The 115,343-nt window shown below is 41.0% G+C and carries 97 protein-coding genes and 3 pseudogenes (2 of these 100 cut by a window edge); 31 read left to right on the top strand and 69 right to left on the bottom strand.

Annotated elements, in window-relative coordinates:
* From MKY87_RS02275 to MKY87_RS02240, 8 genes are all read left to right on the top strand, one after another.
* On the top strand, positions 1-1,180 hold the end of the coding sequence (locus MKY87_RS02275) for a DUF5682 family protein (protein WP_340962739.1). The gene continues 1,289 nt to the left of window position 1, outside the view; only the last 1,180 of its 2,469 coding nucleotides appear in the window; its start codon lies beyond the left edge, outside the window; it ends in the stop codon at positions 1,178-1,180.
* On the top strand, positions 1,165-2,388 hold the full coding sequence (locus MKY87_RS02270; RefSeq protein ID WP_340962738.1) for a VWA domain-containing protein: 1,224 nt from the start codon (positions 1,165-1,167) through the stop codon (positions 2,386-2,388). Before MKY87_RS02275 ends, MKY87_RS02270 begins: the two co-directional genes overlap by 16 nt.
* A gap of 19 nt (positions 2,389-2,407) precedes the next feature.
* Positions 2,408-5,965, top strand: coding sequence for a DUF4132 domain-containing protein (locus MKY87_RS02265; protein ID WP_340962737.1), 3,558 nt, complete (start codon positions 2,408-2,410; stop codon positions 5,963-5,965).
* Between the two features lie 4 nt (positions 5,966-5,969).
* Positions 5,970-7,802, top strand: coding sequence for a hypothetical protein (locus MKY87_RS02260; protein ID WP_340962736.1), 1,833 nt, complete (start codon positions 5,970-5,972; stop codon positions 7,800-7,802).
* A 7-nt stretch (positions 7,803-7,809) separates the two neighbouring features.
* Positions 7,810-8,067, top strand: coding sequence for a hypothetical protein (locus MKY87_RS02255; RefSeq protein WP_249912562.1), 258 nt, complete (start codon positions 7,810-7,812; stop codon positions 8,065-8,067).
* 194 nt (positions 8,068-8,261) lie between these two features.
* The gene (locus tag MKY87_RS02250; RefSeq protein ID WP_133385086.1) at positions 8,262-8,834 is read left to right on the top strand and encodes a sigma-70 family RNA polymerase sigma factor; all 573 of its coding nucleotides are present in this window, start codon (positions 8,262-8,264) and stop codon (positions 8,832-8,834) included.
* A 13-nt stretch (positions 8,835-8,847) separates the two neighbouring features.
* A complete protein-coding gene (locus MKY87_RS02245) occupies positions 8,848-10,254 on the top strand; it encodes a DUF4179 domain-containing protein (protein WP_133385085.1) in 1,407 nt (468 codons plus the stop codon).
* A 172-nt stretch (positions 10,255-10,426) separates the two neighbouring features.
* Entirely contained in the window at positions 10,427-12,934 is a 2,508-nt protein-coding gene (locus tag MKY87_RS02240; protein ID WP_133385084.1) for a WG repeat-containing protein, read from the top strand.
* A 154-nt stretch (positions 12,935-13,088) separates the two neighbouring features.
* On the opposite strand, the gene MKY87_RS02235 is transcribed toward MKY87_RS02240, so the two are convergent.
* Together MKY87_RS02235 and MKY87_RS02230 are read right to left on the bottom strand one after the other, a co-directional pair.
* Positions 13,089-13,562, bottom strand: coding sequence for a YbaK/EbsC family protein (locus tag MKY87_RS02235; protein ID WP_076317716.1), 474 nt, complete (start codon positions 13,560-13,562; stop codon positions 13,089-13,091).
* Positions 13,563-13,616: 54 nt separating this feature from the next.
* Positions 13,617-14,174, bottom strand: a complete 558-nt coding sequence (locus MKY87_RS02230) for a helix-turn-helix domain-containing protein (RefSeq protein ID WP_036673696.1) — start codon at positions 14,172-14,174, stop codon at positions 13,617-13,619.
* A 430-nt stretch (positions 14,175-14,604) separates the two neighbouring features.
* On the opposite strand from MKY87_RS02230, the gene MKY87_RS02225 reads away from it, so the two are divergent.
* The 5 genes from MKY87_RS02225 (at position 14,605) to MKY87_RS02205 (ending at position 20,511) form a co-directional block, all read left to right on the top strand.
* Positions 14,605-16,404, top strand: a complete 1,800-nt coding sequence (locus MKY87_RS02225; RefSeq protein WP_340962733.1) for an ABC transporter ATP-binding protein — start codon at positions 14,605-14,607, stop codon at positions 16,402-16,404.
* Entirely contained in the window at positions 16,401-18,149 is a 1,749-nt protein-coding gene (locus tag MKY87_RS02220; RefSeq protein ID WP_340962731.1) for an ABC transporter ATP-binding protein, read from the top strand. Before MKY87_RS02225 ends, MKY87_RS02220 begins: the two co-directional genes overlap by 4 nt.
* A gap of 84 nt (positions 18,150-18,233) precedes the next feature.
* Positions 18,234-19,196, top strand: coding sequence for an ABC transporter substrate-binding protein (locus MKY87_RS02215; RefSeq protein WP_340962729.1), 963 nt, complete (start codon positions 18,234-18,236; stop codon positions 19,194-19,196).
* A gap of 393 nt (positions 19,197-19,589) precedes the next feature.
* Positions 19,590-19,799: a hypothetical protein gene (locus tag MKY87_RS02210; protein ID WP_340962728.1), complete on the top strand. Its 210-nt coding sequence runs from the start codon at positions 19,590-19,592 to the stop codon at positions 19,797-19,799.
* A gap of 313 nt (positions 19,800-20,112) precedes the next feature.
* Positions 20,113-20,511 (top strand): RDD family protein, encoded by a 399-nt coding sequence (locus MKY87_RS02205; protein ID WP_445669407.1) that lies wholly within the window; start codon positions 20,113-20,115, stop codon positions 20,509-20,511.
* Positions 20,512-20,774: 263 nt separating this feature from the next.
* On the opposite strand, the gene MKY87_RS02200 is transcribed toward MKY87_RS02205, so the two are convergent.
* From MKY87_RS02200 to MKY87_RS02185, 4 genes are read right to left on the bottom strand one after another with little or no spacing between them, the layout of a single operon-like run.
* Positions 20,775-22,259 carry a hypothetical protein gene (locus MKY87_RS02200; RefSeq protein ID WP_340962727.1) on the bottom strand — a complete coding sequence of 495 codons (1,485 nt, stop codon included), beginning with the start codon at positions 22,257-22,259 and terminating at the stop codon, positions 20,775-20,777.
* Complete coding sequence (locus tag MKY87_RS02195) at positions 22,256-23,242, bottom strand: ATP-binding protein (protein WP_340962725.1); 987 nt, start codon at positions 23,240-23,242, stop codon at positions 22,256-22,258. The genes MKY87_RS02200 and MKY87_RS02195 overlap by 4 nt, the downstream gene beginning before the upstream one ends.
* Positions 23,243-23,262: 20 nt before the next feature.
* Positions 23,263-25,236 (bottom strand): hypothetical protein, encoded by a 1,974-nt coding sequence (locus tag MKY87_RS02190; protein ID WP_340962723.1) that lies wholly within the window; start codon positions 25,234-25,236, stop codon positions 23,263-23,265.
* Positions 25,229-25,906, bottom strand: coding sequence for a Tn7 transposase TnsA N-terminal domain-containing protein (locus MKY87_RS02185; RefSeq protein ID WP_340962722.1), 678 nt, complete (start codon positions 25,904-25,906; stop codon positions 25,229-25,231). Before MKY87_RS02185 ends, MKY87_RS02190 begins: the two co-directional genes overlap by 8 nt.
* Positions 25,907-26,037: 131 nt before the next feature.
* On the opposite strand from MKY87_RS02185, the gene MKY87_RS02180 reads away from it, so the two are divergent.
* Positions 26,038-26,280, top strand: coding sequence for a helix-turn-helix transcriptional regulator (locus MKY87_RS02180; RefSeq protein WP_184185466.1), 243 nt, complete (start codon positions 26,038-26,040; stop codon positions 26,278-26,280).
* Between the two features lie 356 nt (positions 26,281-26,636).
* Here MKY87_RS02180 and MKY87_RS02175 read toward each other — a convergent pair whose 3' ends face one another.
* Positions 26,637-26,816, bottom strand: a complete 180-nt coding sequence (locus MKY87_RS02175; RefSeq protein ID WP_340962721.1) for a hypothetical protein — start codon at positions 26,814-26,816, stop codon at positions 26,637-26,639.
* Between the two features lie 129 nt (positions 26,817-26,945).
* Here MKY87_RS02175 and MKY87_RS02170 point away from each other — a divergent pair, with 129 nt between their 5' ends.
* Entirely contained in the window at positions 26,946-27,287 is a 342-nt protein-coding gene (locus MKY87_RS02170; protein WP_340962720.1) for a helix-turn-helix domain-containing protein, read from the top strand.
* Positions 27,288-27,334: 47 nt separating this feature from the next.
* Here MKY87_RS02170 and MKY87_RS02165 read toward each other — a convergent pair whose 3' ends face one another.
* On the bottom strand, positions 27,335-28,174 hold the full coding sequence (locus MKY87_RS02165; protein WP_340962719.1) for a hypothetical protein: 840 nt from the start codon (positions 28,172-28,174) through the stop codon (positions 27,335-27,337).
* Between the two features lie 468 nt (positions 28,175-28,642).
* On the opposite strand from MKY87_RS02165, the gene MKY87_RS02160 reads away from it, so the two are divergent.
* Positions 28,643-28,801: a YjzC family protein gene (locus MKY87_RS02160; RefSeq protein WP_340962718.1), complete on the top strand. Its 159-nt coding sequence runs from the start codon at positions 28,643-28,645 to the stop codon at positions 28,799-28,801.
* Positions 28,802-29,050: 249 nt separating this feature from the next.
* Here MKY87_RS02160 and MKY87_RS02155 read toward each other — a convergent pair whose 3' ends face one another.
* From MKY87_RS02155 to MKY87_RS02130, 6 genes are all read right to left on the bottom strand, one after another.
* Positions 29,051-30,517, bottom strand: coding sequence for a hypothetical protein (locus tag MKY87_RS02155; protein WP_340962717.1), 1,467 nt, complete (start codon positions 30,515-30,517; stop codon positions 29,051-29,053).
* A 502-nt stretch (positions 30,518-31,019) separates the two neighbouring features.
* Positions 31,020-33,563 (bottom strand): Spaf_1101 family AAA-like ATPase, encoded by a 2,544-nt coding sequence (locus tag MKY87_RS02150; RefSeq protein WP_340962716.1) that lies wholly within the window; start codon positions 33,561-33,563, stop codon positions 31,020-31,022.
* Between the two features lie 289 nt (positions 33,564-33,852).
* Positions 33,853-35,103 carry a TOPRIM nucleotidyl transferase/hydrolase domain-containing protein gene (locus tag MKY87_RS02145; protein WP_340962715.1) on the bottom strand — a complete coding sequence of 417 codons (1,251 nt, stop codon included), beginning with the start codon at positions 35,101-35,103 and terminating at the stop codon, positions 33,853-33,855.
* Complete coding sequence (locus tag MKY87_RS02140; RefSeq protein ID WP_340962713.1) at positions 35,087-36,448, bottom strand: hypothetical protein; 1,362 nt, start codon at positions 36,446-36,448, stop codon at positions 35,087-35,089. The genes MKY87_RS02145 and MKY87_RS02140 overlap by 17 nt, the downstream gene beginning before the upstream one ends.
* 151 nt (positions 36,449-36,599) lie before the next feature.
* Entirely contained in the window at positions 36,600-38,933 is a 2,334-nt protein-coding gene (locus MKY87_RS02135) for an SEC-C metal-binding domain-containing protein (RefSeq protein WP_340962711.1), read from the bottom strand.
* 375 nt (positions 38,934-39,308) lie between these two features.
* A complete protein-coding gene (locus MKY87_RS02130) occupies positions 39,309-39,956 on the bottom strand; it encodes a restriction endonuclease (RefSeq protein ID WP_340962709.1) in 648 nt (215 codons plus the stop codon).
* Between the two features lie 208 nt (positions 39,957-40,164).
* On the opposite strand from MKY87_RS02130, the gene MKY87_RS02125 reads away from it, so the two are divergent.
* Complete coding sequence (locus tag MKY87_RS02125) at positions 40,165-40,500, top strand: transposase (protein WP_340962708.1); 336 nt, start codon at positions 40,165-40,167, stop codon at positions 40,498-40,500.
* A 104-nt stretch (positions 40,501-40,604) separates the two neighbouring features.
* Positions 40,605-40,865: a transposase gene (locus MKY87_RS02120; protein WP_340962707.1), complete on the top strand. Its 261-nt coding sequence runs from the start codon at positions 40,605-40,607 to the stop codon at positions 40,863-40,865.
* Between the two features lie 297 nt (positions 40,866-41,162).
* On the opposite strand, the gene MKY87_RS02115 is transcribed toward MKY87_RS02120, so the two are convergent.
* Together MKY87_RS02115 and MKY87_RS02110 are read right to left on the bottom strand one after the other, a co-directional pair.
* Positions 41,163-42,014, bottom strand: a complete 852-nt coding sequence (locus MKY87_RS02115) for a hypothetical protein (RefSeq protein WP_340962706.1) — start codon at positions 42,012-42,014, stop codon at positions 41,163-41,165.
* A 625-nt stretch (positions 42,015-42,639) separates the two neighbouring features.
* Positions 42,640-43,683 carry a phospholipase D family protein gene (locus MKY87_RS02110; protein ID WP_340962705.1) on the bottom strand — a complete coding sequence of 348 codons (1,044 nt, stop codon included), beginning with the start codon at positions 43,681-43,683 and terminating at the stop codon, positions 42,640-42,642.
* A 355-nt stretch (positions 43,684-44,038) separates the two neighbouring features.
* Between MKY87_RS02110 and MKY87_RS02105 the strand changes: the two genes are divergently transcribed.
* Complete coding sequence (locus tag MKY87_RS02105) at positions 44,039-44,374, top strand: transposase (RefSeq protein ID WP_340962703.1); 336 nt, start codon at positions 44,039-44,041, stop codon at positions 44,372-44,374.
* Between the two features lie 130 nt (positions 44,375-44,504).
* Here the strand turns inward: MKY87_RS02105 and MKY87_RS02100 are convergent, their stop codons facing one another.
* A complete protein-coding gene (locus tag MKY87_RS02100; RefSeq protein ID WP_340962702.1) occupies positions 44,505-48,053 on the bottom strand; it encodes a hypothetical protein in 3,549 nt (1,182 codons plus the stop codon).
* Positions 48,054-49,079: 1,026 nt separating this feature from the next.
* Between MKY87_RS02100 and MKY87_RS02095 the strand changes: the two genes are divergently transcribed.
* Genes MKY87_RS02095 through MKY87_RS02080 form a run of 4 tightly spaced genes read left to right on the top strand, consistent with a single transcriptional unit; the run spans position 49,080 to position 54,734 of the window.
* Positions 49,080-50,129 (top strand): restriction endonuclease subunit S, encoded by a 1,050-nt coding sequence (locus tag MKY87_RS02095; protein ID WP_340962701.1) that lies wholly within the window; start codon positions 49,080-49,082, stop codon positions 50,127-50,129.
* Positions 50,130-50,160: 31 nt separating this feature from the next.
* Complete coding sequence (locus MKY87_RS02090) at positions 50,161-52,020, top strand: HsdM family class I SAM-dependent methyltransferase (protein ID WP_340962700.1); 1,860 nt, start codon at positions 50,161-50,163, stop codon at positions 52,018-52,020.
* Positions 52,017-53,621, top strand: a complete 1,605-nt coding sequence (locus MKY87_RS02085; RefSeq protein ID WP_340962698.1) for an AAA family ATPase — start codon at positions 52,017-52,019, stop codon at positions 53,619-53,621. Before MKY87_RS02090 ends, MKY87_RS02085 begins: the two co-directional genes overlap by 4 nt.
* 18 nt (positions 53,622-53,639) lie before the next feature.
* Entirely contained in the window at positions 53,640-54,734 is a 1,095-nt protein-coding gene (locus tag MKY87_RS02080; RefSeq protein WP_340962696.1) for a hypothetical protein, read from the top strand.
* Between the two features lie 790 nt (positions 54,735-55,524).
* Here MKY87_RS02080 and MKY87_RS02075 read toward each other — a convergent pair.
* Both MKY87_RS02075 and MKY87_RS02070 read right to left on the bottom strand, forming a co-directional pair.
* Entirely contained in the window at positions 55,525-56,208 is a 684-nt protein-coding gene (locus MKY87_RS02075; protein ID WP_340962695.1) for a DUF554 domain-containing protein, read from the bottom strand.
* A gap of 56 nt (positions 56,209-56,264) precedes the next feature.
* The gene (locus tag MKY87_RS02070; protein WP_340962694.1) at positions 56,265-57,194 is read right to left on the bottom strand and encodes a MerR family transcriptional regulator; all 930 of its coding nucleotides are present in this window, start codon (positions 57,192-57,194) and stop codon (positions 56,265-56,267) included.
* 175 nt (positions 57,195-57,369) lie between these two features.
* Here MKY87_RS02070 and MKY87_RS02065 point away from each other — a divergent pair, with 175 nt between their 5' ends.
* On the top strand, positions 57,370-58,128 hold the full coding sequence (locus MKY87_RS02065) for an SDR family oxidoreductase (RefSeq protein WP_340962692.1): 759 nt from the start codon (positions 57,370-57,372) through the stop codon (positions 58,126-58,128).
* Positions 58,129-58,267: 139 nt separating this feature from the next.
* Positions 58,268-58,885 carry a TetR/AcrR family transcriptional regulator gene (locus tag MKY87_RS02060; RefSeq protein WP_091029717.1) on the top strand — a complete coding sequence of 206 codons (618 nt, stop codon included), beginning with the start codon at positions 58,268-58,270 and terminating at the stop codon, positions 58,883-58,885.
* A 159-nt stretch (positions 58,886-59,044) separates the two neighbouring features.
* Here the strand turns inward: MKY87_RS02060 and MKY87_RS02055 are convergent, their stop codons facing one another.
* From MKY87_RS02055 to MKY87_RS02040, 4 genes are all read right to left on the bottom strand, one after another.
* On the bottom strand, positions 59,045-61,021 hold the full coding sequence (locus tag MKY87_RS02055) for a sigma-70 family RNA polymerase sigma factor (RefSeq protein WP_340962691.1): 1,977 nt from the start codon (positions 61,019-61,021) through the stop codon (positions 59,045-59,047).
* 150 nt (positions 61,022-61,171) lie between these two features.
* On the bottom strand, positions 61,172-61,363 hold the full coding sequence (locus tag MKY87_RS02050; RefSeq protein WP_340962690.1) for a hypothetical protein: 192 nt from the start codon (positions 61,361-61,363) through the stop codon (positions 61,172-61,174).
* A gap of 298 nt (positions 61,364-61,661) precedes the next feature.
* Positions 61,662-62,249: a hypothetical protein gene (locus MKY87_RS02045; RefSeq protein WP_340962689.1), complete on the bottom strand. Its 588-nt coding sequence runs from the start codon at positions 62,247-62,249 to the stop codon at positions 61,662-61,664.
* A 287-nt stretch (positions 62,250-62,536) separates the two neighbouring features.
* Entirely contained in the window at positions 62,537-62,926 is a 390-nt protein-coding gene (locus MKY87_RS02040) for a hypothetical protein (protein WP_165980189.1), read from the bottom strand.
* A gap of 84 nt (positions 62,927-63,010) precedes the next feature.
* Between MKY87_RS02040 and MKY87_RS02035 the strand changes: the two are divergent.
* Positions 63,011-63,368, top strand: a pseudogene (locus MKY87_RS02035) (sensor histidine kinase); the annotation flags it as partial.
* A 398-nt stretch (positions 63,369-63,766) separates the two neighbouring features.
* Here the strand turns inward: MKY87_RS02035 and MKY87_RS02030 are convergent.
* Both MKY87_RS02030 and MKY87_RS02025 read right to left on the bottom strand, forming a co-directional pair.
* Positions 63,767-63,943 (bottom strand): sensor histidine kinase, encoded by a 177-nt coding sequence (locus MKY87_RS02030; protein ID WP_340962687.1) that lies wholly within the window; start codon positions 63,941-63,943, stop codon positions 63,767-63,769.
* Between the two features lie 394 nt (positions 63,944-64,337).
* Entirely contained in the window at positions 64,338-64,817 is a 480-nt protein-coding gene (locus tag MKY87_RS02025; protein WP_133385015.1) for a GNAT family N-acetyltransferase, read from the bottom strand.
* Between the two features lie 172 nt (positions 64,818-64,989).
* On the opposite strand from MKY87_RS02025, the gene MKY87_RS02020 reads away from it, so the two are divergent.
* Entirely contained in the window at positions 64,990-65,889 is a 900-nt protein-coding gene (locus MKY87_RS02020) for a LysR family transcriptional regulator (RefSeq protein ID WP_340013105.1), read from the top strand.
* A gap of 279 nt (positions 65,890-66,168) precedes the next feature.
* On the opposite strand, the gene MKY87_RS02015 is transcribed toward MKY87_RS02020, so the two are convergent.
* From MKY87_RS02015 to MKY87_RS02000, 4 genes and pseudogenes are all read right to left on the bottom strand, one after another.
* Positions 66,169-66,858 carry a metal-dependent hydrolase gene (locus tag MKY87_RS02015; protein ID WP_340962684.1) on the bottom strand — a complete coding sequence of 230 codons (690 nt, stop codon included), beginning with the start codon at positions 66,856-66,858 and terminating at the stop codon, positions 66,169-66,171.
* A 73-nt stretch (positions 66,859-66,931) separates the two neighbouring features.
* Positions 66,932-67,138 (bottom strand): annotated as a pseudogene (locus tag MKY87_RS02010) (MFS transporter); the annotation flags it as partial.
* 130 nt (positions 67,139-67,268) lie between these two features.
* Positions 67,269-67,904, bottom strand: a complete 636-nt coding sequence (locus MKY87_RS02005; RefSeq protein WP_340962683.1) for an FMN-dependent NADH-azoreductase — start codon at positions 67,902-67,904, stop codon at positions 67,269-67,271.
* A 38-nt stretch (positions 67,905-67,942) separates the two neighbouring features.
* The gene (locus MKY87_RS02000) at positions 67,943-68,326 is read right to left on the bottom strand and encodes a tautomerase family protein (RefSeq protein ID WP_340962682.1); all 384 of its coding nucleotides are present in this window, start codon (positions 68,324-68,326) and stop codon (positions 67,943-67,945) included.
* A gap of 136 nt (positions 68,327-68,462) precedes the next feature.
* Between MKY87_RS02000 and MKY87_RS01995 the strand changes: the two genes are divergently transcribed.
* Positions 68,463-70,991: a tetratricopeptide repeat protein gene (locus MKY87_RS01995; protein ID WP_340962681.1), complete on the top strand. Its 2,529-nt coding sequence runs from the start codon at positions 68,463-68,465 to the stop codon at positions 70,989-70,991.
* Positions 70,992-71,397: 406 nt separating this feature from the next.
* Here the strand turns inward: MKY87_RS01995 and MKY87_RS01990 are convergent, their stop codons facing one another.
* Positions 71,398-71,973, bottom strand: a complete 576-nt coding sequence (locus MKY87_RS01990; protein WP_340962679.1) for a TetR/AcrR family transcriptional regulator — start codon at positions 71,971-71,973, stop codon at positions 71,398-71,400.
* Between the two features lie 157 nt (positions 71,974-72,130).
* On the opposite strand from MKY87_RS01990, the gene MKY87_RS01985 reads away from it, so the two are divergent.
* On the top strand, positions 72,131-73,066 hold the full coding sequence (locus MKY87_RS01985; protein WP_340962678.1) for a carotenoid biosynthesis protein: 936 nt from the start codon (positions 72,131-72,133) through the stop codon (positions 73,064-73,066).
* Positions 73,067-73,275: 209 nt separating this feature from the next.
* Here the strand turns inward: MKY87_RS01985 and MKY87_RS01980 are convergent, their stop codons facing one another.
* The 6 genes from MKY87_RS01980 to MKY87_RS01955 form a co-directional block, all read right to left on the bottom strand.
* Positions 73,276-74,235 (bottom strand): NAD-dependent epimerase/dehydratase family protein, encoded by a 960-nt coding sequence (locus MKY87_RS01980; protein ID WP_340962677.1) that lies wholly within the window; start codon positions 74,233-74,235, stop codon positions 73,276-73,278.
* Between the two features lie 36 nt (positions 74,236-74,271).
* Positions 74,272-75,462: a glycine C-acetyltransferase gene (locus MKY87_RS01975; RefSeq protein WP_340962676.1), complete on the bottom strand. Its 1,191-nt coding sequence runs from the start codon at positions 75,460-75,462 to the stop codon at positions 74,272-74,274.
* Between the two features lie 731 nt (positions 75,463-76,193).
* A complete protein-coding gene (locus MKY87_RS01970; protein ID WP_340962675.1) occupies positions 76,194-77,189 on the bottom strand; it encodes a glycoside hydrolase family 43 protein in 996 nt (331 codons plus the stop codon).
* A gap of 421 nt (positions 77,190-77,610) precedes the next feature.
* The gene (locus MKY87_RS01965) at positions 77,611-78,543 is read right to left on the bottom strand and encodes a bifunctional helix-turn-helix transcriptional regulator/GNAT family N-acetyltransferase (protein WP_340962674.1); all 933 of its coding nucleotides are present in this window, start codon (positions 78,541-78,543) and stop codon (positions 77,611-77,613) included.
* A 706-nt stretch (positions 78,544-79,249) separates the two neighbouring features.
* Positions 79,250-79,831, bottom strand: coding sequence for a TetR/AcrR family transcriptional regulator (locus tag MKY87_RS01960; RefSeq protein ID WP_340962673.1), 582 nt, complete (start codon positions 79,829-79,831; stop codon positions 79,250-79,252).
* A 92-nt stretch (positions 79,832-79,923) separates the two neighbouring features.
* Positions 79,924-80,934 carry a fumarylacetoacetate hydrolase family protein gene (locus MKY87_RS01955; protein WP_340962672.1) on the bottom strand — a complete coding sequence of 337 codons (1,011 nt, stop codon included), beginning with the start codon at positions 80,932-80,934 and terminating at the stop codon, positions 79,924-79,926.
* Between the two features lie 161 nt (positions 80,935-81,095).
* Here MKY87_RS01955 and MKY87_RS01950 point away from each other — a divergent pair, with 161 nt between their 5' ends.
* Positions 81,096-82,118: an MBL fold metallo-hydrolase gene (locus MKY87_RS01950; protein ID WP_340962671.1), complete on the top strand. Its 1,023-nt coding sequence runs from the start codon at positions 81,096-81,098 to the stop codon at positions 82,116-82,118.
* A gap of 909 nt (positions 82,119-83,027) precedes the next feature.
* Here the strand turns inward: MKY87_RS01950 and MKY87_RS01945 are convergent.
* From MKY87_RS01945 to MKY87_RS01890, 12 genes and pseudogenes are all read right to left on the bottom strand, one after another.
* Positions 83,028-83,288: a hypothetical protein gene (locus MKY87_RS01945; RefSeq protein WP_340962669.1), complete on the bottom strand. Its 261-nt coding sequence runs from the start codon at positions 83,286-83,288 to the stop codon at positions 83,028-83,030.
* A 47-nt stretch (positions 83,289-83,335) separates the two neighbouring features.
* A pseudogene (locus MKY87_RS01940) lies at positions 83,336-83,995 on the bottom strand (AAA family ATPase).
* Positions 83,996-84,168: 173 nt separating this feature from the next.
* Positions 84,169-84,609, bottom strand: coding sequence for a hypothetical protein (locus MKY87_RS01935; RefSeq protein WP_339783534.1), 441 nt, complete (start codon positions 84,607-84,609; stop codon positions 84,169-84,171).
* Positions 84,610-84,816 carry a helix-turn-helix transcriptional regulator gene (locus MKY87_RS01930; protein ID WP_036613900.1) on the bottom strand — a complete coding sequence of 69 codons (207 nt, stop codon included), beginning with the start codon at positions 84,814-84,816 and terminating at the stop codon, positions 84,610-84,612. It lies immediately after the preceding gene.
* 323 nt (positions 84,817-85,139) lie between these two features.
* A complete protein-coding gene (locus MKY87_RS01925; protein ID WP_340962666.1) occupies positions 85,140-85,577 on the bottom strand; it encodes an Imm26 family immunity protein in 438 nt (145 codons plus the stop codon).
* A gap of 198 nt (positions 85,578-85,775) precedes the next feature.
* Positions 85,776-86,150: a DUF2750 domain-containing protein gene (locus tag MKY87_RS01920; protein ID WP_340962665.1), complete on the bottom strand. Its 375-nt coding sequence runs from the start codon at positions 86,148-86,150 to the stop codon at positions 85,776-85,778.
* A 290-nt stretch (positions 86,151-86,440) separates the two neighbouring features.
* Complete coding sequence (locus MKY87_RS01915; protein ID WP_340962664.1) at positions 86,441-88,489, bottom strand: glycoside hydrolase family 16 protein; 2,049 nt, start codon at positions 88,487-88,489, stop codon at positions 86,441-86,443.
* A 153-nt stretch (positions 88,490-88,642) separates the two neighbouring features.
* Positions 88,643-90,184 (bottom strand): response regulator transcription factor, encoded by a 1,542-nt coding sequence (locus MKY87_RS01910; protein WP_340962663.1) that lies wholly within the window; start codon positions 90,182-90,184, stop codon positions 88,643-88,645.
* Between the two features lie 3 nt (positions 90,185-90,187).
* Positions 90,188-92,005 (bottom strand): sensor histidine kinase, encoded by a 1,818-nt coding sequence (locus tag MKY87_RS01905; RefSeq protein ID WP_340962662.1) that lies wholly within the window; start codon positions 92,003-92,005, stop codon positions 90,188-90,190.
* Between the two features lie 95 nt (positions 92,006-92,100).
* Entirely contained in the window at positions 92,101-93,759 is a 1,659-nt protein-coding gene (locus tag MKY87_RS01900; RefSeq protein WP_340962661.1) for an extracellular solute-binding protein, read from the bottom strand.
* A 146-nt stretch (positions 93,760-93,905) separates the two neighbouring features.
* Positions 93,906-94,061: a hypothetical protein gene (locus MKY87_RS01895; RefSeq protein ID WP_340962660.1), complete on the bottom strand. Its 156-nt coding sequence runs from the start codon at positions 94,059-94,061 to the stop codon at positions 93,906-93,908.
* A 5-nt stretch (positions 94,062-94,066) separates the two neighbouring features.
* On the bottom strand, positions 94,067-94,459 hold the full coding sequence (locus MKY87_RS01890; RefSeq protein WP_340962659.1) for an SDR family NAD(P)-dependent oxidoreductase: 393 nt from the start codon (positions 94,457-94,459) through the stop codon (positions 94,067-94,069).
* Between MKY87_RS01890 and MKY87_RS30710 the strand changes: the two genes are divergently transcribed.
* Positions 94,376-94,579, top strand: coding sequence for an SDR family NAD(P)-dependent oxidoreductase (locus MKY87_RS30710; protein WP_445669406.1), 204 nt, complete (start codon positions 94,376-94,378; stop codon positions 94,577-94,579). The two genes, MKY87_RS01890 and MKY87_RS30710, sit on opposite strands and share 84 nt — an antisense overlap.
* Positions 94,580-95,058: 479 nt before the next feature.
* On the opposite strand, the gene MKY87_RS01885 is transcribed toward MKY87_RS30710, so the two are convergent.
* From MKY87_RS01885 to MKY87_RS01785, 21 genes are all read right to left on the bottom strand, one after another.
* Positions 95,059-96,009, bottom strand: coding sequence for an alpha/beta hydrolase (locus MKY87_RS01885; RefSeq protein ID WP_340962658.1), 951 nt, complete (start codon positions 96,007-96,009; stop codon positions 95,059-95,061).
* Between the two features lie 57 nt (positions 96,010-96,066).
* Positions 96,067-97,119, bottom strand: a complete 1,053-nt coding sequence (locus MKY87_RS01880; protein WP_340962656.1) for an LLM class flavin-dependent oxidoreductase — start codon at positions 97,117-97,119, stop codon at positions 96,067-96,069.
* 28 nt (positions 97,120-97,147) lie between these two features.
* Entirely contained in the window at positions 97,148-98,017 is an 870-nt protein-coding gene (locus MKY87_RS01875) for an NAD(P)-dependent oxidoreductase (protein WP_339783553.1), read from the bottom strand.
* Positions 98,018-98,175: 158 nt separating this feature from the next.
* Positions 98,176-98,772, bottom strand: coding sequence for a TetR/AcrR family transcriptional regulator (locus tag MKY87_RS01870; RefSeq protein WP_340962654.1), 597 nt, complete (start codon positions 98,770-98,772; stop codon positions 98,176-98,178).
* Positions 98,773-99,199: 427 nt separating this feature from the next.
* Positions 99,200-99,571, bottom strand: coding sequence for an SH3 domain-containing protein (locus MKY87_RS01865; RefSeq protein ID WP_339783557.1), 372 nt, complete (start codon positions 99,569-99,571; stop codon positions 99,200-99,202).
* A 502-nt stretch (positions 99,572-100,073) separates the two neighbouring features.
* Positions 100,074-100,391: a TetR-like C-terminal domain-containing protein gene (locus MKY87_RS01860; RefSeq protein ID WP_339783559.1), complete on the bottom strand. Its 318-nt coding sequence runs from the start codon at positions 100,389-100,391 to the stop codon at positions 100,074-100,076.
* On the bottom strand, positions 100,388-101,221 hold the full coding sequence (locus MKY87_RS01855; protein WP_339790598.1) for an SPL family radical SAM protein: 834 nt from the start codon (positions 101,219-101,221) through the stop codon (positions 100,388-100,390). The genes MKY87_RS01860 and MKY87_RS01855 overlap by 4 nt, the downstream gene beginning before the upstream one ends.
* Before the next feature lie 254 nt (positions 101,222-101,475).
* A complete protein-coding gene (locus MKY87_RS01850; protein ID WP_339783560.1) occupies positions 101,476-102,603 on the bottom strand; it encodes a Ger(x)C family spore germination protein in 1,128 nt (375 codons plus the stop codon).
* Positions 102,600-103,694, bottom strand: coding sequence for a GerAB/ArcD/ProY family transporter (locus tag MKY87_RS01845; protein WP_338587011.1), 1,095 nt, complete (start codon positions 103,692-103,694; stop codon positions 102,600-102,602). Before MKY87_RS01845 ends, MKY87_RS01850 begins: the two co-directional genes overlap by 4 nt.
* Before the next feature lie 3 nt (positions 103,695-103,697).
* Positions 103,698-105,191: a spore germination protein gene (locus MKY87_RS01840; RefSeq protein ID WP_340914447.1), complete on the bottom strand. Its 1,494-nt coding sequence runs from the start codon at positions 105,189-105,191 to the stop codon at positions 103,698-103,700.
* Between the two features lie 448 nt (positions 105,192-105,639).
* A complete protein-coding gene (locus MKY87_RS01835; RefSeq protein WP_340962652.1) occupies positions 105,640-106,293 on the bottom strand; it encodes a GntR family transcriptional regulator in 654 nt (217 codons plus the stop codon).
* A 156-nt stretch (positions 106,294-106,449) separates the two neighbouring features.
* Positions 106,450-107,454, bottom strand: a complete 1,005-nt coding sequence (locus MKY87_RS01830; protein WP_340962651.1) for a tyrosine-protein phosphatase — start codon at positions 107,452-107,454, stop codon at positions 106,450-106,452.
* Positions 107,455-107,500: 46 nt separating this feature from the next.
* The gene (gene phnE, locus MKY87_RS01825) at positions 107,501-108,340 is read right to left on the bottom strand and encodes a phosphonate ABC transporter, permease protein PhnE (protein ID WP_338587005.1); all 840 of its coding nucleotides are present in this window, start codon (positions 108,338-108,340) and stop codon (positions 107,501-107,503) included.
* Positions 108,337-109,128, bottom strand: a complete 792-nt coding sequence (phnE, locus tag MKY87_RS01820) for a phosphonate ABC transporter, permease protein PhnE (protein ID WP_338587004.1) — start codon at positions 109,126-109,128, stop codon at positions 108,337-108,339. The genes phnE (MKY87_RS01825) and phnE (MKY87_RS01820) overlap by 4 nt, the downstream gene beginning before the upstream one ends.
* 1 nt (position 109,129) lies before the next feature.
* Positions 109,130-109,897, bottom strand: a complete 768-nt coding sequence (gene phnC, locus MKY87_RS01815) for a phosphonate ABC transporter ATP-binding protein (RefSeq protein WP_339783571.1) — start codon at positions 109,895-109,897, stop codon at positions 109,130-109,132.
* A gap of 30 nt (positions 109,898-109,927) precedes the next feature.
* Positions 109,928-110,848 carry a phosphate/phosphite/phosphonate ABC transporter substrate-binding protein gene (locus MKY87_RS01810; protein ID WP_340962650.1) on the bottom strand — a complete coding sequence of 307 codons (921 nt, stop codon included), beginning with the start codon at positions 110,846-110,848 and terminating at the stop codon, positions 109,928-109,930.
* Between the two features lie 457 nt (positions 110,849-111,305).
* Positions 111,306-111,674, bottom strand: coding sequence for a hypothetical protein (locus MKY87_RS01805; RefSeq protein ID WP_036613922.1), 369 nt, complete (start codon positions 111,672-111,674; stop codon positions 111,306-111,308).
* A gap of 1 nt (position 111,675) precedes the next feature.
* Positions 111,676-112,023, bottom strand: coding sequence for a YolD-like family protein (locus MKY87_RS01800; RefSeq protein WP_091029881.1), 348 nt, complete (start codon positions 112,021-112,023; stop codon positions 111,676-111,678).
* Positions 112,020-113,237: a DNA polymerase IV gene (locus tag MKY87_RS01795; protein ID WP_445669445.1), complete on the bottom strand. Its 1,218-nt coding sequence runs from the start codon at positions 113,235-113,237 to the stop codon at positions 112,020-112,022. The genes MKY87_RS01800 and MKY87_RS01795 overlap by 4 nt, the downstream gene beginning before the upstream one ends.
* A gap of 364 nt (positions 113,238-113,601) precedes the next feature.
* A complete protein-coding gene (locus MKY87_RS01790) occupies positions 113,602-114,375 on the bottom strand; it encodes an RCC1 domain-containing protein (RefSeq protein WP_340962649.1) in 774 nt (257 codons plus the stop codon).
* 191 nt (positions 114,376-114,566) lie between these two features.
* Positions 114,567-115,343 carry the end of a fructose-1,6-bisphosphatase gene (locus MKY87_RS01785; RefSeq protein WP_339783578.1) on the bottom strand. It continues 1,155 nt past the right edge of the window, so the window shows 777 of its 1,932 coding nt (coding positions 1,156-1,932); the start codon falls outside the window, past its right edge; it ends in the stop codon at positions 114,567-114,569.

The following is a 115,343-nucleotide window of genomic DNA, read 5'->3' as shown; positions in this document are numbered from 1 at the left end:
CAGTATTCCCATCGTGGAGGACTTCAAGGCGCATTGTACAGAGTACAAACTGCAGATTCGTACAACAGGTCAACACAAGAAAGTGCTGGATCTATATGCAAAACCGGAGCATCGTCAGATAAGCCAATTGATTCAATGCATCACCTATCTGGTTCCGGAATTTGCGAAACGGCAATCGGGACCGGACTGGATCGCAGAGCGTGATATGAATCTTGTGCGCGAAACCTGGGTTTATATGTACTCATCCCGCATTGAAGCCAGATTGATAGAAAACTCTCTTTATGGCGGAACGCTTGCTGGAGCGGCTACACGCAAAATGGAAGAACAGATGCAAGAAATACCGGATCATCATAGCGGTGAACTTGCCCGACTCATGCTTCAAGCGTTACTCATGGGGCTTCAGGACACTGCGATGAAACTCTATGAACAGGTGCGCTCGGCGCTGAGGACCGACGGGAATTTCCTATCCTTATGTAACAGCCTGCATGTCTTGAATCGAATTCATCAACACCGCAGGTTACTGGGATTATCTGACGAGCAACATCTCCCTGAACTGGTATCCGAAGCTTATAGGAACGCCGTGGACAAGTTGCTTCAGCTCTCCAGAGCCAATCCGGATGAACATGAAGCCATTATACAGGGATTGAAGCTGCTAGCCATGCTCGCAGAGTCATCGGAGGAGTATTTTCAGGATGAGACATTCCGAATACATCTGAATGAGCTTCTATCTGATCACCAGCTTCCGGCTCAGCTGGAGGGTGTGTGTGTGGCTATTTCCTCAGGGCTCGGTGACAGGCCAAGGGATGAGATTGTTGATCGTGCTCGCGGGTATATCCATGGTACACCGGATCAGACTCGTCAAACGGCACTTTTTTTACAGGGAGTATTCACTGTAGCACGTGACGCTTTTTTATATGAAGATCAGCTGTTGTCCGAGTTGAATTATTTGATTGAACAGTTATCCTACGACGACTTCATCAGTATGGTACCGGAATTAAGGCTGGCATTCACCTATTTTACACCAATGGAGACGGGCTTGATTGCGGAGCGGGTGGCGAGTCTGCATCAGGTTGAACCAGAGGAGATGTTAAGGCCTGCGGTTGATGAGCAGATGCTGATCCAGTCCAAAGCATGGGACGAAGCGCTTCGAAAGGAGTTTGCCACATGGAAGCTAATATGAATGAAGCGAATCGGCGAACGGGCGAAACCAGAGATATCAGTGAAAGTTCGAATCCGGATGGAAGCAACCGAGGGGTTCAACCTTCTGCTGAAACCTTGAATCGATGGCGTCTGATTCTTGGTGAATCGGCTGAAGAAGGGTTGTGCAATACAGACCAATATACTTCGGCTGAATTTCAATATACGGAAATCGATGAGATTCTGGGGTATCTGTATAACCGTGAATACGGTGAAGAACAAGGTTACCGAAAAGAGGGAGGACGCGGTGCATCTAATCTGACTGTACCAAAATGGCTGCACAAAGTCAGGGACCTATTCCCCAAAACAACGGTAGAAATATTGGAAAAACAGGCGCTTGACCGCTATGGGCTGACAGAATTGTTAACAGACAAAAAGTTGCTTGAATCCCTTGAACCCAACATGAATCTGCTCAAGAACATTATGCAGTTCAAAGGACGGATGAAAGGTGAGGTGTTAAAGAGCGCCAAGGAGATCGTGCGAACCGTGGTTGAAGAGCTGCGCAGTAAGCTGGAATCTCAGACCCGAGCGAGTATCATGGGCAAGCGCAGTCGCTATACCTCGAGTTCAGTACGATCCTTGCGCAATCTGAATTTCAAGCGAACCATCACCAAGAATTTGAAGAATTACGATAAAAACAAGCGCAGGTTTGTGATTGATCGTCTGTATTTCGACGGGAATATACAGCCCCATAACAAGTGGAACATCATCATTGGTGTAGACGAAAGTGGCAGTATGCTGGATTCAGTCATCTACAGTTCGGTGATGGCCAGCATCTTCTATCGCTTGAATGCGTTGCGCACGAAATTATTCATATTTGATACGCAGGTTGTTGATCTGAGCGACAGACTGGAAGACCCCGTAGACGTGCTCATGAATGTACAGCTCGGTGGGGGGACACATATTACCAAAGCGTTGCGATATGGCGAGACGTTAATCGATAATCCAGGCAAAACCATCTTTATTCTGGTCAGTGATCTGGAGGAAGGGTACCCGATCGCGCAGATGTACAAAGCCTGTAAAGATATCATCGATGCAGGATGCAAATTGCTGGTTCTCACCGCGCTCGATTTTAACGGGGATTCAGTCTATAACAAACATGCCGCACAGACATTAACCAATATGGGGGCACATGTAGCAGCAATTACGCCTAACGAACTCGCGGATTGGATTGGCGAGATCATCACTTAAATTCAAGGAGGAATGTGTAATGCTTACAGCAGACCGCGCAGTTGAAACTTTGGTGGAGAAATTCGCAGTAACCTGTTCAAACGAGTACTCATTAAAAACTGATCGAAGCTCCGAAATTATTGATTATGTCTTGGGAACGACAGACAAGTTCCCGGATATGATGGGAAATTCGAGTCATTATGTGTATCAAACGATTGATCTGCTCATGAAGCTCGCTAAAAAAGACGATGGAGATATCTTTTACCGTGCCGGGGCTATTGTGATATATCTGGAATCCAATTATTCCAAAAGAAGTTCATGGAGAACGGATGCTTTTACTGTCTGTATGGGAAATGATTCAGAAGTCTACGGATTGAGCGGGAAGAGCAAAAGCGCTGATCGCATGGGTGGGTTGTTGTCCCGGTTGGAGAAGATCAAACAGTTTGCGGGCGAGAACGAAATTTCGGCTGAATTAAAGAGCAAATTAAAGCGTGCCCAGTGGCTTTTTGATTCCAAAAAGGCTGACACCCAGGGGGATTATCGAGATGTAATCAATGCGTTAATGCTGCTACAACTATATTCAAGACTCAGTGACACGGCTTCTCATCTTGCAGAGGTTCAATCTTCTGCTCAATCGTTACCCGTATTGTTTCAACATGTGATGGCTAATGATCCAGATAAGTTGCGGGACGAGCTACATACGTTGATTGAACCTGTAGTGGTCAGTAATATTCAAGGAAAGCATAACGGATCATCCCAAGAATTGAAGGATGAATTCCTCAAAGAAAAGCGCAGTCGGCTCATAGCTGAGCTGTATCCCAATACGTCTTTCTCTTCAAAAGAGCAATGTTCAAACACCGTATTCCATCAAACGATGGTACTGGTGAGTGGTGCCTTGTTGTACCTGATTAACATTAGTGGAGGTAAACAACGGTTCCTTGATACAAATAGTGAGATTGGGCATGTTTTGCTTCACACAATACATCAATTACATGAGATTTATCCACTTGAAGTTCGCCGTTACTTGCTGAGTATGGACCCTAGAGCAAAAAGTCCAAATGATCTGCTTGCTGGACTTGTGCCTCTGGATGAGCCTTATCAGTTGGTTGAAATGTTGCGGGACGAGCTTAATTCGTACACGGTATCTTGGAACATGTTACAATCCGCGATCGCGAATCGTCCTGAACAAGCGATTCGAGCATACGAGATTATAAAACCGCCATTCCTGAAACTCTGCATTCAGAAATTCATGGAGGATCAAGGATTGACATTGCCTAATGCGGAGGGCTCACTGGAGCAAGCGGTATTTAACGCTCTTCGGCATCCTTTGGACGGGGGACGTCAAGGACTTGCGATTGCAAGATACTTAAGTGGGGAAAACACCCTTGAGGAATATTGGGAGGACCCGAATAGTCGTGGGTTGTTTAATCAACTGAATCGGGATAAGAAGCGTGTTCACAACCTCATTAGTATTAGTTTTCTGCCCTTGGACTCGGAGGCGATGCGCAGGTTCGCAATTCTGACCACTCATCCTGATTGGACACTGGATATTATCTCGGACATGTACAATTCATACGCGTTTAGTGGAGAGCAGCTGCTTCAACGTTATGGGCAAGATCCTGAGGTGCAACGTGAGAAATTGCTAACCAGCCTGATCTCACTCAATGGCATGACCGACTATAGATACAAATCCATGCCGCATGACGAATACCGCCGAATCATTCAGCAGAATCTGGACTATGCACTGACACAGTACAAGAAACTGCCAACGGATACGCGCATTTTAATTCTGGAGATAACCTTTGAACAGCGTGATGAGTTATCGAAGAAAATATTGGCCGAAGCGATTCGTGCCGGATTGCAGGATTCGTCCAAGAAGGCCAATGGCGTAGCGTTAGCGGAATTCAACCGAATTCCTGATCAGGACTTGTATACGCTCGTATACCTCTCGGAGAAAAAAGTGGCGATCAAAGAGATGGCTTTGACCGCAATCCGCAGTCTGGAAAACAGCAAGGAGCTGTATGGTGAGCTTTTGAAGAAAGAGAAGTCCGATGAGTGGAAGAGCTTGATCCAAATTCTGCTGGATACCGCAGATTTAAGTCCAGAGTATGCCCATGCTGCACTCGCTGATCAGGCGGATGCCAAAAAGTTGTCGAGACTGAGCTGGTTGTCCTTGAAAGATCTCCCTTCACTGATACGTATTGAAGACAATCAGCCTTTAGATGACCGGATTAAACAGTATGCTTTGGTCCAATCATTGGATCATACATCCGGTCCTAATGAACGGTTGAATGAATTACGGGATTACGTAAGTGAGGCATCGCTCGCTCGTTTTGCAAGTGAATTGATTCAGGTCTGGATTCAAGAAGGTGCCCCCGCGAAAGAAAAGTGGGTGATGTATGTTTCAGCACTTTTTGGCGATATTCAGATTGTGAATATTCTGGCTCCGCAAATTAAGGAATGGACAGAAAACAGCCGCGGCGCGATTGCAGCAGATGCTGTAAAAGTGCTCGCTTATCTGAAAGATCCATCTGCTCTAATGGCGATTGACAAGATCAAACGTGGCGTGAAAAACCGTCAGGTGAAAGGTGCTGCTGAAGAAGCGTTGCAGCTTGCCGCCGATAATATGGGACTTACCTCGGAACAACTGGAGGATCGGTTAGTCACTACGCTTGGTTTTGATGAAAAAGGAACCATGCAGCTGAGTTACGGAGAACGTTCCTTCCTGATTAAGGTAAATGGAGACTTGCAAGTCGTTGTACTCAATGAAGAAACGGGCAAATCCGTGAAGAGTCTGCCTGCTCCTGCACAGAAAGATGATCCCGATTTGGCAGCGCAGTCCAAGGCACGTTTCACACAGCTGAAAAAAGATCTCAAATCCATGGTTAACATTCAGGCGCAGCGTCTGGAAGAGTCATTGTCCAAGCAACGTCTGTGGTCTGCCGATGAGTGGAAAGTATTGTTTGTACAAAATGTAATCATGCAGAAATTTGCTGTTGGTCTGATCTGGGGAACGTATGAGGATGGCGCTCTGATCAGCACGTTCCGTTATATGGAGGATGGCACCTTCAATTCTGTGGATGAAGATGAGGTTGATCTGCCTTCGGGTGCGCAGGTGGGACTTATACACCCGCTGGAATTGGATCAGGCGACGCTTGAAGGTTGGACAACACAGTTGGAGGATTACGAGATCAAGCAGCCATTTGAGCAATTGAATCGTGAGATCCACCAGCCAGAAGATGAGGACAAGACGAAGAATGAATACGATCATCTGCCCGAGTCTGACTTTTCACCAACGGCTTTCCCCAAAGCACTGGAGAAATACGGTTGGATCAAAGGACCGGCTCAGGACGGCGGCTGGTATCATGAATTTTATAAAGAGTACGGAGATCTTGTTGCGGAATTGCAATTCAGTGGTACGAGTATCACGTATTACGAGGGATTGGATGACATTACCCTGGAATCCCTTCATTTCTTCAAACCGAATAACAAGCAATATTATTACTATGGTGACAACAAACCCATTGCTATAGGCAACGTTCCAGGTCGCGTGTTCAGTGAAACGATCTACGACATTCTGAGAGCAACGGGGCGTTGATGACGTGAGTGGATTCAAGGAGAAATTCCGGATTTTTTCGAAGCTGTGTACGGAGGATTATTTGATTCGGTATGCCAACAAGGGGTTGTACAAAAGGTCTTTGAAGGAGTTGGACAATGGTGTAAGTGTGACGTACACATGGAATGAATCATCTGTGAGTTGTCAGCTCAGTGACGGGACCCAATGTACGCTTGAAAATACGCTGGATCATTGGGAATGCTCCTGCCCGGCCGATCATATCTGCAAGCATGTGCTGATTGCAATTCTGTATGATCAACGGGAATATACGGCAGAGGATTCAATGAATGCAGACGAGAAGCATGCGCTGGATAAGGACTCAGGGATATCGGATAATGATCCGTTGGACGTACCCAAAGACGTATCAGTAACAGAATCAGCATCAAACTTAGTATCAAATGTGGACGATCCAAGCGAAATTCCGCATACGGTGTCACGTGAGATCGAGTCTCGCTTCCGCTGGATGACGGAGTCTGATCTTACCGTGTTAATTAAATCGTATAGTTCTTCCATGATTGAGGAAGTTGTTTTCCGACTGAGATACCCAGAGGAAATTAAGATCATTGAAGATTCACTTCTTACGGTTCATCTGACCACCCAGAATATCGAGGTGTCTTTTACTGAGGAACCGAACCTTGCAAAAGCACTATGTAAGGTGCAACAGACTGCTGGGAAAATGGCCAAGCTTGAAGCGTTGTTACGGTATCGGAACCTAAAAGGCCTAGATGATAGGGATGCATTAAGTGGACGGGTATACGAAGCCAAGTTCTCTCTTCAGACAGTGCAGGAATGTCGGATTATGCTGGCAGGATTGTTGAAGACGGGACTGGCCCGCCTTCCTCAGTCCTTTATGGCACAACTGGAGACTTTGGCAATTGCAGCTCATAGTGGCAACCTGCCTGACATAGAACGCAGTTTACGAGGGATTCAAGGGGAACTACAGTTGTTTTTCAACAGACATATACGATTCTCCATGCAATCCATGTTGGATCGGGTGAGCAAGCTGTATCTTGCACTCCAGGTTCTTGAAGAAGAAAAGGTATCTGTCATTCAGCAGAGTCAGCTCATTGGCAGTTTTCGAAGTAAATACTTTACGGTTCCTTCACTTCACCTGTATGGACTGGGAGCTGATGCGTGGGAGACACGATCCGGTTTCCGTGGAATCACCTATTATTTCTATTGTTTCGATGATGAGGAAATCTACACCTATAGCGATGTACGTGCTGTATATTACGATGATCAGCAGTTCTCATATACAGAGCATTATGGTGCATTCACACCATGGCTGCCTAATCTGACCTTTCGCCAGTTCGTCGGTGAAGAAGTTCAATTCCATTCAGTTAAAGTGAATGAAGAACGCCGGATCTCTTCCGGGGAAGGTGCCAAGCTTGCGATTTTGCCACGAACGGGTGTGGAAACGTTGAACCTGGGCAAAACCATGCAAGACGTAACGTCTGTACTTGAAGAGGAATCGCGAACATTCGACTTGTTTGCTGCTCCCAAAGAACGATTGGCTGTGATCAAAGTTGCTCGAATCGTGGACCATAGCTTTGTCAAACAAACGCAGGATCTTGTCCTGACGGTTGAGAGTGCCGAAGGAGAACGTTTGGCACTTACTCTCCCGTATTCAACTGATTGGCAAACAATGATCCAAAGACTGGAGTCAGGATATGGTGCTCAATCACTTGAACACTTCTATGCCTTTGTTCGTGTGGAACCAAAACGGATTAGCCCAATTAGTTTCCTGAAGGGTCAAACGGTGCTCAGTCTAAAACTGGATATCGGTAATGGGAGGATGGGCAGACTTGGAAGAATATAATCAGTTTATGCAGAGAATTAACGGCTGGTCGGAAGAGTTGCTGCTGCGTGGGTTATCTCAGTTTACGATTCGGGATATTGAGGTACTTGAGCAGCTCGCAGCGGAATCCTCGCGGTTGCAGATGACTTTCTTGCATGAGTTGTTGAATCAACTCATCAAGGAAGGGCGTAGCGTGGCTCTTGGACAAGGTAATGAAGAGTTGCTGTTATTTCAGTATTGTCGTCTCACCCAATATGTGCAATTGAGTGTGCAAGAAGAGGCGTAATATTGGTTAGTATTCCAAGCGAAGGCACATGAAGCGATATGATGTAATAAATAAGATGTATTATAGAATATAAGAAGATTTGCAGAAGACCACAGGGTCACTGCAAATCTTTTTTTTATCGAGGAGTAAGTAAAAGTCATTTGCCAAACGAATATAGGTAGGAAGCACGGATCAACACGAGCACTCGTGATCATATGAGCATGGAAGGGAGGGTGCATGTAATCGTGGAAGAAGAACAAATACGGAAGGCAGTAGCGAATCGTGATCCTGAGGCCATGGAATGGGTGATGAACCACTACGCAGGTTTGTTATGGAAGATTGCTCATTCCATCCTACATCATGCATCGGTTGAAGAGATTGAAGAATGTGTAGCAGATACATTTTTTGCTTTTTGGCAGAATCCGGATGCATTCCAATCTGGGCGAAGCAGCTTGAAAAATTACCTTGCAACAATCACAAAACATAAAGCGATTGATCGCTACCGGAAACTTAATCGAAGAACTGAGCTTACATATGAAGAGGAGATTCATTCGGTGCAAACGGATGATTTGTTGGTTCAGATGATCAGTAAAGAGACATATACGGAACTTAATCAAATGATTGAATCTTTTCCAGAACCGGAACGGGAGATTATGAAACGTCGGTTTTACGAAGGACAGAGACCCCATGAGATATCGGAAGCATTGTCCCTACACGTTAGGCAAGTCCATAACAAGCTTTATCGCTCCAGGCAACGATTGAGGACATGGTGGATGAACAGGAAATAAAGGAGGCGATCAAATGCGAAAATCCGAGAAAGAATTCACTGAGCAGAACCTCTTTAATATTAAAAAGTTGTTCTATGATAAATTGGCGATGAATGAACCACCAACCGTTACGAGATCAGATTCATCATTTTATCCACCTATATTATATCCATCCGCACAGACCAAGAAGTCCATGAATAGGAGAAGAAAGTATCGCAAAGCCATCTATATTCCTGTAACCGCTGCGTTATCGTTATGTCTTGTTACAGGTGCAGCTGCATCGGTGGGCATCATTGACCTGCCTTCTATTCTTCATTTTCTAGGTGCAGATCGGATTGGCATTCTTCAGCCTGTTCATCAGGTGAGTGAAGATCAAGGGATTCGAATGGAGGTTATAGGTGCTGTCAGGGACGGAGATACAACGGAAATCTATGTTTCATTATCGGATCTGACGGGTCATCGCATTGACGATACACTGGACGTATATGATTACAGGGTAACCGGAGGTAATGCAAACAACGCTCAGATTGTTCATTATGATGATGCTAACAAAACGGCTATTGTCCGATTCCTCATTCAAGGAAAAGTCAGTAAAAATCGGATTACCGTTCAGATCAATACGCTGATGTCGGGTGCATCTCGACAAGATGGTTACAACGTACAAGTGGACTGGAAGCAGGTGTTACAAGAAAAGCAAAACAATAGTTATGAAATCCTGGATCAAGATCGTATAAGTGGCTTGGGAGGTAAAACCGATATTCAATTGGAAACCGATCCAATTCCGGTATTGCATCAGGATGTAACGAATATCCCTGTTGAGGGTATTGATTGGATGCATATTTCCAATATAGGTTTTGTGGAGGGCAAGTTACACATTCAGATTAATCCGAATAATGAGATAGGCGAGTATAATCATGGATATTTCTACTTCACGGATGAGCAAGGTCAAAAACTCGATATACCTGAATATTCCGTTAGCTATGGACATTATATGAAAGATGGGGTCGGGTATGGAGGAGATTATGAGGAGTTTGTGTATGATCTGTCCGCTGTTAACGAATTAGATAAACTGAGACTTCAAGGCAGCTTTACGAGTATTAGTGAAGTTATACAAGGGAATTGGAAAACGACCTTTAACTTGAGTCAAAATACTTTGAGTAAAACGGGAAACATTCAGCTTGATGCAAGAGGAGGCTTACAGGCAAATGTAACTCTTTCCTCGGTTGGCGTCACGCTTAGAGGTGAGGCACTGAGCAAGATTCGGGTGGAGGACTTGAGTATTGAAGTTCACCTGAAGGATGGTACAAAGTTGTCTGGCGCATCCGGTTTCCTCCAGCTGGATCAGGATATCATTAAGTGGATATCCCCTAAGACCATTCCGGTGAATGATGTGAGCTACCTGCTAATCAATGGGGAGAGAGTAACTTTACAAGATGAATAATTAAAAAGTGAATTAAAAATCGGTGGATAAGTGCGATCGGAAGTTTGTTCTGTCATCAGAGTGGTAAGCATGAATATTCTTTAGTTCAACTTATATAAAATGAATTACATGTCATATCCCGATTTATGACGCATACCATTAGGCGAATGCGGTCATAAGGGAGGAAACTGAGATGTCCATGAGCGAACCGCTGTTAACGCAAATTGTGAATCAACATATTCCGGCTGGTGCAACGGTCGTCACTATTGATAAACCTGTTCAACATCCAGCGATCTATGCGGCAGATCTTACCGGTGACGGTATGCCGGAGATTGCTGCAGTCTATCAGTTGAATGGTGAGCTGTATTTGCTCATTCTGAAATTTGTTCAAGGACATTGGATCAAGATGGCACTAATTAAGGGATTGGGGTATGGGGTGACTTTAATGACTGCAGCCCCTGTAACTTCAACGGCAAGGAACAATCTCATTATCGGTTGGCGGATTGGTTCTATTTGGTCTAAGCTTGCCGTATATGAGTGGACGGAATCCGGGCTCAAAGATCTGGCGCCTGACGATCTATACTATAGCTATGCAGAGATTATAGATATGCCTGGTCCACATGGTCGAGATGGGAAAGTGGAGATTGCACTCTGGATACATGACACAGGTGAAGCCTATCGTGTGGAGATTATCCGATGGCAGAATGGGAAATGGGTCCCTGCACCGGACGTATATGCAACCTATTATCCCAAAGTGGTGCAATATTACGAGCAACTAACCCAGCAATATCCTGATTATATCTTTTACTGGTATTACCTTGCGGATGCTCAGTACCATGCCGGCCAGTATCCGGCAGCACTTGCTTCCGTTCAGAAGGCACTCAGTTTCCCGGAAGCTTATCCTTCCAGAGAGGTACTACAAGAGCTGGAAAAGAAAATTACGCAGGCGATGGTCCCTGTAAGCCATGCCCGGGTAGCGACATGGTTGTATCCAATCTCCGTTCGAACTACGAGTGGGACGCGTTGGGGCTATATGGATGCCCAAGGCCACATTCGGCTTGAGCCGGTACTGGATGACGCGCAAGAGTTTCAGCCCAATGGATTGGCTGTGGTTGTGAAGGATGGTCGTGCCGGCGTTATTAATCTTCAGGGGCAGTATGTCGTTCAACCTGTATACGATTCCATCAATTCTTTTTCCGAAGAACGGGCGATAACCATTGATTCTCAAGGGTTTAAGATGATTAATGAACAAGGTACAGTCCTGACCAAACGGGCATACCCGTATATCTCGAATATGAAGGATGGCCGAGCGTTATTTTACGATTCAAACCCCGGTCAGACAGATGGATCGGTGAGTCGGTATGGTTATCTGGATGCGTCGGGCAATGAGGTGATACCTGCACAGTTCGCTTCGGCGAACGATTTTCAAGATGGCAAAGCGGTTGTGCAGATTAAGGACAATGAATATGCACTCATTAATCGCAATGGACATCGGCTCGCAACGTACCCATATGCCTATGTGGGACCACTAGGGGATGGACTGCTCGCTTTTCAAAAAGAAACCTCGGGCAAATATGGGTACATCGACGAACGGGGTAATATTCGCATTCAGCCCAAGTTTTCATCGGCATTTCCTTTTAGCGGCGGGCAAGCGATTGTTAATACAGCAGAGGACTACAAATCGATCTACGGTGTTATTAATACGGAGGGATCGTTTATCATTCAACCCGCGTATAATGACATCCGCGAACTAGGCGAGCATCGTTATGCGCTGGGGCAAGCAATTAATCCGGAGCAGCCGTATATTGGCTCTGTATACGCGATTGCAGATACCAATGGCAGAAGACTTACGGAGTTCCTATATCGCGAAGTGGGCAATTACAAAAACGGCCTTGCTTCCGCATCGGATGGCAGACAGACCTATCTGCTGGATTTGAGTGGAAGACCTGCCGCTGGGTATCCACATGTAGAAGGTTCGGGAATGCTGGAGGTCGTGGCACCAGATCTGATTAAGGCCTATGTAGACCAGCGCTTATCGTATGTGAATCGGGCCGGACAGATCATCTGGCGGCAAAATACAATCGTTCCACTTCATCCACCGTACCGTGTACGCGAAGAGAAATACAAACCGAACAGGGACTATCTCGTATATTATCCGCAGGTGGAGGGATTAACGAACCAAGCGGAGCAAATTGCGCTAAATGCCAAGTTGAAGCAACTCTCCCAGGTTAAACCGATCCCTGCGGATCAGCAGCTAGATTATACGTATACAGGTGATTTTGATATTACGTTTTATCAGCAGCAATTGCTACAACTGCAACTCACAGGTTATAACTACCCGGCGGGTGCAGCGCATGGTATGCCTACGATGATCTATGCGATCATTAATCTGACGAATGGTCAGTTGTATGAGCTGAAGGATTTATTTAAACCGAATAGTGACTACGTAAAAGTGTTAAGCCAGATTGTGGGGGATCAGATCAAAAATGATCCTCAATACTCGTATGTGTTTCCGGACACCTATACGGGGATTAGTGCGGATCAACCGTTTTTTGTCACAGCGGATGCTCTGCATCTCTACTTTAACCCATATGATATCGCACCCTATGCGGCAGGGTTTCCAACGTTTACGATTCCTTTTGTCCAGATCAAGGATATTATTAATACAGAGGGTTCGTTCTGGAGAGCTTTTCATGGTTGATTGAGGGTACCGCCAACATTTTAACGAAAATATACGCTAAGGACGTTAAGGCGCAAAGACAGCGAATTTTTCCTGCTTTAAGCAACTGTCCGCTAATACTTAGCGTATAAAACAGTCAAAATGTTGGCGCTACCCCATATAGAACTACTATAAATCAATCATTCCATCCTTTACATACATCAATCCACTCTGAATAACTAGAGTATTTTTCTAATTGTTTTATTGTAAGTTCAATAGCACTATTGCTACTCCCGCAAGCTGGATAGATTGTGTCAAAACGTTTTAGAGATATGTCTAGATAAACAGAAACATCATTTTTAATAGCAAATGGACAAACACCTCCAATGGCATGACCAACCATATCAATGGCTTCATCAGGAGAAAGCATTTTTGCTTTTGTTTTGAAATACTCTTTGAATTTTTTGTTATCCACTTTTGCATCCCCGGCAGCAACTACTAAAACAGCTTGTCCATTCACCATAAAAGAAAGTGTTTTTGCGATTCTCTCTGGCTCACAACCTAATGCAGATGCAGCCAAATCCACGGTTGCACTAGAAACTTCAAATTCGTTAATTTGAGAATCCATACCATATTGTTTAAAAAAATCTTTTACTTTTTCAATTGCCATAATCATCACACCTCATTTTAAAATATTTTCTAGAAGATCATAGATGAAACTTGCCTATGTTCTTGGATAAAAAATCATGTTGTAAATGACACATGGTTCTTGATAGGGATTATTATAGGAATGAAAAACATTAGCACGAAAGCGGAGTGCTTGATTTTCTTTTAGAACAATTTTTTTTGTGTTGACTACCAGCTCTAACATACCTTGTACCACAAAAACATATTCTTCCACACCATCAAGGTGCCTTTCAGATGGATGGTGACATCCAGGATCAAATTCGATATAAAATATTTCAACGTTACGGGTAGGGTCAAAAGGAAAAACAGGAAATGCTCTCATTTTTCCATCATTTTCAATGATAGCGTCTTTGGACCGTGTATCAACCACATTGCACTCATCTTCTAGCTCTTCCAATAATAAAGATAAAGGAACTTTTAAGCCCACTGCGATTTTCCAAAGAGTTGTAATCGTTGGTGAAGACTGTCCTCTTTCAATCTGTCCAAGCATAGGCTTACTTACATCAGTAAGTTTAGAAACATCTTCAAGTGTAAGATTTCTCGTTGCTCGTATTTCTTTTAACCGTTCTCCAATAGTTAATACTGGCGATTGCATTACATCACTCCTTTTGTATGTTATAACATGTTAAAATATAATATAACATACTAACAGTTGAATTCAATAGGCGACAGTTAAATGATGTAAGTAACTCCTTCACATATTTATCCATACTAAATGGAAAATATTACGGGAGTTACAGATCAAAGAAGTCATATTTGTCTATACAATAAAAAAACGAAAACTTTCTCCAACAACACTTCTTTTGCTTGGCGAGAATGTAATACTTCACCAGTCATTCTCAAGTTACGCGACGAGGTCATATGCCCAATAGGGCTTATAAGATGCTGTGAGACAACAATAATCCGTGAAGAGGTATTATTGCTCCGTGAAGAGGTAGTGATCATTCAGGGCTCTATGAGATATTAATGTGCGTATATAACACTGCGCTATATTGAGAATGATTATTAATATCAGGAGGGATGAGATGAACAACACATCTGAAGTGTCCGGACTAATGCAAGTAACGAAGGAGCGCAAAGGTCTGCTGATTACAGCAAGTATCTTCTCGACCCTGTCGAGTCTATTGCAGATTGTTCCTTTTGTCGGGGTGTACAAGATCGTCGAGGAACTGCTAACACATGCGGGGCAACCCTCTGCTATGGACAGAGATCTGTTGATCTATTGGGGGATCGTCGCATTTGTAGCCCTGATTGGAGGGCTTATTGCGCTCTATATCGGGGGGATGTGCTCACACATCGCTGCGTTCAACATTTTGTACCAGCTCAGAGTGAGACTTGCGGAACATGTTGCCAAAGTACCCATGGGGTATCACACCCGGACGGCAACCGGTGAGCTGAAGAAGATCATCGAAGTCAGTGTGGAAAAAATTGAGAAATTTATCGCCCATCAGTTGCCGGATCTGGTCAGTGCGATTGTCATTCCACTGATGCTGCTGGGATACTTATTTTGGCTCGATTATCGTATGGCGCTGACGCTGTTGGTCCCGATCGGAATCGGGTTCTGGCTGCAAAGTCGTATTTTTCGCAGTGAACGCGGCCGTCAGGCTTATCGTGATTTTCAACTGGCCATTGAAGAGATGAATGCGACGGGTGTTGAATACGTGAGAGGTATGCCAGCGGTGAAAGTATTTGGGATAACAGCCGATTCGTTTCTGACTTTTAAACAGGCGGTGACGCGTTATCGGGATATTTCGTTGAGAATAACAGATCTTTGTAAAACATCTTACGGGCTGTTTTTTGTGATCATGATCTCGTTATTTACCTTCATCGTTCCGGTGGGTATTCTGCTGTCGAGTGGAAATGCGGGCAATCAGTCGTTTGCGATCACGTTTATTCTGTTTCTGATCATTACCCCGAGTCTATCTGCTCCGTTATTGAAGTTAATGTATCTGGGTAGTGGGATGCGAGAGATTGTGGAAGGACAGAAACGGATTGAATCGGTGTTTGCCGAGCCGATTGTACAAGAACCTGAATTGCCTAAAGTTCCGGATACATATGAGGTTGCCTTTCGTCAGGTATCGTTTGCTTATGAGCGTAAGGAGAGCGAAGCATATAAACCCGTACTTGAACAGATTGATTTTGTAGCCAAGGCAGGAGAGATGACCGCACTTGTCGGACCTTCTGGTGGAGGAAAATCAACCATTGCGAATCTATTGCTTCGTTTCTGGGATGTACAGGAAGGTGAGATTACGATTGGTGGTATTCCGATTCAGGAGATGGGTACGGAGAAACTGATGGATACCGTGTCCTTTGTATTTCAGGATGTACATCTGTTCTACGATACGATTGAAGAAAATATTCGGATGGGCAATACATCAGCTTCATTACAGGACGTTATAGCGGTGGCTCAAACTGCTTGCTGTCATGAGTTTATTGAGAAGCTGGATTCTGGATATGACACCAAGATCGGAGAAGGTGGCACGTACCTGTCCGGCGGTGAAGCACAGCGAATTGCGATTGCACGGGCGTTGCTCAAAAATGCGCCCATTTTGGTCCTGGATGAAGCGACGGCCTACGCAGATGCAGAGAATGAGCACAAGATCCAGCAAGGTCTAGCCCAACTGGTTCAAGGCAAAACAGTCCTGATTATTGCTCATCGTCTAACAACGATTCGTGCAGCCGAGCAAATACTCGTGATCCGCAAGGGAACGATTGCCGAGCGTGGGACACATGATCAATTGCGTGCAATAGGCGGAGTATATGAGCACATGTGGCAGGCCCATATCAGTGCGGCTTCCTGGAAGCTTGGAGGTACAGTGCGATGAAGAATTATCTATACAATATATCTGGCGGTAACCCGCGTAGTCTGCTTCCTTCGGTAATTGCAGCGATTCTGGACGGGATTGCAAAGATTGTTCCTGCGGCGCTGCTTGTGGACATATTCAATACGATCTATAAGTCTTTCGCTGATCCGGACAAAGGATTGGATATCAACCGAATGTGGATTGTATGCTGCATCTTGTTTGTCTGGATTCTGGTGGAGTATGCGGCTTACGCCTCACTCTATGACAAGACCTATCGGGCAGCATACAGCCTCGCGGCCTCAGGAAGATTGAAGCTGGCAGAACATATTCGCCATCTGTCGTTAGGATTTTTCGGGAAACGTGATCCTGGAGATCTGACGAACCTGATCTTGAGTGATTATGGTCAGGTCGAGCATACGATCTCTCACAATCTGTCGCAGCTGATCAGCGCGATTGTGCTTCCGGTACTCGCTTTTGGCGGACTTCTGTTGGTGGATTGGAGAATGGCCGTAGCCATGTTTATTGCGGTTCCTTTAGGTGTGGCTCTGCTATGGCTTACGGATTCGATTCAGGCACGACTGAGTGAGAACCATGTTCGAGCCAAAAACGAAGCCGCCAGTCGGCTGCAGGAGTATCTGAGCGGCATTCGTGAGATTAAGGCCCACAATATGGGGGGCAAACGTTTTGAACGGCTGCGTCGTTCTTTTGACGAATTGAAATCCGCTTCCATTCGGTTGGAAGGCATTATGGGACCAATGATTATGGGCGCGATGTTGCTTGCACGATCAGGTATGACGTGGATGATTCTCGTGGGCAGTTATTTGCTTGCAGGCGGAGAGTTGTCGTTACCGGTATTTCTGTTATTTTTGCTGGTAGGCACAAAGGTATTCGAACCGCTAACGGTTGTACTGATGAGTTATGGGGAGATGCGGTATTCTGCGTATAGTGCTAGACGCATTATGGATGTGCAGCAGGAGGCCCCGATGGCAGGAACGGGAGATGTACAACCAAATCAGGCGATTTCATTCGACCGGGTGACCTTTGGATATGATGATCAGAAGCCGGTGTTGAAAGACTTGTCGTTTACGATTGAGCCACATACGATTACTGCCTTGGTTGGTCCATCCGGTAGTGGTAAGAGTACTGTCACACGTCTCATTGCACGTTTCTGGGATGTACAGCAAGGAACCATTCGCATTGGTGGCAGACCCGTTGATCAGATGGACCCCGAGAAACTGTTGCAGGATATCTCTGTGGTCTTCCAGGACGTGTATCTGTTCCAGGATACAATCGGCAACAACATTCGTGTAGGAAAGAAAGACGCTACGCAATTCGAGATTGAGGAGGCAGCACGCAGAGCTTGTTGTCATGAGTTTATCTCCAGTCTGCCTCAAGGGTATGATACGCTCGTTGGCGAGGGTGGATCGACGTTATCTGGTGGGGAGAAACAGCGTATTTCCATTGCACGTGCCTTGTTAAAAAATGCATCGATCGTATTGCTTGACGAAGCCACCGCTTCACTTGATCCGGAGAACGAAGCCGCGGTGCAGCAAGCGATTAATGAGCTAGTCGCGGACAAGACGGTTATTTTGATTGCGCATCGATTAAAGACCATTCAGAATGCCGATCAGATCCTTGTATTGGACCATGGTCAGCTCGTAGAGCAAGGAACTCATGCGCATTTGTTAGATCACTCAGGCATCTACGCTCGGTTGTGGCAATTACAACAGAATGCGGAAGGCTGGCAGGTAAAAGTGAACGGATAAATGAGTTCGTTGAGATAGATAAAGTAACTGAAGCAAATAAGCCTGATGTGGCTAATGAACTGACATAAAAGGAGAATGACAACGATGTTTAAACGAATTCCTATATGGATTGCACTATGCTGTATGCTCACCTTGGCGGCCTGTGGAACGAATCAGACCACCAGTGAAGTGGCCACCTCCTCAGAGGGAACAGCACAAGCAACGACCAAATTGATTACCAACCCAAATGGAGAAGAGATTACGATCCCTTTGAATCCAGAGCGCATTGTTGATCTATCCGGCTCTACTGAAGAGCTACTGATCATTGGGAAAACACCTGTTGCAACGATGAGCGCGGATTACGGTAACCCGGAGGAAATCACACCAACCATTAAGGATCAGCTGAGTGCAGATACTGTTAATCTGGGCTGGTATGGTTCACCGTTCAGCATTGAAGCAATAGCGGGGGCCAATCCGGATCTGATTATTCTGGGAAAGGATTTTAACACGGATCAGTATGAAACTTTATCCAAAATTGCACCTACAATTGCATTGCCATACTCCTACTATGATTGGAGAGAACGTCTGACATTCTTGGCAGATACGTTTGGAGAAGAAAGCAAGAAAGATGAATATCTGGCCAAGTATGATGCGAAATCTGCAGATTGGAAACAAAAGCTGGAGGCGGCTGTACATGGTGAATCCTTTGCCGTAATTGAGACATATCCAAACAACCTGGTCATCTATTCCAATAAAGGGGCAGCTGAGATGTTATACGGTGAATGGGGCCAGAAGCGCACAGAGGGTATCCCTGATCCAGAGGGCTGGGGCGGCAAACAGATCGCACTGGAGGCCCTGGTTTCGGTCAATCCGGATCGCCTGTTGCTGATGGAGAATAGTGAGAACAAGATGGTCGATAGCAAAGTGTGGAATAACATGAACGCAGTGAAAAATGGAAAAATCTATAAAATCTCCAATGTCGATAATTATAATTATTCGTACACAGCGATGGGGAGAATGGAGCTTATGGACCGTTTGGGTACGATGATTCTGGAAGGTCAAAAGTAAAGTAGGTGGATTAGAGTATTGACTATGGATTAACTTTAACATTCAACAGAACTAATGGCGCCTATGTGTGATTGTGTAATTTGTTCGAAATCATGTAACTTGAGCGGTTCTGGCTACGTTTAGACATAGGGGTGATCTAATGTTGGTGAACGCAGTTCAACGGTACATGGTATTAGCATTTATATTTATCGGTATAAGCTTAACGGCAGGCCTCATTCTTGAAAGGATTGAAGGATACCAAATTACAACGACAGAGTATTACGGCTTACGTAATCTAGGGGCCTGATATACATTTTGTCGCTCATCCTGGGGTTCGGTCACTATTTACTGGCTTTTTATATTGTTATTCTTAGCCCGATCGCATGGTTGTTGCGGAAATATGTACGCTTTCCTATGGTGAGAACCATCATCTATATGGTTGGGTTTGGATGGGGCGGGCTGTGGGTTTTTGATCTCATGTACAACCCATATTTCGTGAATGGATACCATCTGAACCGAATGACATCGATATGGATATTTGCCATCGCAGGTTTAGTCTATGCCATCATGGAGAATAAGCTCTTGCGAAGAGGGCAGATGCTGAATGAACAGAAGGCTACTTAACAAAAGTTGAGTAGCCTTTTTGGTTTACATAATTATTATTGTGTTTATGTTGGGAGTGAGGAGCCGCATTAATTAAGAACGATAAAGTAAGAATAAGTAGTAAACACGGACAGCAGCAGTTAAGATAAATTCGATAGTTTGTTATAAAATTCACAAAGGGTGCAAGTGATAAGAAATAGGAGTTATATCGTAAATAGGTAAAATTTTCTGTTATACTATCTGAGTTGTGTACATAAAGTTAGATATTTTATGAAGGGAGTTCATGAAGTAATTTAGCCGTTCAGTTTAAAATTGTAGTTTGGAGGAAAGCATTTTGTATAAAGCAGGTTTTTGGATTAGATTAGGAGCAAATGTGTTGGATAGTCTTATTATTTCAATTCCGTTAGTGATTATTGCAGGTATTCTTACGGGTAACTTTGATACGGATGAGCCGATTGCCAAACTGCTTAGTGCGTTATACTCAATTTTATTACCAGTTTACTGGTATGGTCGAACCATCGGAAAACGTATATGTGGAATTCGAATACGACAATACGATACACACGAACCGCCAAAAATTGGTACGATGCTGATGCGAGTTGTTGTGGCTGGACTTGTGTACGTATTAACTTTGGGTATCGGAGTTATAGTGAGTGCTTTTATGGTCGGTTTGCGTGAGGATCGACGTGCGATTCATGACTTCGTAGCAGGAACAGAAGTAGTTTGGGATTAACTCTCGAAGATTATAAAGAATTGGCTGTACAGGGGTAAAAATCACTGTGCAGCTTTTAAATCACTAGTACTATTTCACAAAACTCGTATTTTGTACATATGTATATAAAGCAATAACATAGTTATCATAGTCATTAATCCTTATCTCCAGGTGTCGGAGGACAAGAACATTGTTCCTTAAAAGACAAGAACATTGTCCCATTGCCGTACCCCATCATTTTTATCCCAATAAAAAAACCCGTAATCTCATCATATCACACAAGATTAACGGGTATTAAAAAAACTTAGTTTTTTGACATAAGTTTCAACTGAATTTTGGAGTATTTTATTTTCAACATCTTTGTCACCTCTGATTAGGATTGCAACCGCTTGAGGTGTATAAGACTTCATAGTATAAGTATCACGTATGGCACTTTCGTATTGATATGGGCAAACATATTTGTAAGCTGGCACTTCTTCATTTTCAAAATGGTGATACTCAACACAATTTGATGAGCTTTTCTCAATAAAATTATATTTAAAAGCTATTATTGGAAAAGAGCGATCTCTCATCTCATTTACTTCGTTCCAAGAAGGTGCGCTAATTTTTTTACTTCTCTCCCCTGCTATCTCCAGCCAAGCATTGAAGAAATTTTCACTAAATTGGATTATTATTTTTTCCATAATCCAAAAAAGAATCTTTGTATCAATACATTGTTGAGTTTTCATTTGAAAACTTACAATTTGTTCGGAGAAATACTCTAGGTAACCTTCAATCAGTAAAGGTGCTTCCTCAGACGTGTGAATTTTCCCATTCTCATCATAGAAATGTTCTTTCTTGAGAAGAGCTTTTCTCCAAAAAACATATGCATAAGCGTAAGGGCATATCTCAGGAAATTCAGCCATATCATTTATTTTTCTAAGTTCCATCAATTGAGTTATGCAATGTTGATGTTTCCCGAGGAGATTCTTTAATAACTTGTCTTCGACTTGTTTAAACGTCTTTAAGTAATTTCTCAACAATTTTTTTTGAAACCGTTGAGAATAATAATCATTTTGATGAAGAGGTTCTATTGATTCAATATGTTTAGTTTCCTTGGGCTCGGCTTTAATTAACAGCTTCAGGCTGCAATGTTGCTCATGGACGATCCATCTAGGTTGTATATCTAATTGATGCATGTTCGATCTTATCCATTCTAAAATAGCTTGATCTATTTGCTCTGGTGCTTTCCATTCATTCCAACTGGATATATGAAAGGAAGCAATAGTAAACCCGCACTTACATTTGAAAGCATAACCCAACTGCTTATTAGACAGTAAAAAAGGTATGGTCTCATTACAATCAGGACAGCTTTTAACCAGATTAAGATTATGAAATGCACATTTGTCTAAAAGCTTAAACTGGTGAAGCCAAGAATGAAAACCTTTTTCCATACACTTTGGGCACCAATGCAGTTTTTCATGAAACCAGTGGTTCCGTGAATTGTATAATCCATGGAATGGCGCAATCAACGCATGAATTATATTTTTATTGTGTTCTAACAAATCGAAATCCAGTGCTTGATGAAGTTTTTGAAGATCAAATCCGTTTAGAAGCAAGAGATTTCGATGATAGTCTCCAATGTGCTGTTTAATATTTTTTACTCTTGAAATACCAAAAACTTTTAGAACCTCATTTCGATCTACAAGGTTAACTAAAGACAATTTTTCAAAAACTGACCAGGGTGATTCGTAATCATTGACCCATTCTTTTCTCCAAACGATTTTCATTCATTATCTCCCCTCTGTGCTAGTGCCATGTAAATTTCAGATTCTATATAACCCGTAAGCTTAATCGCTTCCAACCACTGTTGTGAAGTAATCCATTCTAGCTGATCCCCATGTGTTCCAAAAATTTTTAAAGCATTCTCCACAGCATAAGTAAAGTACTCCATAGGAATTTCAAGCTTTGATTTGACACCGTGTTCCCGACGAAGATCCATAAATTGACGATAGATAATGCCAGCATCCTTTTCAAGACGCTGCCCTTTATCATACCCTTCCGGGAAAAAGTAACGTGTGAAGCTACATTCGCTGTGTTCAGGATACTCGGATATTTCGGGTGAATCGTAGCAGTGAAGTACACTTCTGATATCTTCTAGTGAAGTGATTCCAAAAAAACGATGCTCGTGAGTCATAAATCGTCCGATGATTTGTGATTTACGTTGGCCAAGAAAAAACGTTCGTCTACTCAATAACTCTTCTTGACCCACAGAAATTACGGACATGCTAATCTTTGCTCGATCTAGTTGATTGTAAATATCCATTAGCCATTGATAATGAGCTTCAGTTAAGTTTTGCCCTTCATCCATAATTACTATGACTCTTCTCGTGCCGGATGTCTCAGCTTTTTCTTTTAATAAGTTAACAATTTGATTTCTCAAATCTCCTGGTTTTCTTCGTGATACAAACGGAAAATCAAAATCATATAGAAGGTCAGAATAGAACTTCTCTTCACTAGGAAACCTGTATGTGTTACTGTTGGCTATAAAAATGGGGATAGGCGCGTTTATAAAATTTGGTAGATTCTCAAGAGCAAATTTTAATGCAGTTGTCTTACCTAAACGGGGGCGTCCATATACAATCATTCCAGGTAATCGATTCGTTACAATCTTTTTAAGATTCTCCATCAAACGAAGTACTTCTTTAGTTGGAAGCATATAGTGTCCTACTTCAATAGGGTGTGTCCCAACAGCTATGAGTTGTTTATCCATGTCTATCTTCTCCTTTATTATTACATCTTGGTCTTAAACTGTTTTAACATGCGTTCGTAATTTTCCATCTCATTGAGCTTGTCTCTATTGATTTGCTCTTCCCGAGCTTTATCAAGCAGCTCATTTTGGAAACTTGCTTCTTCCAAAGCTTTAGTTTGTTCAGCGGGTGGATTGACAGGTTTATAAGCACTCTCTTCATTTACACGAACTTGTTTATTAACCATTTGTTTAGATTTTTTCTGACTCATGAGATAGTTAGTATAGACAAAAATGGGATCATCCCAAGTTGTGAGATGTAGCACTTTGTTCTTAACTAAAGAATTGATGGATTTTCTTGTTTGTAGGGAATGTGCAGTTAAAGACCATCTTCCGCTCGCTGTCAAATATCCAAATTCGCTTCCATCGGGCAGATATGCTTTCAATGTACGAAGATCATCAACATTTACATGCAGTAAGAGATCCGTATTTAACAAGTATGCTGAATTCGCAAGTTGGTCACTACGATACGGAACACCTTCATATTGAATATACGGCTTCTTTCCTGATTTCAATGATCCTCGTACAGTTCGTTTTTGGATCGTTTGCATAAAGAGTATCTCCGATCTTTTCTCTTCTTCTAGAAGTCTTGGGGTTAGCCCCGAAACTTTCATTCTTTTCTCAAGGAGCTCTAAGGGAGTTTGATGATAAATTCCCCCATGAGGAGTTCCGTTATAATTTGAGATTAATACATCAATGAGTTGTTTTAGATGCTCGTACGTGATATTTAGCTGGATGGCTTGTTGTTCAGGATCTTTTCTTCTCGGATCCTTGGGTTCACTTCCTGTGGTATTGGGTAAACGATGAAATCCATTTTCCTCCAATGTTTTAAAAAATCGTTCGATAATTCCCCTCCTCATAGGAAGAGCTACCGGCCCTAAATTCATAAAACAACCAATTAAATTCTCAAGGCGATCTTTTACCATTTGAGCATAGTGAGATTTGGCATTATCTAAGCAAATAATATCCCAAACTGCCCAAGCTATTTCTGGGAACTTTTCTGAGGGGAACCCCCCCACTGGATGGTAAGTTAATCCTGGTATCGTGAGTTCTAGTTGTTTATGAGGTATTACAGCATTACGTGCACAATGCATAACATCACTTGCACTGTATTCTTGATTTAAACTAATGGAGTATCCCAATATATTTCGTGTAGCTACATCAATAATTGTAAGGATCCAAAAGCGCCTTAGTATTCTAGTTACGGTGTCCCCTTCAGGTGTAGTCAGTTCTACAGCAAAGAAACCATCAATTCGGTGAGCATCAAATTGAACTTTTTGAAATGGAAATAAGTTTGAAATTTGATTTTGTTGCCCTTCTCCAACATGCCTTGCTTTTTGTGATGCGTCGTCCACAAAACGCTTTGTCGATCTACAAAAATCTTCATAGGAAATTCGTCTAAGATACCGTTGTACTGCTTTATATCCCATCCACTCTGTATTCAACGGATAATCTGCTTGTGTGATTCCTTTCTTACGGCATTCCTCAATAAAGCGTTTATGAATATACTTTACTTTCATAACCGGCTCTAGAGAGCGTCTCTTTCTCCCGAGAAACAGGTCCTCCAGAAGATCTTTAATATCAGGATATCTATCCAAGAATCGATTGAATTCGCCCGTTTTTCGCCCGTTTTTTTGGTTCCTATTGAATACATCCAGCTGATATTCGTTCACATTCTTCTGGGGAATCAAGGCTCTGAATCCCCAAACTATACCTGTTTGATCATATTGCATACAACGCTTGATGAACCTTCTGACGTTTTGACGAACTATTCCTGTTTCCTGCTTGATCTCTTCTAAGCTAACTCTCTGAAAGTACATCATCACAGCTTTTTTACGATTAATATAAATAAGACGTACTGAATGTTCGAGTGTGCTTTCATCCACTGTTGGCCAAAGTTCTGGATTCATTTGTTCTAGTGCTAACCCGCTTTGTTCATAAACTCGCTCTTTACTCACATGTATACACCTCCAAACCTTTCCCGAAAATTTGATCTTCGATGTTTCCACAAACACGTCCTTCATAAAACAACCATTTAAGCGCTAGATAAACCTGCTCTGCTGAATATTGAGGTAATTCTTGAATGATGTCTGAGATTTTCCTCTTTTTAAATGAAACACCATTAAATACATCTAAAATACATGTTGGCTTATTACTGTTGAGGACTGCTGTCACAATGGATGTCCTGTTCTCTATAGAATGCAATCCGCTCCTGATGTTTTTTTCAGTACGAACTTCATAGGATTTATTATTAATCCTACACCATTCTCGTTGTGCCTCAATCTGACGTTTTGTTCGATCATATTTAGGATGATTTGAAGTAAGTTCCTTCTCATATTTGACTTCGACAAAGGTTTCTGTACCATCTCGATTCAAAATCCACATGTCAAATATGCTTGTACGTAGTTGACCCTTCAAAACATATGATATTTTTAAAGGTTGCTCACAGTACGTTATAACCTTAGGGTTCGTCTCTACGGTAAGCCAGTGATCAAACTCCAAATCACTGTATAGTTCAATATTGCGTTTCCCTACTTTATTTCCTCGTGAAGTCCAATAATTATTTCCATACTTTTTACTTCGTGAAATCTTGAGAGGGAGATACTTGGTGTCATGATATTCCTCCACAAAGACCCTCCCTTTCTCATTTTGTTTAATGTATGAACAAAAAAACGATTTTTTATACTCCACCTATGTATATCTAGTGTCTCTCTATGAACATACTAAGAAGTAATAGAATTATAGACGGAGGGATTCAAATGTCAGAAGAAGAGTTCTATAAGTGGTTGGGAGAATGTCTAAGAGACCTTCGAAAGTCAAAAAAGCAAACACAAGAAGAGATTTGTCAGAGTTATCCTCTTGCCCGTTCTTCCCTAGCCAATATTGAGCGAGGTAGGCATATGATTAGTGCATATAACTTATATCTGTTGCTTCATGTTCTAGATATTCCTTTGGAATCTATATTTGATAATCTATCGTATGAAGGAAGAACTAAATCATAGATGTATAAAATGAAATGGGAATACAGGTAGTTACTAACTTTTTTGAGCAAGCTTGATGCGAAAGTCTCTCCTTTCAAGTCCGTCAGAATAAACGAAATAATGAAGCACTAGAGAAATATCTAATTTGTCTAGTATTATCAAATGAGTATCGTTACAAGTCAGCCTTATCTTAGCCAGATAAGGCTCTTTTGGTTTCACAAAAAATAGCTCCTAGTTGATCTTTTTAGTTAAGTTTTTCTTCAGCTCCTTTAACTTATTTAATTCCTTATGATAATGTTCTACTTCTTCCAAATTCAAATCTTCAATATTAACCCACATAGCCAAACTTACCTCCTGGTGTTTTAAAGATATAATAATTATGGCTTCATAATAGTTGTGTAGTACACAACAGGTATCTTCCACTGTCCTTCCTTTCTCGCTAGTACAAACCATTTCTTTTTAATCACTGCTCGGTTTGTGTAAAATCGACCATTAAACAAAATCCCTTGAGCTGTTATGGTAGCAATTCCAACATCTGCTTTTAGGTGATTTGTCATCCCATCCACCTCCTTTATCATGTATGCCCAAACAAATTGATATATAAAATTATCATTTTAATTAAATAATCTATATACATTAATGTATCGAAGGTTTCCCATTGTTTAGACTGAATTAGAGGTGTGGCAATGAACGAACCTGTTTTAAGATTAGTAGGACAGCGTGTTCGCGAATTTCGGAAAAAACAAGGATATTCGCAGGAAGAATTAGGCGAAATGGCTGGTTTTCACTTCTCCTACATCGGGGGCGTTGAACGTGCCGAGAAAAATATTACCTTGTTAAATCTCCAGAAAATTGCGGATGCTCTTCAAGTCAATGTCCATGAACTTTTTTATTACAGCAAGTATGTTAAGACTGGAAAAAGTGATAAAGAGAAATTTCTAAACGAAATCAATGAGAAGCTTTGGTCTATGAAATCTTCCGATCTAAAAAAGGTTAACCTGTTCTTATCTGAATTTTTTGATAGTTAAGACAAGAAAGGCCGATGTCTCTGACATCGGCCTTCTTTGTTTCAAATTTATATTTCCCACGCTGCTTCACTTTGTAAGTTAATCCAAGAGTATCTATTATTCTGCTGAACTAATCCCTCCATCATATTGCGCTCACTTTTTAATGTTAAAAGCAAATATTTCGTTTGGATGTTCTCCACCTGTAGATGCTTATACACTTGTGACAATGAAAAGTATCCTCTAGCTGCATATAATCTTACTTGTTCCATATTAATCTTTCCGCTTCGTTGTAGCAGCTTCCCCCCTCCCATTTTATATGCAGCATCGGTATCAATGTTTGGATCTGGAATTACTACACTTAGCTTCCCTACAGGTAAGGTTACGTTGTGCTGATTCGTGCGCAACATCTCCTTACATGCCAGATTACGAATAGATTCCCAATGTTCAACAAAGCTAGAATAGATCCTTTTATAATGCTTCCATTGGTCTAAGAGGTCGTATATATTTTTGTTGGTTACATACTTTCTGTATAGACTGAGTTCCTCTTCATTGTGGCCACCATTTCCTCTAATTGGAGTAAATCTTAAATATTCGTTGCCAACCGTACAGAAATCTTGAAGCGATAATTTCTCTGTTTCATTTAATTGTTTTAATTTAATCCGGACCACTTTGGACAGAACTCCATGATTCTCTAATAAGTCGAACAATTGTGGATTTTTCATATCATAGTGTTTATTTGCAATGAATTTTCCAACAACACCATGCTCAGTCCACTCAAGTCGTTGAAGTCCCAGGAATGATTGATATTCACCAATGACTTGTCTCAGCAATTGTATTTTTGCACCTGTGGAGTTCATTTGCTCATAGTGTGATGATTGAACAAATTGAATGATGTTCTCTATACTCACTAATCTATTCTCCTTTGTGATCAGATTAGTGAGTGGTATTGACCATTGTTATTTGTTTTATACAACGTGTACTTTGAAAAAACAATGAAAGTATTATTTTTATGTTTAAAGAACCTCCCCTTAAAATAAGAGGAGGTTCCAGGAATTTAGATTTAATTAATAGGTGTACGTGCTTTGTTCTTTAATTAATGACTAAGTAATTTATACAGCAGAAACGTTACCCAAAAAATCCAACACCATTTTATCAGCTTCTCCAAACTACGTTTCATCATTAAACGACTCCTATAATCCTGGGAGCACTTACACCTATATATGCATTATAATTAGAAACTTGGTTGATTACAACCTATCCTGCGGCTAATTATCGCCTTTTTACATAAATCCTCTTCCCTATTTAATTCATCTAACATCGTAATTAGAAACTTGTACTTAAGTATTCCGTAAAAGAAAGTACAAGGAGGTGATAACATGTCAAAACCATTAAAATCAGGTAATTCAGCGCCAAAAACAGGAGATTATAAAGTTCTTGGTCCGAGAGGTGGTACGATTAAAACTGGTGTTACTGTAAAGCAAGGTGATACGCTTCCACTAACCACAAAGAAAAACCAGTCATACAAAAAACAATAGTAAGGAGAGGGCTATGCCCTCTTTTCTTATACGAAGAAGAATAATTAATTTTAGTAAGGGTATTTTTTAAACTCATAATGGATCTCCAGAGTTAAACAGCTTTAAAATGTAGCACTAAACTTATATTAGAAGTAGCTAGACTACGATGTTTTTTCACTTTTGTTGAATCATTAAGTAAATGAAGTTCTCTGCAGATACCTCGATATGTTAGTACTAGTACTTTTGGCATAATTAGCTATCATAATTTGATTAAAAGCTTAGTTTTTTCACATAAGACTCAACTGATTTTTTTAACTGCATATTCTTTAATGTTGGTTCATCCATCACTATCAGTGCCATTCTTTGTGGGGTGAACGAGTTATAAAGACGCATTTCTTCTCTATTAGTGTCATTATCACATTCATAAGAAATATATTCTGTCTTTAATATTGAGCAATAGCTCTCAACACATCGTAGATTGTTTTCTATATCCTCAATAAATTTAAAAGCGAAATCAGGAAAACACTGCATTTTCATTTCTTCAATTTCACTCCATGTGGGTACACAAATTTCTTCACTTAGTTTTCCTGCTTTTTCCAGCCAATTTCGAAAGAATTTTTTGCAAAATTGGAGAACTATCTTCTCAAGAATCCAATTTAGTAAATCCTGATTAACTGAGTATGGCTTTTTCGATTGTTTTTTTGAAATTTGATTAGAGAAAAAAATAAGTTCTTTTCTAATCAATTCTGGAAATGAATATTTTCCATTGAATATGTCATTATAAAAAGTTTCTTTCCTTGAGATTGATTTTTTGAAAAATACATAAGCATATGCATAGGGACATATCATTGGAAATTCAGAAGACATACTTGACTTTTTCAGTTCTGCTAATTGCTCTATACAATCTACATGATCTAATAATATTCCATCTAACAAATCAAATTCAAATTTCTGAAAAGCATTGGAACAGACTTCCTCAAAAATATCATATTTTGAACTATATGAAATTTTCTCTTTATCTGTAGTATTGTTGCAACTTAAGTGATATATCGCTTCAGGTGCTCCATCAATCATGACAAATAAATTAGAATATTCAGGATGAGTGATCCAACTACAACATGATTGCGTCTGATCCTTGTTGTTCTCAATCCATTCTAAGAGTGACTTATCTAGTTTTTTCGGGCCTTTCCACATATTCCAACCTGCCGGTGGGAAGCTTGAAATACAAAATCCGCAAATACAATTAAAAGCAAAATCTAATTGCTTATTACTTAATATGAAAGGGATAGTTTTCAAACAAGAAGGACATTTCTTAATTAGAGGCAGCTTGTGAAATACACATGTATGTAGAGGTTTAAATTGATGAAACCATGAATGATACCCTTCTTTGATGCATTTATCACACCAATGTACATCTTTATGAAACCAAATGGCGTTAGGGACGGATATTTGAGAGAATGTGATGGTCAAGCAATGAACAAGATCACTATTTGATTCTTTGAAATTGCATCCTAGAGCCTTATAAAGAGAACTACTATCAAAACCATGCAACTCGAATAATTCTCTTCTAAAATCTCCAGGATTCTTGATTGCTTTTACTTCGTCAGTTCCAAGAGTACGCAATATATCATTTCGATCAACATAATTTGCGAAAGCAAATTTTTCAAAAACTGACCACGGTGATTCATATTGAAATATCCATTCTTTTCTCCATATAAAGTTGATTTTTTTGTCCATTATAATTTCACCTTAATGTAATTTATTTATAAACTTCATTAAGCTTTATTGCCGCCATCAACTTAATTTAACCATGGAAATGCCTTGGATAACAGTATATGTTTATTGGAAAATGAAATGTTCCTACCCTTGCATGTGCAGCCTTGAAAACTTCCCGACCATTGTCCAACCAGACTCAACTTCTGAAGAGTAGCGTTGGACACCAGAAGACGTGAACGTAGTCTTGAACAAAAGCTCTAATGTAACCGGCTTACGCAGGCAATAATCCAGTATACGATGACTGTTACTTCTAGAGTTAGCCTAATTCAATTGTAAGCCCAACTACTCTACTTGCAGACAACAGCCTCTTTCATTATTTCTTCACTATGCAAATGTCTTGTCTTTTTTACTGGTACACGCATAAAATCTCCTCCGCTCAACGAGATTAAGTCCATTATAACTGATGTCTTTTTTCTCTTGTCTACTAAGAGGAGATAATACTCACTGGGCTATTTTACTGACATCATTTCTGCAGAACCTTTTCATACATTCCAATTTTATGTTTAAAGGACTCTTCTCCCCCTTCTAGATAATTGATAATGTGCTTAGTGACAACATCATTGTCAGGGTATCCCTTTTTCTCAATCCATCCATTTTTACTATCAGAGTCTAATATGACAACTTGTTCAGCATCTGCATTAGTTACAATTGTAGAACTATGTGTCACAATTATAATTTGGCGATTATTTTTAATTTGTTTAAGACTATTCACTAAATTTTTATAAATATATTGATTATCTAAATTATCCTCGGGCTGATCAATAATCAAAGGTGTATTATCGTTAAAATGTTTTCCATATTCAAAAATGAAAGTTAGAATAGCCACAACCTTCTGACCTAAAGATATCTCATTAATATCCTTCATTATCGGGGCAATGGTTGTTACGATTTCTTTAGAACTGGTATTGAACATAATTGAAAAATCATCAATAACTTCAAAGTAGAGTTGAAAACACTTTATTAGTCTTTCTCTGTCAGATAACAACTTATTACGTATTGTTCGATATATATCTGTTATATCCTTAAGCTCTACATGTTTTCGATTTTGATCAACATCAGAAAAAGTAAGTTTTCTATCAACTTGGTAAGATAGTACTGAAACCTGTCTTTCAATTTCTTTAAACTTATTTTGGAAGAGCAGTGTTAAAAATTTCATGAAGTCCATTGTATTACATACATCCACTATGAAACGTTCTATTCCACCCCATGTTATTCTATATCCTGAGAGAAACTGACGATTATTGAAATCGCCGACTAATATGTCTATATATTTTAATGAATTATTGAGTTTTGGAGAGTAAATAATACTAAAATGGTTTTTATGAATGGAGTTGAATTCCTTTAAGCTGGCTTCAATATTATCTTTCCGTGCATCCATACTCTTATCAATCAAAGGCAGCTCTGCTTCTAAAAATGTTCTCATTCTTGGTTTGGATAACTTTTCGAATGTTTTTAGAAACGTATCTCTCTCTTTAAACGGAAGGCCATTGAACACAACTTCTTTAATAAATTCACCAATCTTCCCTTTGTTAATTTGCTCAATAATATTATTGATTGAATAGCTTTTTCTATAAACGCCATTTAAAATTTCTTTTTTTTCTTCAACATCATCAATAATTTTGAAATTGACTGATTCACCTATCTTATTTACTCGGTATAACTCAATCCAATGATGGCTTAAAACAATTGTTTCACTATTTACTTCTTCAACGATAGCTTCTTCTTCGAACGGTCTATAATCACTATAAATATGATCCTTTTTTAATTGCGGTATAAACTTCAAGAGATACTCTTTCTCTAAATATACAAAATGAATGATAATAAGATTATTTCTACTTATAAATTTTAAAACCGATTTCGAATTAGCCTCAAGTGTAAAGACTACCTCAAGAACATTGAGGATCGTACTTTTCCCAGTTCCTCTTCCACCTATAATACAATTGAGATCGCTAGAAAAATTAATAACAAAAGGTTCGTCTCCGTTTTTTTTCTTTAAGTATCCATGTTTACCTGGATCAATTAACAAACCCTTTATAAATTTATTGGTACTCGTTGGTTTATCTATGAAAACAGAGAGTTTATGATTTATAAAAGCTTTCTTTAATGATCCGAAACTGGCTATGCTCATTTTTATCCACGTATTTTTTTTACCAATTTCGTTTATTTGATGAGAATCCCCTTCATATATAAAACAAAATTTATCTAATTGTTTTGCAACCCCATATGAGCTTATTATCCTTAATTGATTTTCTTTGTCACTTGAAGTTAGTCCTATAACGTTTAGAGCAATGTGATTAAACAAAGTTTTTTTATATAAACTTGTTGTATTCCTTAAGTTACTAGAGTTAATATGTGCTATGTAACTTATGCCTCCGATTTTTTCAATCTTATCAATCATCGAAAGACTTGTTTCGTAGGTTCCTGATTCTTTGGAAGGGATGTGCTCCTCAATTAATTTTTCTACCTTTTTAAACATACATTCCTCAAAAATTCCAACTAAATGAATTTGCTCTGAACATGATATTTCTATTCCTAACAAAAGTTTAATTGGGCTTTTGGCTTCATTAGAGTACTTAATTTTTCTCCTGAAATATTCATTTAAAGCAAAGAGTAATTTTTTATAACCTTCAATAGTATTGTGATCTGTAATTACAGCTACTTCAATATCATTCTCATAAAGTGTATAAGCAATTAATTGATACGAAAGATATTCTTTGAAACTACTAAATGGAGTTTTCCGTATACTGTGGTGATATTCAGCCCCTTCATATTTACCTGACGTTAGTTCAGTCATCATAAAATCCCTAAGCTCTTGAGAAAACATACCATGCTCATATGCAATTTCAACAATTTCTTTCTCAGTTAGTTGTTTATACGATCTATTAGCTACTAGCCTGTAGTCGTGTGAAGCAGGCGTGTGAATGTGAAATTCACATTTCTTTAAATCACCGTAATTTTGTCGAGACTCTGTCAGCATATGATAAGCTTTTTGTAATGCAATTGTCATAATACACCACCCAGTTGATCAAATAGTTTTATTTTTTAAAAAATAAATATAGGATAATCTAGTATTTCTATAAACCAGAAATTTCAATAGTTAGAACTACATAACTTTCAAGTAAAAAGGTTAGAATTTAATATCATTAGCAAGTAAGCTATTTGCAGTCGCCTAATGGCGCTTTTTGTAATAGGCAGGATATATTGAGTTAAAGATTTCTTTACATTAACAGCGCAATATATGCTTTCTCATCTCTTCCTGTTGAAGTTTTCTGCTAAAGTGATTAAATTTCTCACTTTTACTGAAATTCGAATTGACTTTCTTCTGCACTTCCGAATATATGATTTTTTAATCGCTGTCTATTTCCTTCATCACTAAAAAAAATAAAGGCAGCTATTGTTTTATGCCAGCCTCTTTTATTTCTTACCGCACTTGGCATTTCCAAGAATCTTCCTATTTGATCAAGATCAATATCATAAAATGTTTCTAGATCTGGGTCGTGTACTACAAGTTTAATCTCATTTCTAGCCTCTGCGGCTTTGAGATAGTGCGTTATTGCTACTGCATGTTTAAGTGGTTTATTTTCTTCACGAGAGATATCACCATCAATAATGACAATAACTTCTTTCTTTATTTTTAGAAATAATTCTACAAAAAAGGGAATGAAGGCCTTACCATTGGGGTTAAAAATCTCGATTGTATTATCAAAATCGTTCTTCAATGATGCTAATGCAGTTATATCAGAGTCGCCTTCGACAATAATCACTTGCTTATAGAATAAGCACCTATAAAATTCTTCACTTTTTAAATTTTGCTCAATAAAACTATCGAATGCTTGGCAATGATTTAGTAAATTCAATTTGTATTGAATTGAAGAATCGATTTGAATATTCGGGTCTTCTATCCTTATATTCTCAATTCTATTGGAAGTCATTCTATATAACTCTATCACTTCATCTTCTAAAACATTGAATTTTGTGTGATTACTAAAGAAAATTATATCTTCTAGATCAACCCTTAGAATATTGAGTAATCGAGAATTATGAGTTGCTACCCTTACAACAAAATTACATTCAAGCAAGACATCAAAAAATTCGGCAATCACTTTTAAAAATTCTTCGTCCAAGAAATTTTCTGGTTCATCGAAATAAATAATTCTTACATTATTCAAATTATAACTAGTGAATATTGACATCATATTAAAGAGCTTTTCTTGACCCTTGGACTTCTTCTTGAATAGGTCTAATTTTCTAATAATATCATCACAAAAGAAAATCACCTTTAGGACTCTGTCAAATATATTTTCCTGCTCTGTCTCTCTGCCCGACTGTCCGCGAGAACCCTCATCCAAGTAGTTGTAAGACATATTTTGAAAATTCACAGAAACCTTATTCATATGTTTCGGAATAATTGGCATACCATCCTCTGTAATTAGCAATGACCTTTGTCCTTGTTCTTTTAATGCCTCGTTCAGTGCATAAGTTTTACCAGAGCCATTCATTCCCACTAAAAATCTTATTGGTTTTGAAAAATCATTTATTGGGTTCATTTTTATACTCCATTTGTATCGCATAGCAATACTTTTGGTAAAGTAACTTTAAATCAACTGGCTCCTCTAGAGTACCACCCTGTCGAATACTTAATAATCGCTTAACATCATCTGCACTGGTGTTAAACCTCTCCAATTTAATACCTGTTAACTGTTCAATTTTTAGGATGAAATCTTTTAAATCGTCTTTATGTTTTGGTTCAATAAATGTAAGACTTATATCTATGGCTCTATTAAAAGCTCTCTCTCTAATTAGATTAGCTAATAAGTATTCTGGAGATAATTTTTTATCCCAATTCCAATCGACCTCTAACTGCATCGAAGACATAGCTTCGCTAATAATCCCTTTTTTATCCTCTGGCACAAAGTTAAAGGGATCAATTTTCCCTTTTACTAATGTAGGTAATTTATTGTATTCTGCTTCCCAAAAAACAATTTTGTCCCCGAGAACATCTACTAAATAAGAATTCTCAATATTACTTTTATCTATCATTTGTAAATCATAAAAATAATAATATTCTTTAAGTATATTTAAAACTTCAGGTTTAAAACATATAAACCCTTCAATTGTATCACCGTTATAATGACTAGAGTTATGCATTCGAGGCTTTAAATCTTTCAAGTCAAGCACTTGTATATTCCGGCTATTTCGTTTGCTATTACCTTTATACAACGGGACCTTGATACTCCCTAAAATAGAAACTGAACTTTCCCCTCTATCAATTTTAATATAAGCATCGGAGGATCTATATATATCAGATTTAGTTTTTTTTATGTGACCGTTATGAGTTCGGTATTCAAATTCAGCTACCAACTCAAACTTCGGATATATATTGCTCTTCGGGTCATTGATATAATCATTAAAGATCTTCTTTAGAATTAATAATTTTTGATAATTTGTGGACTTTAATACAGGTAGACCCTGCACATTTGAATATTCATCGTTATAAAATGCACTTACATGATTCGAATTAGTATACTCGTACTCATTAATTTCTTCTGATGTAAGCAATGGATTCAACTGATATAAATTTCTTGATTTATATTTTCTATTAGTTATAACATTATGAATGAAAGCACCATTATTCATTGTATTATCGTAGTTTGTTGGCTCTTCCAAATGAAACTCTAAGTTGTTTTTTAACCAAGTACCATCTATCTCTACAGACTGGTGCTTTAAAACCAACTTTAGATAAAAATCTTCTCCTTGATCAGCTGTATAATTGCCTTCTTCAATAATCGCTGGTATATAATCATCATCTTCAAAACTTTTAAAAATCGATGCAATTTCTTGACTTAATTCCGAAATGGTACTTGTTCTTTTTATTTGATCTAGATATTTCATATGTTGATCACCGCCTAAAAAATGATGGGATTTAAGCTTCTTAATTATTTAGATTGTCCGAACAGATATCACGACACAATTAATCCCTCAAACGACTACCTAGCAAATTTTATAATATATATCTAAACAAAAAAAGTCTTGAGTATCGAATTCAATTACCACAACATTTTTTATATTTTTTCCCACTACCACAAGGGCATATATTATTGCGTCCAATTTTTTTAGCCCCAGTTTGTTTTTTAAAAGAAGCAATTCTTGATTCAGCATATTCGACTGACTTTTTTTGAATCTCTTCCTTCCTTGCATCTGGTATGTCATCTTTAGTTAGATAAGAAAAGTCAACGTCAATCAATACACTATCTCTTGAATAAGTCAGATATAGACCTAATCTTTCACTATCGTTTGATCTAAGTAATGTAGCCAGTATATAGTCATTGACATACTCATTTGAAAAAGAAGTAATGCCTTCTTGATTACAAGCAATGGTTATCTTCACTTCTCCGAATAAGCTCAATGGCATTAATCTTCCAGTTTCACTTTGCCTTCTTAAAACAGTTTTAAGTTGTGCTTCTATCTGTTCTCTTGTTACACCGTCCATATCTAGGATAGAACTCACAACTTTACATCTTCCTTTTTTAGTTTGATGATCCAACATTTTAATAATATCTTCAATCATGGCTGGGATATTTTGTTTGGGTTTATCAGGTTCTTCTTCATCAAATATTAATTTCACAAAGTAGTTATCCAATTCTTCACGATACCCTTGCCATAAAACTCGATGTCCACCATTTTCAATTGCTCTAGTAACATAGTGATTATGCTTTATATACATACCCAAATGATCTAGTTCATCAAATAATTCAATTTCTTCAGACTGAGCAGCCTTATATCTTTGTTCAATAAAGTGTGTAAACTTACTTGGAGAGTCAAAGTAGTCTAAACAAACCCTTAAGTCATCAACTGAGATACTCCAGACTGGAGTTAAGTTAAGTTCAACCCCAAGTGAAGTAAGTTTTGTTGCTCTTGCGGCAAAAGAATTAAAATTATCTATCGTAATACCGCATATGGTAACTTGTCTAAAATCCGAATTCCTTAGATTTCGTATTGGATTATGTTGTTCATCATAAATTGTAACTGTCTCTGCACTAAATAAATAATCGATAAATCGTTTAGCTTGATCTCGCGGGCTTTTAATAAGAGTTTTTATAGACTGAATGTAAGCAGGAAAATCGGTACTAGGTGGTGTATAAGTAAAAGACCCGGCTTTAACTTCAATGACTATAAGATGGTCGTCAAAAATGATAATTCCATCGTTTTCGCACCACTCCTTCTTTCCTGACTTTCCTGTACTGCTAGGATAATAAATGGATTGAAAGACTTCAGCCCCACTTAACAAATTACAAAATAATCTGAAGGGGAGTTCTTCAGAAACTTCCTTCTGCTTTGTGTTCCATTCTTGCTTATATTCTGGTTTTAAGCGAATTATTAGTCTTTGAATAACTCTGTACAAATTATCAAATAAACTATACAGATCAAAGCAGTAGAAATTTTTATCAATACTAATAAATGGCCTAACTTCAATAGGTAATCTTCTTAGTGGCCAACCAGCATACTCTCCAGCTGCGAAAAAGTCCTTATCTTCTCCAGGCTCCCACGCTAATTCCCTTAACAAAGAATCAGGTAATCCTGTTATTTTTCTAACATCAAACAGATCATAACCAAATAACCTATTGGTTACAGATTCCTTTAATTCTCCTAAGCCTTTTTCATTTATTACCTCATTCATTGCATCTCTGGGATCACTAAATAAATGTTCTGTCACTAATTTTTTCTCGACAGCTTCTAATGTCTGTTCTCTTAACTCCTCCATATCTGTCATAAGTTGATTAATTCCTTGCATTAAAGAAAATTGCAACTTTCTAATTCCATCCAAAAAATCCTCAATACCGATATTAAACAATTCAATAAATATTTCATTGTGTGGAGTTAACAAATCACGTAAATGATCGATTTCATGAACAGCATACCTATCGCCTCTGACAGTAGTTCTTAATTCCTGAGCTTGTACATACAACATATCATACTCTGGGTCATATTCGGGATCATTTTCCTTTAAATATGCACTGTGAGTCATATGGAATTGATGAAGACTACTGTAAAGCTCTGATACCTTATTTGATAACTCAGATATTAAATTGTTTTGTGATTCATCTCTGTTTTCAAGAGGGGGAGTTGAAACAATAATACTTTGTATATAATCAATCATTCTTACGGCAACAGTATCATCGAAATCAAAATGAAATTCAGAAGATTTATCAAGCATTGAAAATAACATTCCATAATAACCCTGAACCAATAATTGAAGAGGATCACATCTTACAACTAAACTACGAATGATATTTACCAGTTCATTAATTTTTTTGTAGATTTCTGGATAATCACCTGCAAGCTTAGCCATAACTCGTTCGTGATCTTCTTCACTCATGTTATTCCTCATAACAACTCTATTTCCGAATTGTGCCATTTCGAATGGGCCAAATGAAGTATATTGATCAGGCTTATGACTACGCTTCTTTTTAAACGATTTCCCCACAAACTATCACTCTCCCTTTTCAGCATTCTAACTCCTTCTATTATACAAAAATAGGAAGTATCATAAACAAATTCGATGTGATAAGGTACGAACAATTCATTCTTTAAAAAGCACATCACACACCAGGATTAGAAGTGATTTTATATAGCCAAGCCAATCTTTTCTCTCAAAAAAAATTCAAGAGAATATGTAAAAATTATTCCATGTCACTCCCTCTCACAGAGAGCCACCTTCTATTTTCTTAACTTCAGTATTGATTTTTTTAATTCACTTATTCATCACTTTTTTCACATACTTCTCTGCCTTGTAATCCTTACGAACTTCATGCAGCGTAGTTGAATTTGTCTCTGACCAGGATTCAAGTATCTTTCTGGGTTCAGCTTCAATTATCTTACGTGCTTCAAGGGTATCACCGGCTCTGAAGGCCTCAATAATGTTAGATAAGTCGGTTCGATCAATCAATTTCACATAATTGATACCGGCCAGCGTTTCACATGAATCTGTGAATCTGGTTGTTGCAATGACAACTGCTTTTTTGGCCTTATAGTATCTCATACAAGAGAAGACTTCTTGAACAGCACTGATGCCTACCGGATTTTCTACAGCGTATCTTTTGGCTTGTATGACATTTCTAACTCCATCCGGATCAGTAAAAACTACGTCAGCCCCAAAGTCACGACTACCCACAGTCTTATATACACCGGAATAGCCTAGCTCGATTAATAATCTGTATAGATACATTTCAAAACCTGAGCCGTCATTCATTCTATCAATATCAGCTAATGTGATATTTCTTAGATCGTAGTTCTCCTTTTCAAATACAACGATAGTCTTTTGTTTTCTCGACAAGATGAGAATTAATATAGGAAACACAACAATTACACCAATAACCAGCAGAAAAATAATATAGTCCATGAGGTCTATCCTCCTTCTAATTTCTAGTACAACAATACCATATATTTCAAAGTTAAAGATAGAATTTGTGATCGTAGTATTATGAAAATCAAGATTTTAAACTCATTCAACAAGCCGTAATATCCAAGTTTTGAAGCGGATGACCCGGTACTTTTGTGAGCTTTAGGGGTCTCCAGATTCGGCTACTATCAATATCTTCAAGCAGCAGATGGTACGCTTAAAGCAGGTTCAGCGCGATGAAGAAGTCTTTAAATGTGCGAAAAAAATCTTTCATCGTCAGGTTTTAAGAAAGGTTCACGTGCTTTGGGCTGTCAGATCTGGAGCCCCATGGCGTGATTTACCTGAACATTATGGTTCATGGAAAACCGTGTATACGCGTTTCAGACGTTGGCAGATTTCCGGAATTTGGGATGAAATATTGAAACATGTTTCCACCACACTTGACTTTGAAAACATCATGATCGATGCAACGATCGTTCGCGTCCACCAACATGGAGCGGGCGCAAAAGGGGGCAGCAATTTCAGGCGATCGAGCGATCCCTAGGCGGAATAACGACAAAAATACATGCCATTGTCGACGGTCTTGGTAACCCGCTTCGTTACGAGTTAACTAGCAGTAACCGTCATGCTTGAGTAACAGGGTATGAAATGCTTCAGTCGATGGAACTTCAAGGGATGAACGTCATTGCTGACCGAGGATACGACATGAATAACATCCTGAAACTCCTTGACGAGAAGCAAGCTAAATGCGGTCGTTTCAAGTCGAAAACATCGCAAAACGAGCGTAAGTGCGATTGGTGGTTGTACAAGGAACGCCATCTCGTGGAATGTTTGTTTAACAAATTGAAGCACGATCGCAGGCTGGCTACACGATATGATAAGTTATCCTGCACGTTTGGAGCCTTTTAACGCTGGCTTCTATTTTGCTAATGGTTAAATTAGGTTTGAAGACACGCTCTAATCTAAAAAATCACTTATTACTTTACGGTTAGTTATAACAACTAGGTAATAATCAGGTTGATGCTTAAATACTATTCAAAGCCAGAATTCAGAATAACAAAAGAACGTTTTCCGGTAAAAATACCGGAAAACGTATTTTCAGAAACTTCATTTTTACTATGTTCCAATAACAATGGCGATTTGCATAGGTCACAGACAATGTCCTTAGTATCAAATGGTAACGTTCCTATTACACAAAAATTTAAATTAATCATTTTCTTTTAATGAAAGAACTCCTAAAATAAGCCCAATAATAGTCGTCGAATATAAGAAATAATCGATATACTTTGAATCATTCATGCCGAGTAATTTTAGTGTTAAGCCAAATGATCCAAATATAATAATAAGGGAGATCAACACTTTCTTTTTATTTCGTTGTAAAAATTCAATTGATTTAAGGTGAAGATTTGATTGATTTGGTTCAGACTTGTAACGATTTATTTCATCTACATATTTTAAAAGCTTAGTAAATTCATCTTTATGGATATGTCTTTCATTAATCTTGCTCTCATATATGTTATTTAACATTTTGTAAAATTTTAATATTGATACTTTGCTATGAGTTACATCACGTAACTTATTTGATGAGATATCAGCAAGTTTAGTAATATTAGAACTTATTTCATCGTTTTCAAATACGTATACAGAATTTGCATGAACAAACATCTTATGCAGATATCTTTTAAATAGCAAAGTTAATTCAGTTAAGTGAAAAGATCCAGTTTTACTCTTCTCAATTTCTAAAATCAGTAACTCTATTAGTACGAAAAGTTGATTATTAAACTTCCCAACCTTTGAGATTGGATTGTAACTATCAGACCAAACTACTCCAATTATTGATAACAACCAACCGCCAATAATAGTTAAGGACCAATAGCTCATCTTGTCCATTTTTATGAATATGTTTAAGTATAGTGATCGAAATAGCATAAAAACCATTAATAGACTAAACAAAAACATTAGTATAACTGATAACCTTTTAAGAATAGTCCTTCTACGCAAACTCTTTGATAAATTTTTGTCTCTTGTCAAAATATCTAAAAACTCTGATCTTTTCATAATAGACGACTCCTTCGAACAAGATACCTATGTCACTGTTGTAAAAGCTATTTAATTTGATTTAAAGAAAATGGAGAGCGTTGCGCCCCCCATAGAAATTGAATTTAATGAATTTCCTGCCTCAGCAAAAATAGCTTCAGCGCGTTAGTGAGACATACATGCCCAGTGACTCTGGGAACATGCTAAAAGCATTTAATATCAATACTTCTGGCATCGCTATTAAGCTGTAGTTTCAGTCTATGACTTCCTGTAGGTCATTGTCTTATATCTGAAGGGACTTCTGAATGATAAATGTTACACTGACAATCTCTTTGACCCAACCCTACGAAAAAAAGCTAATATTTAATATAACCTTTAAACCAATCAATATTTTAGCCGTAGGCGGAAGGCCAGCTGTTCTTCAATGGAATCTAGGATTAGATCGTTATCTTCGTCAGGAGCACTCTCAACAATTCAATAAACTAAAGGTAGAAAGGCCCTCTTGTAATTTAATGACTCCTGTGACCATGTTCTTGTCCTTGGACATCTGTGAGAGGCCCATACAAATGCACAAGGGCCTACTCGATTAATTAATCCCTTAGAATACAATTAATATCTGCTTTGTAAACTTCATCATCAATGGTCGCTATATTCTTCCTTCAATTATGTCTATAACATGCATTGCGAACTCTTCGGATAAACGAATCTTGTCTGCACCAAACTGAAGTGCCCCAAGAGTTTTACCTCCAACATAAGTAACCGTTTTTTGTGCACCATATGTAGTTCGTATACTTGAGATTGTGTTCTCAAAAGATGTCCAATTCTCACTGTATTTAGGATACAGATTCTTAGCTTGGACCTCCCAGGACCATCTGCTTGAATCATCCCAGATGTACGGATCGCCAATTACTTCAAAATAACCTAAGAGCTTTGCTGTTCCTACACCATAGCAAATAATGATATCACCAATATTGATAGCGTTAGGCCTTTTAGCAAAGTGAAGTTGCTCGATTCCACTGGATAATTTCCTGTCTGTAGCGAAAGGTTCTTTAGAGTGACCAACTGGTTTAATGAAGTATGCTATACTTGAATTATTGACTGTTACTGTTGCTAGCGATCTGTGTTTAATAAGGTCACTTACCTTAACATCAATTTTAGGCTTTTTAGGAACCTCTTCGCTTTGTGTGTATCTGTCAATTCTAACAATAAGCTCTTCCAGAACTTTATATGTTAATGATTCGCTACTCACTTTGTTCAATTCTTCAATTATTTTCATTAAAGAATTAGTATCCTCTATTTCAAGACCCCATTCATGATTATGACTTAATCCTCTATCAGTGAAATTCGCTGAAGTGATAATACCCTTTACTGGTTTACCATTCTTACTTGCAATATAGATTTTCCCATGTAACTTATTATCGATGTGAATTCCAAAAACAATGGACCCTCTCACACAACATGTTGAGAACGAATGTAGGGAGTTTGCTTTCTTAATTAGGTCAGGATCATTATCTTTTAGAGTAGTGATAAGTACTAATCTTTTGATTTTAGCAGGAATGATAATTTCAGCAAAAATGTCATCAAAGTCTTCCATGAGAAATGGACTGATAATGTGAATTTCATCTGCGCCAACAGCAAGCTTTTTCAGCTCATTAAAATGGTTTGAATCTACATTGTTTATTATTCTCATTTATAGAAACCTTCCTTCGTTATCTATAAGTAAAGCTAAAAAACATTATTCTTATCTACTTGTCCCACTTATGTGTTGATGGACTCATGGTATCCTTCGTCTTCGGTGCTTCAAACAAGTGCAAAACGAGGCTTTCATGTCATCAGCGGGTTGAAAACCAACCGCATTTTCTATCCGAAAGGCATTCGGCAATCGCTAAAAGGCTTTGCTTCCTACATTTCGAAACGGGATACCTATTTGGTGACCATCGGCTCTTCCGCTTATCACGTATATCGCTATGAAGGGAGCCTAATCTCTTGGAGAATGCCGTGTTCTGCTGTGCTGGGAAGAAGGTCATGGCTTTGATCCCAAACGCATGAAGGCTTTTCTAAGCACCGATGTTTCACTAACAAATGAAGAAGTTCTACGTTACTACAGTAAGCGTTGGGCGATTGAAACGTACTTTCGAACGGCTAAAGTCCATCTGGCCATGGCTCGTTACCAAGTTCGATCGACTCAGACGATTGACCGTTATCTAGCCCTGCTCATGTTTGCTTCGATGTGCTGCATCTATAATGATCCTGGAGACTTGATCGATGTTTTACATCACTACCGCTCACTGAAAAAGCAGGACATTATTGCCTATATTTACTTCCAAGCTCAGGCTGGGGCCACACTAGCCCAGATCAAAACGCAGCTCAGAACTGCGTAGGGATACCGTAAGCTTTTTTCACTTCCAAATTATTGAAGTGATTATTGGCAAGTACAGTAATTATTTCGAAATTGCGTTAGAATCAATAGAGCATTTTAATTGAGGCTTCAATATCAAAAAATCCAAACCGTTAATCATTATCAATGTCGATACGGTGCTCCTCAATGATACGCATAGCTTCTCTTTCATATGTTTCTGATAACTTTCTAAGTGTAGTTGCAAAGCGCTGATAACCTACGTTTTCAACATCTTCAGCTTGTTTCCGGTACTTAGCGGCTAATTCTAGTTCAGGTTTAGCAGTTGGATCTACCCAATGTACGCCGCGAGAATTATATATTCCTGTGCTAAAACCACTTCTCATATCTTCTGCATCTCTTGAATTTAGTTTTTGAGCAACAGAATGATTAATCCATAATCCATCTGGATCAGCAGGAGCGTGAATAAGAACCTCCCCGATATTTAACAGTGCAACCTCCAGATGTCCTGTTACTGAACAAATCTCTTTAACCCTTTGAAGCCAAGTGACAAAAGATAACCCATCAAACATTCCGTCTTCTTGTGTACCTGGAACCGTGGTCCAATTAAGTAGCAAGTGCCATCCATTATCAGCAAGTGCTTTGGTTTGTTCATTTATTTCAGTTACTTCGTCACTTTTCTTAGATCGATAAACTAATCTAATTATTTCACAGAAAAACTCTGGATCACTAGAAAGAGATTTTTCAAGTAGCTTTGGCTTCAACTTATTATTTTGGCCTAAAATTTTCAAATAAGCCCATTCCACATTGAATAGATCTTTTTCTAACGTTTCAGTAGAATTTTGAAGGAATTTAATTAATTCAATAATATGATGCGTATTTAATAGATGAGATGGCTCAGATGAAGAGAGTGCCATTGTTAGTGCTTCCACACATTGAGTAGGGTTTAAATCTTTTTTCGTATGGAGCATCGCATTCATACAGTATATGGCAGCGAAGGGACGTCCGTACACTAATAATTTATCAATGGCTATTTCGATACTTTCATTTGCTTGAAATGGATTGAAATTTACTTTTTGCCAATAATCGCTTTCATAACTTTTCAACCATGTGTTTGCACGATCCCATGTCTCTTTGGTGAAAGGTAGAAATGTAAGCAAGTTACTGGTCTGATTAATACTCCAACTTGTCTTATCTAATGCATCTACCCATGACCAATCATTTATATACCGACGTCTCCAAATATATCCACCGATAAAATTTATATACTTATTATTAGTAGAATCTAAAAATTGGGGTAATAGGGCTAGATCAATATCTTCATATGCAATACTTCCTAAGGAACTTCCAACTGTCATGGGAGACTCTACTTCTTCAACAAATTGGATGACTGCCTTTAGTCCACCTGAATTTAAAATTTCATTTACTGCTTCTTGACGTCGTTTATCGAGCTTTGCACTTTGTTCTTTCCAATTGTCTTTCTCTTCATAAAGATCAAAATCATTCTCAATGAAAAGATGTTTATAAAGTATAGAAGGATGAGATGGAGTTAGCTTTTCAGTAATATCTTCAATACGTAAGAGCAAATTATCTTTCAATGCCCATTCTGCATCAGAGAAATAACGGTGCTTTTTCGAAAATTTAAAAAGCTTCTCCCATAGGGGATATTTCTCTCCTTCTGGAAGTTCTAGAATTGTTTTTGATGATAAAAGAAAAAGTAAGTTGTCAAATGCAGTTTGAGGTAGATCATCTAAGTGCTCGATAAGTAAACCTAACTTCGTAATATCCTTTTCTGCCATGACAACAAGCATTTCACCATAAAATGATATCTGTTCCCAGTACTCTTTCTGAGAGACTCCTTTTTTCCAATCTTCCGGAATTGTGTTCCTCCATACAGGCTTATAGGAACCTGTTGAAGATTGTTGCTGATTGGGTAGTAGCTCAACAAGAAGGTTCCAAGCAATCTCAGGGAATTCTCTATAAAGAGTTTGTACAGCAACTTTACGTTTCTCTATTGGTGCGATAGTTTGTGGGAGCCATGGCAAAAGAATGGTTACTAGTGAATTGGCTGGACGGTTTGCCCATTTGCCACCTGGATCATGGCTAGCTAGCTCTCCAAGAACAACACAGACTCGAACAAAATATTGTTCATCCCAAGCAATTCCTTCTAATGCCCATAACAAGCCGGTCAAATAGTTGCTTCCAGCGACTCCTTGACCTTCCTGTGAAAAAAGTTCATCAAACGCACAAGGGGAAGTGACCATTGCATTTTCAACTGCGTTCAAAAATTCTTCAGGAGCGGCTTCAGCTAAAGTTGGGAGTAAGCTATTCAGACTCCCCCATAATTCCCAACCTGCATTCTCAAAGATCTTACGAATAGCCAGATTTACAGTATTCTCAGCTTTATGAGACGAGCAATTCGTTAGAGCCCTTCCTCTGTTACCCAAGAGTGCCAGACTATCTGCCAGCCCCTTTCTTAATACTGCAGAATAGATACTTACTTTCCCATATACGCTGGCTGCAAAACGATCTTCAGGAGCAAGTTCAAAAGCTGGATTAATTTCTTTCAATATTAATACGGCAATATTCTTGAATGAATCTAGATCTCGATCCAAGATACGAGAACCGAGCATATCCCAAAAGAATACACGATTATTAATTTTCCAAACTCCATTATGGAGAAACAGCGGGGCATCCGCACCATCATTCTGCTGGAGCATTTCTCTAGCCAGTGATATCCAAACAGTGTAATCCTTCTTTACCATCGAAGTGACGATTTCAACATCCGCATCATTATTGTCATCCCAAGCACCAATTAAATTAACTAAAGCAATGGTACTTGCGTTTATATGGTGCTTCCAATCTACTTTTGATTGTTCTGGTTGAGCTATCAACTCAGTTGGAATATACGTAATATTGGGCTGTTTGAAGGTTTCTTTCAGATCATTGGGCAGTTTTGCCAAGGTGATTGTACCTGCATCCTTATTAAAAGAATGCACAATATCTACAACGCGCGACCAAATCAACTGAGGATTTTGTGGATTGTATTGTGAAATATGGGAATGTAATAAAGCTAAGATAACCCCTTCCTCTTCTCCAAGGTCATAGCCAACTAAATAAAAATGATTAAAAAAAGAATAAAGTTCTTCATCAGTTACATCTTGACCATTATTTGCTAGCTTTATATGGTATCTAAATACATTTAACTTCTCTTCACTTTTAGGAGGACTAAAATTAGCTCGTGTCACTTGTCTCTTAAATTCTTCAACATTTTTTGTGTGTCTTGCCTGACTTAGTAGCCACTGAACATTATAGAAGTCAGTTGCGTTTAGTGGACCAGTAATTAGGGCAATCACATCTTTTCCTCTATTAAAAACCTCAGTATTAGTAAAATCGTTCCAGGCTGCTCGAATGACTTCTGTGAACGTTTTATCCCCTTGAGTGATGCTGATCCTATGTTTGACCTGACCTAGTAATTTTCGTTTTTTCTTAGAATTGGGTTCTTCTATGAAGACGATTACATCATCAGTATTATATCCGTCAACTTTTCCTTGTAGTTTTATTTCAGTAATGGGCCAAGGAGGTAGACAAGGTGCAACTCCCCCAGTGAGCATTAAAATAACAAAAGATGCTTGAACATGAGCCTCAAAATGTCCACCCCCACCCCCCATAGAAAACGGATTGCTTAATTGTTTATCTTTCATATTATCTTCCCTCAGTAGTTGATATTTTCGGAATTTTCAACAAACCTTGCATTTAATAGTTTATATTCAACATTATTCACAAATCCCCTTCTCTGATGGAGTGCATATTGAGATTGGGGGCGAAGTCTTATTTGGGCAAAAGATTGGTGTTATAGTGGACCGGTTGATGGCGGAAGGACTGCTGGAATACTGCCTCAACGTCTATTGTGGTTAACCTCTGTCGTTATAGTGGAATGGGCATAATCATAACGAAAAGGTATGGAATCATGTTATACCACCTGAGGGGTGATGCTTCGATATTGCGTTGCGGGAGTATAGATGCTCTTTACTATTATGATACGGACCGATTTCCAGACGGTATGGCCGTGTATACGATGCTGGTCACTAATCCGTTCAACGAGAGGCGTTGTTTCGTCAGTTGCTGACCGTTACATCAACAAACAACCAAAGTAATAAACAAATGTGGGATTTGCTGCTTGACCATAGCTCCGAGGAGGAACAGCAGTAATTTTTACGATTATCGCAGAGAATATTTAAGCTGTGCAATACCGCCGTAATGATGAAAAAGGATTTGTTGGAGCTATTTGAACGGGAGATTGTATTTGGTCAGTTGTACTCGAGACTGGGCATCGACCATAAGGTTGTAGATTTTTGCTTCCGGAATATAGCGTATGTTAAGCAGCAAGTAAATGCTTCACCTACTGATGAAAAACAAGATGAATTAAAGCATTTATTTGCTCGGGGTATGATCATATACCGCGAAGAATGACGTAAACAAACCGGATTGTTGTAATACGCTACGTAATTTGCGTATTTCCAATGACCAAATTAATTGACTGCTTGAAGCTAGTCGGTGTCAGCTTATCTATTCGGGCTCCGAGCAATCGCAATCGTTTCACGTTCATTATAAGTTAGAGCATTGGGTATCTGAGTTAATCTTCTATTGCATGAATTTCGTTGAAATGAGAAAATACAAATGGAATTATCTCCATTGTTTTCCTTAACACAGAAAGGTAGGAATCGACTTTGGTCTCATCATACGCAATACGCCTCAATAAGCTATTTAAAATTACTAAACTAACAGCTCAAGACAAATATATTAAGCCAGGAAGTATTCTTATCGTTCTCTTTGGACCTGATAGAGGAAGAATTTATCAACATATCATTGATGAAAATGTTCAAGAAAACATTGGTAAAGTCAATATTCTTCGACCTGATATGATTGATGAAGACTATCTCTATCTGCTTCTTAGTTCCAATCGTTATGAGATTTCTTGGGACAGAAACAACCTGCTACAACGGACAAAAACAGTTGAATATCGCTTTCTACATTGTGAAAGTATAAGTCTACCAAACTTGTCGGTACAAAAGGAAATTGTTCAAGTATATCGAAAGGCTGACTCTATACTTGAAATGAGACGAAAGGCAGACAGCCTGTTGCAACAAACGTTTAATGCAATGTTTATCTCCTTTTTTGGAGATCCGTCTCAAAACCCCAAAGGATTCAAAACTGCTTCATTAAGAGATGTATTAACAATCAATCCTTCCAAAACAGGTATTGTAGTTTCTGATGACTTATCGGCTCCCTATGTTAAATTGGAAAACCTTATGGTAGAAGGTTATATATTATCCGAATATCGAAAGGTTGGAGAAATGCGTGAAAGCAGTTATAGCTATTTTGCAAATGGGGATGTTCTGTTCCCCACAATTTCTCCAAGCTTAGAAAATGGAAAAGGCTGCGTAGCTTCCGATCTAGAGCGTAATATTGGTTTTGGATCTAGAGAAATTGCAGTTCTTCGACCGATGTCAGGTGTTACTCACTCTTTCTGGATTCATCGATTGTTATCTCTTCCGAGCTCCCGTAAATATGCTGCACGGTTCATGACTGGCAGTACTGGACGCCAACGTATTTCTGTTTCATTTATAAAGTCATGGAAGGTACCCGTACCGCCGTTCGAAATTCAAAGGAAATTTGCTGATGTTATTCATTCTATGAATAAAATTCAGAAAAAACAATCCCACACTAAAGAGCAGTTGCTTCAATTATTTAATCATTCACAAAACATTTTTTTATAACTCTCTATTGAGAAAGGAGGAAAAGAAAATCATGTATAAATTAAACAAGAAAAATTTAGAGAAAAGATTGAATTCGCTTTTGGATTTGCTGTGGCGAAACGGAATAAGTGGATCGGAAGAAAGCGTTGATTTCATTATATTTCTGTTATTATTTAAAAAGCTGGATACTTCTCAGCCGCAAATGGAGATAACTTGGACTGAAGTAAGAGAAAGTCTCAGACACCTGCCAGTCAATTTACTGATTGATGATATCCGGAGGCAGATTGAGCAATTAGCAGGTCATGGCTTAACAGGACCCTTTTATTTGAATTCAATGGGAATGCTACTTGAAGCAATGGAATTAGTAGAGGATATTGTAAACAGTCTTCATAGTAATCAAAATTATGTATACATATTTGATATTCTTGGTTCAACTATATCCAAGCAACAAAGATTAACCGTCTTTACTCCACTGAGACTTGCGAATACCTTGGTGCGCATGAATGAAGTAAACGATTCTGATATTCTAGTAGACCCTGCTTGCGGAATGGGTAACTTTTTGATTGCTTCCTTGCCCTTCACAAGACAAATAAGAGGATTCGACAATAATGCTTTCTCGATAAGACTAACGAATGCTAAATTATATTTATGTGATTTTACAGTCTCGGAAGTTTCTTATGTAAACTCTTTGGAAAGAGGACTTGATTATGCGGAATCCCAAGCCAGTGTTATATTGACCAATCCTCCATTCTCTATGAAAATAAAAACAAAAGATCTTTCTTTCTCACTTAAATTTACTTCAAAACAAACGCAGCCTTCTGAAATTATGTTTCTTTGGAGAAGTTTGTCGATATTGAAGCCAGGTGGGAGAGGAGCAATTGTTTTGCCGGAGAGTTTTTTCTTCAGTGATATGTATGTTGAAGCAAGGCATATCTTATTTAAAGAGGCACTAGTGGACGGTGTTATTTCACTGCCACGGGGTATGTTTAAATCTTCTGCTCAATTAAAAACCTCAGTTCTTTTATTTCGAAAAAAGGAGTCTCGTACACTCAATACTGAGTATGTGTGGTTTTATGAAATGGATTCCAGCGAATTTTCTCAAACCGAAGATTATTATTCAGAAGAGGAAGATACTTATCAAACTATGCTCTCCGCTTGGTTTAGACGCAATCAGGATGCAGATCAATGGTTTAAAGCCAAGAACGAGAACTATTCTTTCCGTTCATATCCACTAAGGTCTGCTCATTCGAAGAATATTACCTTCGCATCATTTAATGAAATAGTGAATCAAAAATATCTTTTAAGCGTGACGAATTACAGCTATATAGAACCGGAACCGGATAATTATGGAGATCCACAAAATTTATTAAGTGAAGTCTTGGAATTAGAAGAGCAAATAACCGAGGAACTGCGTCATATTATAGATCAGACTCGTTGGATTGCTGACCAAAAAAATCAAGAATTTCCTGATGATAAAGGGGACGAGTTGCCTACTTCGAATGAGTCTGCCTTAAAAGAAAAATATTTTCACGAGTTAATAATTGAGATTGAACGGAAAGAGCGAAAGCAACTCATGAATATGCAACTCAAAATAATAAAAACAAATCTTGGCTGGTTCTTAAACGAGCTGGCAGATTGGCAATTAAAACTTCTTTATACGTTCTTCAAGAGTCACCAACCACTGGCTGCTCATGAAGCTGCGAAAAGAATAATTGGTGTACAATCAGCACTCCAAACCATTCTACTTTTTGAATCCTTCGGAGTTTTGGAACGCACATTAGATAAAGATATTAATATCCCCTCTTATGATGAGAAAGAAGATACCGATACCGTTTTTGATCGCCAAGGTAATCCTTTGCTTATGGATCGCTGGCAACCGGCAATATCGTATATGGAAGGTGAAAATTTGTGAAATTAAATCATATCTACGTTGAAGAATATAAACTGTTGAAAAAATTCAATATTAGTTTTCAAGAGAGTGCAAACTCACCTTACCGCGCATCCTGCCGATTTCTCATCGGCCAGAATGGTTCTGGTAAATCAGCTCTACTGGAAGTAATTAGCCTTATTTTCACCCGTATAATGCAGGATGAGTCGCCGGGTTTTAAATTTCAAATTGATTATTCTATTAGGCTTAATGGCCGTGAAACGAAAATTTCTGTATGGAATTTAGACGGTCCATTGACCTACTCTATTAATGGTGATATACAAGATATGCAAATAAGTCCATTTAGTGACAGGCAGGAATATCATCCTACTAAAATACTGGCTCAATCTACTGGCCCAAATAATATGCTAGATCAGGTTTTACTTCAAACACCGGAAGATGCTTTAATCAGTGATGTCTATGATTATGTCTCAGATCCAAAACGAGAAGTTGAAGATGCTACAGGGCTGGATCGTCTTCTCGGAAAAATTGAGAGGTTATACGAGGATCCTCGTTATTTGTTTATTAATGGTGAAACGGCACTTTATGTCATTATTACGTTGTGTGTTTTCTCAGATATCTCCGATGATACGAACTTAAACCACATCTATTCCCGTAAGAGAAAGAAGCTTTTTGACTTAATCGGGGATTTCACCCCAGTTTCCTTTTCTCTTTCGGGAAACAATGAAAAGTTCGTTACTGGTTTCGGAAAAGAGAGTGGCTCGATTGAGCGTGAATTCATGAAGTTACTTTACAGTAAACAAGAATCAGGTTCCTTACCATTATACGATTTTTTGAGTAGAACCCTTACTCAAAATAATGGTGCCATTAAGAGATCATCTCTCCAATTACCAACACATCATTATCGAAGGAATGCTATTTTCCGTTTTGACAAAAATACTAATTATACGGACTTCAACTATTTTCACAAAAACATCAGTAACGTTACAACACCACTGTCTTTTTTGTCATCTCTAATTTACGCTAAACGAATGGGACTATTGGAACATGCAGAGCTTGCTTTTAAGCTAAAAGGATCTAAAACAATATTTACCAGTGAAAATCTTAGTGATGGTGAATACTTGTGGCTTGCTCATTTAGGTATACTGCTACTTATGAGCTGTGAAGAAAACATTTTGCTTTTATTGGACGAACCTGACGTACATTTGAACGAATCTTGGAACGTAAATTTCATAAAATATCTAAACGAATTTATATCATTGGATAACTCTGTCGCTAGCCATGAAGTCGTCATTGCTACCCACTCCTCAATGATTTTGACTGATGTGGATCCACAACAACTTTACCAATTTAGATTGATTTCAGAAAATAAACAACTACGTTCAGAGATTAAGTCCACACGTATTTCTTCCTTTGGAGCTAATTTAGGGGAAATCAGTAAGCAAATTTTTGGGACTGGTGGTATTATCGGTTCGTATGCTGAAGAACTGATAGATGAAGCATTCAGATTAGCTGATGAGGAAAATAACTATGACAAACTCAAGCAACTGCAAGATATGCTGGGACCAGGATACCACTATTTCCGTGTCTCCAATCGCTTATTAGAACTGGAAGAGAAGGATTAGAACCTTATGCTGATTCGAATGAACAAATCAAAATATCATAATGAGTTCAATATAGTTTTAGAATTTTTAGATCAATTATTGGAATATTCAGTCCGTCATACAGAATTCAATGAAGTAAGTTTTCTTTCACATTTTAACGGGGGTAACACAACAGGAGCGGGCTCATGGTATCTATCTAAAAGCAAAAACAATGATGGTCCCGTGGTGTCAGGATATTTAGCATTATTCAATATATTATCTATTCCGGAACGAAGTCAAGTCCTGGATGCTTTTAGAAATGATATCTACTTTTTTAATCAGTACGATACGTCAACATTCTGCTTTCAGTCAACAAAACTCCCGACGAAACTAAAAAAGGCACTTAATGGTTTTGTCGTACCTTTTTATAGTCAAATCTTCAATAAAACAGGTTTTGACCAGATCGGAACGTTTTCCAAGAATCCTTTTAACCGCTCCTATTTCTTTGAAGGTTACCAGCTTGAAAATGTAAATGTTAAATTATGTCCTGCTTGTCTTTGTGAAATAGATATTTCGCAAAGTATGATTGCAGATTTAGACCACTATTTTCCAAAACATGAATATCCGGCTATAGCGATGCTCCCAGATAATCTCATTCCAGTTTGTTTAGCTTGTAACGAAAGGATCAAAATACAACAAGATCCACTTGATACTTCCACTCTTCCGGGAGCAATTCAAAGAGCATTCATCCCATACAAACATGAAGCCATTGACGAGATGGAGATAGATATTGAATTCGGTACACGTGATAAATTCCTTATTCAACTAAGATCCTTATCGCAAGAAGAGACGGCTATTGCCAGAGTTAAAAACTTTAATCGTATATACAATTTAAGCGGTAGGTGGCCAGGTAGGCTTGAAAATTTATATGATTCTATATTAAGTGATCTAGCAGAAGATAACCCTGAACGGGAGCATTTAGACCAATGGTTACGAAACAAATTGACTAAAATATGCATAAGCTCTGGTAAAGGGAAAAGAAAACTGCCTTTATATTATTTAAGACTAAGGTTAATTGAGATTCTATTAAACGATCCTCTAAAATTTAAAGCAGCCTTAAGAGATTTAGAAATGCGTATGTTACCAGAGGATTAATGTTAGAGAGTATCTATGGTGATTTGATAATATTGCTCACTTCTCCTGCCTATATCAAAGGTTTATCGAAGCTTGTAGCTTGATCTCTCCTCTAACAATTTCAATTTTATCTACAAGGTTCTCCTCTTAGTATCCCGATAAATACTTTATAGAAGGAAGTATCTCAGATAAATGTGACAAGGGGGCTTTAAAGTTGAATATAATCATTTTGGGTATAAGTCTGCTTGTGGAGTTCATTAATTAACACAAAAAATCATCGCCTGTAGTTAGCATTAAGGTAACGCTAACCAGTCCGTTAGTTTAATGAAACAGATTCAATATTCTACTCGACATTTACACATAATGGAACAGAGTTTATGCCTACAGAGAACGATTTGAGCCTTATCTTACCAAAGTAGCGTTTAGTCTTGATAACATTTAGATAATAATCTAATCCGCAATGACACAATGATCTTGTCCTTTTCGGCAATGGAACCAAGTTCTTGTCCTTAGCTTGGGACAAGAACTTGGTTCCATAAAACAAAAAAAGCCGCTTTAATAGCGATTTTGAATGGAACAATGTTTTTGTCCCGCGACACCAGGCTAACCTGCTCTTGTCTGAATTATTTGATAGTTAAGACAAAAAAGCGGATTTCTAAGACATCCGCTTTTTATCGTTTCAAACTTATACTTTCCACGCTGCTTCACTTTAGAGGTTACTCCAGGAGTACAGATTGAAAGTAATATCATATACCAATGGTCCCTCAGACCTTCATAATTTCTGTTCAATGATGATGTTAGTGTAATAAGATTATATGCCGAATATATTCTTGATCCCTATGAACAAAACAGGTATCAGTAAAGCTGGAATTAGGTTTATTGTTTTGAAGTTCCGAATCCCAAGAATGCTTATTCCTGCGCACAAAATTAATGTGCCCCCAACAATCGATGTTTCATTCAAGAGTTCAGGCGTGAGAAAATCGGATAAGATATTAGCCATTAGATATATTGATCCTTGCCAAAAAAACAGGAAGACTGCAGACCAAATAATTCCAATACCAAAGGTAGCTGCAAAGACAATTGAAGTTACCCCATCGAGAATCGCGTTCGTATACAAATACGTATGATTTCCCCTCATTGCACTCTCAATAGGGCCTAAAATGGACATTGTTCCTACACAGAAGAGCAATATCGCAGTGGATAGGCCTTCGGCTAGATTTCCTTTTGAGAATCTGGACACCAATTTCTTAAAGCGTTCCTCTATATTTAATTTTTGACCGATAACTCCGCCTAATGCAAGGCTAACAATGAACAACACTGGGTATTTGCTTTCTGGTAAATAACTAGCTATTGCATTAATCCCCAACGCAGCAGCTACCAAACCCATAGCCTGCATAAGAATATCTTGATAAGACTCCTTCAGCCCTTTTTTAAATACGCTTCCTGCTACACTACCAATAATAATTGTCGCTACATTAACAATTGTTCCAATCATGATCTTCTCTCCTAATATCTTTTTTTAATAGAATAAACCCTCCAGCGACTGGAGGGTCAAGATTCATTTATAGGTAGTTGTATTTCAGTGATGAATTTGGAGGTGTCTTGTGTTAGCCCATAATCGATATAAGTAATTTCGAGCGCGTTATCTGAAATGTTGAGACCTTGTTCGTCCGCATGTTTCAATAGTTCTTCATAATAGTAAGATGCTTCTGCATGTGTACCCACAAATCGAATAATCAAGTATTGTTGCTGAGGAAGAGTCTTCATTGCCATTTCAGTAAAGGCGTGTTTCTCCGGCTCTACAAAAAGGAAAATAGAATCATACTCATTAAATTTCTTTTGTTGTAAGCTCGTAAGGGATAAAGTTAATCCAACTTGACCAAGAAAGACGCTAGATTTCAAATTACTACTATTCTCTAATATACGAATCCACATTTCCAAATTATCACTATGATGAATTCTTTGTTTTAACATGACAATCTTTCGTTCAGCAAGTTGTTCTTTATGGATTTTAAAAAGATTTTTCATTTTCGATGTATGTTCAATCTGATGAATCCGGAGATTGATTTTCTTTTTGATCTGTTCAAACTCCAAAAGTTTTTGTTCTGTTTTAAATAATTGTTCCTTTAATAATGCTAATATATAATCGATGTCCCGTCGATCCACAAACTGTTTTATGTCTTTAAGCGGTATATTTAATGCTTTAAGATATAGAATGGTGTTCAAACTTTCAAATTGTTCAATAGAATAATACCGATAGCCCGTGTTTTCATCTACTAGGGCGGGCTTTAATAGATGGATTTCATCATAATAACGTAAAGTCCGGATGTCGATTTGAAAAAGCTTTGATATTTCCCCAATCAAAAACATATTGCTCATTGTGTTCTGCTCTCCCCCCATATTGTACCTTGATAATATACCTATATGAATTTCTTGATCAAGACTCTGTATAAATATTCCCAAACCTATTTCCTGATCCATATTCTTGTCAGTGTTATAACGAATAAAAAAACTTTTTTAACTCTGTATTCACAGCCTCTTGTGCTTAAAATGATTTTATCACATAAGAAAAAATAAATAAAGTTGAGTTACTTGACTTTAGACTATTATCGTCTTATATTTGTCCTTGTAAGTATCTTGCGATGGAGGTTTTAACATGACTAGACTTAATGGTAAACGAGCACTTATTACGGGTGGCACCAGTGGAATTGGCTTGGAGACAGCCAAACAATTTCTGGCTGAAGGTGCTGAATTGATTGTCACCGGAGTAACTCCGGCAAATGTAGAAAAAACGCAAAAGGAACTTGGAAATCAAGTCCTTGTGCTTCAGGCAGATTCCCGAGACCTCAATGCTCAACGCCAACTGGCTGATCGAGTTGAACAACATTTTGGCAAACTGGATATTGCCTTTTTAAACGCAGGTGTATCTGACTGGCGTCCATTCGAGCAAATCGATGAGGAAGCCTTTGACCGATTGTTTGCCATCAACGTAAAAGCTCCATTTTTCTTAATGCAGGCACTAACTTCTGTTATGGCGAACCCCTCTTCTGTCGTTCTAATGGGATCGAGCAGCTCTCATGCCGGATATGCACATTCCAACGCTTATGCGGCTACTAAAGGTGCCATTTCCACCCTGACCAAAGCCTGGAATTCCGACTTATTATCGTCTCACGGAATTCGCTTCAATACGGTGAGTCCTGGACCGATTGATACCCCGCTTTACGATAAGAACAAGCTAGGCGTGTCTGACGAAATTCGTGATATGGTTATTAACCGCATTCGTGACGGGATTCCGGCTGGACGCATGGGTACTGCCGAAGAGATTGCCAAAGCTGTTGTTTATCTGGCTTCGGATGAGTCACGCTTCACCATTGGCGTTGACTTGGTTCTGGATGGCGCTCAAACGATTCTCTAATATGTTAGCCCTATTGCTGCTTAAGCCCTCCGAGGGTGCTTAGGCAGCTTTTTCTTTTAGAACACGATCAACTGTTGTATAGTAGAGAAGAGGGTGCTATCCCTCTGATAAGACTTAAATCCAACTTTGGAGTGGAATTATGGGAACTAAATCAACTTACCATGAACGTATAAAGGAAGAAAAAAGGGCGTGCGCGATTGCCGCTGCACAAGAACTGTTTTTTGAAAAAGGGTATGCGCGGACTACTTTAGCTCAGATTTCAAAACTTGCTGGTCTCTCTACAGGTACACTTTTCAATCATTTCCCGACGAAGGAATTGATTTTTGAAACCATCGTCAAGCATTTTTGGGAGCTTGATCCCGAATGGGACTTTCCACCGGAGCTCGGTTCTCCCCTGCAAGGATTAATAAAGTTCGGACGAGACTACGCATGCGTGCTGACTCGTGATGGAATGGCTCCTTTATTCCGGGTCGTCATTGCAGAAGCCAAGCAGTTCCCCGAGCTCAGTCTTTTTCATTATGAACTGGGCGAAGGCGCCGTGCATCAGAAATTGACGCAATATTTAGTAGATGAAGTTCAATTGGGTAATATTAATCTGCCGGATGCGTCAAAAACGGCCAATGAATTTATGAGTCTAATTGCTGGGCAGGTGCTATGGCCCAAAATGTTGCTGCTTGATTTCAGTATTTCACGAGAGCAGGCTTTTCAAATAGCGGATGAGGCTGCTCATACGATTATAAACAAGTATGCTGACTAAAAAGACGAATACGAGAGATCTCCCAATATGAGACTCCCTCGTATTCGTTTATATACGTTCTTTGTAGAATGGACACCAACTTCCTTCCAATGCTGTTCTACGTCCGCAGGCTTTTGAATGCCTTCCAGCCCTTAGTTTCGGGCTAGATGTTTTTGTTTGTCAGTAAAAAGTATTTTCGTATAACTTTCCCGTATGCGCATCAAGCACTTCGGGCGTCCGCTCGTGCTCGCTACCAATCATTCGATACATTAGTTCGTACTTCGCCTCTTCCGCCCTAGCATTGTGCATCCGTTCCCATTGCAGACGCAGCTTGGCCTGTGCCGTCCATCGGAGGATGGCTGTCTGGGAATCAAATGAAGGCACGGTCTCCAGCTTGTTTAACTGTTCTGGCCTTATGGAGGGGGACATCAAACTTTTGACCCTCCCATTGGAGCGGTCAACAGCTAGTTGATAGCATTCATCCCTGACAGATACGTCTTGAACATATACACCAAAGCGAATGATTTCCAAACGATCTTCGTCGTCGGTCTCTTCAGTTAGAAGCTTGAGATACGGCAACATTTCGGCTGCTAGTCCTCGGACATAGTCCATAGCTACTTTTATACATGCGTCTCGATCCCAGGTTAATGGAGCTAGTTGATCTGGCTTACCATGCGAAACAAAGTCAATCAGTTGTCCGGTTTGGCTGTCTACTCGCGCCTTGACCGCTCCCTCCATCTGATCAGCCCAATAGGCCTTCCAAGACCGGTCATTCTTGGCTGGACGCTCTTCATTCTGTTGCTTCCACACCATCAACTTGGTGTTCGAGCCAATATTGTCGTCTTGTACTAACTGAAATTGGTAGTTGTCTACGCCAATCCACTTTTCTAGGCTTCGTGCGGGCGGGAACTCACCTGGCCACTCGTCCAGAGTTCTTGGGTCAGAGGGGACAGCTTCTGCCCTATAGGCTGTCGGAACTTCCTCCTGTGATGATGCAGTATAGATTAGTCCTCTACTTCGGGGGGCGTAAACAAGATGGACCTGATCGTCACCATCCGTGTACACGGCTTTGTCCAATACGCAATATTCCACATGTAGCAAAAAATTCGCCTTCATACACGCCATCTGTTCCTCTTCTGGTGTGATCATGGTTGGGAGTGCTGGCCCTGGAACGGTTCCGTAGTACCTAAATCCGACCACGCGACCGCTGGGGTGAACCATAATCAGGCATCCCGTCTCAGGAAGCGGCAGCCCCATCGCCTTCTGCTGTCGTGTGTACCCAAACATCCCTTCCATCCACTCCATCTCACAATACGGAAAATCACGCAGTGCGCCGGGATAATGATCTTCCAGGAATTGCTCTGCCTGCTGTTTGAGCTTCTCCTCAGATAGCCGTGTCTCGTTGTCCAATGAGGCCCAGGAAATGGCATAGTCTAGCAAGTTGCCGTCCCTGGAGAGCGTGGCAGAAACGGCGTCATCACTCCCCGTTTTAACCCATAAGAATCCCGCTTCTCCCTTCCCTGTTCCCCTCATGGTGTTCTCTTGATAGTCATTGACGATCAGATCATAATCCGGTGAAACGGCAAACTGGTGCTCTGCCTGTTGTCTTAACTGCAGGCGTAATGTATCCAGGTCTCGTTCGAGAAAATCTTGAGCCATTTCGTTGCGCAAATGTGCCAGCCCCTTCCGTAATTGTGTTTTTACAGTACCTAATGGCATATCCAGGAGATGGGCGATTTGCTGCTGGGTCAGGTCCTTCTTATATTTTAAGAACAGGAGCTGACGCAGCTTCGGATTCAGACTGGCCAATGCACGCTCCAGATCCAGGGTTTGATCGATATCATTAACGACCAATGGCTCTTGCGCCTGCGGGTCTTCGCTCAGGTGAACACGCTTGGATTTCTCCAAATGATTGAGCGCCCGGTTCACCACAATTCTGGTAAGCCAGCTCTCAAACGCTTCGGCTTGCTGCAGCGTATGCAGTGACTCATAAGCCTTAACCAGGGCATCCTGAACGATATCCTCCGCATCTTTGGACTCCCGTACATAATGGCGAGCCACTCGGTGCAGCTTATCCGTTCGATCTTTTATAAGAGAAACGAAGGCATCGTGATCTCCGTTTTGTGCGGCGTTGATTTGTTGCTGTACATCGATCATTGTCGTTCACCTCCTGTTATATAGACAGCTAACTCGGGGGTTTGGATTTAATTAATGTAACATTATTCTGGAACTGACCGATCAAATTTCTACGACACGTTATCATGTTCATGAGATCCACCATGAATCCAGCCATTTCTTTAGCAGTGTTCAACATCTATTGATCTTTGGCAAGACCTTCTGTAAAGGCACTAATATAGTATTTCGATGGTGTACCGCCTGCTCCCTTAATTGCTTTACCTGCAGGCAGTAGCCCCTTATTTCCTTCATCAACTGCTCATAATCTGCTTGAGCCTGGGCAATTGAATGCACCGTTTTCTCTACCTGTTCACGTTTTGCCATTGTCTGTTCATCTCCTTAGATTTTTTGCATGCAAAAAGGGCTCATTCCATCTTCAACAAGTGGAATAAGCCTTCTAAGTGTGGGTTCAAGTTTATAGTATCAAGGTTGTATTAGCACTGTGTACAACGTACAGTGTACGACCCATTCCTATAGAAGTGAACCCAGCAATTATAATTTAGTCAAAATTAAAGTTGTTGACTGGCAACGGGCATTAAACGGTCAGGTTAATTGAATTCGCACTTAAGAAGGAAAAATGCTGAGTTGGACACCACTGGAAATTCCGGTCAAGTGAACGTTATCAGCTGTTTCTAAATACCTCCTCAAGCATATTTAAATAACCACTCTTAATAGTCTTCTTATCTTTCAGTTTTAACAACAATTGATAAAAACCTGTTCTATAATCGGAATAGTGGGAGATGTTCGCTTTTTCCATCATTGTTGCAAATCTTTTTTCAAACTGTGGTGCATCACGCATCATATACTTGAAATTCATCACCCAGAGCTTCATCAAATGAACCCATTGGTCATTTTCAAACTGTGTTTTGTCATAGACCAAATTCTTATCACTGTTTAGGATACTGACATCATAAAATGCGAAGGGATTGTCTCCTCCAATAAATGTTGATACTAAAAATTTATCAGGCATCAGGCTGTTTGCAAAATCATACCACACCGGTTGGAACTTCGCTTTTACACTTTCGGTCACTTCGAACAATGCGATATCTGGAGTAACATCTTTAATTGTTAGCAATAAATCTACATCCGAGTAAGCGTCTGAGGTTTGTTCAACACGACTTCCAATTACATCTATTCGGGTAATAAAATCCAACCCATTTAAATGTTCTATCAACTGTTGGGTCAAACCTTCACTAGTCGACGTTCCCACTATATCCCCTCCGCTAAACTCCTGTTTGTCTTGTCTACGTTACTATATAAATAATGCTATTATAACATACTGGTCGTATCCTGAAGGATAACCTCGACAGCTTCCTTACGACGCGCCCTCATAACCTTTGCTCCAAAATACGTAAGGTGTTGGGTCATTCAGGCAGGTTCTCAGCAACAATTTGGGCAATCGCTTTATCAGACGCATTGTATTTTGACAAAAGCTAAAATGGAGGTAAAGGCATTAGAGCCCTTACCTCCTTACTATTTTGCCACTTCTATTTACATTTACTGCTGCTTGTATAGGTCTGCCTTTCCCCGGCAGGAGAGACGAAGCTTCTCCAAATCAAGCGCAGGCTCACTGGGAAACCAGAAGAATAAAGAAGTTACGCTGCTTGACGTATAGGAACCGGTCCACATCCCTAGTTTAGCCTCAATCATATTCTGCTTCAGAGCCTCCTCTTCCAGTCTGTCCGCCTTAATCCGATCGTGGATCTGTTTATAGAACACGTTGAATTTTTGCGAAAGTACCTGCTGTCTCTGCTCGTTAGCAACAGTCAGTTCTTTGGCGACCTTAGCAAGGATATCCTGCATGGATTGCATACTCATGGATAACTTGAGAATATATCCGCTCGCCCCGTACTCAAGCGCCTGCTGGGCATATTTGAACTCATTCATACAATTAAGCATAACAAACCGGCTTATCATCTCGTTAGACCGGGCATTTCTCAACAGTTCAATCCCATCCATACCGGGCACGGCGGAGATGCTCATCTGCTAGAACGTGCAATCAGCAACTTGTTGGATAATGCCGTCAGATACACGCCTGATTTCGGAGAAATTAAAATAGATTGCAGCAGCGTAACCGACCAAGTTAGGTTTGCAATCCGCGATACCGGTCCAGGATTTGCAGAGAATGAAATAGATAGGGTATTCGAACCTTTATTTCGAGGAGAGATGTCCCGGAACCGCTTGACTGGTGGCAGCGGGTCTGGGCATGACCATATCCGAACGCATCATCCGGCGGCATGGGGGCGAACTTGTGGCCGACAACAGTAACCTCGGCGGAGCGCTCTTGTCGGGATGGATTCCATCCGTGAAAGATTCGAGTAGGAGGTAATTTTGCATGTGAAAAATTAAAAGAGGGTATTAATTATCCTTTAAAATTATTCTTTCCGACACTATAAAAGGTAATCCCTTTTTTATATATTGTTCTGCTGAAAGAGAACTATTATTTTCCAATCCACAGATGCTCCATAAATTCCCCAACTAAAAATAGTTGAAACAATTTTCAAATCTTCCGAACTCATATTATGTTGTTGTTTTAATAATAGAGAATGAAATAATTCTCCCAATTCTTTTTTTATTTTCTGTTCAATTATTGAATTAAAGGGTTCCATACTCTTTCTACATTGTGGGCGATATATTCTGTTTTTTTTGTATGAAACTCAGTTAATGTTAAAAAGATAGGATGTCATAATCTAGTTGAATCACGAAGCGGGAGCATTCGATACTCAGCTAATGATGAAGCAGCTCCACTTCCTTATCCAATGCATTATAGGTCTCACCTTTGTCCAGAGCTAGCCGATAATAACGTGCGGACAATTTGGAGATTCGTTCAGTCTCCTGGGCCTTCTCCTTTCGTGCATTCCATGAGATCAGCACCAGCGTATTATATAGAAAATGCTGACGCAAAGGCCCCAGCTCCGCTTTACGTTTGAGTTGTTCGATCTCTCAAATCGTTTGAATCGAATCATCGATTCTGCCCATCATGCGTTATCTCCTACCATTGTTCAATATTATTTCAAAGGAATAATATAAAAGGTTATGTTGGAAAGTTGATTAACTAACCTGCCATTTACCAATTTATCGGAAAATTCCTTCAGTTTCACTCAGTATTAGTACCATTTTGCTGTATTTATATTGTTCGACATGAATCCTTTTGTAATCACAGTCGCTAATAAAAAAATAAAACAAATTCATTACTCCGAGTAATACAGTGCTTAGTAAACAAAACAATATAATCTTATTCTTCAAAGACAGACCCTCCATTTAACTATTCCATAAGAATGAGACCTTCTTCCTTTTGTTATAGTTCTAATAGAAATATGATTGAATTGCGGTCAGGATAATCATATTTAATTGGCAAATCCTCTTTGTCAATCTCTTTAAATCCAACCTTTTTATAGAAACCGTGAGACCGAGTTGCTTTAGATGGGGTATCTAAAATGATCTTTGAAAAACCTTGTTCCTTAGCAAAACCAAGCAGAACTTCATAAAGCTTTTTTCCTATCCCAAATTCTTTGCCTCGATAGTCTTTATAAACAAAAAATTTCTTTAATACAGCAACCTCGTTATTTTTCTTTTGCAAACCAATTGAACCTACGACCTCTCCGTTATCATTTAAGGCTATCCAAAAATTACCGCCATCATTTATATAATTTGAATGAATGTCTAGAATGTCTGGTTGTTCTTTAACACTTATACCCACTTCATATTCGACATTCTGTACATGCAATATTAATTTAATGATTTCTTCTTTATATCTATCATTGTAAACTGTAATCATTTATTAACTCCCCCAACCGTTTTATTAAATGAATGCTATTATAGTGACCGTATTTGCCAAATTTCCTTAAGATTAACCCGAAACTAATGATTAGTAAAATTGAATTTATAGAAGTTATCCATTGATTTTTTTGATACTATAGAGTGAGATTGCATGGAAAGTTGGTGAACTGATGGAAATACGTCATTTTATTACATTTAGAAAAGTTATTCAATTGGGCAGCTTTACACAAGCAGCAGAACATTTAGGTTACACTCAATCCACTGTCACTTCTCATATTCAAGCACTTGAAGAACATTTGGGTGCATCTCTATTTGATCGAATGGGTCGAAAGGTAAGATTGACTGATATAGGCAAGAAATTATTGCACTATACTCAAGAAATTCTGGATACTTACGAGAAAATCGAAAGCATTACAAATGATGGTGATGATATAAGAGGCGAGTTAAGGATTGCGGCTCCTGAATCTTTAACGGTTTATCGACTTGAACCTATATTAAGAGAATATAGAAATAAGTTCCCCCATGTGAGCATCATTTTAAGTAACGCTACTTGCGGAGATAACAAGAGAGCAATACTTCATGGAAGTGCAGATATTGCATTTCTTATGATGCCAACGTTTCAGGATTCAGATTTCATCGTACATTCTTTAATGGACGAGCCTATTGTCCTTGTTGGAAGTCATGACAACCCGCTGAATGTTTTAGATCAAAGCTATGAAAACCAAAAGTTAAACGAGTGTCTGATCACGAATGAGAAAGAATGCAGTTATCGAACCATGTTTGAAGGATATCTTCGAGAAAGAGGAATCGTACTTTCCAACACGATGGAACTTTGGAGTATTGAGGCGATAAAACGTTGCGTAATGAGTGGGCTGGGTATTGCTTGTTTACCATTAATAACTGTAAATAATGAAATCAAGGATGGAAGATTAAAAGTTATTCCTTGCGAAGGTGATCATAAACCGATCTCAGCCCAAATGGTTTATCATAAAAACAAGTGGGTTTCCCCCGCTCTATCAAAGTTTATTGATATAACATTGAAACACACAAGAGACTGGTCATATGAGTAAATTATTTATTAAGGCAACCGGAGGGCTTAGTTCCATTTTCTCCTCTATACTAGCAGCAAATACTTATTTTTTGAGGACTTTACGCCATGATATCCTACATGATGACATTGTGAATATGTGGGCAAAATAGATTAGGTTTTCATCTAATCTGTAACACGGCCTCTCCTTGTCTATGTTAAATGCTTATTGATAACATAAAAGGAAGAAATCCTGCAGTCATTTCCCAAAGCATACAGGGTGATGGCTGTACATTTCTTTCTTCCGATGTCTTATTGATGTTCAGGATGATAAGTTGATGGTTTCTCCAGGTTTAAGGACGACCCCTACTCCTTCCTTAAGGAGCGAGGCGAAGTACTGCGGGTCTTGTTGAATGAACGGGAACGTGTTGAAGTGGATCGGCACAACTTGTTTGGCTTGAAGCCAATCTGTGGCTACGGCTGCGTCTTCCGGTCCCATCGTATGGTTGTCTCCAATCGGGATAAAAGCCAGATCAATGTCGTTGCGTTCCCCTATCACTTTCATGTCGTAGAAAAGGCCCGTGTCACCTGCATGGTATATCGTTTTCCCTTCGGCTGTGAACAGAATTCCGGTAGGCATTCCCGTGTAGATGATGGTTCGGGTCTCCGGGTTAATATAACTAGAGCTATGGAAAGCCTGAGTCAGCTTCACTTTTCCAAAGTCGAAGGTGTACGCACCGCCTATACTCATGGCATGGGTTCTTACCCCTTCCCATCCGAGCACATCTGCCAGCTCTGCCGAGGCAACGACCAATGCGTTGTTTCGTTTCGCGATGTCTACCGTATCTCCTACATGATCCCCGTGACCGTGGGTCAACAGGATTACGTCTGCATGTATACTGGCCGCGTCCAGATCGGTACTTGCGTTGCCTGTAATAAAGGGATCAATCAGGATGGTAGTGCCGTTTGTTTCGATTTTCACAACAGAATGTCCATGATAGGATACTTTCATTTTTATTCCCCCTTTGATCGAATTGCTGATGTCGGGTTTCTTCGGATTAACGTGAGGTAACAAATAACTGCGGCGGTCCGGCTGCCAATTGCCCGAACGAGAGTCCCAACATACATGCAGTCAAGCTAATCTGGGCCATAGAAGGTGATGTCTGCAAATCGCTGGCTAGTGCCGGCAGCGCGGGCAAATACATGTCCAGGGAGAACGGGGCGAGCGAAGCCAAGGCACCCAATATGAGCGCCGCCCCTGCTCTTTTACCTGCCTTCAGCCCTGCTTGAATTCACCAAATATGCCTTCGATACGAAAGCACATGAACACCTCCATGAGCGCCCATCCAATGCTCGTATCTCGGAAGCTATGGATGGGCAGAATGTTGCGAAGCATATCCAGTTTGTTAGCTAAATGTAGTCTTAAAAGTTTTTGGCGGCTATGCGTGCTTTCTCAATCGCATCGGCTTTGATTTGTGGAGCGCGATCTCCTGCAGTGGATACGCCTTCTATAAACAGATTATCGAAGTCGGTAATGCCTACGAAGTTCAGGACGGTTTTCAAATGACGGCTGCTGTTCTCCCGATCCGCCACAGGTCCTTCCGAGTAAAGGCCGCCGGTAGCTTGGATATGGAAGGCTTTTTTGTTTTCAAGCAGGCCAACGGGACCGTTCTCTGTGTATTTAAAGGTTTTAGCTCTGACGCAGAAGGAATCAATGTATGCCTTCATTACCGGAGGGTAGGAGAAGTTCCACATCGGTGTTACGAACACATACTTGTCTGCAGCAACGAATTCATCAAGTAATGTATTCAGCTGAGCCAATTTTTGTTGTTGTGCGGCAGTCAATTGATCGAACGAACCACCATTCTGAAGGGTTCCCCATGCTTCCCATACGTCAACGTCAATGTGGGGAATGTCGCGTTGATACAAGTCTACATGGACTACTTCATCTCCCGGATTATTCTCTTTGTAAGCTTGTACGAATTGCTCTCCGACGGAAAGGCTGTAAGATGCTTTAAGGTTGCCGGGATGGGCAGTAATATAAAGTAAAGTTGCCATAATTAAAACTTCCTCTCTAAATAAGTATAGTTTGTGAATTACACGATGAACGGAGCGATGCCGTTACCGTAAGACCAGTTTTCTTTGGTGACCTCAACCAGATTGATGAACACATCTTCCATTCTAATGTCGCACTGCTGATGCAGTTGCTCGGCTAAAGCCTCATAGAACTCTTTCTTCACTTCGGCTGACCGGCCGGCATTTAGAGTGATCTGTACGATTAGAAAACCGTCACTTCTATCAATGTCCAGGCAATTCGGATCAAAGCTGAAATTCTCACGGTCAAGTTCTTCTATAATCAGAAAGCGATCGTTCTGGGGGACGTGCAGCTTGTCTACAATCGTCTGCAAGATGACCTCGCCAATAAGGGCTTTCTCTTCGCTGGAGCGACCTTTCAATGTGGTAATGCGAGTCAATGGCATGTGTGTTACCTCCTTGTTATTGTTACTGTTATTGTTGATATGGCTAATTATATCTGTTAGAATCCAGAACACGAATGTACATGAGTTCGGGTTTGTTCGTGTGGAGCAGCGGAAACTATGGAATTCAGGTGATAGGATGGAAGACGGGAAATTGTCAAAAGATTGGCCTCATGAATGGATCAAAAAAATTCGTTCAAGACCTGCCAGGCACGGCTTATCCAAGCGGATGCGGCAAGTGGACTTGGCACGGCGGATCGGCGTTGATCCGCGAACCGTGCAGCAATGGGAGAATGGAGACCGGCTCCCAAGTGTGGGCAGTCTCAAAGGAATGATCCAAGCGTTTTGCGAAGAAGGACTTCTCTTGGAAGCAGATCCGCGTCAAGAGGCGGAGGATCTCTGGGATACTGTAAAGCGCTTCTCGGAAGCACGATCAGCGACCTCGCGGGAGTTTCCGGATTTCGACGCTGCCTGGTTCGACACATTGGTTACTCTGGAAGGGATAACACCGAAACCAACAATTATCACACCGCGTGCTTCAATCGCGTCAACACAACAACTGCCAAAGCTCCCTACACCCTTCGTTGGACGAAGTCTGGCCATGTCTGACTTGGAGGAACGGCTGAATACTCACTCCTTGGTCTCTGTCGTGGGCCCCGGAGGAATAGGCAAGACGTCTCTTGCTCTTCAGGTGGCTTCAACGCTTGGGGGGACGTACCCGCAAGGGATATGGATGTTTGAGTTCGGCTCTATCATACAACCGCAAGACTTGGGCCAGTTGCTACTGTCGACACTAAGGCTGCAGAACCAAGCACAACGAACCGACCTTCAAACGATACTGGAGGCCTTGTCCGACCAGAAAATGCTCTTTATTTTTGATAACTGCGAACATGTCATTGACGCAAGCGCGTCTTTGGTTGAATCACTTCTTGCATTCGCGCCTGGGCTGACAATCCTCACCACCAGCCGGGAACCGCTCAATATCCCGGGGGAACTTGTCTACCGGCTTCCTCCGTTATCTTTTCCTGCGGATGAGCAAGTACTAGAGGAAATACCTGAACAAGAGATTATAGCCTTTGAATCCGTGCAGCTGTTTTTGGAGCGGGCGCATAGTACTGCGCCCCAGTTTCAGCCCACGTTGCCCAATCTTAGGCTTGTTGGCGCTATTTGCAAGAAGCTGGAGGGAATCCCGTTAGCCATTGAGTTAGCAGTTGCCCGAATGAACATGCTGACACTGGAACAAATCAAGGAACGTCTGGGAAAACTGTTGACTTTGCTGACAGCAGGCAAACGAACGGCTGCGACCCGGCAGCAAACGCTCAAATCCACAATAAATTGGAGTTATGAATTGCTGACTGGCAAGGAACGTCTGCTGTTGAGGCGTCTTAGCGTATTTGCGGGAGGGTTTACTTTGGAGGCGGTGGAAGAGATCTGCATCTGTGAGCCTGGAATGTCAGAGCAGCAAGATCGCATCGCCCGCGAAGACGTGCTCGACCTGTTATCCGGCCTGGTCAACAAGTCTCTCGTATCTATTGAGATCAGCGAGGATTACCGCTTCCTCCGCTATTTCATACTGGAAGCTATCAAGGAATACGCAGGCGAGAAGCTGCAGAACGAAACTGACAAACGTAAGAGCCACCAGCTTTCTGAACGCCATGTTCGTTATTACAGTCAATGTTTGGTCCGTGCGGAGCCCAAGTTCAGGACTCGTGAACGCGAAGCGTGTATTGATGAAGTACGGCGGGAATATGCGAATCTTCGTTCTGCCCTGGAATGGTCATACTCCAATCCGCATGCCCATTCATTCGGGCTTCACATGGTCTCGAACCTCTATTGGTTTTGGCTGCACGAAGGCAGGCTGAAGGAAGGAATGTTCTGGCTGGATCGCTTTCTGGATAACGAAACACATGAAGGACAGCCTGGCACCGATTCCGCAAAGGCTTTACATGGAAGTGGTGTCATTCAATTTATCCGTGGAGATGTTGAAGGTGCCATGAATTCGGCGATCAGAAGCGTGGATCTCGCTCGCGATTTGGGAGAAAGCTCTCTCCTTGCCTCCTCCCTTCGGCTGCTCGCGTTTCTTCACATCAAACAGAAACGCCTTGGGGAAGCCGAACCATTGGTACAGATGAGCGTTGATATTGCTAGAACGAAGGGCGATTTGTGGAATTTAGCTTCCTCATTGCATGCTTACGGTAAGCTCCGATTAGGGCAGAATAATTATCTTGAAGCGTCTAAGCTCCTGAATGAGAGTGTACATTTCTTCGAAGCCGTCCAGGATCAATGGGAAGTATCCGGTCCGTACGAAAGTCTGGGGTATTCCGCCCTGAAGCTTGAGCAGATTGCGGATTCTATTGAATATTTTAAAAAATGCATCGCCGCAAGCCAGATCTACAGAGGTTCTTGGATTCTATCGCGCGGTATTGAAGGATTAGCCATTGCGTTGTGTGCTAAGAAAGACTTCACCGAAGCTGCGATCCTTCTCGGAGCTGCTGAGAAAGGCCGCCAAAACTCTGGCGGGGAGGACATGCCCAATTTTCCCGCAGAGCATGAAGAGGTCATTTTTGATCTTCAGCATGTTTTTTCTGAGCAGGAATTGCAGGAATTGTGGAGTAAAGGCACATCAATGACACGATCACAGGTGCTTGCGTATTCACTGGAAATTTAGACGATAAGCAATAATAAGTGGCGACTGTTTTCTGAAGATCAAAATAAAACGGTCGTCCACTTTCGCTATAGTTAGAGCAAGTATCTTTAGTAAATACAAAAAAAATCATTATTCAAGCAAAATCTTATATTCTTATGCTTTTTTCTCGCCCCAAGATCACCATTATGCTACTATTTAGATAATCACCTAATTTGAAATGCAACAAGGTTCTTGTCCTTTTCGGCAAAGGAACCAAGTTCTTATCCTCCGCTTGGGACAAGAACTTGGTTCCTTAAATAAAAAAGCCGCTAAAATAGCGACTTCAATGGAAATATGTTCTTGTCTCTCGGCAATATGACTTTTAATTTGAGTTCTCTGGTTCTTCCATAGCTTCCATAGGCACATCCTCAGTCCTCTGTATATCCACTTATTCATGTCCCGGAACAGAATAAAAAGCTTTAGATACAGATTCCGTAGCTTTATCAATAAAAGCTGCAATTTTACTGGGGCTTTCCTTCAGACCACTACTCACCCACTTTTTAATAATAGCTATACTGCCATGAGCGGTGAACGTATACCAGGACTCAAATAATTGTGGATCAAAATATTTTAATTCCGTCTTCCATCGTTCAATAGTTAAATCGTGACTGATATAAAGGATTCGTTCTAATAATTCTTTATCGCCATGCTCTGAGAACAAAACCTCACATATCGTTTTATTCGCTTTTATATACTTACATAATTCATAAGATAGCGTTTGAGGGTTTGAAGAACTCATCCCAACTTGCTTAATGTCTTCGTAAAGATCATTTTCAATCGTTGAAAGAAGCTCAAACTGATTAGCATAGTGTGTATAAAAGGTGTTGCGATTAATCCTTGCTTCTCTGCAAATGTCGGTCACTGTAACTTTATTGATAGACCGTTCTGTCATAAGCTTCAACAGGCTTTCTTTGATAACCATTTTTGTATATCTCACTCTGTGATCTGTTTTTTTGTCTGCCATAATATCCTCCCAATTTAAAATAATGAACAAATCTAAGGTGGTTTGTATGATAACTAACATATCTCAATCGAACAGCCTGTTGTTTAAGTAACACAGTGAAATTATAATTTATTTGAACGTTCAATTCTATTTTTAAACTTTTAAATGGAGGTAAAATATGGGTGATATAACTGTAGTGCCTGTATGGATAATTCAAGATATTATAGTCTTAATTGCTGCTGTTCTAATGGTCTTCTATATCCTTGATAAGGAAACACATCCCAAAACGGTTTTACTGCAGTTTATAGGTTTTGTGTTTTTTTACGCAGCCGTTTTTGAAATTACTGCTTCATCGCTTGGGGAAGGTTTTTACGCCTATGGGCGGAGTATTTTAATGTTATTTAATATACCGATTACTGTCCCTATTATTGAGTTTCTAATCATTTATTCAACTTTGCGTGTTCTAAAGTCTGTAAATATACCGTCCTGGACTAAACCATTTATTACGGGATTGAGCGCTATGGTTTTTGACTTTTCATTGGACCCGGTGGCTGTTAAACAGATATTTCAGACTACAGATGGACTCATGGCAAGATGGACTTATTATCCGCTAGCCGGTGAGCCTCAAATCTATGGGGAACCTGTGATGAATTTTACAGGATGGATTTATATAGCGGGATATTGGACCATCTTTATTCTAATTGGTGAATGGTGGCATAAAAAGAAAGGCTACAGTAAATCAATTGGTTATATCTATCCGTTTCTGGCGGCCATTCTGTCATTAGCGTGTATGTTCTCACCTTTATCTAACTTCTTTAATTATATGGGGCCGTTCTTCGAAAGAACCTCTAATATGCAATGGGTGATGTTGATTACACTTTCTGTAATTACAATCGGAATTTTAGCATTAGCTTTTATAAAGTTTTGGGACCGGAAGGTTAATTATTCAATCACTCCAAAAAAAAGATTTTCCTATCATGTTTACTTTTGTGGGGTTCCCCCTGGTCAATACTATATTTTGCATTATAGGAGGTTTCACGGAAGTGTTGTGGCTGGTCGCTCTGGCCCAGATCTTATTATTGCTAGGCTGGATTGGAATTTACATTATGGGTAAAAAAGCAAGTCCAATCACGAAATAACCATAAACCCAAGCATTGAGGCAAAGACACACTTTAATTAATATTCCTACCACCACCTAGCCCTTTTTGAACAGGAGGATGAAAAAAGAAGCTGCAACAAAAGGTCCGGGTAGACGCCAAACCTCCTCTTGATGCAGCTTCTTTTGTATATCTACTCGCTTTGCACAGCGAATTCATAATAACTTTAAGCCTTGCGAAGCATTTGTCTCTCGCTTAGCTGTGAAAGCATATCCTTCGTCATGGCCTTCAGGTCGTAGCGAGCATGAAATCCCCATTCTGTTTTCGCTGCCGTTGCATCAATGGAATGCGGCCAGCTATCGGCAATCGCCTGTCTCTTCGGATCAACGTCATAATCGAGGGTAAAGCCGGGAAGCTCATCCCGAATCGCTGCAGCGATCGCCTCCGGATCCACGCTCATTGCGGTCACATTAAATGAATTTCGGTGTACCAACCGGTATGAATCCGCTTCCATCAAATCGATGATAGCGTTCAGGGCATCCGGCATATACATCATGTCCATGTTTGAGTCCTTGGCGATATACGATGTATACCGGCCAGCCGTCACGGCTGCGTAATAAATTTCCACGGCGTAATCCGTCGTTCCTCCGCCGGGAGGCGTCATATGAGATATCAAACCCGGGAATCTCAGCCCCCTAGTATCCAGGCCGTATTTGTGAAAATAATAATCACAAAGCAGTTCGCCGGACACTTTGTTCACGCCGTACATCGTATTGGGCCTCTGGATCGTATCTTGAGGGGTATTGTCTTTCGGAGTCAAAGGACCAAAAGATCCAATGGAGCTTGGAGTGAAAAATTGGCAGCCGAGCTCTCTGGATATCTCAAGTGCATTCATCAATCCACCCATATTCAAATTCCAGGCAAGCAGCGGTTTCTCCTCTGCGGTAGCCGACAGCAGCGCAGCCAGATGGATGACGGTATCAACGTCGTACTGCTTGGCGATTTCGAACATCGCCTTATCATTCGTCACGTCCAGCAGCTCGAATGGCCCCGATCGGGTAATTTCGTGGGCTGATGACCTGAGATCCGTAGCAACGACGTGATCCGCACCATAAATTTCACGTAATTTAACAACTAACTCAGAACCGATTTGGCCCAGTGCTCCGGTCACCAAAATCTTGTTCATAAGACATTCCTCCCGAAATGTAATCCCGCGAATGAGCTAAATCAGCTTCATTTCCTTGCCAACTTTCTCATACACGGAGATCACTTGGTCGAGCATCTCCTTGGTATGGGCAGCTGTTGGCATGTTGCGTATTCTTCCGGTTCCTTTCGGAACCGTCGGAAACAGGATTGCCTTGGCGTAAACGCCTTCTTCATAAAGCCGTTTACTGAACTGTTGGGTGGTTACTTCATCGCCAATGATACAAGGTGTGATCGGCGTTTCGCTTTGGCCTACATCATATCCAAGCCGACTCAAGCCATTTTTCAAATCATTGCCGTTCTCCCACAGCTTCTCGATCAGCTCTTTGTCATTCATCAAAATGTCGACAGAAGCGCTGCAAGAAGCGATTGCAGCAGGAGGTAGCGATGTCGAAAACAGAAACGGACGGCTTCTCAGCTTCAACCATTCGATCAGTTGTTTTTTACCCGCCACATAACCGCCGACAACGCCAATCGCCTTGGAAAGAGTACCAATTTGAAAGTCAATGCGGTCGGACAATCCAAAATGCTTCACGGTTCCCGCACCTGCTCCGAGAACGCCCGAACCGTGGGCATCATCCACATAAGTAATCAGATCGAATTCTTCTGCTATTTTCACGATTTCAGGCAGCTTTGCTATATCACCATCCATGGAGAATACCCCGTCGGTGATGACCATAATTTTATGGTACTGACCGGATTCCTTGGCTTCTTTCGCCTGCTGTCTTAAATCATTCATATCCGAATGCTTAAAGCGAATCACCTTGGCTTTCGACAGGCGGCAGCCATCAATAATCGAAGCGTGGTTCAGCTCATCTGATAAAATCGCATCATGCTGGTCCATTACCGCGGATATAGCAGCCATATTACAGTTAAATCCCGATTGATACACGATAACGGCTTCCGTTTTTTTGAAACGGGCCAGTTTTTCTTCAAGCTCAATATGAAGATCCATCGTACCATTAATTGTTCTCACAGCCCCTGCGCCTGCCCCGTATGTCTGCGACGCCTTAACTGAAGCATCAATCAGGCGGTAATCTGTTGCCAGTCCCAAATAGTTATTGGAAGACAAATTGATTAGGGACTTTCCGTCGATACGAATAACTGGACCATTTGCACCCTGCAGCGTATCGATGACGTTATATAGACCTTTAGTTTTTAGATCTTCGATGTTCGAACTTAAAAATTGGTCCAATGCTTGACTTGACATTCCATTCCCTCCTCAACATACGCATGTCCTTGTACAGGAGACATATAATTCTCCGGGAAAAACCTGTTATAAAAAGGGTTAGATTGATTTTAATGTATCATCTTTTTATTTTTTTGTACACATGTGGCGGACAAAAAATAAAAAAAACCGCAAAAAAATATAGCGATTGCTTCCCCTATTCTTGGAAGCAATCGCTACTAAATCTTTGCTTATATCTTTTGCAGCTCGGTAGTTTGCGATACCATGCCGATTAGATACACGACTAATCGGTAATAGGAATAGGTTCTTGTCCCTCGACACTTCTTCTAGATGATAAAACTCAATTGAGCTTGATAAAGAATTTTTTCATAAATATTTTATTGCTATGTTTGGGAAACTGTTATCTCTTATTTGTTCAATTAGGTTCCATTGAGGTACACTTACTTATACACTTCTTTCTCCTGCAATTCTCAATCAATAAAAAAGGTTGCACTAAATTGAGCTACAATCTTTTCTAATATCCAGAATAATGCGTTCTTATCAATCTCCCCTTCACTTCTCGTTTGATTACTAACGATTTGGTCTGCAAAATATTCTAAATGATCTCTTATGATTAATGGTCCTCTTTAAATAAAAAATTATGTTGATCCAATTTACGTTTAAGTGACACAATTGATCCTCCTATCAAAAAAGCAGCCCCGTCAGGAGCTGCCTTATCTTGTAATCTTATCTGTTTCCGCTAACACGCCAGCTTACTCAGCACCTGGATAAGGATTGATCTTCTGGATCGTTCCGTCTTCGTTGTATTTCAGCTCGGAATATTTAACGCAGCGCTTGTGGTTGACGCCTTCCGACAGGGAGCTGTCGTGATAGAACAGATACCACTTGTCTTCAACTTGCACAATGGAGTGGTGGGTTGTCCAGCCGATAACCGGAGAGAGAATCTCGCCCTTGAACGTGAATGGTCCCATCGGGTTCTTGCCGATCGCATATACGAGCTTATGCGTGGTTCCTGTAGAGTAGGACAGGTAGTAATAGCCGTTATATTTATGCATCCATGGGCCTTCAAAATATCTCCGGTCCTCGTCCCCGGCCAGAATCGGATTCCCGTCTTCATCGACAATCGATATCTCGGCAGGCTTGTCCTGGAAGGACAGCATGTCGTCGCTAAGCAATGCAACTTGCGGTCCAAGCGCCGGTTGGTCAGGAGCAGGTCCTTCTGCATCTGGCACGAAGCTGCCGGTCTGCCATTTCTCCAGCTGGCCGCCCCAGAGTCCGCCGAAATAGATGTATGACTGATTGTCGTCATCCACCAGTACGGCCGGATCGATACTGAAGCTACCTTCCATATAAGTCGGCTGCGGCTTGAACGGGCCTGCCGGAGACTCTGATGTTGCCACACCCAGACGGAAGATGCCGTCATGATCCCGTGCCGGGAAGAACAGGTAATAGGTATTGTTTTTATAAGCCGCATCCGGTGCCCAGAGCTGCTTGGAGGCCCACGGAATATCTCTCAGATGCAGCGCTTCGCCGTGATCGACCACAGGGGAATCGAAGTTGTTCATCGAGAGGACATGATAGTCTTCCATTTTATACTGGTCGCCGTTATCGTTGCTCGGCTCGTCATGATCGAGGTCATGGGAAGGATAGATATAGATTTTCCCCTCGTAGACATGGACGGACGGGTCCGCAGTGAAGATGTGGGTAACAAGCGGCTGGTGGGGCTTAGGTAGTTGTTGTTGTTTCATAAGGCATCTCCTTTGGTATTGTAATTGTTCTCCTTCAGTTTCTAGCGTGAAGCAAGCGTTTACAATTTCTAATATTATTGTACAAGCCCCGCTTGTTCTTTCCTATACACATACTAAAGGTCTTCCCCCGAAAAAATGTACAATTCCCGCCTAGCCCATTAGGCTGAATATATACACCAATTTCTCACATTTTGCTTACCTGATCACTGGCCGTGACGTAGGACAAGAAAACCGCCAGAGCAAAAACTATAACAAACTGACGTTGGTGGAATACCGACGCCAATTTGCAGCCTAGGGGCTTTTATAATGTCTACTAAATGGAGCCTTTACAAGTGATCGTAGGGGTCATTTTCAAGCATGTTCGGTCAGCTTCGGAACTAATAGAAACACTAATATCCCCTGCCCTCTGGATCCTTTGGGGTTATTTTACACGTAAATCATTTTGTAACGTTAGTTCCCAATGTTCATCCACAAGGTCTTGCCCCCACATGAATTGCTCATTTGCTTCAGTTAGCTTGAATCCGAATTTACTATATAATCTTCGAGCTGTTTTCAGTTGGCTTACCGTTTCTAAAGATATTTTTTCATATTGCGTTTGTTGGCAATAATTAATTAATGTTTGTATTAATTTCGTTCCTACACCTTTTCCGCGAAAAGACGTATCAATAATGAACCATCTTAATAGAGCTGTTTTATCATCTTTTTTGACTAAACCTATGCATCCAGCGAATTCCCCATCTATTTCTGCAATCCATATCTTTTCAATTTCTGCTTCAAAAGTATTTCGGAGATACGCTAAAAATTTTTCATCAAATCCACAGTTGTCTGTATAGAATTCTCTTTGTTTCTCAATCATTATCTTCTTATCATCGTCTGTATAATGATCTCGTATAGTAACAACCGATTCATCTTCATCATATTGTTTGGTTAATATATTTTCAATTTTCACCATTGAATCCAAAAGTTTTTGTTGATCTCTCAAACTAATATCTTCGAAAAGCTTCAATATTTGTTGGTTGGCTTTATTTTCTAGACTTTGATAAACATCTTTTCCTTCTGGGGTCAAATGGAGGAAGAAAACACGACTATCATTTTCGCATTTTTCCTTATAGATAATATTTTTATTTTCAAAACTTTTTAATACTCTACTGACATATCCCTTATCTAATTTTAATTCTTCTTGTAATACTCTTGCTGTACAAGAATTTATTTTATTTATTTCATATAACATTCTAATCTCTGGTAAAGATAAAGAATCATCATACACATGTTGATTAAAGAAAGATTGGTAGTTAAGATAAAAACGATTGAATTTTCTGATTCCGCTGACTAAAGAAAGATTAGGTTGTGGCATGATAAAAACTCCTACAAATTAAATTAGTTGATAAAATCAACTTGTTGAAAATTATAAGTGATTTAGTTGATTTCATCAACTATTTTTCGAAGTTTTTTAAACCTTCTAGCTTAACCTACAAAAGACCATCTTGAATCATTAATTGCAACATTTTTTTCAAGGCAAAAAAGACAGGATATCCGACATTATTTTTTAGAAATAAAATTGGAAGCTGCCCGTCTGGTCAACGAAGAACATATGAGCATTTGTGTTCCGCGGAGATGTAACCACGGCTGCATCCTTACGTTTTCTCTCGTCCGGGTGCTCTCCGATAATTGTTAGGTTGATTAAATACGGATTCAGTATATTGCCAAATGCAAACGTGCGGCGGAACCTCGCCCTCTTCGTTCTATTCTAAAACTTTAATATCATTATTAAACCGATTTTATTCATATACCTAAATCAAATAAACTGGCGTCGTTACTCTATCGACGTCAGTTTGTTTGATTTAGGCTGGGGCCTCTAACTGTTAAACATCAAAAAGTTTTCTCTACTTCGTTTTAAAATCGTTCTTACTGCACGAATCTCCTTAGAATTTCAGATAAACCACGACATTGAGAAGCTGGTATCTTGATCATTATCGAGCCATTAGTGCCAGACGTTCTGCTGCTCCTCCGCCCCCAGTTAGTCGAGCAGTCTTTGGCACATTTAAATAAATCAACAAAGCTTATGACTGAGACAAAATTCCTTTTACAAACAATGAGACACTGTGCTTGTAGAAATCTTCCTCGGTGACGAGTTGGGACTGATATTGCCGGTGAATCAGCTCGCTCATCTGAAATCCGTAGCACATCGAGAGAAAAGACATGGCGGCAAGGCGCTCATCCTGTCTGGCTATAACTTTTTTCTTCTGCAGGCGTTCAAAATATTCAACCAGCAAGGAGTGCAGCTTTACCGGCGGATCGGCCAGCACTCTGTCCAATTCGGGAAACATTCCTTTGTCGCGGATGCCAATCAAAATGATGTCCGCATTTTTATGAAAAAACAATCGGTACTGCTGACTTACATTCATCAGATCGACTTCCGGATTGTCGGTCGCGTCCTCTTTTAACAGCTTCTCAAATTGCGGGATATCCGAATGTCTTTCAATGATGGCTTCCAATATGCCTTGCTTGCTTCCGAATTGCCGGAAAATCGTAGATTCATTGACTTTAGCTTCAGTTGCAATGGCTTTGGTGCTTACTCCCCGATAGCCATTCTTTTTGATGAGCCGTGTCGCGGCTTCAATGATTCTGTCTGAAGTTTGCATTGTATTTCTCCTTTTGCATATGTTAAACCTATTCTACTACAAGTTTTGCAGATGAAGCAGATTCAGAGTTCATCATTTTCATAAACGTTTTTTTAAGGTAAATCGCTTCTTTTTTCCCAGCGGCTTGGTTCCGTAATCTTGACATGATCAGGCACCAATTGCGTGAGCGTGCCTAATTTATCAAATGTAATCTGGATTCGGTCAGAGGGCAACAGCCATTCTTCGGTCTCGATTGCGCAGCAATCCGGTATCGTCCCCATTCCTATAATCGTGCCCGGTAGTGGCGTAAAAACTTTGAGAACCTCCTCCATCACTTTTGCAGGGTGTGCAGCATACTCGGATGTGCTTCCCTTCCAGTGCAGTCTCTCCCCGATGCGTACATCCACATCCAATGCCAGCGGGTCGTCGATTTCATCCGGCGTTACCAGAAATGGTCCTATTCCTTTGCTGCGATCGAAATCTTTGCAGCGCGTCGGTCCGGTCATCGCCTGGAAATCCGGCCACTGCACATCGCGGACAGTACTGTCGTTAAAAATAACATAACCTGCAATGCAATTCCCCTTCCCTGTTACAAAGGCCAGCTCCGGCTCGATATCCAGGTATGAAGAGTATGATGGCCAATGAATCGTATCCCCATCGCCAATTAATGCATTATGGTTACACTTGTAATAACTGAAATTCACTTTATTCGGATCTTGCTGGAATTTTTCGGCGATTTTCCGTTTAAGTTCTTCTCTTTCCGGCCCTGTATATTCTCTTTGCAGCAGATTTACGCCAGCATTTCTCAGATGTCTTGGGGTCAGCCCGAAATCGATAAGCGCAGCCGGATTCGGAACCGGCGGTAGCAGGTTTACCGCTGCAATCGGGCAGATTTCATTTTCATTGAATTGGTGGGACTGTCCGATAACATATTGCAATAATTCCTTAGCGGCATCATAGCTAGCCGGCAAATCACGAAGATAGCTGCCCATACTTTCAAGACTGTCAACGAATGTTCCCTGCTTTTTCATGATTGCGGCAAAAGACACGACAAATTTCTCGTTAATTACAAGCCCAAAAAAAGGTTCTTGCGATGTATTGGTTTGAAAGGTTACTAGTTTCATGGTTAAGCGCCTCCATCCATGTAGTGTGATGTTCGATTACTATCATATTGCATAGAACTATTGCATGCAAGTACATGCTTGCATCTTTATTTTCCAATCTCTATAATAATGGCATATTCAGTACGCCTCACCCCAAAACATATACGCAAAGGAGAATTTTTATGAAGTATGGACGTATTATTCAAAAACCTCGTGTTAAATTTTTTGAAGTCGCAGATGATGTCTTTGCCGGTATTTCGCCGTATCGCGGGATCAGTTGGGCCAATGCCGGGTTCATCAACAAAGGTGAGGGGTTGGTGTATGACACGTTTTTCGATTTGTTCCATGCGCGGGAAATGCGGGAGGCTTTTAAGGAAGTAAGCAACGGCGGCTCTCCCGCATATGTGGTGAACTCGCACTATAATAGCGACCATGCCTGGGGAAACAAAGTGTTTGAAGATGCTTGCATTATTATGCACAAGGAAGCGTCCAGAGAGCGTCTTACCGAAAATATCGCCTGGATGGACAGCGTCATCAGAAGAGGAAAGGATTCTCCGGAATCGACTTCGGGCGAGCGGTTTTTTGCAGCGGAATTTGAAGGTTTCGATCTGGCAGGCGTAGAATGGGTGCTCCCGAATATTGAGATAAGGGACGATATTAATATCCGTCTTGGCGATACGGAAGTCATGATTTACAACGTTGCTCCGGCCCACTCTGACAGTGACTTGCTGCTGTGGATGCCAAAAGAAAAAGTGCTGTTCGCCGGCGATGTCGTGTTTAACGGGTGTACGGCATACAGCGAAGAGGGAACCCTCAATTGGGTTAAAGTGCTTGACCGCATTATTGATGAAATTAAACCCGAAATTGTTATTCCAGGACATGGCGCCATCTGCGGCCTGGACTTCGTGAAGGAGCAGAGAGACTACCTCCTGAACCTGATTAGCGAGTTCAACAAGCATTACAATGACGAAATTGATGCCTTGTCCCTGACCAAGCAAATTGATATTTCCCGCTTCCTTCATTGGATTCAGCCAGAACGCTTGTATGTTACAGTGGACATCCTATTGAAAAGTAAACGAGGGTTACCACCCCTTCCAATTTGGAACGAGGTGCCTGCTAAGCTGGAAGACATGAAAGCTTTTCTGGCCGGAAAATATGGTAATCAAATCAAGCCATGGGACCCTATGAGTGTTTGGCAAGAATGAATGGCAATTTGAAGCTAGCCTACGAAAAACAAAAATCGGCCCTGTCGCAAACGATGCGAACAGCGGCCGTTTTTTTGAATTGTTCCACGGAATTAAAATTGGTGCTTAGAAACCGAATTTTGAACAACTGCTTCTTTCATTTTCCGATAATTTAATAACACAAAGATCTATCAATAATTTAAAGCAGTTTTTAAAGATGTTACTATTATATGATAGAGTACCTAAGGTGCTTTCACCCAATATGGTAATCGGTACAAGTTCTTGTCATTGGCTTGGGACAAGAACTTGTACCGATAAAATAAAATGCCACTATATTAGCGAGTTCAATGGGACCATGTTCTTTTCCCTCGACATCTGCTGAATGTTAGGAGCACGAGTTCATTGTCGTTGCGCTCGTTCTTGATCCATGTATTCTTTACGTCGACCTCGCCTTGTTCCCGGTGTTTTCGCATCCAGCGCTTCATTCGTCCCGGGTCATGAATTCCCAAATGTTCATTGATCTTTCGGTAAGTCTACCCCTCAACCGTATGCAGACGAATATCCTCTTTTTTTATCTTTCTCCGAATACGTTTTAAACTTTTGTCCTTTAATCGCCATAAAAAATGCACCCCATAGAATTTCATCGGCAAACCCAGGGTTTTTCCAATGTATATTCTATGGGGTGCACTTCACATTGTCAGCTGCTTTTTTAGTTGTATTGAGCTATCGTTTCACGTTAGTTTAACCTTGCAACCTCGGAACAAGGTTAAACTGATTTAATTGAGATTGGGGTTTACTACTAATATGCTAAACAGAGCGAAATACAGATCTATTCAGACCATGTGCAACTTCTAAGACTGGTCGCTACAAACTTGTTTTGATTGATTTAACATTTCCCGTTAGGGCAACGAGTTGTACTCTAACTTGTCATCAATCCTTAATAAAGTACTCATTTACCAACACTATCAAGCCAATAACAAACAATATAACACCCACAATGAACGGGAAACCCAAAGATAAACTCTGTACCACTTCATAATCATACTGTTTTGCACCGAAGATTGCATACCATAACTTTGATCCGCTCCAAGCAGTGATACTTGGGACATATAAAGCAGCAGCCAGTATAATAGCTAAAGATATCAATGACCCCGTAAACAATAATATTCCACCTATTAATACCTTCTTCATTAAAAGTCCTCCAGTCAGCTTTTGGGTTCCATAGGATAGCTGTGGATTTAACCTTGAACTTCTTCGAATAACTCTCTGAGCATCCGATCCTTGTTATTCACAAACTCTTTCATAATCATATAATGGTCGGTTTCTTCCAATACTTGGACTTCGATACCATCCGGCTTTAGATTGTAAATAATCGAATCTGGATATGCCATAAGGATTGGGGAATGGGTCGCAATTATAAATTGAGAGTTTTGCAAAACAAGTTCATGGATTCGTGTCAGCATCGCCATTTGGCGAAGGGAGACAGTGCAGCCTCAGGCTCATCCAGTATATATAATCCATTCTCCCCGAACCGATGAATGAACGTGGAAAAGAACGACTCTCCGTGCGATTGCTCATGCAAGGACTTGCCACCATACGAATCTTTAATAGGGCGAATAGGGCGACCGAATGAAGGCTGGCTGTCCAACTCATCGATCGTCGTGGCTAAATTATAATAACTTTCTGCCCGGAAGAAGAAGCCATCCCTCGGGCGTCGCGGACCTCTGATCAATTGTATATATTCATACTACGATATAGGTTACCTTGGGGTGGAAATCAAGAGAATTTAGGTTTCGAATAACCGCCAAATCAAAGGGGTAACGATTATAGGCGGGTACTTGTTGCCTCTTAAGCTGAATTTGTCGTAAATAGGGATGCTGTATATTAATATAGTTCACTCCCTTTTAAGCCTTTGATCGTTATGCTTACCTTTATTGGGAAACGCTGACTCATGTTAGTCTCACCCTTTATTTTACTCCATCAAACAAATAATACCATATACCGAAACTAACCTGTCCGTAAATCGTTATCCGGTAAACATTCACCTCTCCCCACTGCTTTGATCTAAACCTTAAATTTCTCTCGCATAAAACATCCACAGTGCAAAAAATACGATTAAAACAAATAATAAGCAAGTTAGTAAGGTGTAGAATATCAAGGGATTAAAGAAACCGGCGATCACGGAGGCGACGCCCAGACCAATGAGAATGATTGCTGTGCTGAGTGTGCCGGCTCTCTGGAGTATCATTATACTCCGCTCGTCATTCTCCTCAATATACTGCTTCTTCAGCTCGGCTTCATTTTTACTGGCTTTTATATACCTGACTAGGAAAAAAGCGATGGCCACTTCAACCCCGATAAAAGCACCTGTGTGAAATCCCTTTATAAAACTAGGTAAATCGGGTAGTCCACCTCGGTAAAATATAAGTCCTACATAGATCAATAGGGTAGCAGCAGCTACCAGTGACAGTACGTTTTTACGAGTATTTACTTTAATCTTGTATTTGTCCATTTACATTTCCTCCACTTCGCTGAAATCAAAAACATCTTCAATGGCGAGTCCAAAAAAATTGGCAATTTTGTAAGCAAGAATAAGGGAAGCCGTATATTTTCCTCTTTCAAGAGAGGTAATGGTTTGCCGGGTAACACCAACAATTCGTCCCAGCTCTTCCTGTGACAGCTTATGTTGCTTACGCAGTTCTGCAATTCTTGTCTTCAAGTGATCACATCCTTGCAATGTTTACTTTGCATTTTTAGCATAGTTCACTTTGCATTATGTGTCAAGTTCACTTTGCATTACTACTTACATCTGAATGCAAACCAAGCCAAGCCCCTCTTTGTAAAAGGAGGGCTTGGCTCGGTTGATTTTGTTTATATAAGATGCCAGAAGAGTGTACTTTAACAGAGCAAATGGTTAAAGCGATTGGTGTTACCCCTATAGAAACGTATGTAGGCCGTGACTTAATGTTTGTATTGGAAAGTGAAAAAGCGGTTCAAACCGCTACACCTGATCTCTGGAACCATAGATGGTATACTCGTACACTATTTATTCGGGTCTCGGTGCCACTTATCATCTCCCATTATTCTATCAACAATATGATGAGCTTCCCAAGCAGCCGCCATCTCTAACCCTTCACATTCTTCGCGAGTAGAAGGTCTAATCTCTCCCAAATGATATATTTCATACCCTCCTGATATCCTATCAATAATACAGGCAGGTGGGGGCCACGCCTCTTCTTCATCCGGGAACGGACGATTCTCAACGACCGGCCAATCACCTGATTTCAGTACATCATCATATACACCCACGATAAATTGGTATTCCTCTTCTTGAGGTATCTCTTCTATCGTGTCACTTATCACATTATAGATTGCAATGCTGGCATCTTTAAGCCTTCTCCCAAAGGCAAACTTAGCGTTAGGCAGAGGTATAGCGTAGATATCACCCAATTTTATTCGTTTACGTCTCGTATTTTTCACGGTTTTCCAAACTCCTTCGTTGAGGCTTTGATATACTTACTGTACTTCTTATTTATGGTGGTTATCATCCCTTTTAGCGATGTTTTCTAAAGACGTGCCTTTTCCACTTGTTCGCCCAGTATAAACAGTACCCGTAGTTCATTACATTCGACCGTCCCCGGTCGGTTGATATTCTGGGAATGGCCATTATCAATCCTGTTAGTATTTTTCAAGTTCTGTCTTTAAATCCTCAATTAGTATATCGACTTCTAATACAGCAGAATCAGCATTATTTAAGAATATTGAAGGTTTAAAACCCTCTTTTTTTAAAATGGGTAGAAAATCGTCTATGAACTCGTACAAATCCATACTTTTACTTGAGTAAATTTCCCAACCATCAGTTGCACAGTATTCCGCGAATTCTTTCTTAGGCCAAAATGGAAGTAATTTATTACCTTTATCATCTTCAGTAACTGACCAAGCATTCTCATAAAGCCCCCACACTTCTTCTGAATCCACTACTTTTTTGATGAAGTATTCATAACGAATATTTGCAGGGAGATTGATGACTGATTCAAATTCTTTCTGATTCATATTTCCTCCTAATGATGTATCTTATTTTTCCATTATTATTGTATCTATGTTGCGTCTAGGAATCATTTTCTGGTTATCCAGGTAACCAGTATGTTACCTATGTTCATGTCCTTGGACAAGAGTTGCAGCCGATGAACTAAATTATCAAGTCTAAATTTAAACGACCGATTCCCAGGTAGAAATATTGGGAATCGGTCGTAAGCCTAGTTTAAAGTATGAGATTTCAGGTTCTTCGGTTTGCCCGGCATCTGTTCGATCTGATCTTCATTCGCCGTATCGGAAATTGCAAATTACTGTTCTTTATACACGCGTACATAATCCACTTGCATAGTCGCAGGGATATCGGAGGCGTTCGGAGTACGACCACCGTCAAAGTTTCCGCCGATTGCCAAGTTCATAATAAGGTAGAACGGCTCATCGAAAGGTGCATTCGGATTATTCGGTGCAGCTGCGGAATACCACTGCTCGTTAGTGACTTTATAGAAAAATTTGCCGTCCACATACCATTTAATGTTGTCCTCTTCCCAGACTACCGAATATACATGATAATCATTGGCAAAAGTTTGCCCCGCCGGGAAGTGATAATCGCCGCCCGAATACTGGTTTCCGGGCCATTGTCCACCAAAGTGTATGGTACCGCTTACTGATCCAGGCAGACGGCCTCTCGCTTCCATAACATCAATTTCACCTGATGCAGCCCAAGTGCCGTATACCGAGTCTTGTGGAAGCATCCACAGTGCTGGCCATACACCATCACCTGTAGGAAGCTTGGCACGAAAATCGACTCTGCCGTATTTCAAGGACAGTTTATCCTTGGTGTTAATCTTTCCTGAAGAATACTGCGCATACCGATTCGGATCCTGCGGGAAAGATTTGCTGTCGTTCATGGCTTTGATATTCAGCTTACCGTCCTGTACATATACATTTTGAGTGCTGTTTGTGTAGTGCTGCAGTTCTGCATTTCCCCATCCCCAAGTACCGGGATCGTTATTGAGATAATATCCTGTTTCATAGTTCCATTTACTTGTATCCAGCGTAGTTCCGTTGAATTCATCCTGCCAAATGAGATTCATGCCCGCGATTGCCGGGTCGGTTGGTGTTCCGATGGAGATATCCTCTTGATCGGATACATCCGGACGCGGAGCATTTGGATTACCGATGAAGGTATAGTTGACGAAGTTGTTGCCAATATTGCCACCCGCCTGCCCGTTCAGTGGATAGCCGATACGAATCTGCATATTCTCTTGGATCGGCTGGAACCACAGACCATAGACGTAATCGGCCCAGTACCCGAACTGATTGGCATCAGACATATTGTTGTACCCATTACCGGAGTATGAAAATTTGCTCTGGCTGGAGTTACTCAAATCAACCCATTGCCCATTGATGTTAATTTGATATACAAAGTTACCGAGTTCCTTGGCGATGGGCGCTCCCCCATCAATTTTCGGAAGCGGAACCCCGATGGAACCATTTGCATCTGCTGTGAAGGTTGTTCCTTCGTATGGCGTAATGACATATGAATTTCTTGTAGGTTCATTAAACGTAATGGTATAAACAAGATTAGCCGAAGAAGTCTTTGATTCCAATTTGACATTGATCGACTCCGTTACATTAAACCAGTACCCACCGCCGCCATCCGTGAATTGGCCAAAATTTTGATCGTAGATCCAGCCGCTGGCTGCGTTATTGTCAATATCAATCCAGGTGCTGCTGTTTACAGGTTTGACATACACCTTCAAATCATCCGCAACAGCTTCATAAGTGACCGCAGGATTATTGTTGAACGTTGGATATGTAAAGCCTGCACCGCCTGTGAAACTTGCTGTGATTTGTGGACCTTGTGTCGCATTCATCGCTGTGATGGTTGTTTTGTTGATGTTTTGGAATACAAGTTGATACTCCAGCTTAACACCATTCGCTTTGGAGTACAGTTGAATCTCGGTTGTTGCGGAGAGGGTAAACCAATAGCCATTGAAGCCGCCATCGCTCCAGTGCCCCCAGTTTTGGTTATAGATATAACCGCCTGCCTGGTCGATATCAACCCAGTTGTTGCCCACTTTAACATTAACGCCTACATCACTGTAAACATCATTCCATGTCGCGGAGCCTCCATTGAACTTAGGCATAACAAATCCGTAGCTGGCCTTGCCAACCCCAGATTTTGAAATAACAGGCCCGTCTGCTGGTGAGAAGTACTCCATTGAGGTTACAGTAGTTCCCGCTGCCTGAACCTTTGAAGTTGGCAGTATGCCAATACTAGCCAGCATCACAACCACAAGGAACATACCGAGCACCTTTTTCATAAACCGTTTCGCCGTAAAGTGAGATGGTTTCATAATTGCCCTCCTTTAATAGAATAATAGCTTCTCCCAATCCATGTGCATTTAGGAAATCGCTTACATGAAGGGATATCTTTATTCTATCGAATAGGTTAATTTGCTGAAAAGGTACAATTGTTTTTGTGGTATCCCATTTTTTTGGCTTTTGATTCAATCTGCCTTCTGCCGCATCATCTGTCGGTACTCTGTGGGTTGGATCTGCATCACAAGTCGGAACGCGCGTGTAAAGCTTTTGTAGCTTTCATAGCCAACCATAGCAGCCACCTCCACAATTTTATGGTCGGTTTCGGCGAGAAGCCGCCGCGCTTTATCCAGACGCACATCTCGTAGGTATTCAGCAAAACCTTTACCAATATTCTTCTTAAACAGATTTGAAAAATAAGCATAATTAAGCGATATATGATTGGATACCATCGCGAGGTCCAGCGGTTTGTGGTAACTCTCGTGTATAAAACGAATGGCTTCATTTAGATCCTGCGAATGGCGATAGCTGCACTTATAGTCATAATATAACTGATTTAGCCGAAGCAGCTGCTGTTGCAGTGCTTGTATATACTCACGCATCCCTGGATAATCAAAGAGGTTACGCAATGATTCAAGGTCAAGCTTTTCTTCCCCCATATAAGGGCGGATAACCCGTTCGTATTCCTCCATCATCTGAATAGTGGCGGCGCAGAGCTGTTGAGTATAGCGAATGGGATAACGTTGCAGCACCTTTTTGTGAAATATTGCAGAAATACCCTTCGTTATTGTTCCACTGTTATCTGTTCCAACCGACTGGAACAGTTCATATAAGTCTTCATAGGGAAGTTGCCACTGCTGTTCCATATGCTCAATATGCGCTGGGAAGATACTGGACTGATCAGGAAACAGGTAACTGTGCCGATAGAGCTCAAGCACTTGGTTATAGCTGTCGGGAAGTTCTTTTAACCCCTGAATCGGGTTCGTCATGGCCGTTATGGCATCGATCTTTCCTTCCTTGAGCGCTGCAGGCAAAACACTTGGATCTATGGACGCATCCACCGCAAGAATCAGGTATGGGCGATGTTGCAGGCAAATACAACCTTGTTTGCCAAACACACGATAAGCAATGGCTTCCATGCTATGGGCGCTGCTGGCTCCGGGCTGGTTCATGCAAACTTCTTCCCGCAGCAGGGCTAGGCGATAATTACGCCATAACGCATCATTTTGTTCCTCAATCTGAAGAATCCATGCGTCATCACTTAACGCACCTTGCATAAACATTCTTAATTCTTTACGATCGGTCTCTTGGGCGAGACGGGATACACGCTGCATATTATGCGTAAGTGCCTGCCGTGTCTGGATCTCTTGCCATACATGCTCCAGGGAATGTTGCAGATCCTCTCGCTTCAAAGGTTTGAGCAAGTAGCCCTTTGCCCCAAGCCCGATAGCTTTTTGGGCATATGTAAAATCACTATAACCGCTGATAATGAGGTATTCCACATCCATGTATTCCTCTTTGGATTGAGCCATGAGTGCCAACCCATCCATATCGGGCATCATAATATCGGTAATAACGATGTGAATGCAATGCTGCCGCAATAGGCCCAGCGCCTCAATCCCGCTCGCGGCACAGTATATGTTGTTCAGCTCCAGAGGAAATTGATGCAGCATGGCCTGCAGGCCGTCACGAATGTGTTTTTGATCGTCCACAATCAGGATATTAATCATGCTCTACCACCCTCCAAGATTTACATTTTCCCAAGGCAAGCGTATCGTTACGCAGGTATATGCACCTTGCACACTATCAATCCAAAGACCGCAATTCTTGCCATAATGAAGCTGCAATCGCTTATTCACGTTTTCCAAACCAAGTCCGCTCCTGCTAGTAACCATCGGTGTATCCGATTCGCTCCGCAGTACTGCCTGAAGACGGTGTAACATCTCAGGCTCTAACCCCTTTCCGTCATCTCTTATGTTAATGAAAAGCAGACTGTCATTCTCCACAGAAAAGGTAATCTCTATAGTTACCCTGCCGCCTGAAGGCGCCCCGTGATGAACTGCATTTTCAACGATGGGCTGCATACACATCTTGGGAATGGCGTAGCGAAGTATCTCCTGAGGAAGATCCGCCGTCATAACGATACTGCCGCCTTCCATAAAGTTGATAAATTCAATATAACTTTGGATATTGGCAAGCTCCTCACGAAAAGCAACGGTATCGCTACGCCACTGCATGCTGTAACGTAGTTGGGAGCCCAACGACACCAATGAATTGGCTATAGCAGGCTGCCTCTGTACCTCTGCCACCATACGGATCGATTCCAGGGCGTTATATAAAAAATGAGAATTAATCTGCGAATGCAAGGAGTGCAATTGTGCGTTTTTGGCAATTAACTGTTTATCCACGACCTGTGTCATTAGACGTTTGACCTCTTGTAACATTTTATTGTAATTCACCGCCACCTCATCGATTTCATCCCCTCTTTCGTTCTCATCAAGGCCTGTATCAATCATTGCATCCAGCTCGCCTTTCCGTACCTGACGCATGGATACCAATACGCTGTCCAACCGCCGGAAAATACGCCGCGTCGTTTGGGATACGAGTAGCATAATCAGCAGCAATACACATAATGTAATCGTTACCACAAATGCATACCAACTGCGCGGCCCCTTCATCAATGCCTGATGGGAAGCAATATCAACCACATAAGTGTTCAACGGAGCGATGTATCGATACAATGCATAGAAGCTCTGATCTCCCACCTTAACCTGAAGCGGGCTTTCCTGCGGCAATATATCCAGCTGGCGATGAATACTGCCAAGGATCTCCTCCATCCCCTGCCCGTACTTCTCAGAAAACTCATGCTGGGGATTGTAAACATACTGCGGAGGATCGCTTGCGTTCATCAACACCGAAAAGAAGTTCCCCTTGCTCTCCTGGAGCAGGTCGCTGAAAAACATGCTGTGCGGGACTCGCACTTCCATAATACTAGGGCGTTTTTGTTCCTGCCCTTGAAGGCGAACAAGACGATAGTAGGATAAAGTGTGTTCACCATCCCTAAAAGAAAATAAACGGTAAGCCGCACCACCTTCGTCCCGAAGCTTTACCCAATAATCCTGCGGCCAAAATTTCTTATAATGATAGATTTCAGGCCAGATTTCATACAAGTTTGGGTTATCGACGTAAAAGCTAAGCTCACTGATCATCGCATTGCTTTGAATGATATTAAGCATTTGCTCAAACTGGTTTTGCTTGAACTTCACCAGACGTAGTCCATCCACAAGCATATTGGAATGAATAAAATCCACAAATGATTTCTGAGTGAGGGCTGTATTAGAAGCGTTCTCAATCATGTCCATTCTTCTGCGCAATTGTTCATTCAGCCATGTAACGTGGCTGTTGCCCGTTGCCATAGCATCCTTATATAGCTGGGTTTCTTGCATGCGGATATATACAAAGGATATCAAAATAACAGGTATGGCAATCATCAAGCTAAATGCCAGAAACAGCTTTTGGGATATACGGGCATTACGATAAAGCTTCCTCAATCTCGTTAGCAGGTATTTCATTCTGAAGTATTCACCACCTTTGTTATACCATATATTACTAGTTATCCAATAGTTAACAATGTAGTAGGGAGTGGTTATCTGGCTATCTTGGCTTTTCGCAGTTCCAGTTCAGCTTGGCGATATTCCATCACCTGGTTAAAGCCGTAGTTCACACGACGTATCAGAAAATTCTCAAAAATTTTGTCAAAGGCAGCTTCATCCTTCGCTGTAATCAGTTCTGGCAGCACTTCTTCCCAATTCTGAGAAATACGTGACCAGGCTAACGCTATATCGGAATCACCTACAGGATCTAGTCCCTTATAGATGCCGCTGTCCAGATCGGCCTGTTGGTTGGCGAACTCTTCCATTTGCTTAATGGATGGAGCATTCTCAGGTCTCCACTTGTTAACAAAAGCAGGGTTTCGCAGCATCCAGTAGGTATCCATAATGCCATATTCCTTTTCCAGCCGCTCCCTATCCGTGTCATGCAACTGGACCATTGCCTCCGTCAACTGCGGTTTGCCGTTTTTCATCACCCAAGTTTCACCTTCTTTGCCCAAAAATAAATCCCGTTGGCCTTCTTCACTGGCCAGATAGGTCAAAAATCGGATGGCTCGTTCAGGGTTTTCCGTGGATCTGCTAATCATCGTAACCATCCAGCCATCCATACTGCCGGGAAACAGTTTGGCGGATTCTCCCCTGCTGCTCCGGGGTCCATCTACAGCAATATAGGTTGAACTCTGATTCGTAAGGAATTCCAATTTCGAATTGAGGTCCGATATGTCTGTCCATTCCCGGATCATCATAAAATATTGGGCATGGTTGGTTTTTTCCTGCACCTGTGCACTGGAGTCGACCAGAAAATCAACATTAATCAGTCCCTGCTCGTAAGCGGTACGAAATGTTTTCAGCCACTCGATATAATCGGGATCTGTCATTCGGTCGTATACTTTACCGTTCTGTTCATGGGGGATCGCAAGCAGATTTTGCAAATATTCGGTCATCCCATAGGATGCATTCCCCTGTGCCCAAAACGGACTGATCAGCTGGCCTTTATAAACAGAATATTGATTCTTCAACAATTGCAATGCATTTAGAAAACCTTTCGGTGTGGTAAGGTCCGGTTTGCCCATCGACTCATACAGATCTTTACGTACAAGAAAGGTTTGGTTCGCTCCCGTCAAGCCGGTTGAACGCATCTGTTCGGGACTGTACGCATCATTGGGGATGACATAGGTATGGCCGTCTTCCTGTTGATACCATTGTAGAGCACCATCACCTGCTACCTTGTAAAAGTAAGGATCATACTGGTTGGCTAGCTCATCCAGGGCATAGATGAGCTTACTCTCCCGAAGTTTGTTAACCGCACTCTCCCAGGAGCCGATGGTTATCAAATCCGGCAGACTACCGGTTGTCAACATCCGTGATAACATCTCGCTTGGTTCACCAGTGGATACTTCAAATTCGATATTGACCCCTGTTTTTTGGGTGACATATTTGGAAGTCAGGCTCTCACCCCAAGTGTGCCCGTACCATTCGGCTCCAACGAACCACGTTAGATTCACGGGGGTGGTATCCAGCTTCCATGCCGGTTCTTCCAGATTCAGATTAAGGCTCTGTATCTGCTCCGTGAAGTCAGCCTTTGTCGAAGCACCCTTATCTTCCGATTGATCTGGCTCAGAACAAGCAGCCAAGCCTGACATCAGGCATATCATCAACAAGTTTAAAATAAAAAGACTTCGAAACATGAACATCTAAGCGCCTCCTTCCTATACTGACGATCTCCAATCCCTATCTGCATCAGCATTCATACGAGTGGTGGTACAACTGATTTTACTACCCTTGGATTAAAATGGAAATGGTTTAATAGTCGATTCGCAGATGATCCGCAACATTCCCCCTAACTAAACATAACTTGTAATAAATCAATGGATTCAGTGATCCGGATCAGAAGTTTGACTGCTTTCTCCGGATCTCCCGGCTGGTTATTGTCATATGCACTCACGGCTGACACCTGAGCCTTACGCTGCTCTTTGTAGTCTTCTATGGGGTTCACGAAGTTTACACCGAACGAACCCTTTGAAAGAAAGTTAGTGCGGAAATAACCTGGCTGACATGTATGCCAAAAGGCTGAACAATCTCTGCCAGCGCTTCACTCATTCCATCCACCGCAAACTTGGTAGCCGCATAGATCGAGCTTCCCCCAAAGTCAAAGAAGCCTGCCGTCGAGAAATTAATAATGTGTCCCGTTCTCTGCTGCCTTTGCTGAGACAAAGCCCGACTGACCACATTAAAGGTGCGGAAGACATTCGTCTCGAAATTCCGGCGTTCATATTCACCATTGCTAAACTCGGCAAGCTCGATATCCTTGTGAACAACGCCGGCATCGCGATCCAGGACCAGATGGTAGACGACCTCAACCTGGACGAACAAAAATACAATCAACAGTGGCAAGTCAATGTCATGGGATCGATCGCCGTTACCCGTGCGGCGGCACCAAAGCTAAAGGACGGCAGACGTATTATTATTGTCGGTTCCTTGCTAGGTGATTACATACCCTTCAAGGGGCACTGACTATGCGGGATTGAAAGCGGAGCTCGCCGGACCACATGCAGGCTACATCACTGGTGAAACCATCAACATTGCTGGAGGGCTCGGAATCTAAAATCTTCAGAAGCAAGGGCTGTGCGTGGGAGTGAATCTATAACTACATCGCTTTTGTTTAGATAAACATCTAATCGGTAATTGGTACAAGAACTTGTACCGATAAAATAAAAAAAGCCACTAAAATAGCGACTTCAATGGGATCATGTTCCTGTCCCTCGACAACTTTTCTGAAAATATATGTAGCGCTCTCCGTACTCGCTCGTAATTGAGAATCGATCAATCGATATAACGATTATCGTATATTTTCTCCGACAATGGCTTGAAGAAGCAATAATGCACGATAAAATCTAGGTAAAAACCAAATCGCCGCAAACTTGCGGCGATTTGGTTTGGTTTATAACGTGACCTCTAGCTATTTTACTGCGCATCGGCTTCCCTCTGCAGCTCTAAAGAACCCTGTTGGGATGAAGTGCACGGGCCATTGCATCCATGTAACCCTGAACAGCGCGATGACTCACTTCTGTTTCTGGAGCAAGAATTTCGAAAAGGTGGAAACAACCTGGATAGAGGTGAAATTCTACATCCACACCTGCTTGTGCTAGTCGTGCCACGTACTCCATCGTCTCATCCCGGAATAGATCGAGCTGACCTACACAAGTATAGGCTGGCGGCAATCCGGCCAAGTTCTCTGCTCTCGAAGGTACTGCATAAGAAGAACTTCCATTGACATCGTTCTCCTCACCAAGGTACATATTCCAAGCAGCCACGTTGTCCGTTCGGTTCCAGACTGAACCCTCTTCTGTAATCTCATGACTAGATGGCGTGATGTTGCGATTATCTAACATCGGGTACAATGGCATTTGGAAAATAATAGACGGACCTCCTTTATCACGTGCCATCAGCGCGAGTGCTGCTGTCAGCCCTCCACCACCGCTAGCACCGGCAATCGCAACCCGATTCACATCAATGCCAAGCATTGCTGCTTCCTCCGTCATCCATACCAATCCAGCAAAACAATCTTCAATCCCCGCAGGATATGGATGCTCAGGAGCGAGCCTATAATCGACTGATACGACAATACATTCTGCTGTCTGAACAAAACGTTCGCACAATTTGTCGTCCATATCGGGATGTCCTAACACGTACCCACCCCCATGAATCCATAACATGGCTGGTAGTAAATCATTCGTTCGATCGGCAGGTTCATATATTTTGACCAGCATATCACCTCCAACTCTCGGAATTTTCCGGCTAGTTGTGTTTACATGCTCTGAATTTTTCACCGATGCAGCCGATACTAAGTTTCTGCTCCACTCTAAATTTTTCTCCAACTCAAACCCTGGAAATTGTGAATAAACCTCTCTTAATTCTGGTAATATACGTGTCTCAATACTCATGATAATTCCTCCAAATATAATAATGAATTCGATCGTGTACGTTTTTTCAGTTAATTCTTATCTCATTTCAGCTTCCCACTTGGAAATTTCCTCTCGTACTCGCGGTGCAACCTCTTTACCGAGCAGTTCTATAGCCCGCATTACCAACTCATGTGGCATCGTGCTTAAGGGAACATACATCATGAAACGTGTAATTCCTACATGCTTGCGCAGATGAATAATTTTTTGAGCAACTGTTTCCGGATCCCCTACATACAACGCACCATCAGAGCTGCGGGCAGCGTCATAGCTGGAACGATCATAATATGCCCACCCCCGCTCTTTGCCGAGTTTATTCATGCCGTACTGAGTGGACGGGAAAAAGAGTTCTGCGGCCTTTTCCGTATCTTCTGCAACAAATCCGATAGAATGTGAACCTACCCGAAGCTGCGATACATCATGACCGGCATGAGCTGCCGCCTTTTTATACAGTTCTACAAGTGGCGCGAATTTCGTTGGATTACCACCGATAATTGCAAGAACTAGTGGCAGACCTAGAATTCCAGCACGTATGGCAGACTCCTGAGTACCTCCGCTACCAATCCATACAGGTATAGAATCCTGAACAGGACGCGGGTATACCCCCAGATTATGTATCGCTGGTCGATGGCCTCCACTCCAAGTTACTTTCTCAGATTCCCGTAATTTAAGAAGCAGTTCAATATTTTCATTAAATAGATCCTCGTAGTCATGCAGGTTATAACCAAACAGCGGAAAGGATTCAATGAAGGAACCCCGGCCAGCTATAATCTCGGCACGTCCATTGGAGAGACCGTCCAGCGTGGCAAAATCCTGAAACAAACGGACAGGATCTGCTGAAGATAGGACCGTCACAGCACTTGTTAATCGAATTCGTTTTGTGAGGGGCGCCGCAGCGGACAACACCATTGCCGGTGAAGAAGCCGCATAATCTTCACGGTGATGCTCACCTACGCCGAACACATCAAGTCCTACCTGATCTGCAAGGACGATTTCTTCGACGACTTCTCTCAATCGCTGAGCATGACTAATGACAACTCCGGTCTCAGTATCAGGCTTTGTTTCTACGAATGAAGTAACACCTATTTCCATAATTAATCTCTCCTTATATTTTCTTTCCTTAAGAGGAATGTTCAAGACAACGGATTAAAGCCGTCCAATCCAACTCGCCATAACCATGGGCAATTCCTTCCGAGAGGTGTTGATGAATAAGCTGACCTAAAGGTAGTGGAGCTTGAACTGACTTGGCTGCCTCGATAGCTAATGCAACATCCTTTAACCCGAGCTTCATTTTAAAACCGGCTGGTTCAAAGCGCTGTTCTGTCATGATCGCGCCATAGTTCTGATATACCGGAGATTGGAAAAGAGCATTCACAACATCCATATATCGGGACGGCTTAATGCCGTGCTTTTCAACCATGAGCTGCGCTTCCGACAAAGCTTCCAGCATTGAAGCAATCAGAAAGTTAACGCCTATTTTGACAATGTTACCTTCTTCGCCATGATCCCCAATCTCAAATATCTCTTGACTTAGTGCTGTTAACATGGGAAGTACTCGTTGTCTTGCGTGTTCAGGACCAGCTAAAATAATGCGCAATGTAGCTGCTTTAGCCGCATCCGGGCGCCCCATTACGGTGGCAGACACAAAGTGCTGGTTTCTCTCCGCATGCAAAGCGGATAATTTCCGAGCCAGATCTACGCTGATCGTACTGGCAGATACGTGAATTCCATTTTCAGATAATCCGTTCAGAACTCCATTTGGTCCCTCAACAATCTCTCTCAAAGCAGCATCATCAGATAACATGGTAATTACAAGATTGCTTTCTTTCGCTGCCTCTAGTGGTGTTTGGACATAACGTGCTCCCTGTTTTATTAATGGTTCAGCTTTTTCAAGGGTCCGATTAAAGATGACTACGTCATACCCCGCTTTCAACAGGTTTTGTGCCATTGGAAGGCCCATATTTCCAAGTCCAATAAACGATACCTTCATTGGTTGCATCTCCTTATTGTTGATGGATTGTTTCGATAACGGAATGAATGTTCCAGAATGATCAAAAAAAAATGGTCTTACAGATACTCTTCAAATGACACCTTCAAAATATGAGGAGTATAATAACGGAACAATCATTCCAATATTGCTAAAAAAAATTATATCCCTGCAATTACAAAATTAATCATCTCTTTTGCACGTTCTGGATTTTGACCTGTTTTGGCCATAATATTTATGCTTTGATGTAAATTCAGCAATAAATAAGACATTGTTTTGATATCTGTTGTTTTATCTATCTCTCCCGATTGTTGGCCCTTCTCCAAAAGCTCGCAAAATGCTTGTTCCAAATCCGAAAAACTAGTCTGTATCAAGACATTTATCTGTTCATCTGGTGACTCCAATGTTGTAGCTGTATTCGTTACAAAACATCCGCCCGGTAGGCTCGTATCGTATGCGGAAGCAATATGATATTCAAAAAACTGAAGAATTCCACCTCTAACGTTGGATGCTTGTTCAAGAATGGTCTGCTTATTGGAACTCCCTTTTTTATAATGCTCCAGGGCATCTCTGTACAAGGTTTGCTTGTCGGAAAACGTATCATAAAGGCTGGATCGGCTAATGCCCATCACTTCCAGTAAATCCGGTATGCTGGCAGCCTCGTATCCTTTTTTCCAAAACAACAGCATTGCTTCGTGTAACGCTTGATTTTTGTCAAATTCTTTAGTCCTGGCGATAAGTAACACCTCCCGTTTCAAAAATATAACATATCTGAACTGATCAGTCCAGAAAAAATGAGCAGATTTTACGTGCACACTCTTGGACATACGGAAGACATTTATTAAATTCGTAATTTCAAATAAGGAATCATAAAATGAGTAATATAGAAACTATACTATTAATGTAAAAAATATACCTTTTGTTTTATGAATTAGGAGAACTCTCTTCAAGGAATTTGTTCCATAACGATGTGAATACTCTATGTGTTATCGTGTTAATTGAATTTTAACTACAATGCCTTCCATTTAGCCATTCATCTAATCGGCAATAGGACCATGTTCTTGTCCCTCGACATCTTTTCAGATTAACGTCTTCAAAAATTCAAGTCTTTACATATGTTTAGACTGTTTTTTGAATCATTTTATGCCCTGTATACTCCTCAATTGGATTGTTCATTGATTAAGATCATAAGTAATCTTGCTCGCTAACATTCTTTATAACTAAAACCTTATTAGGTACCCATCCTTTCTCACCCTCTGGCGTGCGAACAAAACTCCATTCATTAAGTTCAAGTTCTTTTTCAACTAACATACCAGGAATTACAGTTAATTCGTGTGCAGAATAGTGTGTTAACGCAGTCGCTATGTGTTCCTCATTTGGTGTACTTAATATTTGTTTTGGTACCCAGCCGCACTTTTTAGAATGGATTGCTTCACAAAAAATCCAGTTTGGAAATTCAGTGTCTTCTCTTCCGTAGATAACAATATCTCCTTTAGATAAAACAATTGGAACAGGATAATTTGAAACATGTGGGTAAATCACTTTATATTGTTTCATAATGCCTCCACATAGTATATTTAACCTTTATTCCTCAAGTTGCGTCCAACAACGTAAGGATTAGGTCCGTAAAAGCATATTCATTAAACCTACTTATCTACTAACTTACAAAAAGAAGCAGACTCCAAACCTCAGGTTTGAATCTGATTAAATAGATTTATATAAATAGCCCTTCAAATACAATTTAATTTCTTAACGTCAAATAATCCGATATCCCATCGAGTCCACGCTGTCATTCACCTCTATGAGGTACAAAACCGACATGCTTTGTCAACAGAGATCGCCATTTCCATAAAAAATATAACACTCATGTATAACATATATAAAGAACGCACGTTCCCTATCCCTTGTTTCTGGAGTTCTACTAATCGGTAATCAGTACAAGTTCTTGTCCTTGGATCGGGATAAGAACTTGTACCGATAAAGTAGTAGAGATTTCGATGGGGCTATGTTCTTGTCCCTCAGCATGAAACATAAAAAAACACAAAAAAAAGCCGCCAAATTAGCGACTTGCAATGGAACGATGTTCGTGTCCTTCGACAACTTGGTTCAGCAAATTCCAAAATTGTTCAACCATGACGGATGGCGGATACGGCATTGAACGGATAATCCACCATTCCAATACACCCACTGATGCTGAAATTAAAAATTGTACTGTAATGTCTCTGTCCCAGTCTTGATCGAGATTGATTGAATCCAGATGTTCAATCAGACTTTTTCTGAACATGGTCTCCATTTGGCTTCGAAATAGTTTTATTACGCTATCATCGAAGAAAAAACGGACAAGATCCTCATTAAATGAATGGCTAGTTAAAATCAAAATGGATATGCGCTGTTTTTAGATACATGAATTATTTCAGATGGGAACCTTGCCTTAAAATATTTTTCTACTTTCAGATGAATGCTTTTCTCGTACCATTTGTCCCAGCCGTTCGCCTCAAAGAATTGTGGCATCCCTAAACGCTCAGATCTCATCCCCATTTGACCATCACCAATCAATAGCGTATCAATCCAAATTCGATCAGTTATGCCCTGTATCATGTTAGCGAAATTAGGTGAAAAAGGTAGCACAGGGGAAATAGATACTTGTGTATGTATCCCTGCATCCTTTATCTTTTTCAAGGCTTTAACTCTTAAATTTATTCCAGGAGCATAGGGCGAAAAAATGCGTTTCACGTCTTCGCGATCTGTCTCGATTGTCATTGAAACCATAATTCTACATTTTCCCTTTAATTTTAGTAGTATATCAAGGTCTCTGGCAACCAACGGGCTTCTAGTTTGAATTTGAAGTGAATCTGGTGGGTTTTTATCCATTTCTTCCAGTAGGCTTCTTGTAATATTTGCCCTCTGCTCTACAGGTTGATAAGGATCTGTGGCTGATGACATGAATATACTTATGGGTTTGTTTTTACGTCGTAGAAGAGAGACTTCCTTTAGATAGTTTTCTGCTGCATTTTTCTTGACATCCACCCACGATCCCCAAGGAATATCCTTAAACTTTTGAATAGGCATTTCTCTGACGTAACAGTATTCGCAAGCAAATGCACAACCCGTATAGGGATTTAGTGAATGAGTAAAACCAATATCTAGATAACCTTTTACTTCACTTAATATTTTCTTAGACACAATGTCTTTGATTTCAATTGGCACCACGCTACCATCTCCTCAATTACTTTCGTCTAATCTCCAACTTAATCGAACGATTACACTATGCATATCTTCTACAAAATTTTATCTTAAAATTTCTCATGCTAATTGAAAAGTAGGCACCTTTTTATTAGATAGGAACCAGAATGTAACTATTGGGTGTTAACTACAAAACAACCGTTTCAAGAACGGTTGTTTTGTGTCGTGAAAGATTAAACTAGTGTTCTAGTCCCAAATTTTAATGTCCGGATACTCGATTATTCTACTGCTCCAGTGGAGCCGATTCGAAGATCAACTTCCAAATCAAAATGTGCTCGGGATAGTTCTTTCCCCCAGTCGGCCTGTGCTTCCTTGTATAAGGGATACTGATATGCCCTGGCATAAAAACCATACCCGAAAGGATCGATATTATAATTTTGGCACTTTTTAATAAGCGCCTCCATGTTTTTTTTCATTTCCTTGCTTAATTTATTTGCCATTTCCTCGGAATTTTCCAGAAGTTCAAATTCAAGAAACTTTTCAGTTATGCTGACGATTGACTTCACTTTAATGTTGAATTGAAATCTGCCATTTTCATAAGAGGATTTCGTTTTCACCGAAATGTCACCTAAAGAAAAACTCACTTTGTCGATGTTAAATGGCATGGTTTGTTGTAAATCATCAACAGAAAAAGTGAGACTGACCCCTGGTTTAGCTTCATTTTTCAGAATGTGAAGAAGTGACGTCTCCTGATAGGTCAGCGAAGTTCTGTAATCCCCTTTTCGGGATAAAAGAGTTGTTCCTTTTAGCATGATTTTATTATTTTCGATCTTGATTTCCGAGATGGAAGGCGTCATCGCTCGATCATACAATTGTCTATGTAGCTCCTGCGCGGTTGTTTTTACAGTAGCTGAACTTCTGCTTCCTGAATCGACAATCGCTTTCATAAATAAAGGTAACGGTGGTTGATCTTTGGCTTGAAAATTAAAAATATCCTCCATAGGACCATCAAAAGCAATGATGCGGTCGGTAATCGTATTGCGAGGATCGCGAAACATGACATCAAGTACTTTAAACCAATCCTTATATTGAAGCAATTGTTTCCCTACAATGATGACTTGAAAATTACGTCCCGCAAGCGAACCGGGAAATTGGGCATCCTGCTGATTTCTCGACTGTCTTAAACCTTCTGCTATTCCTCCCCCTTCACGGCTTTTCTTTTGAATGTCTTTACTGAATACAGGGGCAGATATATAATAATGGAGCTTTTTATCTTTGACATCCAACCCAAGAGCCAAAGGAACCGTTGCATCTTCCAAATTGGTTTTGTCACTGGCGCAACCTGCGAGCGCAACCAATAAAATGCAGGAAACAACCGAGATAATGAATTTTCCGACCCATCTCATGTGCGTTGCCCCCCACCCATCTTTTTGCGGATCGCTACATATAGAAGAATACCCGCAGGCAGAGCAAACTCCATCATAAAACCAATATAATTGAGTGCGTAGTTTATTTGAGTAGATTTGATAAAGCTGGGCCGATAGAGGAGAAAGCTAATTTCAATGACAATACACCACACGGCAAGGTGGTATCTTTCCTGACCTTTTCCTACCAGCGACGCGGAGCATCTCGAGACAATATACATGGAGGGAATCCATATGCAAGAAAACACGAACAGATAAAAAGCGATGAATACCACTTCCACCCGCTCAATAAACTGAAATTCAACGGACTTCATAATGCTAATCACGGGGTCGTTATACTCCCCGATCTCATCAGGACTAAAGTACACGTAACAAATCAGGGTGATTCCCAAGTAAACGATGCAAGTAAGCGTGTTGGAGATGATCATGGCAGGTAATGCTTTTTCTTTGTTGACTAGTTGGGGATAGAGAAACAAAACCAGGCCGATGCCAAGCATCGGATAGATCATAAATTTTACGGATGAAAGAATCGGAAGCCATCCCTCTTTTAAGATGGGCAGTAAATAGAGCCAATGGGCATTACTCAGTGTAGATATATAAATGAACGGAATCCATATGGAGAGCATTGTGACTATTTCGCTGTACCGCCCGATTGCCTGAAAACCATGTTGCGCAATCTGGAATGTGGGGATGAGCAGCAGCAGAACTAGAATATAGATATACGTGCTTGGCAATAACCATAATTTAATAACGAGTGAAGCGATCATGTAACCGTCATATGCCAGAAGCAAATAATAGATCATAAATATAAAAGCAGCTACTTTTGCTGCCCACACGCCAGTATAACGCTGAATCAATTCGAGTATTGAACTGTCTGGACTATGTTTCATCAGCTTGACGATTACTACAGAGGATATCGTGGCCAGCCCCCAGCCTAAGAAAATGACCATCCAGCCATCTGTTCCCGCATGCCTCGCCAGCTCTCTGGGAATAGACAAAAAAGCAACACTGATTTGGAAAGAAGAAATAATAAGAATGAATTGAAGCATCGTTACCGGGCGTAATGACTTCATGGTTTATTTCTTCTCCTTCCATCCTCTGCTTTTTCCCTGCCTTATCGACTGGCGGGATTTCGTGCTTACAGGGCGGTTGTTCATCATCCACAAAGGCACCCGCAGTAAGGTATCCTTCCAATCCATGGCCCGAAATGGTGCTATAGGTGTGCTATAGGAATTACCGAGCGAGTTTAATGTTATTAGCCGGATGATGAAGCTCATCATGCCAATGACAAGTCCTACAAATCCGAACCAGCTAGCTAGTATCATCATCATGAACCGCATAATTCGTACAGCTGCCATCATGTCTTGATTGGGAATAATAAAAGATGAAATAGCTGTAAAAGCCACCACGATAACCATTACATTGCTGATTAATCCTGCCTGCACAACTGCCTGTCCAATGACAATACCACCAACGATTCCTACGGTTTGTCCTACTGGAGCTGGAAGACGAACTCCCGCTTCCCTTAACATCTCAAGTGTAATTTCCATAATGATCGCTTCAACAAATGGTGGGAATGGAACTTGCCCCCTTGACTCACCAAGCGTTAATAACAGCTTCAATGGTATAATCTCAAAATGAAACGAAATGACGGCTATAAAAAATCCAGGCAAAAAAATAGCGATGAAAAAGGCAAAAATGCGCAATATTCTGAGGAATGACGATATGGACCATCGGGAACTGTAATCATCAACCGTTTGAAAAAAAGACATGAACGTAGCCGGCGCAACCAGAACACTTGGCGAACCATCCACTACAATGACACAACGCCCCTGCAGTATTTGAGAAGCAGCCGTATCCGGTCTCTCTGTCGTAATCATTTGGGGAAGCAACGCAAGCGGTTGGTCCTCAATAAATTCAGCCAATTCTCCGGTGTTAATGATGGCATCCACGTCAATGGATTGAATCCGTTCTTCCAGCGCTTTAATGATGTCCGGTTGGGTCACATCTTCCAAATAAAGCAAAGATACTGGCGTTTGTCCCCGCTGCCCAACAATATACCGCTTCACCTTTAACTCTTTGTCCGCAATATAACGACGGATCATGGCAATATTTTGAGAACCTGTCTCTATAAATCCTTGATGAGCTCCTTTCAGTGAGGGCTCTTGCTGAGGATCCTCAATAGCGCGTTGCGGGAATCCTTTTGTATCCAATGCGTATGCAGTACTTCTTCCTTCAATGAATAACACGCTGTAGCCGAGTATAATGGAAAGTCTCAGCTCTTCCCACGTGGAGTGAGGTTTGACATAACCCACAGTTGTAATGAAATCTCCGGAGGGATTTCCGGTTTCTAGTTGAAGCGGAGCAAGGACATTCTGATTAAGTGATGCTTTATCTGTCAATTCTTCCATATAGATTATGGCGGCTGGTTCTCCGGTCTGTTTTATACACAACTTTCGGATGATTAAGTCGGGGGTATTCGTAAAGATTTCTTCAATTCTACCCAAGGATTCGTTCAAACTTTTGGTGATATTCTCCTCTTTTGTATTCGTGGCAGATTGTTCATCCACTACTCTTACCTCCCTTCTTCCAGCAACATTTCCTTATTATGACGATTATTCTCCTTGATATACATCGCGGGTTGTTCATTCGAAAGGTATTTACGTGCAATCATTCCGTTTCCGAAAAACAGTTACATCATCATAGGAGTAAAGATATCGTCGTACTCCCTTCCTGCACTTCTGCATTAGTCATAAGTACACATACAAGAAAGCAGCCCGCGCGGGCTGCTCCTTAAAACTCTCTAAGAGTTCTGTATTTAGAAGTGCTTTGAAAAAAAAGCCGATCCATTAGGAAAGACTTTGGTTGTTATATGTACAAAATAATGGGTAATCGTGTGACGCTTTTAAAAAGATTGGCGTCCATACCGTCCGCCCCTACAAAATAAGCTGCCCGTTAAGGCAGCCGCTTTTTGGTTCATCATAATTGACGTTAGCACTCAACCCACTAACTTCAAAATTAAAATTGCCCTGTAACAAGCATGCGTTCTCTGGTTATAGGAATGAGGGATAACACAACCTCTTGAGCTGCCTTATAATCATTTCTGGATAAAGCGTGCAGCGTATCCCGATTAATTCCAATCGCACTGTAGTGTTTGATATGCGGAGTTCGCTTGAAGCGGACGATGGAATACATGTAAAGTTTATCCCGAAAGGAGTCAAATGTGTTCAGCATTACACCATTGTTCAAGGATTCAACGATCTCCCGCATGAAAAGAAAATGATGTTCGGTGTATAAGGCATAGTCATTCCTTTTCTCGGCGGTCCGCTGGACCTCAACATGAGCTGCAAGTGATTCAAGATTTAAGTAGATCTCTCGGTTCGGATTTTTCATCATTTCGAAAGAGTAAAAAAGCATGGATTGAATCTGTTCAATCAGATCAAGAAATTCCTTACCCCCTACATCCTTGACCAATACACCACGATTTTTGAGAGAAGTCACATAACCTTCTGATTCAAGGCGAGCAATGGCATGACGGATTGGTGTACGGCTCATCTGATACTCCTCCGCCAATTCGTTCTCTGAAAGCAGGGTTTCGGGCATTAATTCACCGCAAACCATTCGCTCACGAAGCATCATGTATGCTGTATCGACAAGCGATATTTTGTTCATATCATAATCCCTTTCTCTCATTGATGAGGACTTCATTTGAATTTTAATGAGATCTACACATTTCATCCTATATTACCAGTCTTAGGAGAAGTTACGCAACCAGTCTAAGACAAGAAGGAGTCCAACACTGTATCCCAGTTTCTGGACTCCATTTGTTTAAACCAGATATTTGTTTTGAAGAGCTGTCCTTTGCTCGGCACTAATGCCTAGTCCCTCATTAAGATACTGATCAAAAGAACCGTAGTTCTCTTCGATTGCTTCAAGTGCCGTTTGGATAAAGGCCGCTTTCATCATTTCCGGAATCACTCCCTTAAATTCAGGCATTTGATCCATGTATTTTTGATAATCCTTGTTGCTTCCGGAGAGGAAGCGCTGCATGAGTCCGTCTACCGCGAGATTCGTCAGTTCGTAGTCTTCAATAACTACATCTCGCGGCACACCTAAGGTGAGAAGGATCACTGCACATACGACTCCGGTCCGGTCTTTCCCGGCTGCACAGTGGAACAAGGAGGTGTCCCGCTCTTCTTTTAATAGTTCATTTAGGATAAGTGCACATTTGTCCGTATTTAAGATCATCGCTTTGTAGCCTGCATGCAGATCATGTCCGATCTTCTGCATTTCCTCAGGACTTGCTTCCGCCATAAAGGGAATATTCGTGTTGATCGCATGGCCAATGGCTGGGCTTGGACGGCTAGCTACTTCAAAATCACTGCGCAGATCACATATCCAGTCAATACCGAGCGCAGTGGCCGTATGCAGGTCCTGCTCACTAAGCTCATGCAGATCAGCAGACCGCAGCAGCATTCCCCATCGAGTCGTACGACCATCTTCTGTGAGATAACCGCCCATATCACGGAAATTAATTACTCCATCGGTGTAAATCATGCGATCGTTAATGGTTGATATCGACCCATTCGTGAACTTCACATGATAATAGTTTCGGCCTGGAGACACCGTTCTCGTAAATACTGCTCCTGCCGGGTCGATTTGTACATCAAGCAGTGTGCTGTTGGATTCAATCAATTCCGGTAGAACAGAGTGGTAAACTGCCTCCGCCTCTATGTTCTCTTCCATATTCCAGGCTAACGTAATCCCGTTATTATCGCTATACCTAGCCTGTACCTGAGGGCCTTGTTTCAAAAGTGAATTAGATGTTGACATTGATATTCCTCCTCAAGTGATATTCATTGTTATGAATATGAATGAATTAGTTTTGACGTGTTTTTAGCTTCATTTTGTATCGGTTTGCCACGAACTCCACGCTGAATACCATGACGAAAACGACCAATCCGACAAACAAAGCAGCCGCAAAGTTATAGGATTTCATGGCATGAGTCATCTCATATCCAATACCTCCCGCGCCAACCGCACCGAGAATAGTGGATTCGGCAATACCGCCTTCCAGCTGCAGCACGCACCAGGCAATAAAGGCTGTCTTCACGGTAGGCAAAATACCTTGCATGACAATCTGCAGCCAGCTGGCACCCGTAGACTGCATCGCTTCGAGTACCCCCTTGTCGATTTCCTCCAGTGACTGGGCAAATACTTTGACAAGCATGCCTGCGGCAGAGACAGCAATCGCAAGCACTCCGGGAAGCGGTCCAAGACCAACAGATACGATAAAGATAAGGGCCCACACGATTGTGGGAATCGCACGAAGCAAGGAAGCGGCGCTTCGAATGATCCAAGCGACGAACCGATGAGGCGTCAAATTGCTTGCAGCCAAAAAGGAGAGAAAGAACGCTACGACGATACCCAGCACCGATCCAAGAATGGCAACTTGCAATGATTCTACAGCAGCGAGCAGGACATGGCGCCAGGCCGAGAAATCAGGTGGAAACATGGTTCCCATGTAACCGCCGAGTTTCGTAAAGCCTTGGGCCATCTTAGAATAGTCGAACTGCAGCTGAACGAGACTGAACACAAAAAGCACAGCAATAAGCGGCAGACCGATCACGAACAGCTTGTTTCTTTTTGGCTTGGGTGGCTCTGGTATGGAAGTATACAGCGTAAAAGATGGCTTCGCTTCGTTCATTCGCATACTCATATGATTCGCTCCCTTACGCGATTGGTGATCATTTCCACAACAAGAACGATAACGAGCACAAGCAACACGGCCATGCTGGCTTCCTGGTACTGAAACAACTTCAATTTGGATTGCAAAATAAATCCGAGACCACCGCCTCCAACCATCCCTACAATTGTAGAAGCGCGTACGTTGATTTCGAAGTTGTACAGGCTCCAACCGATAAACCCGGGTAAGAATTGTGGAAACACGGCTTGGGACAACACTTGTAAATAACTCCCGCCAGCAGCTCGAACCGCTTCTACCTGTCCCATGTCAATTTCTTCAAGCACCTCGGCAAAGGAACGAGTTAACATACCAATTGAGATCAGGATCAGCGACATCGTACCGACTACAGCCCCCAGTCCAAACGCTGCAACAAGCAGAATCGTCCAGATAATTACCGGAATGTTACGAAACAGCGATGTAGCCGCACGAACAAATACCTGAAGGTAAGGGTGAGGGCTTGTCGTGGCCGCGGCTAAAAAGGATAACATCCCTGCTACAACCGACCCGATGACCATCGCCACCACACTCATATAAAGGGTCTGCATGGCAGGTTCAATGAGTTGGGAAAGTGAAGATAAATCAGGTGGAAGAAAATCAAAAAAGATAAATCGGAAGCTCTCTCCTACCCCTGCCAACAAAGCTCCAAATGAAAACTCTGCGCCGATGGAAGACCAGATAATGAGAGCCAACAGCACGATAAAAAACAATATCGTCTGTGTACGTTTCATTTTTCGGGCAGATTGTAACTGAGCCGCATTCATGTCAGGCTGTCTCCTTCACTTTGGGATTGGTCTGGTTGTAAATGAGACGGATCATATCTTCCGTCAGTTCATCCGGTGTCCCGTCAAACACCTTGGACCCTTTATGGATACCGATGATACGGGTTGCGTATTTCTTCGCGATATCTACCTGATGCAGATTGCACAGGCAGGCAATGCCTTCCTCTTTGCAGATCGTATATAAATAATGCATAATCGTCTCAGAGGAAGCAGGGTCGAGACTGGCTATGGGTTCATCTGCTAATATCAGGTCCGGCTTTTGAGAAAGTGCACGTGCAATACCCACTCTCTGCTGCTGACCTCCACTGAGTTCATCTGCCCTCTTATACATCTGCTCATGTAAACCAACACGATGAAGCATAAGCTTGGCGGCTTCTGTATCTGCTTTTGAGTAAAGACCCAGTGCCCCTTTCAGCGGATTCATGTAGCCTAATCGTCCATGCAGCACGTTATTAAGAACGGACACACGGGTGACCAGGTTATATCCCTGAAAGATCATGCCCATATGGCGGCGAAGTTCACGGAGCTTTTTACCCTTGATGCCCATAGTTTCATTGCCTTTAAACTGAATCTTTCCGTTTGTCGGCTCGATCATTCGGTTCAGGCTGCGCAGCAATGTGCTTTTCCCGGCTCCGCTCGGTCCAATGACAACAACGAATTCTCCAGCATTAATTGTTAGGTTTAAGTTATCAAGTGCTTTTGTTCCGTCAGGATATACCTTGGACAACCCTTCCACCTGTAAAAGTGTCATTTTAATTCCTCCTTCTCTCAAGTTTGAATTCTACTTCTTCAGCAGTTCCTCAGGGGACATATCCAGTGCTTTGGCGACTTCCCGGATTGGATCAAAGTCACTGTCACTGCCTTCTACAAAACGGGCTGCGCCGACACTTTCCAGGAATTTAGGATTTTTCGTATCGTAATCCAGCATAAGATCACGTAGCTGTGTAACCAATTCCTCTGGCAAATCTTGACGATAAAGCAGTGGAGCTCCACCGACGATCGGATCGGATTCGGCAATCACGCGGAAATCTTCCTCTTTAATAAGTCCTGATTCTGCCATCATCGGCACCATGAGACTTGACGTCCCAATCCCATCTGCATTACCGTTTGCCAGTGCAAGCAGTGATTTGTCATGTCCACCGGAGAACGCTACACTGCCGAAAAAGGAATCCAGTTCCTTATTGGAAAGACCAAGTTCTTTCATTAATGTGGCACGTGGGTACAGATTGCCTGATGTTGATGCCGGATCGGCAAACAAAAAGTCTTTTCCTTTAAGGTCTTCTACACTTTGATATGGGGAGTCGTTACGGACAAGGATTACCGTATTCGATTGTTGATCACTTTCGGAACGGACAAGCAGTTGGGCATTGGCTCTTTCCGTAGCGATGATGTAACCAAACGGCCCGATCAGTCCAACTTCAATTTTGCCTGCACGCAGGGCTTCGATAACCATGTTATAATCTTCTGCTACAAAAATTTCCGCAGGAATGCCGGTTGCTTCAGTAATGTCTTTTGCAAGCTGTTCCTGAGAACGGTTCATCTCGCCCTCTTCGCTTGGCATAATACCGATTCGGATTACTTCTGGCATTCCGCCTTCACTGGAACTTGAACTTGCTGATGCCCCGCATCCAGACAGGATGACAAGCATAAATACAAGCGAGAGGATCAAGCTTTGATAACCGTTACGTTTACTATTTTTCACAATGTATACCCTCCTGAAATTTGGTTGCTTCCATACCGGATTATCTGGTACACAAGTAGGATACAAGTTGAATGTAAGAAGAGTGATTTGGTGAATCACCGAATTTGTAAAACATTTATCGGACTATGTTTTGTCAGTTTCGGCAATCGGTACAAGTTTTTCTCCTTGGCTCGGGACACGAAACTTGTATCGATAAACAAAAAAGCCGCTAATATAGCGACTTCAAAGGGAATATGTTCTTGCTCTTCGCCGACAGATTTTTATTTATTTTATTCTTTATTTTCATCTACAGACTTTTCAGAAACTCAACATATATTTTCTATGACATAGAGACAAAAAATACCGACCCTTCAACTTCAAAGGTCGGTTTACCCATTTGGGAGAAGAAAACAATGGTTTTAAATGCATTATATCCACCGGATGTGGTTATATACCTTATTCTGCTTGAACTCCATGTTCATGTGGGCAATTCAGTAATATCAACGTTCATATGTTCGGTTAGCATTAAGGTTACATCCACTTTCACTTTGCTCCATAATAATGTCATTTTATGAATGTAACCTCTCACCGAATAATCTACCGTTAAACTCAGTTCGGATCTCACTTCATCTATGATTTTAATATGATGTTCCTTTAGCCTTTGTTTCGATTTGTACATTTCTAAAGCAATTTTCTTTTGGGTACCGTCCAAGTAGTCAACATACACAGATTTCATCTTAAAGTTTGAAGCGTATATTTTATGCTTATCTACCTCCAGAGCACCTAAAAGATAAGGGAGCTCTACCACCCTCTTCACGAGTGAAAGTTCCTCGAAAGTCTGTCGCACTTTACACGCCTCCTTCTTCAAGTTTTACAGCGACCAATTGATCAAAATCGACCCATTCAAATCCATTCTCCATTTCAATTTTGATTTTCTTTCCAAAGGTACTGACTGAAGTGACGATCCCATGTATATACCGATTGCCTGACTCAGTAAATATTTCAAAGGTAGCTTGCAATGTATAATTGAGCGACATATCTATATTCTGAGTAATAATCTCCCACTCATCTTCATGGATCAGTGGTTTCGCTTGATAATGAATTTGAGTACGATGCTGTATAATTCGTTCTTTATGTTGTGGAAGCATCATGCGGCTCGATTCCCATAATCCATTGGCCTCCAGTTTTTTGCTCATTTATAATGCCCCCCAATTTTAGATGCTCGATCGATCGCTTGACCCGCAGCCGTAATGGAGCTCGCTCGTAGAATGGCAATGTCGCCAAATCGATCCTTAATGTCGTCCATCACCTGATCAATGGCCCGTTTCTGCTCTTGATCATCAAAAAAAGATAGTTGATATGTATCCGCGTTGGATAATTGAGACAGGGATACGCCTACACGGCGCACAGGTTGCCCATCCCAGTGTTGATGAAATATGCGTTTGGCTATCTTGCATACATCAACGGTTATGTTTGTAGGATCAGACAGTTTAACCTGTCTGTGAAAACCAGTGGGGTGGTCAAAATCCGCTCCAGACACACTTACGGATATGACGCTACCCATCAGTCCCTTTTTACGGGCTCTTCTGCACACTTCTGTACAGATATCGAGGATAACTACTTCGATCTCCCAAGCCTCTATGAAATCTCTAGGCAGGGTCATTCCGTTTCCGATATCCTTTTGTGTACTGTGTGTGTTGACGGTTACCGGTGAATTGTCGAGTCCATTTGCAACTCGCCAGATGACTTCTCCATTAACACCCCACTTACTTCTTAATTTGGAAAGAGGCGTATTCGCCAGGTCTCTAATGGTTCGGATGCCCATCTTCCACAGATGTTTTTCCATTCTTGAGCCAATTCCCCACATATCACGGATGGGCTTATCTCCAATATGGAGGTGTAACTCCTCTTTCTTTAGATGGAAAATGCCCCCCTCTGCTTTTTTAGCGATCATATCGCAGCACAATTTACTGATGATTTTGTTTTCACCAATGCCAGCTCTCGCGTAAACGCCTGTTTCATTATAGATTTTGTCTTGAATTTGCTTGGCCAAATCGACTGGATCATTACCGAATAGATGCATGGACCCTGTAAAATCAGCGAATAATTCGTCTATACTGTACGGTTCGACCAGATCGGTGAACTCCTCAATAATGGACATGATTTGAGTGGATACTTCGATGTATTCTTGCATGTGTGGTCTCACAATGATCAGTTCAGGGCACTTCTGAAGAGACTGCCAAAGTGGTTCCGCGGTAGATACACCCTTCGCTTTGGCTAGTGGACAAGCGGCAAGAATAATTCCAGAACGTCTTGCGGGGTCTCCAGCGACAGCTAATGGTCTATTTTTGTATTGAGGCATTTTTGCCTTTTCAACTGAAGCATAAAAGCTCTGCATATCAATGAGCATAATGGTTCGTTGCTTAGTCAACACTGAAATCACTCCTGTACATTTAAGAACGTATGTTTGTATATTATAAACCGAACGTACGTTCTTTATGCAAGAGGTAAATATTTATATTAGGCATACGACGAAGTGATGGATTCAAATCATACTAAGACACACCAGCTTCTCCATTAGTTGAACTCCCACCTGTAACCACAGTTTTCATTCTCCTGACTTAAATGCGAAAATACTTGAATATGTAATTAAGGATGCTATTTAAAAGCCAATACACAAAAAGCCGCTAAATTAGCGACTTTAATTGGACCATGTTCTTGTCCCGAGAAAAATAATAAAAGCAGTCGACATCAGCTGCTGCTTTCTTAGTATTTTATTGTTGGATGCTACTCCATCCACTTACATCACATTGTCCATAATCATTATCACCCACAGCAACCATCGTCCCGTCAGACTTAAGACCAACGGTATGATAACTCCCCGCTGCAACTGCTACAATATCGCGCCAACCGCTTACGTCGCATTCACCTTCATTATTTCTACCCACAGCGACTACCGTGCCATCCCATCTAAGCCCAACAGTATGCAGATACCCCGCCGAAACAGCTAATATGTCGCCCCAGTCGTTTACGCTACATTGGTTATACTTATTGTTACCAACGGCTGTTACCGTTCCGTCTATTTTTAGACCGACTGTATGCCAGTCACCCGTCGTGACCGATAAAATATCATGCCAGCTGCTCACGTTGCATTCCCCTTCATTATTTCGCCCCACCGCAACCACGGTGCCATCTGATTTAACCCCAACCGTATGGCACCAACCTGCCGAAACGGTTACAATATCGCGCCATTCGCTTACATTACATTGGTCATGCTTATTCCAACCTATAGCTGTTACAGTCCCATCAGATTTAAGACCAACGGTATGGGCATTACCGGTATTCGTAGCCATATGAACATTACCCGCTGCAACTGCGACGATATCGCCCCAATCGCTTACCTTACATTGACCATATTTATTATCACCCACAGCTATTACTGTTCCGTCAGATTTAAGAGCAACGGTATGACGACGACCGGCCGCTATGGTACAGTTACGGAACCGTTTCGTCTCAAACACTGCTTCCTTCCGTGAATTGTAGCCCATATCTTCCTCCTCTCCGCCAATTGAAAATCCTCGTTTAGTTCAACTGTAAGTCATAAAGTTTGTTGTTAAATCGCACTTTAACAAAAGAAAGGCTCGCACAGGCAGGGGATTCTTACTTCCCTGCCCAATACGAGCGTTTACTTCAAATGCACTCAAACGGTTGATCAAGGTGTGTATTTTTAGCAATCGTTTCATTTCATGTAGCGATATTCTAATAGATCCTTCAAGTTTGAGATTTTCCGCAGCAGCTTCTCCCCGACATTGGTTTCCCTCACCAGCTTCCGCTCCAGTTCTTTGTCCACCAATCTTTTTAGAGATAACACGTCTGTTCCGTTACATAACACATCTTCTTTTGAATTAAATTTCTGATGGGCGACGAGCTGCATGCCAAAAGAATTGTACAGCAAGGTATATCCGGCAATGCCCGTTGTGGACTGATAGGCTTTGGAAAAACCGCCATCAATCACGATCATTTTTCCGTTTGCTTTAACAGGGCTCTCTCCACGACTTTCTTTGACTGGCGTATGACCGTTAATGACATGTCCATGATCTGGATTCAAATCAAACTCCTGCAAAATTTTTCGAGTGATCTCTTCATTTTCACGTAAATGGTAGTAAGGGTTCTTTCTCTCCTTATGTGCTTCTTTATCTTGGATAAAGTACCGTTCAAAAGTGGTCATTTCTCTCTTTCCAAAGAGCGAGGAACATTCCCCTGTCCAGATGTACCATACCATATCCGTCGCCAGATCTTCTGTCTCTTCCGGATGTGCAAAGGCGTAACGTAAATAATCCTCAAAAACATCAAGCAATTGACGGCCGGCATATGTCTTGTCTTCAATCTGCATTTCTTCCATATTTCCTTCTTCATCCAAAGGAATACAGCCGTGGATTAACAAATTCCCGTTGTATTTTAAATAAAGGCTACCCTTTTTCATAAGAAAATTCATATGTCTGGCCATCTTTTCGGA

It is taken from the genome of Paenibacillus sp. FSL R7-0198, from assembly GCF_038000415.1.
Lineage (GTDB): Bacteria > Bacillota > Bacilli > Paenibacillales > Paenibacillaceae > Paenibacillus.
This window is presented reverse-complemented; position numbering and strand designations above follow the sequence as displayed.

What these genes read in the sequence shown, in the direction of transcription:
- MKY87_RS02270 (WP_340962738.1), top strand. Translation starts at nt 1,165, where the DNA reads ATGGAAGCTAATATGAATGAAGCGAATCGGCGAACGGGCGAAACCAGA.
- MKY87_RS02265 (WP_340962737.1), top strand. Translation starts at nt 2,408, where the DNA reads ATGCTTACAGCAGACCGCGCAGTTGAAACTTTGGTGGAGAAATTCGCA.
- MKY87_RS02255 (WP_249912562.1), top strand. Translation starts at nt 7,810, where the DNA reads ATGCAGAGAATTAACGGCTGGTCGGAAGAGTTGCTGCTGCGTGGGTTA.
- MKY87_RS02250 (WP_133385086.1), top strand. Translation starts at nt 8,262, where the DNA reads ATGAGCATGGAAGGGAGGGTGCATGTAATCGTGGAAGAAGAACAAATA.
- MKY87_RS02245 (WP_133385085.1), top strand. Translation starts at nt 8,848, where the DNA reads ATGCGAAAATCCGAGAAAGAATTCACTGAGCAGAACCTCTTTAATATT.
- MKY87_RS02240 (WP_133385084.1), top strand. Translation starts at nt 10,427, where the DNA reads ATGTCCATGAGCGAACCGCTGTTAACGCAAATTGTGAATCAACATATT.
- MKY87_RS02235 (WP_076317716.1), bottom strand. Translation starts at nt 13,562, where the DNA reads ATGGCAATTGAAAAAGTAAAAGATTTTTTTAAACAATATGGTATGGAT.
- MKY87_RS02230 (WP_036673696.1), bottom strand. Translation starts at nt 14,174, where the DNA reads ATGCAATCGCCAGTATTAACTATTGGAGAACGGTTAAAAGAAATACGA.
- MKY87_RS02225 (WP_340962733.1), top strand. Translation starts at nt 14,605, where the DNA reads ATGAACAACACATCTGAAGTGTCCGGACTAATGCAAGTAACGAAGGAG.
- MKY87_RS02220 (WP_340962731.1), top strand. Translation starts at nt 16,401, where the DNA reads ATGAAGAATTATCTATACAATATATCTGGCGGTAACCCGCGTAGTCTG.
- MKY87_RS02215 (WP_340962729.1), top strand. Translation starts at nt 18,234, where the DNA reads ATGTTTAAACGAATTCCTATATGGATTGCACTATGCTGTATGCTCACC.
- MKY87_RS02210 (WP_340962728.1), top strand. Translation starts at nt 19,590, where the DNA reads ATGGTGAGAACCATCATCTATATGGTTGGGTTTGGATGGGGCGGGCTG.
- MKY87_RS02200 (WP_340962727.1), bottom strand. Translation starts at nt 22,259, where the DNA reads ATGAAAATCGTTTGGAGAAAAGAATGGGTCAATGATTACGAATCACCC.
- MKY87_RS02195 (WP_340962725.1), bottom strand. Translation starts at nt 23,242, where the DNA reads ATGGATAAACAACTCATAGCTGTTGGGACACACCCTATTGAAGTAGGA.
- MKY87_RS02180 (WP_184185466.1), top strand. Translation starts at nt 26,038, where the DNA reads ATGTCAGAAGAAGAGTTCTATAAGTGGTTGGGAGAATGTCTAAGAGAC.
- MKY87_RS02175 (WP_340962721.1), bottom strand. Translation starts at nt 26,816, where the DNA reads ATGACAAATCACCTAAAAGCAGATGTTGGAATTGCTACCATAACAGCT.
- MKY87_RS02170 (WP_340962720.1), top strand. Translation starts at nt 26,946, where the DNA reads ATGAACGAACCTGTTTTAAGATTAGTAGGACAGCGTGTTCGCGAATTT.
- MKY87_RS02160 (WP_340962718.1), top strand. Translation starts at nt 28,643, where the DNA reads ATGTCAAAACCATTAAAATCAGGTAATTCAGCGCCAAAAACAGGAGAT.
- MKY87_RS02155 (WP_340962717.1), bottom strand. Translation starts at nt 30,517, where the DNA reads ATGGACAAAAAAATCAACTTTATATGGAGAAAAGAATGGATATTTCAA.
- MKY87_RS02150 (WP_340962716.1), bottom strand. Translation starts at nt 33,563, where the DNA reads ATGACAATTGCATTACAAAAAGCTTATCATATGCTGACAGAGTCTCGA.
- MKY87_RS02145 (WP_340962715.1), bottom strand. Translation starts at nt 35,103, where the DNA reads ATGAACCCAATAAATGATTTTTCAAAACCAATAAGATTTTTAGTGGGA.
- MKY87_RS02140 (WP_340962713.1), bottom strand. Translation starts at nt 36,448, where the DNA reads ATGAAATATCTAGATCAAATAAAAAGAACAAGTACCATTTCGGAATTA.
- MKY87_RS02135 (WP_340962711.1), bottom strand. Translation starts at nt 38,933, where the DNA reads ATGAGTGAAGAAGATCACGAACGAGTTATGGCTAAGCTTGCAGGTGAT.
- MKY87_RS02130 (WP_340962709.1), bottom strand. Translation starts at nt 39,956, where the DNA reads ATGGACTATATTATTTTTCTGCTGGTTATTGGTGTAATTGTTGTGTTT.
- MKY87_RS02125 (WP_340962708.1), top strand. Translation starts at nt 40,165, where the DNA reads ATGGTACGCTTAAAGCAGGTTCAGCGCGATGAAGAAGTCTTTAAATGT.
- MKY87_RS02120 (WP_340962707.1), top strand. Translation starts at nt 40,605, where the DNA reads ATGCTTCAGTCGATGGAACTTCAAGGGATGAACGTCATTGCTGACCGA.
- MKY87_RS02115 (WP_340962706.1), bottom strand. Translation starts at nt 42,014, where the DNA reads ATGAAAAGATCAGAGTTTTTAGATATTTTGACAAGAGACAAAAATTTA.
- MKY87_RS02110 (WP_340962705.1), bottom strand. Translation starts at nt 43,683, where the DNA reads ATGAGAATAATAAACAATGTAGATTCAAACCATTTTAATGAGCTGAAA.
- MKY87_RS02105 (WP_340962703.1), top strand. Translation starts at nt 44,039, where the DNA reads ATGAAGGCTTTTCTAAGCACCGATGTTTCACTAACAAATGAAGAAGTT.
- MKY87_RS02100 (WP_340962702.1), bottom strand. Translation starts at nt 48,053, where the DNA reads ATGAAAGATAAACAATTAAGCAATCCGTTTTCTATGGGGGGTGGGGGT.
- MKY87_RS02090 (WP_340962700.1), top strand. Translation starts at nt 50,161, where the DNA reads ATGTATAAATTAAACAAGAAAAATTTAGAGAAAAGATTGAATTCGCTT.
- MKY87_RS02080 (WP_340962696.1), top strand. Translation starts at nt 53,640, where the DNA reads ATGAACAAATCAAAATATCATAATGAGTTCAATATAGTTTTAGAATTT.
- MKY87_RS02075 (WP_340962695.1), bottom strand. Translation starts at nt 56,208, where the DNA reads ATGATTGGAACAATTGTTAATGTAGCGACAATTATTATTGGTAGTGTA.
- MKY87_RS02070 (WP_340962694.1), bottom strand. Translation starts at nt 57,194, where the DNA reads ATGGATCAGGAAATAGGTTTGGGAATATTTATACAGAGTCTTGATCAA.
- MKY87_RS02065 (WP_340962692.1), top strand. Translation starts at nt 57,370, where the DNA reads ATGACTAGACTTAATGGTAAACGAGCACTTATTACGGGTGGCACCAGT.
- MKY87_RS02060 (WP_091029717.1), top strand. Translation starts at nt 58,268, where the DNA reads ATGGGAACTAAATCAACTTACCATGAACGTATAAAGGAAGAAAAAAGG.
- MKY87_RS02055 (WP_340962691.1), bottom strand. Translation starts at nt 61,021, where the DNA reads ATGATCGATGTACAGCAACAAATCAACGCCGCACAAAACGGAGATCAC.
- MKY87_RS02050 (WP_340962690.1), bottom strand. Translation starts at nt 61,363, where the DNA reads ATGGCAAAACGTGAACAGGTAGAGAAAACGGTGCATTCAATTGCCCAG.
- MKY87_RS02040 (WP_165980189.1), bottom strand. Translation starts at nt 62,926, where the DNA reads ATGAATGAGTTCAAATATGCCCAGCAGGCGCTTGAGTACGGGGCGAGC.
- MKY87_RS02025 (WP_133385015.1), bottom strand. Translation starts at nt 64,817, where the DNA reads ATGATTACAGTTTACAATGATAGATATAAAGAAGAAATCATTAAATTA.
- MKY87_RS02020 (WP_340013105.1), top strand. Translation starts at nt 64,990, where the DNA reads ATGGAAATACGTCATTTTATTACATTTAGAAAAGTTATTCAATTGGGC.
- MKY87_RS02015 (WP_340962684.1), bottom strand. Translation starts at nt 66,858, where the DNA reads ATGAAAGTATCCTATCATGGACATTCTGTTGTGAAAATCGAAACAAAC.
- MKY87_RS02005 (WP_340962683.1), bottom strand. Translation starts at nt 67,904, where the DNA reads ATGGCAACTTTACTTTATATTACTGCCCATCCCGGCAACCTTAAAGCA.
- MKY87_RS02000 (WP_340962682.1), bottom strand. Translation starts at nt 68,326, where the DNA reads ATGCCATTGACTCGCATTACCACATTGAAAGGTCGCTCCAGCGAAGAG.
- MKY87_RS01995 (WP_340962681.1), top strand. Translation starts at nt 68,463, where the DNA reads ATGGAAGACGGGAAATTGTCAAAAGATTGGCCTCATGAATGGATCAAA.
- MKY87_RS01990 (WP_340962679.1), bottom strand. Translation starts at nt 71,973, where the DNA reads ATGGCAGACAAAAAAACAGATCACAGAGTGAGATATACAAAAATGGTT.
- MKY87_RS01985 (WP_340962678.1), top strand. Translation starts at nt 72,131, where the DNA reads ATGGGTGATATAACTGTAGTGCCTGTATGGATAATTCAAGATATTATA.
- MKY87_RS01980 (WP_340962677.1), bottom strand. Translation starts at nt 74,235, where the DNA reads ATGAACAAGATTTTGGTGACCGGAGCACTGGGCCAAATCGGTTCTGAG.
- MKY87_RS01975 (WP_340962676.1), bottom strand. Translation starts at nt 75,462, where the DNA reads ATGTCAAGTCAAGCATTGGACCAATTTTTAAGTTCGAACATCGAAGAT.
- MKY87_RS01970 (WP_340962675.1), bottom strand. Translation starts at nt 77,189, where the DNA reads ATGAAACAACAACAACTACCTAAGCCCCACCAGCCGCTTGTTACCCAC.
- MKY87_RS01965 (WP_340962674.1), bottom strand. Translation starts at nt 78,543, where the DNA reads ATGCCACAACCTAATCTTTCTTTAGTCAGCGGAATCAGAAAATTCAAT.
- MKY87_RS01960 (WP_340962673.1), bottom strand. Translation starts at nt 79,831, where the DNA reads ATGCAAACTTCAGACAGAATCATTGAAGCCGCGACACGGCTCATCAAA.
- MKY87_RS01955 (WP_340962672.1), bottom strand. Translation starts at nt 80,934, where the DNA reads ATGAAACTAGTAACCTTTCAAACCAATACATCGCAAGAACCTTTTTTT.
- MKY87_RS01950 (WP_340962671.1), top strand. Translation starts at nt 81,096, where the DNA reads ATGAAGTATGGACGTATTATTCAAAAACCTCGTGTTAAATTTTTTGAA.
- MKY87_RS01945 (WP_340962669.1), bottom strand. Translation starts at nt 83,288, where the DNA reads ATGAAGAAGGTATTAATAGGTGGAATATTATTGTTTACGGGGTCATTG.
- MKY87_RS01935 (WP_339783534.1), bottom strand. Translation starts at nt 84,609, where the DNA reads ATGGACAAATACAAGATTAAAGTAAATACTCGTAAAAACGTACTGTCA.
- MKY87_RS01920 (WP_340962665.1), bottom strand. Translation starts at nt 86,150, where the DNA reads ATGAATCAGAAAGAATTTGAATCAGTCATCAATCTCCCTGCAAATATT.
- MKY87_RS01915 (WP_340962664.1), bottom strand. Translation starts at nt 88,489, where the DNA reads ATGAAACCATCTCACTTTACGGCGAAACGGTTTATGAAAAAGGTGCTC.
- MKY87_RS01910 (WP_340962663.1), bottom strand. Translation starts at nt 90,184, where the DNA reads ATGATTAATATCCTGATTGTGGACGATCAAAAACACATTCGTGACGGC.
- MKY87_RS01900 (WP_340962661.1), bottom strand. Translation starts at nt 93,759, where the DNA reads ATGTTCATGTTTCGAAGTCTTTTTATTTTAAACTTGTTGATGATATGC.
- MKY87_RS01885 (WP_340962658.1), bottom strand. Translation starts at nt 96,009, where the DNA reads ATGAGTATTGAGACACGTATATTACCAGAATTAAGAGAGGTTTATTCA.
- MKY87_RS01880 (WP_340962656.1), bottom strand. Translation starts at nt 97,119, where the DNA reads ATGGAAATAGGTGTTACTTCATTCGTAGAAACAAAGCCTGATACTGAG.
- MKY87_RS01875 (WP_339783553.1), bottom strand. Translation starts at nt 98,017, where the DNA reads ATGAAGGTATCGTTTATTGGACTTGGAAATATGGGCCTTCCAATGGCA.
- MKY87_RS01865 (WP_339783557.1), bottom strand. Translation starts at nt 99,571, where the DNA reads ATGAAACAATATAAAGTGATTTACCCACATGTTTCAAATTATCCTGTT.
- MKY87_RS01850 (WP_339783560.1), bottom strand. Translation starts at nt 102,603, where the DNA reads ATGAGATGGGTCGGAAAATTCATTATCTCGGTTGTTTCCTGCATTTTA.
- MKY87_RS01845 (WP_338587011.1), bottom strand. Translation starts at nt 103,694, where the DNA reads ATGAAGTCATTACGCCCGGTAACGATGCTTCAATTCATTCTTATTATT.
- MKY87_RS01835 (WP_340962652.1), bottom strand. Translation starts at nt 106,293, where the DNA reads ATGAACAAAATATCGCTTGTCGATACAGCATACATGATGCTTCGTGAG.
- MKY87_RS01830 (WP_340962651.1), bottom strand. Translation starts at nt 107,454, where the DNA reads ATGTCAACATCTAATTCACTTTTGAAACAAGGCCCTCAGGTACAGGCT.
- phnE (WP_338587005.1), bottom strand. Translation starts at nt 108,340, where the DNA reads ATGAGTATGCGAATGAACGAAGCGAAGCCATCTTTTACGCTGTATACT.
- phnE (WP_338587004.1), bottom strand. Translation starts at nt 109,128, where the DNA reads ATGAATGCGGCTCAGTTACAATCTGCCCGAAAAATGAAACGTACACAG.
- phnC (WP_339783571.1), bottom strand. Translation starts at nt 109,897, where the DNA reads ATGACACTTTTACAGGTGGAAGGGTTGTCCAAGGTATATCCTGACGGA.
- MKY87_RS01800 (WP_091029881.1), bottom strand. Translation starts at nt 112,023, where the DNA reads ATGAGCAAAAAACTGGAGGCCAATGGATTATGGGAATCGAGCCGCATG.
- MKY87_RS01795 (WP_445669445.1), bottom strand. Translation starts at nt 113,237, where the DNA reads ATGCTCATTGATATGCAGAGCTTTTATGCTTCAGTTGAAAAGGCAAAA.
- MKY87_RS01790 (WP_340962649.1), bottom strand. Translation starts at nt 114,375, where the DNA reads ATGGGCTACAATTCACGGAAGGAAGCAGTGTTTGAGACGAAACGGTTC.